Below are 115,343 nucleotides of genomic sequence, written 5' to 3' on the forward strand. Positions count from 1 at the left end.
CGCGGTCGATGGCTTCGACAATGGAGAAGGCGGGACCCACCTGCCGCCCAAGTCCTCCATCGCGTACATCAAGGTGAATCCGGATCTGTTCTCCGCCGAATACCGGAACCCACCCTTCGGCGGCGGGCGCATTGAGGTCTACACGAAGCCCGGCCAGTCAGCCTTCCATGGCGCGCTGTTCATGACGAACTCCAGCTCCTGGATGAATGCCCGTGACCCGTTCTCGACTGCGCCAGCCTCACTCGGCAAGCAGCGCTATGGCTTCGAGCTCACGGGACCCCTCCGTAAGAAGGGCTCTGACTTCTTCACTTCACTGGAGCACCGCGATATCTCCAACTCAGCCGTGGTGAACGCCGTCGACATCGATGCAGCGGGGACGCAGACGCCGATTCTCGAGACCGTCGCCGCACCACAGCATCTTTGGATCGGCAACCTGAAGACCGATTGGCAGGCGGGCGCTAAGAACACCTTCATTGCGAGCTTCGATCACTGGAGCAACGATCGCCCGAACTTCAGCGTGGGAGGCACGACGCTCCCAGAGGCCGGCTACGAGCGCAAGGAGTACGACGAGAACTTGCACCTGACGCTGGCGACTACGATCTCGTCGAAGATCATGCATGAGGGCCGCATTGGCATGGAGTGGGATGGCTACACCTACACCCCCAACTCCACAGCGCCGCAAATCGCCGTCGCCGGCGCGATCACCAAAGGCGGTTCAGCCTTGGGTGCCGCGCACGAGCACGAAATCTGGGCCTCGATCATCGACGACATCATCATCCAGACCAAAACCCATTTGCTCAAGATCGGAATCCAGCCCGAGTTCGTCCACCTGAACACCTATCTGCCGACCAACTTCAACGGCGTGTATACCTTCGGCGGCGGGACGACCTCTACGGGGCAGACAATTACCGGCATCCAGCAGTACTCGAACGCCCTGGCCGGAACATCGAACGGCTTACCTGAGGGTTCTCCCACCAGCTACAACAGCACTACGGGTAACCCCTACGTCGAAGTCCTGCAGTTCCGCAATGCGCTCTATGTGCAGGACGACTGGAGCATCCGACCGAACCTGCACTTTGCCTCGGGCCTGCGCTACTACGTACAGGAGAAGCCGCGGATCACGGCAGCGGTGCAGCCGCGTTTCGGCCTCTCCTACACGCCGGACAAGAAGGCGACGTGGAACCTGCATGCGCATGTGGGGCTGTTCTCCGGCCGCTACGGAGCGCATGGCTGGGAGACGATGGTCTTCTCCGACGGCACGGACCGCAGCATCAACACGGTCTATACGCCGACATGCACGGGCACCTTCGACCCTGGCAGCTGCCAGCCGTTGACCACCGGCACCGTGGTCCACACGGTTCGTAGGCTGCAGCCGAACTTCCCCGAGACGTATTGGGGGATGGAGAACCTGGGCTTCAGCAAGACACTGCCGAAGAAGTTCACGCTCTCGGGCGATTACTACATTACGCAGATGTGGCACTACGCGCGCTCGGAGAACATCAACTCACCAACCAATGGGCTGCCCACGGGGCCGCGGCCGTATGGACCGAACCTGAACATCCTGCAAATGCAAGGGACGGGCCGCGGCTATGGCAACGTGGTCTTCATGGGACTGACGAACCAGTCGCTGAAGCTGGTGCAGTTCTTTGCCGGTGCGGTGCGCGTGGATATCGTGGACGACACCGATGACAACCAGTACTTCAGCCCACAGACCACCGGTGTGAATGCCGGCGAGTATGCCCGGCGCGATAACCAGGGCCTGTGGCAGATCTTCGGCAACGCCACGCTGCATCTTCCGGAGAAGGTGATCTTTACCGCGAACTACAACGGCACCGGTCTGCAGGCGTACAACGTGACCACGGGCTTCGACAACAACGGGGATGGTAACTTCAACGATCGCCCACAGTATGCTGTGGCCGGGACGCCGCTGTGCGCAGTGAGTCCGAAGGCGACGCCGTGCGGCTACAACACTCCGTGGGGTGAGCTGGTGGCTTCCGGTGGAGTTGGATCGCTCCCGCGCGACAAAGGCGACATGCCCTGGACCTTCTACCTCGACACGAACCTGCAGAGGACCTTCAACCTGACGAAGAACGCGAAGGCCGATCATCCGCAGACGCTGGCGGTGAACCTGCGCAGCTCGAACGTGCTGAACCACCTGAACACAACGGCCGTGGGTTCCGTGCTGGGATCTCCGCTCTTCGGGAGACCCTATGCGAGCGATCCGGGGCGACGCGTCGAGGTTGGACTGCGGTACAGCTTCTAGATAAACCGTGCAGCGTTGTACGGTGGGCTATGAGGTCAATGCGCGAAGGTCCTCCACCAGTTGGTTAACACGCTCCGGGGAGGAATCCCAAGCGAACATGAATCGTGCTCCGCCTCCGATGAAGGTGTAGAAGAGCCACCCACGCTCACGCAGGCCTTCGGCGACAGCAGTCGGCAGCTTGAGGAAGACTGCGTTGGCCTGCGCCTTGAACATCAGCTCAATGCCCGGCAATGTGGCGACGTGGCGCGCGAAGTCCTGCGCGCAGGCGTTGGCATGCGCGGCGTGGCGGAGCCAGGCGCCGCTCTCGAGCATGGCGACCCAGGGCGCGGCGAGGAAGCGCATCTTCGAGGCGAGTTGCCCGGCCTGCTTGCAGCGATAGTCGAAGTCCTCGGCGAGCTTCGTATCGAAGAAGATGACGGCTTCGCCCACGGCCATGCCGTTCTTGGTGCCTCCGAAGCAGAGCACATCGACACCGGACTTCCACGTTCCCTCTGCGGGCGTGCAGCCCAGCGAAGCACAGGCGTTGGCGAAGCGCGAGCCATCCATATGCAGCTTCAACCCAAGTTCGCGGCACTCCACCGAAATCGCCTGGATCTCAGCGAGCGTGTACAGCTCGCCGGTCTCGGTGGGCTGCGTGATGGTGACCACGCGTGGCTTGGGAAAGTGAATATCGGTGCGCTTGAGCGCGATGGAGCGAATGGCATGAGGCGTGAGCTTGCCATCGGCCGATGAGGCGATGAGCAGCTTCGAGCCGTTGGAGAAGAACTCCGGTGCGCCGCACTCATCGGTCTCTACATGCGCGGACTCCGCACAGATGACGCTGTGGTAACTCTGACAGAGCGAAGCCAGCGCGAGCGAGTTTGCTGCAGTGCCGTTGAAGGCAAAGAACATCTCACAGTTGGTCTCGAAGAGTGTGCGGAAGGCCTCCGCGGCGCGAGCGGTCCACTGGTCGCCACCATACGCTGGCTCATGACCGCGATTGGCTTCGTCCATAGCGGCCCAGGCTTCGGGACAGATTCCGGCGTAGTTGTCGCTGGCAAATTGTTGGGGCTGCTGCTGCATGAGTTGGGATCAAGCCTTTCGTTCGTCATTCATCGAAGAGCGGTACTGACGCGCGGCGTGATCCCAAAGTTTGCCGGATCGGCCACATCTCCCGGAGCGGGACGCCACCTTGCGCGGGAGCAGGTTGGCGTTGAGCACTCAGCTCAACTCTTGATGTCTGCCTCAAGGATAACGGATGACCGCGCTTAGCGCACACGACGCTCGTTATTCGAACCATGAAAGCACCGCCTCGATGAGGACGTGTTATTTCGAGGAGGCCTCGAAGAGTGCTCGCAACGGCACCGCTCCCACAAAGTGAACCAGCGACTCAGGCCTCGGCTTGGTGAAGACATCGAGACGCGCGGCGGATTGTTGCTTCCATGCCGGGGCAAGCGCGCGGCCATCCGCGAGATGATGCACCGCAGTTTCCGCATCCGTCATCACCTGCTCCAGTTCGTCGGCGCTATGACTCATGGCGGCGAGCTGTGGGGAGGTGGCCGTCATCGAACGCACAGCGGGGAGGCATTGCTTCCACTGTGCGAACTTCGCGAGCAGAGCGTCGCGGTCCGCGGTGTTGTGGCGGGGGTCAGCAAGGAAGCGCTTCATCGTGCTCTCCAGCCAGTACCGTGAGGGAGGATCCGGCACGACGACATCCACGAAGTTGTCGAGTGGCGTAAGTTGGTCGGTGCGCTGCACATGGTATCGCTCGCCGAAGCTGACGGGCTGGAAGGCTTGTGCGAAGGTCCGCAGCGGGGCGATGGAGGTCGAATGCACCATGGCGCGTAGTGCCGCGTCTTCCGAGGTGAGATGCGTGAGGCCCGAGGCTTCCAATTGGACGGAGACGACAGCGAGCCTGCGATACATATCGTCGACGTCGCGGATACTTGCGGGAGACCAGAAGCGTTCGGCAATGGCTGCGGTGCGTGGCCAGATGCGTGAGTCGATGGTGTGTGCATTGACATGCTCGCCCCACATCGTCACCTCGCCGCCGAGCACGCGCACACCCTCCGCGGCCGTAAGCTCCGAGTCCGCGGGCAGAGGATCAGCGAGATAGTGCTTCGCTGCGGAGTCCATGTGGTCGAGATAGTACGGTGCGGAGAGGATGCCCTGGTAACCGAGCTTCGCGCTCTTCGCGAGTGACTCCGAGCCACGCCAGGACTGGACGACGACATCCTTCGGCAGGCCCGGCGTCAGCACCTCATCCCAGCCGATCATGTGCTTGTGCAGACCCTTCAGGATCTGCAGCACGCGGGTGTTGAAGTAGGCCTGCAGGGCGGCGTTGTCCTTGAGATTGTGCGCGCGCATGAAGGCGACGATGCGCGGATTGGTCTTCCAATCCGGCGCGGGCGATTCATCGCCGCCAATGTGCACATACTCGTCAGGAAAGATCGTGGTCATCTCGCCGAGGAAGCGAGCGATGAAACTGTAGGTCTCTTCACGCGTGGGATCGATGGCGTAGTTGCTCACGCCGAACTCGCGGCGAATGCCGTCGGGTTTTGTTCCACTCGCGAGTTCCGGATACGCCACGAGCCATGCTGTGCTGTGGCCGGGCATCTCGAACTCGGGCACGACCCGGATGCCGCGGGCACGCGCATACGCGACGAGGTCACGGGCCTGCTCCTGCGTATAGAACAATCCATCGGACCCCTTGGCCGTGAGCTCCGGATAGAGCTTGCTTTCAATGCGGAAGCCCTGATCTTCAGTGAGGTGCCAGTGGAAGACATTCATCTTCACTGCAGCGAGTCCGTCGATATTGCGTTTGAGGACGTCGATGGGCTCGAAGTGGCGGCCACAGTCGATGAGCAGGCCGCGCCATGGGAAGCGTGGAGCGTCCTGAATGCTGACGAAGGGAAGCTCGTAGTGATCGCCAGCCGGGTGCACGAGTTGAACCAGCGTCTCGAGCGCATGCATCGCGCCGAGCTCATTTGGCGCGGCGATGCGTACGCCATCGCTGGATACATCGAGCCTATAGCTCTCATCTTCATCGACGCTTTGCACAGCGTTTGCGAGATGGCCGATCTGGACATGCAGCGAAGTCGCAGGGGTCACTCCAGGTCCTACATGGCGGAGGTCGGTGACATTGTCGATGCGCGTCACGGAGCGGGCGATGGCGTCGCGCAGACGATCGTTGGCATTCGCGGAGGTGTCGACGACGAAGGTCGATCGCAGCGCGAGCGCGCCTTCGTGCCGTTCCAAGTGCGCGGGCATCGGCATCACGTTCAGCTGAGCCGGCATTGGGGCCGCCATTCCGTGTAGTGAGAGAGCCAACGTCATCGACACCGAAGCAACTGCGAACGCAATCTTCATGAGGGAACCGGCGACCTGTGACCAGAGCGAATCTCGGGAGTAGACGTGAGTCCCCGACAGCATCATCTTACGGAAGCTCCTATGTGCTGGGCGCGCCTGACAGAATTCATCTGTTCGCGAGCTGGTTGCGATGATGGCGTGATGCCTTCTCGGATATCATGCGTCCCATGTCCTCCCGTCGTGATTTCCTGAAGTTTGCAGCCGCCCTGGCCTGCGCTGGCGCCAGCGAGCTTCTCCCCGACTCCGTGCAACGCGCTTATGCCATTGAGCCGCGGCCTGGCTCGACGTTCCTCGATGCCGAGCATGTCGTCATCCTGATGCAGGAGAACCGGTCCTTCGACCACACCTTCGGCACACTGCGCGGCGTGCGTGGCTTCAACGATCCCCGCGCGTTACGGCTGGCGAACGACCAGTCCGTCTTTGCGCAGACCGACACCGCCGGTGAGACCTACGTCCCGTGGCGGCTGGACATCAAGGACACGCGCGTGACGTGGATGGGCTCGCTGCCGCACTCACGCCACAGCCAGGTGGACGCGTGGAACGGAGGCCTGCATGATGGCTGGCTGGAGGCGAAGCGGTCCGGGCACGAAGAGTACGCACACCTTCCGCTGACGATGGGCTACTACACGCGCCAGGACCTGCCGTTCTACTACGCCCTGGCTGATGCATTCACGGTGTGCGACCAGCATTACTGCTCGGTGATGACCAGCACCTCGCCGAACCGTTGTGTCTTCTGGACGGGTACGGTGCGCGAGTCGCAACATCCGACAGCGAAGGCGCACATGCGCAACGAACAGATCGATCCTGGAGGCCTGACGTGGAGCACGTTCCCGGAGCGCCTGCAGGAGGCGGGTGTCTCCTGGAAGAGTTACCAGAATGAGCTCACACGCTCAGAGCTGACCGGCGACGAAGCCGCGTGGCTTTCGAACTTCGGCGACAACGTGCTGGAGTGCTTCGAACAGTACAACGTGGAGGCCTATCCAGGCTTTGCGGCGGCAGCACAGAACTTTCTTGTGAGCCTGAAGGCAGAGGCCAGCGCGCTGGAGGCCAAGCTCGGGAAGGCAAGTGAAGGCTCTGACGCGATGAGCCAGCGGCAGGAGATCGAGAAGGTCCAAAGCCAGATCGCGGCAGCAGAACGCATGCTGGCTGACAGCGGCGAGACCCGTTACAGCAAGCTCGCCGCGCACCAGCGCGAGCTCTATCACAGGGCGTTTGCCACCAACCACGATGACCCGCACTACCACTCGCTTGAGGTCCTCCCATTCGAGGCCCAGGGCAAACCGCAGAGTATCTCTGTGCCGCGGGGCGATGTGCTCCATGAATTCCGCAAGGATGTGAGCGAGGGTAAGCTGCCGACGATCTCCTGGTTGACCGCGCCGGAACGCTTCTCGGATCATCCGAGCGCGCCATGGTTCGGGGCCTGGTACATCTCGGAGGTCATGGACATCCTGACCAAGAACCCCGAGGTGTGGCAGAAGACTATCTTCATCCTCACGTACGACGAGAACGATGGCTACTTTGACCATGCTCCCTCCTACGTGGCGGCGGATCCGAAGCATCCCGAGACGGGCGGCGCTTCGGCGGGAATCGACACCGGGTTGGAGTATGTCTACCGCGAGGATGAACTCGCGATGGGCGTGGCGGAAGCAGATGCTCGCTCGGGACCTGTAGGCATGGGCTTCCGTGTGCCGATGATTGTGGCCTCGCCGTGGACGCGCGGAGGCTGGGTGAACTCGCAGCTGTTCGACCATAGCTCGACGCTGCAGTTTCTCGAGACGTTCATCGAGCACAGGCATGGCCAGCCGGTGCGTGAGGAGAACATCAGCGCGTGGCGGCGGGCGATCTCCGGGGACTTGACGTCGGTCTTTCGCCCACATGATCCAGCCGACGCCCAGCTCGACTATGTGAAGCGCGACCCCTTCCTGGTGAGCATTGCGGAGGCTCAGTTCAAGCCTGTCCCCTCGGGCTATCGAAGGCTCGGGGCGATAGAGCTGACGCAGAGCCAGACTTCTCCTGGGGCCCCGGCCTCTGCACTCGCGGGGTGGATGCCGAAGCAGGAGCCAGGAACCCGGCCGGCATGTGCGCTGCCCTACGAGCTCTATGCCGGAGGACGCCTCAGCGACGATGGGAAGCACTTCGAGCTCGAGCTGCGTGGGGGCGATAAGCTGCACGGAGCGCGATCGGCAGGCGCTCCGTTCAACGTCTATCTGCGGAACCTCGCCGGCGCAGCGAAGATGCAGGTTGCTACCTATGCGGTACGCGCGGGGGACACGCAGGTCTGCTCCTATCCGTTGGCGCTGTTTGCACAGGGCGGATATGAGGTCGAGGTCCACGCGCCGAATGGCTTCTACCGATGCTTCCGTGGGGGCCCCACGCCGTTGCAGGTCACGCTGGAGATTGGTTACGAGGTACGGAACGATGTCGCGACCGGAAACCTCCAGCTGCTTTTGCGCAGCACAGCCCCAACGCCACTGACGGTGGAAATCATGGATCACTCCTACGGAACGCCTCCCCAGCACAAGACGCTGCCTCCGGGCAGGCCACAGGTGATCCTGCTGGCGAGCTCGCGCAACCACGGCTGGTACGACTACAGTGTTCGCGCGCCGGAACATGGGGAGATACGCTTCTCCGGGCGCGTAGAGACGGGAAAACCGGGCATTACCGATCCCGCTATGGGCGGCATCGCATAATGGCGAAAGGGACTTACCTGCATTACCTTTCCACTTGCCGCTACGCCAAAGACGGGAATCTTATCGAAACACAGGCAGGAAACCCGCAAGGAAATCTATGGATAGCCTGTCCAAAGCTTGATTCAGAGGAATATGCTGTCGGCATGGACTTTCAACATACTCTGCAGGAGATAGACGCAGAGATCGCTAAGCTTCAACTGATTCGAGATATCGTGCAACGCCTGGAACGCCCCTCCTCCTCCCCCCGTACGAAACGGAAGAAGACCTCCGATGTAGTCGCGACGGCACCCCCGTTGCAGGCCCCTCCCGTGATCCTTATTCCCGCACCCAAGGCGCCTGAGCCGCAGGTGATGGTGCTTCCTCCGAAGATTCGGCGCGAATACCACGCACGAACCAAGGCGGCTCCGGTGGACCAGCGGGCGCTGGCTCCGGCACGCAGCGATCGCCCGGTCTTCGTTTCGCGGGCGAACATGCTAGCGGCGAACCCGCCGGTGGTCCGGGTGGAGCAGCCCAGTCAGCAGACGTTGGAGGCTCTCGTCCGGTCCAACCTGCTGGGCACTGCGATCCACGTCGGGCGTTAGCAAGGGCTAAAGGCTTACGCAGGAGCAGGCTCGTTACCGCGTGAGACCGTGCGCGAGGCATGCAGCATCATGAGGCCGATGGTGAGATAGATCGCCGCGGTCGCGCTGAGGCACATGCCGAGGCTGACGCGTTCCGATGCCACGCCGACGATCAGTTGCGCTGCGGCGGCGCCCAGCCATCCCAGCGAGTTCATCACGCCCACCGAGGCGCCGCGTCGCTCGACCGGCACGACGTCATAGAGCGACGCCCACAAGCTCGCTTCGTAGACGCCCTTGCAGAGGCCGAACCCGATCATTGCGGCGAGGACAAAGCTGACGCTCGCAGCCCAACCGCTGAGGAAGAGAAACGGAACTCCGCAGAGCAGCCCGGCCGCCTGCACGCGCATGCGGCCGACGCCCCCTTGCACGCCGGACCGGCGCACCGTGGTATCCGCCAGCACGCCGCCACTAACCACTCCCACGATCGAGGCGATCTGCAGATAGGCTGTGCCGTTGAGTCCGGCGAGGCTGAGGTCCATGTGGAAGCGCGTAAAGAGGTAGGTGGGCATCCAAACGGTGAAGACCATGGCGACGAAGTTCGCTCCAACGAACACCCACATCTGCAGCCGGGCGTGGCGATTGCGCGCGAGTTCCACCAGGGACGCCCGCAGACCGTAATCTGCGCGGATGGGACCGGCATCCGCGTCAGAGAAGCCTCGCGCAGGCTCCCGCAAGAGAGCGACCAGCAAAAGGCCCAAGGCTATTCCTGCTGCGCCGAAAATTCGGAAGCCCGCACGCCAGCCCAGATACTGGCCGAGTATCCCGGCGAGCCAACCACCTGCGATGCTGCCGACATAGACACCGGACTGGTGGAAGGCCATGGCTCGCGAACGTGTGTCTGCGGCGTGGTGGTCGCTGATGAGCGACATCGCCGCGGGGAAGTAGAAGGCCTCGCCGAGGCCCGCCAGCGCGACGCCCGCGACCAGCTGCCAGTAGGTGTGGGCGAGCGAACTCAAGGCTGTAATCAGCGACCAGAAGACGAGCGCTCCCACGACCAGCCTGCGCCGCGAGGTGCGGTCGCACATCCAGCCGGCCAACGGCCCGGTGAGAGCGTACACCACCATGAAGGAGGCGCTGAGCGCGCCGAGCTGCGCATTGCTCAGGGAGAACTCGCGACGCAGCAGCGGGAACACAACGAAGATGACCTGGCGGTCCGCATAGTTGAGGAAGCAGACGAGCCATAGCATCGCGACGACGAACCAGCGGTTGTTGGACTTCATACCTGCATGGCCGCCCAGCGCAAAGGAGTCGCTCCATTGTAGGCGGTGCAAGACTGCGAACGAACGGCTGTGGCTGCGAGGAGCGATGCGGCCTGTGAAGCGCAGGTACACCTTCAGGCTGGCTTCAGGATTCGAGTGCTACCTTGCCCTCACGTCTGCAAAATGGACGGAAACTCTGGAGGTGTGGTGTGAAGATGCGCTCGCGCGCGTGTGGTGTGGTTCAGCTCTTGATGGCGACGGCGCTCGTCGCCCATGGGCAGGCGACGTGGCATGTGGAGAAGACCTTCAACGTCGGCGGCATGGGGAGCTTCGACTACCTGACGGTAGATGCGAAGGGCCACCGGTTGTTCGTGCCGCGCGGAACGCATGCTCAGGTGATCGATGCGGGGTCCGGCAAGCTGCTGGGCGACATTCCGGGCATCAAGGGAGCGCATGGCATCGCGATCGTGCCGGCTGTCAATCGCGGCTTTGCGACGCAGGGCGCGGGTGAGGGCGGACTGCTGGTGTTCGACCTGAAGACTTACGCTGTGCTGGGCAGCCTTCCCGCAGCGGCGGATGCCGACGGTGTGATCTACGACGAGGCTGCAGATCGCGTGCTGGTGTCTGCCGGCGACAGTGAGGCGCTGCTGGTCTACAAACCGTCGTTGGACCTGACGACGGGCAAGCCGGAGATCATCAAGCTCGGTGGCAAGCCGGAATTCCTGGCTGCTGATGGCGACATCGTCTTCGTGAACCTCGAGGACAAGGACTTGGTCGCGAAGGTCGATATCAAAGCGGGCAAGGTGCTCGCGAAGTATCCGGTGGCTCCAGGTGGCAAGCCCGTCGGCCTCAGCATCGACCGCGCCGCGCACAAGCTGTTCATCGGCTGCCGCGGACCGCAGAAGCTCGTGGTGATGAGCACGGTCGATGGCAAGATCGAGGGCTCGGTGGACATTGGAGCGGGGGTGGATGCGACGGCCTACGGCAAAGGCCAGGCGTTCGCGAGCTGCCGTGATGGCTCGCTGACCGTAGCTGACGACAAGGGTGGAAGCTTTGCAGTGGAGCAGACCGTCCAGACCGCCGTTGGCGCAAAGACGATGGGTCTCGACACGGAAGCCGGAAAGATCTATCTGCCGACTGCAGACTTTGTGACCACGAACGGCAAGGCCACAGCCAAGCCGGATAGCTTCAAGATCATCGTCGTCAGCAAGTAGCTCTTCGACATCAAGACAAAACGTTTTTGCAGCAGGGCACGATCTGACTCCGGATCGTGCCCCTTTTTTGCTCCCGTGTGCGCCGCTGCGCGGTGGGATCTACTCCGTTGCCATGGGGCGTGGCTTGTTGAGCACGTAGAAGACCAGCGGTGTCACCGCCAGGGAGAGCACCAGCGAGATCATCAGACCTCCAATGACGGCGATCGCCAGTGGCTGCAGCATCTGCGAGCCCGCGCCGAGGGCGAAGGCCAGCGGCAGCATGCCAGTGATGGCCGCAAGCGCCGTCATCAGGATAGGACGCAGGCGGCGGCGACCGGCGTGGACTACGGATTCGAGCAGGCTCTCGTGCGCGGCGACGTTGCGCTGCTCGGCATCCAGCAGGAGGATGCCGTTCTTCGCGACGATGCCGATGACCATGATGAGGCCCATGAACGAGGCCACATTGAAGGTTGTGCCCGTGACGAGCAGGGCGAAGACCACTCCTGACACTGAGAGCACCGACGACGTGAGGATCGCGATGGGGGCGGAGAAGTTGCCGAACTCCGCGAGGAGCACGCCGAAGACCAGCAGCAGGGCGACGAGCAGGACGCGTGTGAGCTCGGCGAAGGACTTCTGCTGTTCCGCCCACGTGCCGCCGTACTGCACAAAGATGTTCGCCGGAAGGTGCAGCGCGGCGACGTTCTTCTGAACCTTGGCTACGGCTGTGCCGGTGTCTGCGCCTTCGAGGCGGCCAGTGACGGTCACGAGGCGTTGCAGATTTTCGCGGCGGATCTCCATCTCTCCGGGGTTCTGGGTCAGGGTAGCGAGCGAGCCCAGAGTAGCGAGGTGGCCTCCGGTGCCGACGAGTACCGCATTCGCCACGGCGTCCTGCGAGACGCGGGCTTCGGCGGGATAGCGCACGCGGACGTCGTAGGGCCTGGCGTTCTGGATGAGCGGCGTGTTGAGCAGCAGGCCCTCGACCACTGCGTCTGCGTCATTCGTGACGTCCTGTGCGGTGAAGCCGAGGCGGGTTGCGATGTCGGTGTTGATCTGCCAGGTGCTCGACGGTCCGCTGACCGTGTTCTCAATGCCGTTTTCCACGTCCACGACGCCCGGCTGCGCCTTGATCGTGCTCGCGACGCGCTCGGCGACGTCGGAGAGGATCACTGGGTCGTTGTTGAAGAGCTTGATCTGGATGGGCTCCGGCGCATTCGAGAGATCGCCGATCATGTCCTGGAGCACCTGGGTGAACTCGACGTCGAGCTCGGGCTCGGTCTTCTTGATGTCGGCGCGAACGTCGGCCATGACCTCGTCGATGCCGCGACTGCGATTGTCCTTGAGCTTGACGGTGATGTCGCCGGTGTTGGCTTCGGTGACGGCGGCGAGGCCCATCTGGGCGCCGGTGCGGCGGGAGATGGAATCGACCTCGGGGGTCTTCTGGAGGATGGCCTCGACGTGGTTGAGCACACGGTCGGTCTCCTGCAGCGAAGTGCCCGCGGGCATGATGTAGTCCAGCACAAAGCCGCCCTCATCCATCTCGGGTAACAGGTCGCTGCCAAGGCTCTTGTAGCCGAAGAAGGTAATGAGCAGGAGTACGGCGCAACCCGCAAAGACGATGACGGGCTGGGCGAGACCAAAGCGCAGCCAGCGCTCATAAAAGTTGAGCACGCGGAGCATGAAGCCCGATTCCTCATGCTTGTGCGCTTCGCCTTCTGGCACATCCTTCAGCAGAAGGTAGCTGAGCGTGGGTGTCCAGGTGACCGCGAGCAGCAACGACGCGAGCAACGCCGAGGCCATGGTAATCGCCAGTGCGCGGAAGAAGCTGCCCGTCACTCCCGAGACCCAGATGAGCGGAAGGAAGACCACGATGGGCGTGACCGTCGAGCCGATCAGCGGTACAGCGATCTCGCGGAGGGCGAGGCGGATGGCCTCGGCTCTGCCTTCTCCCGCTGCACGATGGAGAACGATATTCTCGACGACGACGATGGCGTCGTCGATGACGAGGCCCACGGCTGCGGCGAGGCCGCCGAGGGTCATCAGGTTGAACGAGGCGCCGAAGACGTAAAGCAGGATGAAGGTGAGCGCGACGGTGACCGGGATGACGAGCCCGGCGACGAGGGACGAGCGCCAGTCCCGCAGGAAGACGACGATGATGCCCGTCGCGAGGATGAGGCCGATGAGAATCGCGTCGCGGACGCTGTTGATGCTCTCGCGCACCAGGTGCGACTGGTCATAGTACGGGCGGATGGTGATGCCTGGAGGCAGCGACGGCTTGAGTTGCTCGATCTCCGCGGCGACCTCATCCGCCACCTGCACGGTGTTGCTGGTGGGCTGGCGCGTGATGTTGAGCAGTACGGCCTCTTTGCCCTCGGCGCGGATCATCGTGTACGTGGGCGAGGTGGCGGCTTGCACCGTGGCGACGTCATTCACCGTGACCGGAATGCCCGCTGTCGTGGTCTTGATGACGATGCGACCGAGTTGCTCAGGATCATGCACCTGTCCGCCAACGAGGCCTAGCACGAGATGCTGATGATCGCGATAGAGGCCGGGCGAGTCCACCGAGTTGGTGTTCTGCACGGCGGTCTGGATGTCCGCAACCGTGACGCCAGCATTCTGCATGCGACCGACATCGACGACGATCTCGTAGTCGGGGATCTGGTCGCCCTGCACGCCGACGGCGCTGACGCCAGGCAGACGATTGATGGGCGGCTTGAGATCGTAGGTGGCGACCTCCCATAGCTTCGAGAGCGGCACTGTGTCGGAGGTGAGGCTATAGCCAAGGATCGGAAAGGTCGCGAAGGTAAGCCGGTTGGTGGTGATGTTGGCGGTGGGGGGAAGCTGCTGGCGCACGCGTGAGATGGCCGCATCGACGAGTTGGAGCGTGCGGAACATGTCCACGTTCCAGTCGAAGAAGAGGCTGACCTCAGCCTGGCCGCGGCTGGTGGTGGAGCGCACGGTCGCGAGGCCCGGCACTGTGTTCACCGCATCCTCAATCGGCTTCACCACCGTGACCTGCATCTGCTCGACAGGCATGACGCCGTTGTCGATGCCGATGACGACGCGCGGGAAATTCGTCTCCGGGAAGACGGAGATGGGGATCTGCGCGGCGAAGTAGACGCCGACCATGGCCGCGACCACGATGAGGAAGATCAGCGTGGATCGGCGACGCAGAATCCAGAGCAGCGCGGCGGAATCCGTCGGCGGACGCGAGTCGGGAGCGACCATCACTTGTCGTCCTTGTCTTTCGGGGATCCGGCGGCCGGTTTTGCGTCCCCCGCAGCCTTGTCGTCGTCGTCATCCGCGGCGCCAACCTTCACCTTGGTGCCGCTCTCCAGACTCTGCGAGCCCGTGGTGACGATCATCTCGCCGGGCTTCACGCCATCGAGCACTTGGGTGTCCTTGCCATCGGTGATGCCGAGCTTGACCACACGCTGATGCGCCGCGCCATCGTCACCGATGACCATCACTGCAGTCGCTCCAGCCTTCGTGGTGACGATGCCTTCGTTCGGCACCGTCGTCACGTTGTCCAGCGTACGGGTCTCGATGCTCACATGCACCGGTGTGCCGGGTTTGAGTTTTGCCTGCGCGTTCGGGATCTTCAGCCAGACCTCAACGGTCGTCGAGCCAGCGTCGAGCGCGGGACTGATCAAGCTGATGACGCCATCCGCGCTCTGGTCGGTGCCTTCGATACTGATGCTGCCCTTGTCGCCGACCTTGAGCACCGCAACCTGCGCTTGCGGCAGATGCACCTTCGCGAGGAGTACAGAGGTGTCCATCACCGTGAGCAGTGGCTGGCCAGCCTGCGCCATCTCGCCGGCGTAGAGCGGGCGATCCGTGATGACGCCGCTGATCGGTGAGCGCACCGTCGCGTAGCCGAGGGCAGATTGGGCCTCTTCATACTTGCCGCGCGCTGAGGTGAGGCCACCCTGTGCACCCTCAACGGTCGCCTGTTGGCTCACGTGTTCCAGTGAGCTGAGGTGCTGCACGGCGATGTCATAGGCGGCCTGCGCTTGCACCAGTGCAGACTTCGAGGTGTCGTAGTCGCGGCGCGGGATAGCGCCCTGCTGCAGAAGGTTCGCGCGAGCGTCGGTCTGCGCCTTCTGAACGGCGAGGGCAGCTTTGGTCTCATCGACGTTGAGCTTTGCCTGCTGCAGATCTTCGATCACCTGCGCCTTGGAGGTAGTCGTGAAGGTGGCCTGCGCCTGCTCCATGGAGCCTCGCGAATCCACGACCGCGGCCGCAAGGTCTGCGCTCTCGAGCTCGGCGAGTGGCTGGCCTGCACGAACCCGATCGCCGCGCTGGACGAGGAATTTGCGGATAGGCGACGAGATCTTGGGCACGATAGCGGCCTGGGCTACGGGTACGAGCACGGTATCCGCCTTCACGGTTTCGGTGAGGCTGCCGGTCTCGGCCTTCTCGGCCTGCACGCTGACCACCGGGGCGGCGTCGGCATCATCGGCAGCCTTCTTGCATCCCTGCACTAGCGTGCAGGTGAGCAGCGACAACATCAGGACGGCAGCGGCCGTAGCGCCGCGCGGACTCGCAATGGAGGTCATGGCAGATTTCCTGTCAACGTTTGCAGATTGGCAAGCGCGGTGTAGTAACGGACGACGCCGTCAGCCAGAGCAGTCTGCGCGCCGACGAGCGTGTTCTGCGCATCGACGACTTCGAGGATCGCGCCCTCGCCATTGCTATAGCGGAGCGTGGTGAGACGGAGGGCCTCTTTCGCATCATCGACGCTGTGCTGCAGCGATGTGATCTGGCGCGAGGCGACGTCGGCCTCGTTGTAGAACTCTTGAAACTGCGCGATGACACGGCGCTGCGCCACGGTGAGATCTGCCTTCGCCACATCGCGCTGCAACTCGCTCTGCTTCACCTTGGCGTGCGTGGCGAACCAGTCCCACACAGGGATATCGAGCGTGGCCTGTGCGGAGTAGCCGAGATTGCGGATGCCGTCCGCGTTGGTCGCGGTGAAGTGATCGCTGTCGATGCCATAGCTGTACGCCAGCGCGAGGTCGGGCAGATAAGCCGCGCGGCTGGAGGTGACCCCGAGGTCGGCAGCACGCAGCGACGCGAAGGCCGCGCGCACATCCGGGCTCGAACTCTTCGCGGTGGCCTCGAGATCCGCCTTGGCCGCAAGGGCTGGAGGGTGCTCGAGATCGGCAGAGAGGGTATAGGGCGTGGTGGGATCGGCGAAGAGGAGCACGGCGAGATCGAGGCGCGCGCGCTCCGCGTCGAGCTGCGTGTCCTGCTGCTCGCGTTCGCGCTGCTGCTGTTGCAGGCGAGCCTTGATGGTGTCGGCGTGAGCAACCTCGCCACCAGCTTCGAGCTGGCCGGTGAGCTTGGAGAAGCGATTCGCCTCATCCAGCGCGTCCTGCGCGACGCGAGCCTTCTGTTCGGTCGCGAGCAGGGTGTAGAAATCGCCGATGACGGTGGCGACGAGGCCGCGACGGGCGATCTCCAGCCGGGCCTTCGCGGCGGCGGCTTCCGCGCCAGCGCGGCGGAGTTCGCTCACGCGGCCCAGGCCAACGGTTTCGGTGACCACGCCCTGGCTCACGTACTCACGCACGGAATTGTTTGCAATGAAGACGGGGTTGACGCTGGAGCTTCCGGTCTTGGTGTCGACCGCGGCATAGGGCTTTTGGGGCGCAGTGTAGAGCGCCTGGTTGTGATAGTCGACGTTGGGCAGCAGATCAGAGCGCGCGATGGTCTTCTGCGCATCAGCCATGCCTTTCTCCGCGAGCGCGGAGACGTAGCCGTGGTCCACGGCCTGCGCCCGGCGAATTGCGTCTTCCAGCGTGATCGCGGGAGGGGCCGGCTGGCCAGCCGCATCCATGGTCTGTGCATCCGCACCCGGCATGACAGTCGCAAGCGCAAGTGCGGCAGGAAGCGCCCATTGAAATCGAGTCTTCATCACCATGGCTAACGTAGCCCGGATTTGCTTAAGGCAAGGTGAAGATGCCGAGTGACCGCGTGGGATACTGACTGAGCTTCGCACGGCCAGGGCCGTCGCGGGGAATTGCGATGCGTGTTCTGGTGATTGAGGACGAGACCCGGCTGGCGGAGAATATTGCCGAAGCTTTGCGCGAGAGCGCAGGCTTTGCCGTCGACTGTGCCGACAACGGCCAAGATGGCGCCATGCTGGCCGAGTTTCAGCACTATGACCTGATCCTGCTGGACCTGATGCTTCCAGGGCTCGATGGCATGGGCGTCGTGGAGCGGCTGCGACGCAAGGGCCTGCACACGCCGATCCTGATGCTGACCGCAGTGGGTAGCGTGGCGACCAAGATCGAGCTGATCAACGCCGGCGCGGATGACTACCTGACCAAGCCATTCGACCTGGGCGAGCTGCTGGCGCGGACCAAGGCGCTGATCCGGCGCAGCCGCGGCGCGCCGCAGCCGACGTTGGCCGCGCATGGGATCGCGCTCCACACGATCGAGCAGACCGTGCGCTGCGGTGATCGCTTCATCGACCTCTCTCCCACGGAGTACCGCATCCTCGAGTACCTGATGTTCCGACCGCGGGTGATCGTATCCAAGCAGGAGCTGCTGGAGCACCTGTACGACTTCACTTGGGAGCACCATTCGAATGTGATCGAAGCGCATGTTTCGAACCTGCGCCGCAAGCTGAAAGAGCAGACCGGCTCGTCCGTGGTGGAGACGATCCGCGGCCGCGGCTACAGGCTCGCGCAACCGGAGGCCGCGGCATGAAGCAGCGATCGCTGACCCGGCGGCTGGTCCTGACCGTGGTGCTCGCCGAGCTGGCTTGTGCGCTGGTGCTGAGTACGCTTGCGCTGCTGCATCAGCGGCACGAGAGCTACAAGGCCTTCGAAGTAATGGTCCGCGGCCACGCGGACTCCGTGATGGGAGCGCTGCAGGACGCGGAAGATCCAGGCGACAACCTGATGCTGACACCCAGCGAGTTGAGCCTGCCCCAGAACGACGCCTTCCTTGTCGTGACGCCGCAAGGCACACGAGTGGGAGAACAGAACTGGCAGCCCGGCTTTCCGATGGCCCCAGCGCCGGGCTGGAGCGAGTTCCGGTGGAAGCGCCATCGCTATCGGGAGCTGCGGATCGACAGCGTGCGCCTGGTCGATGCAGGGGTAGCCGGCAAGGGAGGCGGCATACAGCGGCCGGTGGCCGTGATGTATGTCGCACCGATGGATCACCTGTGGCACGAGATCTTCGAGGGCGTTCGCTCTTCATTAATCACGTCGCTGGTGGTACTCACGTTCACCGCACTGGCGCTGGGGTGGTTCGTGCGCCGCTCGCTGATGCCTCTGCGCGGGCTGGCGGAGGAGGCATCGCGTGTGACGGCTGACCGCTGGGAGTTCACGCCCTCTGTCGAGGTGATGGCAACGCGTGAGCTGGCGCCGCTGGCTACATCTATCGCGGCTCTGCTCGCCAACCTCGAGGCTGAGTTTGCGGCACGTCGTCGTTTCGTCAGCGATGCGGCGCATGAGCTGAAGACCGCCGTGGCCGTCACGAAGTCCTCACTGCAACTCCTTACTCTCCGCCAACGCACGGCGGAGGAGCTTATCGCCGCGCTGGAACGCCCGCTGAACGACACCGATCGCCTGGAGATGCTGGTGATGCGCATGCTCACGCTGGGCCGGGTGGATGAGCAACAGCCAGGCGCCGACAGCACGGCCGATCTCTGCGCCGTCGTGCGCGCTTCCGTCGAGGCATTGCTCCCACTTGCAGAGCAGCGTGGGGTGCGTGTGCAGTCTGAGTGCGTGGCGGGCCTCACGGCGAAGCTCAGCGAGGAGGACGCGGTGATCCTCTGCACCAACCTGCTTTCCAACGCGATCGAGCACAGTGCGGAGGGAGCCGAAATCGTCGTCGAGGCTGTGCGGGAGCGGGGAGTGCTCCTTCTGCGTATCGTCGATCACGGCGAGGGCATTCCCCGCGAAGCGCTGCCGCACCTCTTCAAGCGCTTCTTCCGGACCGACAAGTCGCGCTCGCGGCGCACCGGCGGCTCGGGGCTTGGGCTCGCCATCTGCAAGGCCATCGTGGACCGCGCCGGCGGAACGATTTCGGTCGAAAGCGAGCCGGACCGCGGAACCACTGTCACGGTACGATTTCGCGACTGAAGGCGCTGCGCCGCTGCTTTCGCGCAGTCCACCCTCTCAAATCGCCTCGCGACGGGCCAGGGGAACCTTTTCCCGTATTCATCGCATCGTCACGATCGCGCTTCACGATAGGGGATCAAAACCCCACCTGACGCCCTTTGGGCGGTAGCATAGAGAGCGGTATGAATGAACCCCGCTGGGTCCTGCTCATTGCAGGAGAGATTGGTCAGACGGACTCGGTTTCTGACCGGGCCATGGAGCGCCTTGTCGGTGCGATCCGCGAAGAAGGCTACAACGTAATCCGCACCTCCACGCCCGAGGATGGGCTGTCGCTGGTGACCAGCGACCCGTCGTATTCGGCAATCCTGCTGGATTGGGATCTCGAAGGCGACAACCAGCTCGGCGAGCATGCCGCGCTGCAGATCCTGCGCGCCGTGCGACATCGCAACAAGAAGGTCCCGGTCTTCCTGATCGCCGACCGCACGCTGGTCTCCGAGCTTCCGCTCGAAGTCGTCAAGCAGGTCCACGAGTACATCCATCTCTTCGGCGACACGCCGGCGTTCATCGCCAACCGTGTGGACTTCGCCGTCGAGCGCTATCACGAGTTCCTGCTGCCGCCATACTTCCGCGAGCTGAAGAAGTACACCGACCAGGGAGCGTACAGCTGGGACGCACCGGGCCACATGGGCGGTGTCGCGTTCCTGAAGCATCCCGTGGGCATGGAGTTCCACCGCTTCTTCGGCGAGAACCTGTTCCGCAGCGATCTCGGTATTTCTACAGCGCAGATGGGCTCGTGGCTCGATCACCTAGGACCTCCAGGCGATTCCGAGCGTAACGCTGCGCGCATCTTCGGTGCGGACTGGACGTTCTACGTTTTGAGCGGTTCTTCGACATCGAACCAGATTGTCGGCCACGGCATCATTGCGCAGGACGACATCGTGCTGGCCGATGGCAATTGCCATAAGTCGCTGTGCCATTCGCTCACGGTGACCGGCGCGCGACCGGTGTACTTCAAGCCAACGCGCAACGGGTACGGCATGATTGGGCTGGTGCCACTGAAGCGGTTCAGCAGGGAGAGTGTGCAGGAACTGATCGCACGCAGCCCATTCACGAAGGGCGCGTCGTCACTGGAGCCCCGCTGCGCTGTGGTCACGAACTCGACGTATGACGGCCTCTGCTACAACGTCGATCGCGTGGTGGAGGAGTTGGCTCCCAGCGTGGCGCGTATCCACTTCGACGAGGCGTGGTACGCGTACGCGAAGTTTCATCCGCTGTACAAGGGCCGCTACGCGATGGGTGTTCCGGACAATATGCCCAACCGTCCGGCGATCTTCAGCGTGCAGTCCACGCACAAGATGCTGACGGCATTCTCCATGGGCTCTATGGTGCACGTGAAGCTCAGCGACCGCGCTCCGCTGGACTTCCACCAGTTCAACGAGGCGTTCATGATGCATGGGACGACGTCGCCCTTCTATCCGCTCATCGCCTCCTTGGACGTGGCCGCGGCGATGATGGACGCTCCCGCCGGCCCGACGCTGATGACGGAGACGCTGCAGGACGCGATTGCCTTCCGCAAAGCGATGGCTTCCGTGGCGCATCGCCTGCGCGCCTCGGCAGTAAACGGCGAAGGCTGGTTCTTTCGGCTCTTCCAGCCGGAGAGCATCACCGATCCGGAGAGCGGCGAGACGAAGGTGTTCGAAGATGCCTCCGACCATCTGCTGGAGACCGAGCAGAGCTGCTGGACGTTGAAGCCGGGGCAGGACTGGCACGGTTACGAGGATGCGGATGTCGAAGGCGACTACTGCATGCTCGACCCGACGAAGGTGACCATCCTGACGCCGGGCGTGAATGCGCAGGGCAAGGTGGATCCAGAGTGGGGCATCCCGGCGGCAATCGTCACCGAGTTCCTGGATTCGCGCCGCGTGGAGATTGCGCGCGAGGGTGACTACACGATCCTCGTACTGTTCTCGGTCGGAACGTCGAAGGGTAAGTGGGGAGCGCTGCTCGAGAACCTGTTCGAGTTCAAGCGGCTATATGACTCGGAGGCTCCGCTCGAGGAAGCGCTGCCTGAGCTGGTGGCCAAGCATCCCGTGCGGTATCGCAACACCACGCTGCGCGAGATGTGCGATGAGATGCACCAGGCCATGCTGGAGCTGAACCTCGCTGACCTGGTGAACCAGAGCCAGGACGAGGACTTCGATCCCGTGATGACTCCGTGGCAGACGTACCAAAAGGTGATCCGTGGCGAGACCGAGCGCATCCCCTTCCGCGAGATGGCCGGTCGCATCGCTTCGGTAATGCTAGTGCCCTATCCTCCGGGCATTCCGATGAGCATGCCCGGCGAGCGCCTTGGCGCGCCGAACACGCCCGTGATGAAGCTCATCCTCGCGATGGAGGAGTTCGGCAAACGCTTCCCTGGCTTCGAGCGCGAGACGCACGGTATCGAAGTCGACGAGGACGGCGAGTACTGGATGCGCGCCGTGCTGGAAGAGCACCAGGACTAGCTGGCCCGTCTAATCGAAACCCAACACAATCGCCGCTCCGCATTTCGCGGGCGGCGATTGTTTCTTGCAGCGCAAACGGCGCGCACGAAGAGCGATCGAGCGCCACGCGTACCCGATGCAACGTTTTTGCATCCACCCTTATGAGGGGTGCCCGACTCTTCCTCACGTGTCACGCTGAATGCACATCGGCGCTTCTCTCACAACTGCGCTGCGGCGCGGAGGATCCATGGCAAACGTAGCTGAAGTTCTTGTCGACACCTTGATCACCTATGGAGTGGAGCGCATCTGGGGGCTTCCCGGAGATTCGCTGAACGGCGTGACCGACGCCATGCGAACGCGTCCTGAGATTGCGTGGATGCATGTGCGCAACGAAGAGGCTGCGGCGTTCGCGGCAGGCGCGGAAGCACACGTAAGCGGCAAGCTGGCGGTGTGCGCTGGAAGCTGCGGTCCCGGCAATCTTCACCTGATCAACGGCCTGTTTGATTGCCAGCGCAGCCGCGTGCCGGTGCTCGCGATCGCGGCACAGATTCCAAGCTCCGAGATGGGCACGAACTACTTTCAGGAGACGCGGCCCGAGGAGCTCTTCAAGGACTGCAGCGTCTACACAGCCGTAGTCTCCGAGCCAGGCCAGTTGGAGCGTGTGCTTCCGATCGCGATGCGCACGGCCATCGCCCAGCGCGGCGTTGCTGTGATCGTCATTCCGGGCAACATCGCGACGATGAAGTCGGCCTGGGAAGCGCGGAGCATTGGCCTGCTGGAGAATGATTCCGAGGTCGTGCCCTCGGGCTCTGCGCTGGAGCGCGCAGCAGAGATCCTCAATGGCACAGAGCGGGTCGCAATCCTTGCCGGCGCAGGCTGTGCGGGAGCGCATGCGGAGCTGCTCGCCTTCGCCGAAGCGCTGCGGGCCCCGATCACACACGCGCTACGCGGCAAGGAATACATCGAGTACGACAATCCGTACGATGTGGGCATGACCGGCCTGCTGGGCTTCAGCTCCGGCTACGCCGCGATGATGGGCGCGGAGGCGCTGATCATTCTCGGCAGCGACTTCCCGTATCCCGCATTCTTCCCCAAGCACGCGAAGGTGATCCAGGTGGACGTGCGCGGCGAGCAGATCGGCCGTCGCACGCATGTGGATGTCGGACTCATTGGCACGGTGAAGGGAACGATCGATGCGCTGCTGCCGCTGCTGAAGAAGGACCGCGACGCGGCATACCTCGACAAGGCGAAGAAACACTATGTGAATGCACGGAAGGGGCTCGACGACCTGGCCACTGCGGATACGGGAGACAAGCCTTTGCGCCCGGAGTATGTCACGCGTGTACTCGACGAGCTGGCGAGCGAGGATGCTGTCTTTACGTGCGATGTGGGCACGCCGACAGTGTGGGCCGCGCGGTACCTGACGATGAACGGCAAGCGGCGGCTCATCGGCTCCTTCAACCATGGGTCGATGGCATGCGCTTTGCCGCAGGCGCTGGGAGCGCAGGCGCTCGATACGAAACGGCAGATCATCTCCATGTCCGGCGATGGCGGCCTGGCGATGCTGATGGGCGAACTGCTGACGGCCAAGCAGAACAAGCTGCCGGTGAAGGTGGTGGTCTTCAACAACGGAGCGCTGGCTTTCGTGGAGTTGGAGATGAAGGCAGCGGGCTATGTGAACTTCGGCACCGATCTCGATGACCCGAACTTCTCGCAGCTTGCGACGTCGTGCGGATTCTTCGCGCAGAAGGTCACGCGAGCAGAGGACCTATCCACAGCGGTGAAGGAGATGCTCGCGCATGATGGCCCGGCACTGCTGGACGTGAGCGTGCAACGGCAGGAGCTCTCGATGCCACCGACGATTACGGTCGAACAGGCGAAGGGCTTTGGGCTCTACCTGCTGCGTGCGGTGATGACCGGCCGGGGCGACGAGGTGCTCGATCTCGCCGAGACGAATCTATTGACCCGGCTGCTGTGATGGCCCATAGGTTGGATGATTCTTCAATTTCCTCATGAATCCGCTGGCTCGCTCGAAAGTATCGGCTACGGCACATCGTACTGAGCCTGTCGCCACGCGCGGCAGAGGGGTTGAATAGGTACTGTTCCAGACCGGCCACCGAAGGCCGCGCGTGTTGGGCTGTGGCCCGATCATCAAGATGCGTGTCCCCAGCGGTCGCTACCACAATGCTGAGCCCGAGTGCATCGGCACTTGGCCGCGAGGCCCCACCCCACAAGGAGACGAAAGATGGGCAGCAGCACAATTACCGCCAAAGACGGAACGAAGATCTACTACAAGGACTGGGGCACCGGCCAGCCGGTGACGTTCTCGCATGGCTGGCCACTGAACGCGGATGCCTGGGACTCCCAGATGCAGTACCTGGGCGAGCGCGGGTTCCGCGTGATCGCGCATGACCGCCGCGGCCATGGACGCAGCGACCAGACGTGGGACGGCAATGAGATGGACACGTATGCTGACGACGTCGCCGCGCTCTTCGAAGCGCTGGACCTGAAGAATGCGGTGATGATTGGCCATTCCACGGGTGGCGGAGAGGTGGCGCACTACCTCGGACGCCATGGCACGAAGCGCGTCGCAAAGGCCGTGCTGATCGGCGCGGTGCCTCCGATCATGCTGAAGAGCGAGAAGAATCCGGGCGGTCTGCCGATCGAAGTGTTCGATGGCATCCGCGCAGGTGTAATGAACGATCGCTCACAGTTCTACAAGGACCTCTCGATGCCCTTCTTCGGCTACAACCGCGAAGGGGCGAAGATCTCCGAGGGTGTACGTGAGAACTTCTGGTACCAGGGTATGCAGGGCGGCATCAAGGCGCACTATGACTGCATCAAGGCCTTCTCGGAGACGGACTTCAACGAGGACCTGAAAAAGATCGACATCCCGATGCTGGTAATGCATGGCGACGACGACCAGATCGTCCCATTCCATGATGCCGGTGAGCTCACGGCGAAGATCGTGAAGGGTGCGCAGTTGAAGGTCTACAAGGGCTATCCGCACGGGATGGCGATCGTCCACGGCGACGTGATCAACCCCGACCTTCTGGCATTCATCCAGTCGTAGGTAGGGAGTGAGGGGAGAGGCCGAAAGGTCTCTCCCTTTATCCGCGGTGACTGTCCTATACTCCAGAGGCTGTGTCCCTTGCCTCCAGGAATCCCTTCTCCCGCGAGTTCGAGCTTTGCTGCGAGACGCTGCAGGCCTGCGAAGCAGCGGCGGCGGGCGGTGCGGATCGCATCGAGCTGTGCACCGCGCTGGATATGGGAGGAGTCACGCCTCCGCTCTCGCTGATGCGTGCTGCGCTGGAGGTTGCGACGCTACCAGTGCATGTGCTGGTGCGGCCGCGTGGTGGCAGGTTTGTGTACACGGAGCGTGAGTTTGCGTTGCTGCTCGCGCAGGCGGACGAGGCCCTGGCCGAGGGTGCTGCCGGCATTGTGACCGGAATGCTGACGCAGGATGACGCCGTGGATGTCTCCCGTATGCGCGAGGTGAGGCGCCTGGCTGCGGCTGCTCCAGTAACTTTCCATCGGGCAATCGACGTAAGCGCGGATCTCGCGACGGCGCTGGAGGCGATCATCGACCTGGGATGCGACCGCGTGCTCACCTCAGGCGGCGCAGCCGACGTAATCACTGGCCTAGAGGCGCTGCATAGACTCGTCAGGCAGGCGGAAGGGCGGATTCGCGTCGCTGCCGGAGGCGGCGTGCGCGTGAAGAACGCCGCTTCGCTGGTCCATGTTCCAGGGCTTGATCTGCATGCCTCCCTTCGCACCTTCCACACCCTTGAAGGACTTCATCCGCTACAGCGAGAGTTCGGCGTTGAATACGAGGTCAAGGTGACGGATGTGCGCGCGATCACCGAGCTTGTCCATACCGCGGACGCAGGATAATAGGTCCGATGCCTTTCTATCTCGCCGTCGACGCAGGCGGCACCAAGACCGACTTCGCTCTCGCCGATGACACCAGCATTCTTGCCCGCTCGCGCACTGGCAGTATCAAGCGCATGCGCGTGGACGCCACAACGGCGCAAGCTAACCTTGACGCTGCTCTGATTGAGCTCTCGACGGCGACCGGTATCTCTATGCAGCGCGTGACGCGCACCTGTATCGGCACAGCCGGCGAGACGGTGCCTCTTGTCGTCAATTGGATCCGCGCTGCCTTCGGCAGTCGGGTTGCCGGCGAGCTCGTGATCCGCGGGGATGTGGAGATCGCACTTGATGCAGGCTTCCGAGGCGGTGAGGGAATCCTGGTGCTGGCCGGTACCGGATCGAACGTGCTGGCGAGGGCGGCTGACGGAACCCTGCAGGGCGCTGGCGGCTATGGTCCTGTCCTTGCTGACCAGGGCTCGGGACATCGTATCGGGCAGCAGGTACTGCGGCGGATCTTCCTGGCGAAGGATGAGCGTGTCGTCACGACTCTCAGCGGTGAGGTGCTGCGCTTCTGGCGGCTCGGCTCACTGAATGAGCTGATCGCGTACGTGCATGCTGAGCCTCGGCCCGATTCCGCGAGGCTGGCGCCCATCGCGCTCCGGTGCGCTGAGGCGGGCGATGCCGCGGCGCTTGAAGTGCTGGCTCATGAGGGTGAGGAGCTCGGCTACTTGGTGCGGCTGCTGTTGCGCCGCGGCTGGCCCCAATCCGCCGCGATGCCATCATTGGCGTTTGCCGGGAGTGTGATGGAGCACTATCGCCCGGTGCGGCAGGCGTTGCTCAGAACGGTGCGCGCCGAGTTCCCGGATGTTGGCGAGCTACTCGGCGTGGTGGACCCTGTGGAAGGTGCGCTGTGGCGGGCGCGGCTCAACGAACCTAAGCGCTGAGCCTGTGCGCTGGGCAGCCGCTATGGCAGCGGCTCACCCTTAAGGAAACGGTCCGTGCGCTGCGCCACTGCTGACGCGTCGCAGGTCATGATGAGGTGCGCACAGGATCCCTGCGAGATGTAAAGTGCAGCATTCGCAGCGTGAGCCCAGCGGATCGCCTCGCTCGGCGTGACCATGTGGTCCTGCGCGGCGACGACGATGAAGAACTTCGGACGCACAGAGTGCGCGACCTCTTCGATCGTGTGGCCGTGAAGAGCATCGTGGCGCACGATGGCCTCCAGTTGCGAGACGCGGTCATTGGCATCCATGGCGATGGGGCTCTCTGACTTCGCAACAAAGTCTTCAAAGCTCTCACGAGGCGTGGTGTCGTTGCGGAACTCCGGAGTCGTCACAGCCTGGACGTTGATGAGGTTCGCAAGCCGCAGTGCGGGCTGCAGCGTGTAGTGACCTCCGTGGAAGTCTGGGTCGCTGCGAATGGCCTCCAGCATGATGCGTTTGGACTGGAGGTCATAGACGGTGAGCCGCGGCGTGGAGACGATGGGTATGGCGAGATCGAAGAACTCCGGATGCAGTACTGCCCACTGGAAGGTCTGCTCGCCACCCATGGAGAGGCCGACGATTGCGTGCACGTGCTTCAGGTGCAGCACTTCGGTGGCGACGCGGTACTCCGCTTCGACCATGTCTGCCGTGGAGAAGATGGGAAAGGCCGGGCCATGCTGTGTGGCGCTGTTCGAGGGCGAGGACGAGACACTATCGCCAAAAGCATCGAGCGTGATGCCGAAGAAGCGTGAGGTGTCGACGAGGCGTGTGGGCGATGGCTTCGTACCGAAGAGATTCGCGAGCTCGCCTGAGTTGCCATAGAGCCAGGTGGGCATCAGCACGGCGTTGGAGCCTTCCGCGTTGAGCATGCCGAAGGTGCGATAGCCGATGCGGCAATCCTCGATGACCTTGCCGCTCTCGAGCTTGCATTGGCCGAGATGCGCGAACTGCTGTACACCGTCCTGCGCATGCAACGACGGGCACAATGCCATGACGAGGAGCCTCCCTACATAGAGAGCCTTGATCTTAAGCCAGTCGCCTCGCATCCGTTCCTCCATGCTTTCACCTTAGCGTAGGAGGCGCAGCGAGCCGCCGAGCGGGCTAGACGAGCTCTCTCGGCGCCGCTTCGATGTGGAGGCTGACAGTCTGCGTGCCGAGACGCGGGTGCTTTGCATGCACAGTGACGGTACCCGGTTGCTGTGTGGCGCGGATCCACACTGCGCCCTGGCCGCCGACGAGCGCGAAGGGTGTGTCCCCGATGAGGATCGCAGGGCCTTCGATGGTAATTGCGATGGGATCATTCGCGTAGCGGCGGACGGTTCCGAACTCGTCGGTCACACGCATCACCAGGCGCGTCGTGTCAGCGCCATCGGCGATGAGAGAGGCGCTGTCGGAGTCCAGGTGGAAGGCGCGATCCACGCCCGCACCAGACATCGTCTTCGTGATGGCCACCTTGCCGCCGAGGTAGCCCTCGATGCGGAGATCGCCCCAAGGAAAGCCATACTTCTCCAGTTTGATGCTGTGCATATTGAGCTGGAAGGGGGCGTACTTGAGATGCGGAAATGCGGAGTGGTCGGGATCGAGGGTTGCGATCTCGTGCCATGAACCATCGCCGAACATGGGGCGAATGGAGAAGGTGAGCTTCTCGCAGTTCGAACAGACCAGCGCGGTCGTGAAGCCTACGGATTCATCGCCCCTGGCCCACTGGAAGGCGGGCTCGAGGACTACTTCTTCACTGGGGTCGCACTGGCTGCGATAGAAGCCTGCAGCGGCCTTGGGCAGGCGGAAGATGTCGGTGACTCCGTGATAGCAGATGCGGTCGCCGGAGCCGAAGTTGGCGTGGGTGTTGTAGTCGAAGGCGCACCAACCGATGCCACCAGCGAACTGCGGATTCGAGGCCAGCTGATTGTGGATGCGCGCGTGGCGAAGCGTGTGCTCGCGCTGACGTTCGTCATCGTCGGTGGTCTTGGTCGGGAAGGTATGGCCGACGAACTCCGTGTTGAGGTAGAGCGGATGGTTGGGCTCGCGTAATGGGAAGCCGAAGTCATTGATGGTGAAGACATCCTCGATGAGGTGCGACGCGGCGAAGTTGCGGATGCCTCCGGTCTGGCGAGTGGTGTCGAGCGTGTGCGCCGCGGTGTTGGTGCGGGTATAGAACGCATCGTTATCGCGGGACTCGTTGATGCGCACGCCCCAGAGGATGACGCTGGGGTGATTCCAGTCGCGCGTGATCATGCGGTGCACGTTGTCGACCGCTACGTCCTGCCAGGCCTCGTCGCCAATGTGCTGCCAGCCGGGGATCTCCTCGAGCACGAGAAGTCCGATCTCGTCGCAACGATCGAGGAAGTGGCGCGACTGCGGGTAGTGCGAGGTGCGGACGATGTTGCAGTGGAGCTCGTGGCGAAGGATGTCGGCATCCTTGCGTTGCACGCGGGCCGGCATGGCCTGGCCCGCGAAGGGGAAGGTTTGGTGGCGGTCGAGGCCGCGCAGCTTGATGACCTTGCCATTGAGCGAGAAACCCTGCGGGGTAAAGACGGCTTCGCGGAAGCCGATGCGGCGTATCTGCTGGTCTACGGGAGCGCCCTCGCGATGGAGTGTGACGCGGACTTCATACAGCTTCGGGGATTGCAGAGCCCAGAGCGCAATGCCTTCTAGAGCGTCGAGGCGTACGGTGTGCTTCGCGGGGTCGCTGGTCGTCTGCGAACCTTGATCGACGTTGCCGGCCGCCGGGGTGAAGGTCTCGGGGGTGCGAGAGGCTTCGACCTCCTGCGTGCGCGAAGAGAGGACGCGGCCTTCGTCGAGCAGCTCCACCAGCAGGGAGTGTTTGCCATCTGCAGGCTGCACAGGAGCTGAGAGGAAGCAATCGACCTCAAGCGCGGGTGAGGTGAGGACGTTGAGGGTACGTGCGTGCACGTTGTCGAGGAAGAGCTGCGGAACGACGCGCAGCGAGACCTCGCGATAGATGCCGCCGAAGGTGAGGTAGTCGATCTCGTAGCCGAAGGGCGGAATGTCCTTGCGCTCGGTGCTGTCGAGCTTGACGGCGAGAACGTTGGAACGGTCGAAGCGGACGTGCTTTGTGAGCTCGAAGGAGAATGGCGTGAAGCCGCCGCGATACTCGCCGAGCCTTTCTCCATTCAGAAAGACCGTGGAGGCGGTCATCGCGCCTTCGAAGTCGACAAAGATGCGTTTGCCCCTGGCCCAGGCGGGAAGATGGATGGTGCGGCGGTAGGTGGAGACGATCTCGTAGCTCTTGTCGTCGAAGTTGTGCCAGGGGAGCGAGACGTTGGTGTGGGGGATGACGACTTCGGTGAAGGCGGCATCGTTGAAGGAGGGTGACTCCGCTCCCGCGACGTCTTCGGGCTTGAAGCGCCAGCCACGATTCATCGGCAGCGTGCGTGGATGCTCGGGCGCTACGCCCGGAGGAAGCGCAAAGCTGAGCCCTTCGGTCATGCTGGCGGCCGCGGCCGCGCCTGTCGCCTTCAAGAACTGCCTGCGTTCCATGCTGTCTCCCGCGTGGTTTCGTGTCCGCAGCGAGGATAGCGGAGCGAACCGGTGCGGTCTACCGTTGAGGTGTTGTTACGCGATGCCGAATGCCAGACACGTTGTACTGTCCGATAGAGCACGTCGGCGCGCTCCTCTGAATTGAGGAACGGAAGGTGGTCGCGATAGAGCGCGAGGCGCTTCTCATAGCTTGCGAGCTCCGGTTTGATGGGCCAGTCGGTGCCACCCATGATCCGCTGCGAGCCGAAGGCATCGCGCACGCGGGCGACCATGGCATCGGTGTCGCGGAAGGGATAGGGCTGCTTCGAGAGCGACCACATGGGCGTGATCTTGACGAAGACGCGAGGATAGCGCGCGAGGGCGAGCAGTTTGGCCAGCGCTTTGTCGTCCCCGACGGGGCAATCGGCCATGTGGTCGATGACGACGGTGAGCTCCGGGTGTCGCTCAATGAGTGGCACAACATCTGGCAGCCGCGAGGCGGGCAGCAGCAGCGTCATGGGAACGCGAAGCTGCTCGCAGCGCTGCCACAACGGAGGCATCAGCGGGCCGCGGATCCAGTCGCCGCTGGGATCTGCGGCCGGACTGAGACGGACGCCGTGGCAGCCCTGTGCCGTCCAGTCGCTGAGGGCATCGGGAGCGTTGGGATCCTCTGGATTCACACGGCAGACGCCAGCGAAGCGGCCGGGAAAGCGATGCAGGCAATCGACGAGATAGCGGTTGTCCCACTTGTAGTGGATGACCTGGATGAGCACGGTGCGGGCGACGTCGTTCGCCTGCATGCGGCGCAACAATGTTTCCGCCGAGGCATCGATCTCTGGTGGGACCTTCGCTCCATCGGCAAAGGGGAAGCGAGGATTTGCGGCCCAGACGTGGACGTGGGAGTCGATGCAGGGATTGCGTCGTCGCGGGGCGGCATGGCAGACACGGGCGGCGGCGATTCCTGCGAAGCCAGCGAGAAGGGAGCGGCGGCTCGAATCCATGGTTTCCTCGGAGCGACTCGAACTTCGGCAATGCGGACGATAGCGGCAGGGCAGCTGGACAGGGTACCCCCCCCCGATTTTTGCTAAGTGTTCAATCGGAATACTTTAGGACCGGACCTCGGGTTTTAGCACCGGGGCTGACCACCTGCCCTAAGGGCAGGATGGAGTTCCCTCTCATTCAATGATAGCGAGCCGGGCGGGTAACTCTGCCAGGTTGGCACCGGATATCTTGGAGGCCGGATCCATGGGCGAGATCGAGAACCCACGTCTCAAAAGCGAGACGTGGGGCACCCGGTTCCTGCAGGGTTCGGCGATCGGTGCTCGTGCATGCAACGCGCGAAGGGCCATGGAGAAACTGGCTAGGGATGTCGGCGGATGGCTTGCAGGCGGCCTCGGATATCAAGCAGGACCAGATACCAAGAAGCATCGGCGATCAAGAATCACCGACGCACTCCGGCTACACTGCTTGCCTGCACCCTTCTCGGCGGACGCTGCTACGAGGCGAGTCCCTGGACGAATTTTCGTTTGGGGAACCGCTTCCTTTCCGTGTGCGTATCGTCTAAACGGCAACCAAGGTCCCCCACGTCGCAAGAATAGGAAACGCCATGATCGCGCGCTCCGCCGCAGTTCCGTCTGTTCGCCGGTTCACGTCCGTCTTCGGCCGGATGTCCGGCCTTTTTCTGCTCGCCATAGCTACTGTCTTCGGCTCCGTCGCCGCAGCGCAGGCTCCCGATGCGAAGGGCGTCGTCGACACGTGGCAGGGGACGCTGCATGCGCCCCAGCGCGATCTGAGGATCGTGCTGAAGGTCGCTGACGCAAATGGAGCGCTGAAGGGGACGTTCTACTCCATCGACCAGGGAGCTTCGATCGCCGGGTCCTCTACGACCTTCCAGGACGGTACGCTGACGTTTGCCGTCGCGATGGCGGAGCTGAAGTATGAGGGCAAGATGGCGGCCGATGGGAAGTCGATCAGCGGGACCTACAAGCAGGGCGATGGTCCCGGAATACCGATGGTGCTGGTGCGCGCGACGCCGGAGACGGCGTGGGTGATCCCTGAGGCTCCAAAGCCTATTCCTGCGATGGCTCCGGATGCGAAGCCGGTCTTTGACGTGGCAACCATCAAGCCCAGCAACCCCGACCAACAGGGCAAGGGCTTCACCTTCCGCAACGGCAACTTCGTGACCATCAACACGACGCTGCTGGATATCATCAAGTTTTCCTACAATCTTCAGGAGAAACAGGTCGTCGGCCTGCCCGAGTGGGCTACGACCGAGAAGTGGGACTTCAACGGCAAGGCCGACATCCCGGGAATGCCCACCGCGGACCAGACCCGCCACATGATGCAGCTGGTGCTGGCCGAGCGCTTCGGGCTGAAGTTTCATGAGGACAAGAGAGAGATGTCCGCCTACGTGCTGAGCGTGGCGAAGGGCGGTCCGAAGATGGAGCTGGCGCCTAAGGACGCAGGCCCACTGCCGGGGCTGGGCTTCAGCAAGCTGGGCACGCTGCATGTGACCAATGCCACGATGGATGACTTCTCTCAGCTGATGCAGTCGGCGGTGCTGGACCGGCCGGTGGTGAACCAGACCGGCCTCACGGCGAAGTACAACTTCCTGCTGAAGTGGACGCCGGACGATTCGCAGTTCGCCGGGATGGGAATGAAGGTTCCGCCACCTTCCGATGCGGCTGATGCTCCGCCTCCGCTGTACACCGCCATCAGCGAGCAGATTGGCCTGAAGCTGGAGGCCGGCAAGGCCCAGGTAAAGGTGTTCGTCGTCGACCATGCCGAGAAGCCTTCCGCCAACTGACGCACCCCCACCGGAGTGATGCCATGAATCGTACCTCTTTGTTTGCCGCGGGATGTCTCGGCGCGGCGCTGCTGGCGGGAGTCCCTGCGATGGGACAGGCCGCCGGCGCGCCAGCCGCGGTGGTCGCGGCGCCGGACTTCGATGTGTCCACGGTGAAGACCAACAACACGGGACTCAACTCGATCCACGTCAGCATCGATGACGATGTGTTGCGCGCGACCAACGTGATGATCGACATGCTGATGGAGCAGGCTTATGACATTCGCCGCGACCAGATCGTCGGGCTGCCGCACTGGGCCACGGTGAATCACTATGACATCACCGCGAAGGTGGTGGACATGTCTGCGGAGCAACGCAAGGGCCTCACTCGCGAGCAGCGGCAGGCGATGATGCAGAAGCTGCTCGTCGAACGCTTTGGCGTGAAGACACATGTGGAGACGCGCACGCTGCCGTTGATGGAGCTCGTGGTGGCGAAGGACGGCATCAAATTCAGCGAGTTCAAGAAGCCTGCCGAAGGAGAGAAGGATACCGGCGGCAGCATGAACACGCACAATGGCGACATGACAGCCACCGGCGTCGAGATCCAGGCGCTGGCGAACTTCCTGGCAGGACAGACGCATATGCCGGTGTTGGACAAGACTGGCCTGAAGGGGCTGTACAACTTTCACCTGAAGTGGCAGCGCGAGGAAGAGGGCGCGCAGAGCGGCCTGCACGATGAGACGCTGCCTACGATCTACTCCGCGCTGACGGAGCAGCTTGGACTCAAGCTCGCGTCCGCAAAGGGCCCTGTCGATGTGCTTGTGGTGGACCACATCGACGTGCCGGAGGAGAACTAAACAGATGGTGGTGACGCGATGAGACATCACCTCGGGCTTCGTGGGTCCCGGTGGCTTGCATGCACGATGGCTGTTGTCCTGCCTATGGCGGCGTTTGCCTCTGAGTATCACGGCCGCGTGCATTATGGTGCCGTGCCGGTTCCGGGTGCGACCGTGACATTGACGCAGGGCGACAAGCAGCTCTCCACCATCACCGATTCGCTGGGCATCTACGAGTTTGCAGACGTGCCGGACGGTACGTGGAAGATCTCCATCTCGCTGCAGGGATTCGGGCCAGTGGACAATACGGTGACGGTGGCGGCGAATGCTCCGCAGGGCGACTTCACGCTGGAGATGCTGGCGCTTCCGCAGCTGATGGCCATGGCGCAGCCCGTAGCAGCGCCCGCTCCGAAGCCACTGCAGCCGCGCGTCGCAGAGAAGAAGGAAGAAATCGCGAAAGACGCGACCAAGAAGGCCGCAACACCAAAGGGCGCGACGCCGAACGAACCACAGGCTCCACAGCCTCCTGCGCCGAGCGAAGATGCGGACCGCGCGGCTGATGGACTGCTGATCAATGGCAGTGAGAGCAATGCCGCGACCTCGCAATACTCCATGTCGCCGGCGATTGGCAACCGCAGGCCCGGGACGAAGGCGCTATACAACGGCAGCGTCGGGGCGTTCGCGCAGAACTCGATCTTCAACGCGAAGCCCTATTCGCTGGGAGGGCTGGAGCTTCCCAAGGACAGCTATAACCGCATCACGATCGTGGCGACTTTCGGTGGGCCGATTCGCATTCCCCCGATCTTCTATCACGGGCCTAACTTCTTCGTGGCTTACCAGTGGACGCGCAATGGCGATGCGAGCACAGGCACAGGTCTGGTGCCTACCCAGGCGGAGCGCAACGGCGACCTGAGCGGTGTGACGGATGCGCAAGGCCGGCCAGTGCCGATCTACAATCCCGCGACCGGCATCCAGTACACCGGCGCGTTGCCAGTGAGCCCACAGGCCGCGGCGTTGCTCGCGCTGTATCCGCTGCCGAACATCTCCGGCGACACGAGCTACAACTACGAGAGGGCGTTGCTCAGCGAGACGCACCAGGATTCGCTGCAATCGCGGCTGGACAAGAGCATCGGTCATCGCGACTCGGTGTATGGCGGGTTTGCGTTCCAGAGCTCGCGCGCGAACACGCAGAACCTGTTTGGCTTTGTGGACTCGACGAAGTCGCTGGGCATCGATGCCAACGTGAACTGGCAGCACCGGTTTGCGCGCCAGCTTTTTGTGACGACGACATACCACCTGACGCGACAGCGCACGCTGGTGACGCCGGAGTTTGCGAACCGCACGAATGTCTCCGGCAACGCAGGCATCGCCGGCAACGATCAGGATCCGCGGGAGTGGGGACCACCGTCGTTGAGCTTCTCCGGCGGCATCTCGAGCCTGAGTGATGCGAACAGCGAGTTCAATCGCAATCGCACCGACCAGGGGTCGGTGAAGGCGACGACGACACGCGGGCGGCATACATTGCAGGCGGGTGGGGACTTCCGGCGGCAGGAGTACAACCAGCTGCAGCAGTCGAACCCTCGCGGGAGCTTTGCCTTCACTGGCGCGGCGACCTCTGTGGACGGGACGGTCTCGGCCACCAGCGGATCGGGGCTGGCGGACTTCCTGCTTAGCGCGCCGGATACGAGCCAGCTGGCCTATGGCAACGCGGACAAGTACCTTCGCCAATCGGTGTATGACCTCTACGTGAACGATGACTGGCGCGTGCGGCCGGAGCTCACACTCAACGTGGGGTTGCGGTGGGAGTATGGCGCGCCCATCACGGAGCTAAAGAGCCGGCTGGTAAACCTGGATCTTGCACCCGATTTCTCGGCGGCGACTCCGGTGCTGGCGAGTGCGCCCAAGGGTGCGATCACGGGTAACAGTTATCCCACGTCGCTGGTGCAGCCGGACAAGCATGGCTTCGAGCCGCGCGTCGCGCTGGCGTGGAGGCCGATTCCAGCGTCGACGCTGGTGGTGCGCGCGGGCTACGGCATCTCTGACGACACGTCGGTGTACCTCGGCGCAGCGCAGAGTATGTCGCAGCAGGCTCCGCTCTCGACGAGCCTGAGTGTGCAGCGCAGTGCGACCTGCCCGCTGACGCTGGCCGATGGCTTCCTGAACTGCGCCGGAACGACCCCCGATACCTATGCCGTCGATCCCAACCTGCGCGTGGGGTACGTGCAGACCTGGCAGGTCTCCGCGCAGCGCGATCTGCCCTTCGCGTTGGTGATGACAGCGACCTACCTCGGTACGAAGGGAACGCACGGCACGCAGGAGTTTTTGCCGAATACGTATCCCATCGGCGCGACGAATCCATGCCCGTTGTGCCCCGTCGGCTTCGTGTACCGGACTTCGGGAGGCAACCTCGAGCGCAATGCGGGACAACTGCAGTTGCGGCGCAGATTGCGAGCGGGCCTCACAGCGACGCTGCAATATACCTACGCCAAGTCGGTGGATGACGATGCGCAGGTGGGTGGGCAGGGACATACGGTGGCGGCATCCGCGACGGCATCGACGGTGAGCTCGGCTTCCTCCGCATCCTCCTCGGCGATCCTCGCGCAGAACTGGCTGAACCTTCGTGCGGAACGTAGCCTCTCCAGCTTCGATCAGCGGCATTTGTTGACCACGACGCTGCAGTACACCACTGGCATGGGCAAGGGTGGCGGCTCGCTGCTGAGCGGCTGGCGTGGACGGTTCTTCAAGGAGTGGACGGTGCTCGACCAGATCGTGGCGGGGTCGGGACTGCCGGAGACTCCGGTGTACCTTGCGGCGGTGCCTGGCACGGGCGTGACGGGAAGCATTCGCCCCAACCGCACGAGCGCTCCGCTCTACGTGGCCGCGAATGGTGCGTTCCTGAACAGCGCGGCGTACACGATGCCCACGAACGGACAGTGGGGCACAGCGGGACGCAACTCGATCAAGGGGCCGGGAACATTCACCATGAATGCGGCACTGCAGCGCACAATACGCATGCCAAGCAACACGAGTATGGACATTCGGTTCGAGGCGGACAATGTGCTGAACCATGCGACCTTCACGTCGTGGAACAACATCACGAACAGCTCGACCTTCGGGCTGCCGGCCTCGGTGAATTCGATGCGTGTACTGCTGGCCAGCGCGAGGTGGAGGTTCTGATGACTCGTCCCTTCAAACTCCCGATGCTCGCTTCTCTTGCGCTGATGGGAATTGCTGCGCACGCGCAGCAGATTGGCAGCAACGTGCAACAGGGCGACAAAGGCTACACGATCAGCGTCAGTTCGCAGCTTGTGGTGGAGACCGTGGTCGCGAAGGACAAGCAGGGCAAGTTCATCCCCAACCTCGGCGTGAAGGACTTCACGCTAACCGAGGATGGGGTGGCGCAGAAGATCCGCTTCGTGGAGCATGAGACGCTGCCCACGGACACGGATGCTCTGCCACCGCTGCAGGATGAGGATGAGCACATCACGCTGTACAAGCGGCTGACGCGCACCTCGATCGCGACCGAGAGCGACCGCGAGTCGGGCAAGAGCAAGTACCAAGGGCGGCGGCTGATCGTCCTGTACTTCGATATGACGACCATGCGGCCTGAGGATCAGCAGCGTGCGATCACCTCGGCTGAGACCTTCATCCGCAAGCAGATGACTGCGGTGGACCTGATTTCGGTGATGCGCTACCAAGGCGGCAGCGTGGACGTGCTGCAGGACTTCTCAGCCGACAGGACGCGGCTCCTGAGCATCCTGCAGACGATGCTGGTGGGTGAGGGCCAAGGATCGCAGGAGTCGCTGGATGACTCGAGCAGTGCCGACACGGGCGCTGCCTTCGGGCAGGACGACAGCGAGTTCAATGTCTTCAACAACGATCGCCAGCTTTCCGCGCTGCAGACCGCGGCGCAGATGCTTGCGGGCATGAACGAGAAGAAGTCGCTGATCTACTTCGCGAGCGGGCTGCGGCTGCATGGCATCGACAACCAGGCGCAGCTGCATGCGACAGTGGATGCAGCGATTCGCGCGGGTGTGACGTTCTGGGCGGTCGATGCTCGCGGCCTTGTCGCGACCGCACCGTTGGGCGATGCGACGCAGGGCTCGCAGGGCGGATCGACGATGTATACGGGCGGCGCTGCGCAGGCGGTGACGGACAACTTCCAGCAGTCGCAGGACACGCTGTACTCGCTGTCAGCCGATACGGGCGGCAAGGCGCTGCTGGATAACAACGACCTCACGCGCGGCATTACGCAAGTACAGAACGCCGTGACGGACTACTACATCATCGGCTACTACACGACGAACAACGCGCAGAATGGGCACTTCCGGAAGATCAAGCTGGCACTGAACGGCGACGCCGACGCCAAGCTGGATTATCGGCAGGGATACTACGCGAAGCGCGACTTTACCCACTTCAACGAGGCGGACAAGGAGCGACAGCTGGAAGATGCGCTGATGGCCGGCGATCCGGTGACGGAGCTGACGGTGTCGATGGAGGTGAACTACTTCCAGCTGAACCGTGCGGAATACTACGTGCCACTGGTAGTGAAGATCCCAGGACGCGAGTTGTCACTGGCGAAGAAGATGGGTGCGGAACATACGTTGATCGACTTCGTCTGCGAGATCAAGGACGACATTGGCGGGTCAACGGTGAGCAACATCCGTGACAGCGTGAACATCAAGCTGAGCGATGCTACGGCGGCGCAGCTGGCGCACCAGCCCATCGAGTACGACGCGGGCGTGACGCTGTTGCCGGGCCACTACACGCTCAAGTTCCTGGCTCGCGATAACGAGACGGGTCGCATTGGAACCTTCCAAACGTCGTTCTTCATTCCGAATCTGAACAAGGAGACGACGAAGGTCCCGATCAGCAGCGTGGTGCTGGCGAGCCAGCGCATCGATGCCCGCGACGCGCTGTATAACGCAGCGCGCGGTAAGCAGGCTGCCAAGGACGATAGCGCGAACCCGCTGGTGCAGGATGGCCACAAGCTGATCCCCAGCGTCACGCGCGTCTTCCATGCGGACCGCGAGTTGTATGTCTTCCTGCAGGCGTATGCGGGCTCGACGATGCCTGCGACGGCAACGGCTCCGAACGGCGGTACTGCAGCCGCCGCAGGACCATCATCCGCAGCCTCGCCGCTCGTGGCCTATGTGAGCTTCTATCGCGAGGGCAAGCTGGCTTATAGCGCGGCGCCCATCTCGGTGACGCCGCTGCCCAACAACCGGCTTGGGGTGACGCCGATCAGCTTCCAGGTGGGCCTGGGTGCGCTCGCCCAGGGTAACTATGAGGCGCAGGTGACGGTACTCGATGGCACGCAGCATCGCGTGGCATTCTGGCGCGGGCCGCTGGAGATCATCCCGTAGATCTGCGGCAGAGTGCAAGCCTAGCGGCGTGTCTGCAGAACCCTTCTTCTGTAGAGGCGCCAGGTTTTCTGCTGTAGAGGTGCGAGGTTCCCAGGTTCTGAGGCCCGAGGGCGTTGGAGTTCTTCCAGCCGCATCCTCGGGCGTTTTCTGCAGCCCGCCTCTGGCCCATAGCTCGTTTCGCGTGCCAATCCTCGGACTCCTCGGAACGCAGTTTGCCAACCGTTCCACGACGCATAGATAATGCGCGGGCCTCCGGGATAGATGCGTCTGCCGCTGTCAAACAGAAGACTTGCCCGGTCGTACAGCCCTGAGAAGGATTTCTATGACTGGGTCACTTCGCTTCGCCGCTGCCACGATGGCTGCGGCCGCTGCCTTCGTCTCGCTTGCGTTGCCTTTGAACGCGCAGCAATCCCGGCCCGCCAAACAGGACCCTTCCTCGCGTGATGCGAGCCAGCCGGGGCTGCTGTTCTATCTCTCCGGAGAGCATGGCTTTCGCGCGGATGTCGCGGCCGGCGGCAAGCCCGATCCGAACTTCATGAAAGATGTGAAGGTGCTGCCGGGCGGAGCGGCTGGCAACTACCTGCAATGCGGCAACGATCAGCTGCTGAGCTACTGGGCGCCGGGGAACATCTACGCACAGCGAGGCACGCTGAGCTTCTACTGGCGGTCGCGCATGCCGGTGGATGAGACGGAGTTTCCGGTCTTCCGCGTGGGTTATGGCGACCACTCCAGCTGGGATATGGTGTGGCTGCGCATCGACTACAACGGGCATGGCTTCGATGCGTTTGTGACGGATGTGAATCTCGGCCGCACGCGCGTGAGCGTGCCGCTGAAGCCGTTCCCGGGGCCGAACGAGTGGATTCACCTGGCGCTGGCCTGGGATGAGACGACGGGCATCCGGTTCTACGTCAACGGCAAGCTGGCTGGGACCGCGAAGCCGACTGGGTTGTTCGACACGGCGCTGGATCAGTTCGGGCCACACTCGCGGATCATCTCGCCGCAGGGTGTGGAATCCAGCTACAACTACGATCGCGGCGGCGACCTGGACGAGCTGCGGATTTATGACCGGGCGCTTTCGGACGAGAACATTGCGGAGCTGGCGAAGAACGAGACGCCGAAGGATATTCCGGCCCTCCCGGTGACTGGCGAAGCGCCGGAGCGCGCGAAGCTGGATCAAGTCTGGCTGCATCGCTATGGCTGGGACCGTGAGCACGCCGAGCCGAAGGAGCTTCCGGCAACGGAAACTACCGTGCGCAAGGTGCAGATCAACGATGTCTACGACCTGAAGCGTTGGTGGTGGAAGGGCGCGGATGGCATCCGCGAGACGACCTGGCCGGGGGTGTACAACCGGTCGACGCTTCCGAACCGCTATGACTACTTCCAGCTGCCGGACTGGGACACGTATGCGATGAGCGGCAAGAGCGTGCAGTTTTATATGCCGAACGAGCCTTGGAATCACCTGGAGATTGAGGGTGGAGCGTGGGGCAAGCTGGACCTGCTAACACCGGGCAATGGCGATCCGAAGGCCATTGCCGATCCTGACCAGCATGACCCGACGCCACAGCTGGCGAAGCACCTCTTCGACCGGCCCGAAGGCACGGAGCACACTACGAACGACCTTGCGGAGCCGGTCACGGGCGAACGCGTGCGCTTTACGAACGCGAAGCAGGAGTGGCCCATCGGCGAGTTTGCGGCGTATTACGTGCATCCGGGGAAGGAGCCTGCGGATGCGGTGCTGACTCTGCGCTACAACATCACCACGCATGGCGACCTAACCAATCCGGCATTGAGCGAGCTGGAGACGTACATCAACGGTCGCTATCCGGCTGAAGAGCGCAACTATGCGCAGGCGTTGCCGGCGGCTCTGGCGGGCGATGCACGCAGCAGCATGAGACGTGGGGCTTCTGCGAAGCCTGGCGGCGCGGCAGCCGCAGAGGCAAAGACAACACTGCCTGTGGTGCAGATTCTTGTTCCGGCCGATCTGCGCGCGCTGCAGTTCGACGAGGGGCATGGAGCGACGTTCAGCTGGGAGAACGTTCATGCCGGGCTTGATGGCATCGCTCTGGATCTGCCGCCCATGCATTTGAAGGCGACGCATGGCGGTTTGATTCCGATGAATGTGCAGATCAAGGATCCGGTGTGGCCGATGCGCGACATGCTGAACTTCAGCTTCAGCGTGAAGCCGGACACGGCCTACACGCTATGGCTGGATACACGCGATCGCATTCTGCCGAGCGGGAAGAGCCTGTGGGTGTCGATTGCGTCAGCGAGCCCGGAGTTCAGCGCTGCGTCACTGGAGGGCGCGCACCTGCGGCTGGTCTTCAAGAAGTATGAGGATGCGCTGCCGGAGCACATTGCCGACCGGCTGACGATGGTGCGCGACAACTACGCGAACATGACGGAAGAGAGCGTGAACTCGCGCAAGCTGAACCTCTTCAACCGCTACGATGCGGACATCAGCGACCTGCTGCGCGTGGACCCGACCAACGACCTCGCGCGGAAGTACTGGAACGAGAACAACCATGAGCAGATCCGGCCGGCGTATACGCCGCCTGCGGCGCCTGCCGGCGTGCCCACGTGGGCGTGGCTGCAGGTGCAGGACCTGCATGAGCTGAAGTCGCTGATTGAGTGGTACATCGACAACCGGCAGATCAGCGATGGTGAGTTTGGCGGTGGCCTGAGCGACGACACGGACTTTCTGAACTGGTGGCCGGGGCTCGCAGCGATGGGCGTGGACCATGAGAAGCTGCGCGTGTCGCTGGAGCGGGCGCTGAACTCGACCTTCGCGAATGGCATGTGGGAGAACGGACTGGCACGAGCGCAGTATGACGAACTGCACAGCTACGAGGACGGCATCAACACGCTGGGGCAGGCGATGCAGATCGACTATGGCAGCCCGAAGCAGCTGGAACGAGCGATGGCCACGGCGAAGCGGCTGGAGTGGCTGACGGGCTACAACAGCGCGGGACAGCGGCAGATCCAGTCCAGCTACTACAGCGGAACGAAGATGGCCACGGGCGGCGTGTGGGGATGGGGCAAGGATCGGAGCTACATGGTGCTGCATCCCGCGCTGCTGCTGGCGAATTACAACGGCACGCCGGAGACGAAGAAGATGATCGCCGAGGTGGCCAATGGGTTCCTGGCACATCGGCATGCGGACGCCGATGGCAGAGTGCGCATGCACTTCACGGTGAACTTCCATACCAACGAGGATCTTCCCTCGGCTGGCATGACGCCGTGGTTCGTGCTGTGGGGGGCGTACAAGCTTACGGGCGATGAGAAGTACCTCGTGCCATTCAAGGATGATCCTGCGGCAACGCTGCGGACCGTGAACGCGGATGTGCTCGATGAGCTCAACGTGCGGGACACGTGGGGCAAGGCGCTGATGGGCAGCACGCCTTCCGACCGACGGAGCGATTCGGTGAATCTGAGCGAGACCAGCAACCAGCTCGCGTGGCAGATCACCGGAGACACGAAGTACCTGGAGCGTGTGTATACCGCGCAGCTGGAGACCGCGTGGGATCGGCAGTTCATCAACCGCGAGGGTAGCCTGTGGATCGACCGCATTTACTTCAACAATGGCGAGCTGCAGCGCGGACGGCTGGGCGGCGTGGAGCTGATGCGCAACTATGACTTCCCGGGCAATGCGGTGAGCTGGAGCTTCGCACATCCGGGGGATGAAGAGAAGCTCGCCGTGCTCGTCCCCGTTGGCGCTCCGGATCACATCAAGGTGATCGCGTATAACCTGAGCGATGCTCCGCTGACGACGAAGATGATCGGCGGCGAGATTGAGCCAGGCGAGTGGGAGATGACTACCGGTACGCAGGCAAGTGAAGGATCTCCGGTTGCGGGTGGCGACAGTAAGACGGTCAGTTTCGAGCGCAGCCGTGATGTCGAGTTGACGTTTGCGCCGCACACGACGACGGTGATCGAGATGAAGCTGAAGACGCCGGGTGTGCCCTACTGGTCGCGCTTCGATCTCGGCCTGGATCGCGAGGATGTTGTCGTATCGGGCAGCACGATGCGCGTGACGGTGCATAGCCTGGGCGGAGTGGATGCTCCAGCGGGCGAGGTGGTGGTGCGTGACGCGGGCGACAAGGTGCTGACGCGTGGGGTGACTCCTGCGCTAAAGGCGCCGACGGATCTTGTCCCCAAAACTGCGACCGTGGTGCTGAAGCTTCCGCCTCATGTGGATGTGATTGGAGCGACGGTGAGTATCGAGACGAAGGCCAAGACGCCGGAGACGACGATGCGCAATAACAGCGTGGTGTATACGGCTACCGATCCGACGCAGTTGAGCGTAACGCATATTCCGTAGAGGCAGTGAATAGTGAGTAGTGAATAGTGAAGGAAGTGCAAGGTGGTGGTTGTCCTGAGAGGCTCGCTGCTACAAGAGTGCGCTTTGGGGCGCGGTACCCTGATACCTGAGAACGAGGAGAATCGCTGTGTCCATTGATGTAATCGCTTCCGACGATCCGAACATGACACACCCTGAACCTGGCTTGCGCCGCCAGGTGATGAGCTTCAGCAAGGACATGATGCTGGTGCGGCATCGCATGGAGAAGGGCTGGGTGGGAACGAAACACAGCCATCCGCATGAACAGATGGTGTACATCGTCAGCGGGCACATCGTCTTCGAGTCGCCGGACGGCAAGTTCGATGCGAAGGCTGGTGACTGCTTCCTGGTGCCCGGCGGGGTGGAGCACCAGGCATCTGCGCCCGAGGACTCCGAGGTGCTGGACATCTTCACGCCGTATCGCGAGGACTACGCTCCGAAGGCGTAGGGGCTATCCCATTCGCTTGACCTCGGCGGTGAAGGACATCGCGTGCTTCTCGCCGGGGGCGAGTGTGATGCGATTGACGTCCACGTTGCCGGTTTCGAGCGCGACGTAGTCGTGCCAGTCCCACTCGCCGAGGTCGGGGAGCGGGCCGCCGTTGTTCCAGGTGATGGTGGAGCGCGAGCCTTGCTTGCTCATGTGAATCTCTCGCTTGCCCGCGCCATCGCGGATGACGTAGGGGCCGACGGTATCGAGATACACGCGATCCACCTTCGAGGAGTACGTGACCGGGGCATGCGCGGCAGGCTTGTGCGCGAAGTTATCCACCTTGTCGATGTAGCCGGTGTCCTCGAGACCCGTGATGGTGGTCTCGTGGACGTCGGAGACATGGAAGTAGGTGTGCATCGCCTCTTCGAACTCGAGCGGCGCGACGCCGGGGTTCTCGACGGTAAGTTCGCAGGTGAGCGTGCGCGCGAAGCGAAAGCGCATGGTGAGCTCAAAGCTGTCGAAGCCCATGTGGCGGCTCATGTCTGTGGGGCCGAGGGTGAGGACGAGCTCTGCCACGTCTCCATGCATGGTGGCTGAATCGAGGCTCCACTCCTGCACGCGCGCGAAGCCGTGCGAAGGGCCGGGATGCCCATCGACGCGGTCCTTCTTGCTGTCGGTGGCAAACCATGGAAAAACGACGGGGACGCCGCCGCGGAAGGCCTTGCCGGGCTCGTACTCGGACTTGCGGCTCATGAAGAGGACGGCCTGCTCGCCGGTGGGCTGGAACGCGGCGAGATGTGCGCCCTGCAGGAAGACAAGCGCGGTACAGGCGGGCGTAGTCACATGGATGCGGGTGAGGCCGTTGAGGCTGTCGAAGGTGAGGAATCGCTCGGAGGCGAAGCGCTGTTGGAGGGCTTCCGGCGTGGCGTTGGCAGCGGCCTGCATGTTGGGCTCCCGATGCGCGCTCGAGGCGCGACGAGATCAATGTAGCAATCGAGATGGGCGTTCGTCGCGGGGAGTTGTTTGCGCGGATTGCGGACTTGCTGTGGAATGAGGAGAAATGATCCGCATCGGCGTTGATACAGGCGGCACCTTCACGGACCTTGTGCTGCTGGGGGAGCACGGTCTTCGTGTGCACAAGGTGCGCTCGACGCCCGACGACCCGGCGCGCGCGATCCTGCAGGGCATTCGCGAGCTTGTGGGTGTGGGTGATGTGGATGAGGTCATTCATGGGTCTACCGTTGCGACCAACGCGGTGCTGGAGCGTAAAGGCGCGCGGGTGGCGATGATCACCACGCGGGGCTTCGAGGATGTGCTGCGCATCGGAAGGCAGACGAGGCCGAAGCTGTACGACTTCCAGGTGGAAGCGCCGCGCGCGATCGTGGATCCGGAGTTGATCTTCGGTGTGACCGAGCGGATGGACCACACGGGCCGGGTGCTGACGCCGCTCGATGAGCCTGAGGTCGAAGGGATTGCGCTGAAGTTGAAAGAGGCCGCGGTCGAGAGCGTAGCGGTTTGCCTGCTGCACTGCTATGCGAACGGCGCGCACGAGGATGCGATTGTCCGTGTGCTGGAGCGGCACGGTATGCGCGTGTGCGCGTCACACCGTGTGCTGCCGGAGTATCGCGAGTTTGAGCGCTGGAGCACGACCGCGCTGAATGCGTATGTTACACCGATCATGGCGCGCTACCTCACCGCGCTGGAGGAGGGGCTTGGGCAGACGCGGCTGCACGTGATGCAGTCAAACGGCGGCATCCTGAGTGCGCAACATGCGCGGACGCTTCCCGTGCGCACCGTGCTGAGCGGGCCTGCGGGCGGTGCGGTGGGAGCGCAGGCGGTGGCGCGCCTCTCTGGTTTCGAGCGCGTGATTCTCTTCGACATGGGCGGGACATCGACGGATGTGAGCCTCGTTGACGGGCGGTTGGGAATGACGAGCGAGAGTGTCGTGGGCGACTTCCCGGTGCGGCTGCCGATGATCGACATTCACACCGTCGGCGCGGGCGGAGGTTCGATTGCGTATGTCGATCGCGGAGGCTCGCTGCGCGTGGGGCCGCGCAGTGCTGGCGCGGATCCGGGGCCGGTGTGTTACGGCAAGGGTGAGGAGTTAACTGTAAGCGACGCGAACCTGTTGCTGGGGCGGCTTCCGGCGGAGCACTTTCTTGGCGGCCGCATGCAGCTTGATGTCGAACGCACGCAGCAGCGCGCGGAGGCTTTCGCTGCCCAACTCGGGCTAACGGTCGAGAGGCTTGCGGAGGGCATTCTTGCGATCGCCAACGCGAATATGGAGCGGGCGATTCGCGAGGTCAGCGTGGAGCGTGGGCGCGACCCGCGCGGCTTTGCGCTGGTGGCCTTCGGTGGGGCGGGCGGCATGCATGCGTGCGAGATTGCGGCATCGCTGGAGATGGAGACGGTGATCGTTCCGCGCTATGCGGGTGTGCTCTCCGCGATGGGCATGATGCTTGCGGATGTGCGCAAGGATTACTCGCGTACACTGCTGCGGCTGGCAGAAGAGTGCGAAGCAGACGTACTGGAGCAACACTTCGCTCCGATGGTGGAGCAGGCGATTGCGGACCTTGAGCAGGAGGGCTTTGCCGCGCACGAGGTGGAGATCGAGCGGGTGCTCGATGTGCGCTATCGCGGGCAGGCGTATGAGATCAGCGTGCCTCTGACGACAAACTTTATCAGCGCTTTCCATGAGCAACACCACACTCTCTACGGCTATGCGGATCGCACGCGGCCGACGGAGGTGGTGAACCTTCGTGTGCATGCTGCGGGCATTACGCGGAAGCATTCGCTGGCGGGCGGCGATGCCGACGCGCGCCAGCTTCCCGTTGCGCTGAGCACAGCGCAGACGCGATTCGCGGGCGAATGGCTGCCGACGCCGATCTATGCGCAGGAGGCGCTGCTGCCGGGATGCGCAGGGCAAGGACCCGCGATTGTCGCGGGTGGTGAAGCGACGATCGTGATTCCTCCGGGCTTCGCGTTTCGTATCGATGGCGCGGAGAACCTGATTGCGACGTCCTCCGCGACGAAGACGAAGGGAGGTGCGCGATGAACGCAAGTTCCGATCCTCTCCCGTTTCGCATGGAAGACCCCATCGAGTTCGAGATCTTCAAGAACATCTTCCAGTCGATTGCCGAGGAGATGGGGATTACGCTGTGCCGTACGGGCTTCTCGCCGAACATCAAGGAGCGGCTGGACTACTCGTGCGCGATCTATGACGCGCAGGGCCAGGCGATCGCGCAGGGCGATCATATGCCGGTGCACCTGGGTGCGATGCCGCTCTCGGTCGCCGCGGCTATCGAGCACACACGGTTGGAGCGCGGCGATATCGTTATGCTCAACGATCCGTTTCGCGGTGGGACGCATCTGCCGGACATCACGCTGGTATCGGGCATCTTTGTTGGCGACGACGAGCGGCCGGCGTTCTATGCGGCCAATCGTGCGCACCACTCGGATGTGGGGGGCATGAGCTCGGGATCGATGCCGCTGGCGCAGGAGATCTTTCAGGAGGGGTTGATCCTGCCGCCGGTGAAGATCGTGCGCGGCGGTGCGATGAACGAAGATGTGCTGGCGATTCTGCTTGCGAATGTCCGCACGCCGCAGGAGCGGCAGGGTGATTTGAGCGCGCAGATCGCGGCGAATCGCGTGGCGGAGCAGCGCTTGCTTGCGATGTGTGCGACGTATGGGCGCGAGCGCGTCGAGCGCTATGCGCGTGAGGTGCAGGACTATTCGGAGCGCATCCTGCGACGGACCATTGAGGAGATTCCCGACGGCGAGTACAGCTTTGAGGATGCGCTGGAGGATGATGGCTTTGGCCGCGAGCACATTGTGATTCGCGCGACGGTGCGGATCCAGGGTGACCAGGCTGAGGTGGACTTCTCAGGGACGGACTCGCAGACTCGTGGCGGGGTGAATGCGAACTTTGCGATGACGCTTTCGGCGAGTGTGTATTGCTTCCGCTGCCTGATTGCGGATGATGTGCTCTACAACGCAGGAATCTCGCGGTCGATCCGGGTCGTCGCTCCTGAGGGCAGCGTGGTGAATGCGCTGCATCCGGCGGCGGTGGCTGCGGGCAATGTGGAGACCTCGCAGCGCATCACGGACGTGGTGCTGGGGGCGTTGGCGAAGGCGCTGCCGCAAGTCATCCCTGCAGCGAGCCAGGGCACGATGAACAACGTGACGCTGGGTGGAAAGCGTCCGCAGGACGGATCGCCGTTTGCGTACTACGAGACGCTGGGTGGCGGTATGGGTGGACGCTATGGCAAGCGTGGGTTGAGCGGCGTGCATACGCACATGAGCAACACGCGCAATACGCCGATCGAGGCGCTGGAGCATTACATGCCGGTGCGCATCACCGAGTATGCACTGCGGAAAGACTCCAGCGGAGCGGGCGAGTTTGCGGGCGGCGAGGGCTTGGTCCGCGAGTACGAGATGCTGACGGATACGGAAGCGACCCTGCTGACCGAGAGGCGTGCGACGCAGCCCTACGGCGCGCAGGGTGGTGAGCCCGGCGGCAGTGGTCGCAACACGCTGATGCACGCGGACGGCTCGCGCGAGACGCTTCCGGCGAAGGTGCGCGTTGCACTGAAGGCCGGCGAGCGGCTGCGCATCGAGACGCCGGGCGGTGGTGGGTTTGGAGCATCAGGACGAGGCGCTGAAGAACGAAGTGATAGGGAGAAAGCGTGAGCGCTGCGGTACAGGCAGGACCGTTTGACTGGCTACTGACTGCTCCGCGTGCTTCCAAGCGTGCGTTGCTGGCGGCATCGCTGGGGTGGATGCTCGATTCGTTCGACGTGATGCTGTATTCGCTGGTGCTGACGCAGCTAATCCACGACTTTGGGCTGACAAAGCACCAGGCTGGGTGGTTGGGCTCGATGACCCTGCTGGCGGCGGCGGTAGGCGGGGTGATCTTCGGGTACATTGCAGACCGCTTCGGGCGCACGCGTGCGTTGATGGGAAGCATCCTGGTGTACGCGATCTTCACCGCGGCTTGCGGACTGACGCACTCGCTGCTGGAGCTCGCGATCTGTCGCGTGCTGCTGGGCTTCGGCATGGGAGGGGAGTGGGCCTCGGGTGCTTCGCTGGTTGCAGAGACATGGCCGGCGGAGCATCGCGGCAAGGCGCTGGGACTGGTGCAGAGCTCCTGGGCCATTGGTTATGCGCTGGCTGCCGCGGTGGTTGCGGTTGTGCTGCCGCGATTTGGATGGCGGGCGGTGTTCTTCGTCGGCGTGCTTCCTGCGCTACTTACGGTGTGGCTCCGCTATGGCGTCGAGGAACCCCAGGTGTGGCGCGACTCGCGGGAAGAGGTTGTGCCAGCCCAGAGCCGCGGGTTGAGCGCGGTGTTTGCTCCAGGACGGCGCGTGGTGACGGTGATGCTCGCCTTGATGAACGCCTGCACGCTCTTTGCATGGTGGGGCTACAACCTGTGGGTGCCAGGATATCTCTCGCTGCCGCGCGGTGCGGGCGGTATGGGGCTTTCCACGCACTCGATGGCGATGGTGGTGCTGACGGCGCAGGTGGGCATGTGGCTGGGGTACGTGAGCTTCGGCTATCTATGCGACCGCTTCGGGCGCAAGGGCTGCTACGTGGTGTACCTGGTGATGGCGTGCGCGTCACTGCTGGTGTACAGCCGCGTGCATAGCGTGGCGTTGCTGCTGGCCATCGGGCCGGTGCTGGCGTTCTTCGGCACGGGGTACTTTTCGGGCTTTGCCGCGGTGACGGCCGAGCTCTACGAGACGCGGATCCGCGCGACCGCGCAGGGATTCCTCTACAACAGCGGGCGCGTGGCCAGTGCGCTGGCTCCGCTGACGGTGAGCGACCTCGCACAGCGCCATGGGTTCGGGCTGGCGTTTACCGTGGTGGCGTCGGTGTTCGCACTCGCGGCGTTGTTGTGGGTGTGGATCCCGGAGACGCGCGGGCTTTCGCGCGTTGCGGCGTAGAGACAACGACAGGGCCCGAGGGGGCCTGTTGCATCGCCAAATCTTCGGCTGGCTAGCGGGTGGGCGGAGGTGTTGTGGGCGGTGCCGGCGCTGGCGTTGTGCCTGCCGGAAGCGGAACATCCGGACCGAAGTTGGTGGTGAGGTAGGTGAGGATCTTGGCGAAGTCGTCGTCACTGCCATCAGCGCCCTTGGCGATCATCTGGTTGATGACCGTGGTCCAGCCGGCCTGGTCGTGGCGCAGCTTGGTGAAGACGCTGGGTGAGTGGCAGGCGCTGCAGACGCGCTCAGCGGGTTCCTTGCCGGGGCCATCGGGAAGGACAAATTTCGCCTTCGGGGCGGGCGCCTGCGCTGCCTGACCGCCTGATTTGAGCATCGCGACAAGGTGTGCGGTTGCCGCAGAGGGCGCAGCCAGAGGGGCAGCCGTAGCTGGCAGAGACGAGACCGCTGCAATCAGCGCGGTGAGCGCTGCAAAGGAACCGAGAACTGGCTTCATGATGCATCCATCTTAGCGAATTTGGGTGAACGTGTTCGCGTCGCGCTCAGTGATTGGACGTGGTTGGGATGGCGGCGGGACTCATCGATCCTGGCTTCTGGCGCATCCTGCAGGTCTAGCGGGCTCGGGACCAGGCGAAACGGGATGCTGACCTCTCTGGACCGCACCGCCTGGGTGGCGTCGGGGTTGCTACCATCGTGCGTGCGAGCGTGCAGCTCGCGGAGGGACCGATGGCGGAGACGATTCTGCTGGAGAGACGCGGACGCGTGGCGTGGATCACGCTAAATCGCCCGCAGGCGCTGAATGCGCTGAACGAGCAGGTGATGCGCGAGGTGACGGCGACGCTGCTGGAGCTGGACCACGACGCGACGATCGGCTGTAGCGTGCTGACGGGCTCGACGAAGGCCTTTGCCGCAGGGGCGGATATCCGCGAGATGCAGGGACAAGGCTTCGCGGAGATGTTCGGGACCGACTGGATTGGCGGCTGGGAGGCGATGACGCGGGTGCGCAAGCCGGTGATCGCCGCGGTGGCGGGCTATGCGCTGGGCGGCGGCTGCGAGGTCGCGATGATGTGCGACATCCTCCTGGCGGCGGATACCGCGAAGTTCGGGCAGCCGGAGATCAAGCTCGGACTGATCCCCGGCATGGGAGCGACGCAGCGGCTGACGCGGATCGTGGGCAAGTCTCGCGCGATGGAGTTGTTCCTGACCGGGCGCATGATGGATGCGGTTGAGGCCGAGCGGGTGGGACTCGCCGCACGCGTTGTGCCTGCGGCTGAGCTCGAGGCAGAGGCATTGAAGATGGCTGAAGCGATTGCTGCGATGCCGCTGCAGGCCGTGCTGATGATGAAGGAAGCCGTGAACCGTAGCTTCGAGCTTCCGCTGCACGAGGGGCTGCTGTTCGAGCGCAGGCTCTTCCAGGCAACGTTCGCGACCGAGGATCGGAGCGAGGGAATGACGGCGTTCGTGGAAAAGCGAGCACCTGTATGGAAGCACCGGTAGTCTCCTGTTCGCCAACCGCACACGCAAGTTCGCGCGTCCAACGGTGGGCGCTGTACAGTTCCATCGAAGCTGAGGAGTGGCAGGATGCGGATTCTCGCGATCGTGGCGCAGGTGCCTGGAGCGGAGGAGCGGCTGAAGGTAGCCGAGGGCAGGGTGGACCTGGGCGCCAGCAAGCTCGTGCTGGACACCATGGATGAGTATGGCGTGGAGGAGGCGCTGCGCCTGCGCGAAGCCGGGGTTGGCGGTGACACGCCCGCGGAGATTGTCGTGCTGGGGATTGGCCCAGCTCGGGTGGAGGAGGCTCTGCGCAATGCGCTTGCGCTGGGAGCGGATCGGGCCGTACTGGTCGAGGCTGGACAATCCGATGCTCTGCTCGATGTGCTTGCGCTGAGCAAGGTCATTGCCGATGTGGCGAGGGCAGAGCAGGTGGATCTGGTGCTGTGCGGTGCGCAGCAGGCTGACTCCGACAGCCACGCCCTGGGAGCGGCTGTTGCCGAAAGGCTCGGCTGGGCTCAAGTGACATGGGTGACTACGCTGAAGCTCGAGGGCACGACGTTGATCGGGAAGCATGATGTCGACGACGGCGTGGAGAGCTTCGCGTTGGAGCTGCCTGCCGTGGTGACAGCGCAACAAGGGCTGAACGATCCGCGCTATCCCACGCTGCCGAACATCATGAAGTCGCGAAAGAAGGAACTGCGCAGGGAGTCGCTGGCGAGCTTCAGCGTTGCACCCAAGCTCAGGACTGTGAAGCAGGGGATGCAGACGCGCGAGCGGCTTCATCGGATGATTCCGGGTGCGGACCCGCAGGTGGCTGCGGCAGAACTGCTGCGCGCGCTGCGCGAAGACGCGAAGGTGATCGCATGATTCTCGTCGTGGTGGAGTATGCAGATGGCAAGGTCAGTAAGTCCACGCGCGAGTTGATCGCTGCGGCGCGGGCGAGCGGTGTCGATGGACCCGTCGCGGCGCTGGTGCTGGGCAGCGGGGTTGGAGCTGTCGCGAATGAGGCGGCCACGCTCGTGGAACAGGTGCTGGTGGCGGACCGTGTGGAGCTTGCGACGTACGATGCTGAGCTGTGGTCGGCGGCCGTCGCGCAGATTGCGAGCGAGGGAGAGGCCGCGCTGGTGCTCATCGCGGCGAGCCGCAGTGGGCGCGAATATTCGCCGCGCGTGGCTGTGAGGCTGGAGGCTCCGCTGATCGAGGACGCGGCAAGCCTGGAGCACACAGGGGGCGTGGTTCGAGCAACGCGTTACGGCTTCCTGAGCCGCGTGACCGAGACGGTGGAGACCGATGCGGCCGTGGTGATAGCGACGATCAAGCCTGGCGCGTTTGCTCCCGCCGAAGCTTTGCCTGAGATGGGGGAGCAGTTCGATGTGGAGCTTGAGCTTCCGGCGCGCCGGCTTCAGGTTACAGATCGGCAGTCGGCGCGAAGCGGGCGTGTGCCGTTGGGCGAGGCGGATATCGTGGTCTCGGGTGGACGCGGCGTGGGCAGTGCGGAGGGCTTCGTGCGGCTGGTGGAGGGGCTCGCCGACAAGCTGCATGCGGCAGTGGGAGCGACGAGGGCCGTGGTGGACGCGGGCTGGCGGCCTTATGCCGAGCAGGTGGGGCAGACGGGAGTCACGGTGCAGCCGAAACTGTACATCGCAGTCGGGATCTCCGGAGCCGTGCAGCACCTGAGCGGCATGAACAAGGCGCGCACAATCGTTGCGATCAACAAGGATGCGGATGCTCCGATTTTCACCGTTGCAGACTATGGCATTGTGGGCGATGCCGATGCGATCGTCGAGGCACTGAAGAGTGAGTTAGGGTGATCGCGTACACCATTGTGCTTGAGGTTCCATGCTTCCTTTCGGCCAACGCGTCGCGTTCCTGATCTTTGCGGTGCTGTGCCTTGCCGTGGCGTTGCCGCAGTTCGCGCGGCTGGTGCGCATGCTCCGGCGTGGGCAGCCGGATCGTGATACGCGCCTGAACCATCTTCCTTGGCGCATCGCTGGCGCGCTTTGGCTCACGATCACGCAGCAGAGGGCCTTCAAGCGACGTCCGTGGATTTCGTTCTTCCACTCGCTGATTTTCTATGGGTTCGTCGCGTACATCCTGGTGAACGCGGTCGACGCACTGGAGGGTTATACGGCGTGGCGCGTGAGCTCCACCACGATGCCTGGAGCGGTATACAACTTGCTCGCCGATGTTCTGAGTGCTCTGGTGCTCGTCGGCGTGATCGCGCTAGTGTTGCGGCGATTCCTGTTGCCCTCGCGGAGGGACTTTCGCTTCAATGTACGCACGTTGCTGCATGAGGATCTGCGCAAGGGTGCGGTGCGGCGCGACTCTCTAGTCGTCTCTGCGTTCATCCTGTTCCATGTTGGAAGCAGAGCCGTGGGAGCGGCGGCAAAACTTGCGATGCGTGGCCGAGATCCGGCGCAGCCATTCGCGTCGTTCTTAGCTCATGGCATTCCTGTCGCGCAGGCACATGGGGCGGCGATCTTCGGCTATTGGGGAGCGCTGGGCAGCGTGCTCGCATTCCTCGCATACTTCCCTCGCACCAAGCACCTGCACCTGCTGATGACGCCGATCAAGTATGCGGTCGCGCGTGAAGAACGCAGCGGTGTGTTGCCTGCGATGGAGCTTGACGTCGCCGCTGACGATGCGAATGCAGAACTTAGACTTGGAGCCGAACGGCTCGAAGACCTTGCCTGGCCTCGGCTGGTTGACGCGTACGCCTGTATCCAGTGCAACCGCTGCCAGGACGCTTGCCCTGCGACCACGACGGGGAAGGCGCTGAGTCCTTCGGCGCTGGAGATCAATAAGCGACTGGAGTTGAATGCGCTCGCTCACGCCAGTAACGAGTTCGAACATGGAGGACCTAGCCCGCGGCCGTTGTTGCAGTTTGCGCTTTCCGCTGAGGCTGCGTGGGCATGCACGACGTGCGGAGCGTGCCTCGACGTATGCCCCGTTGGGGATGAGCCGATGCTGGACATCATTGATGTGCGGCGACAGCAGGTGATGATGGAGGGAAAATTCCCGGCGCAGCTGCAGGGCGCGTTCCGCGGCATGGAGCGTGCGGGCAGTCCCTGGGGCATTGCGCGCGAACAGCGCATGGAGTGGGCGAAGGGGCTTGACGTGCCAACGATTGAGCAGAGGCCTGACGCCGAGTTCTTGTACTGGGTGGGATGTGCGGCGAGCTACGATCCGCAGGCGCAGAAGACGGCGCGAGCGTTTGTGCAGCTGCTGCTGACCGCCGGAGTGGACTTCGCTGTGCTGGGCAAGCGTGAGTGCTGCACCGGTGACAGCGCTCGACGCGCGGGCAATGAGTACCTGTGGCGGCAGCTCGCGGAGGAGAACATACGGATGCTGGACGCGGCACGGCCTACGCGCGGGAAACAGCGGATTGTGGTGACATGCCCGCATTGCCTCAACTCGCTGGGGCAGGAGTACAAGCAGCTGGGTGGCGTGTATGAGGTGGTGCATCACACGGAGCTGCTGGCATCCCTAGTGGCGGAGGGTAAGTTGCGGCCACGTGCGGCGGCAGCCCCACTGGCGTTCCATGATCCCTGCTATCTGGGCCGCCACAATGGTGTGTACGACGCTCCGCGCGAGGTGCTGCATGTGCTTTCGAACGATGTGCGCGAGATGCCGCGGTCACGGGAGAACTCCTTCTGCTGCGGGGCCGGTGGAGCGCAGTTCTGGAAGGAAGAGGAGCCGTGCGACGAATCGATCGCGACGAATCGGCTGCGCGAGGCGAAGAGTGTGCTGCAGGGCGGCGACGCGACGCTCGTGGTGGGATGCCCGTTCTGCAAGAGCATGCTGGCGAGCTCGGCGGGCGAGGCGATGCCGGTGCGGGATGTGGCGGAGCTGCTGTGGGATGCCGTTCGGCCTGAAGAAACGTCGACCGTCGATCGTGTTCCTACGGGCGACATGACGCCTGTGCTTGCTGATGCTCCTGCTGCCGAGGCGTTGCAGGACTCGGAAACGCATATGCTGGCCAGCAACGCGACGGCAGAGATGTCGCCCGCATCGCTGCCAGCCGCTCCTGCAGCTCGCAAAAAGTGGGCGCCAAAGAAGAGTGAGTAGCAGCTACTTCTTTGCAGCGATGTCGCGCTGCTGCAATGCCCAGGCGAGGTTGTTGTGGGCGATCTCGAGCCCTGGCTTGAGGGCGATGGCCTTCTCGGCCGCGGCGATTGCGGCGTTCCAGTGGTGCTGCGCCGATTCCGCGGCGGCGACGTTGTTCCAGGCCTCAGCAGAATTGGGATCGAGGGCGACTGCCTTCCGGGCTGCTGTAGCACTGTTGCGATAGTCAGCGGCGCGATAGAGCTCTAACGATTGCTGGATGAGCGCGGAGACACGGTGCGCCTGCGGCGAAGTATGCGCTGCGGCTTCCCACTGTGACGTATACGCACGGAGATTGTTCTGCGCGATGAGCAGCTGGGGATTTAGCGCGAGAGCGGTCTTCTCGTCTTCGATTGCCTGATCCCACTGGCCGAGTGCGGCCTGGGAGGCTCCGATGTTGTTCCAGGCTTCGGCTGAGTTTGCGTCTAGCGCGAGGGCGGAGCGGGCCTGCGCGATGCTCTGCTGATATTGACCCGCGCTATAGGACGCCAGCGAAGCGTTGATGAGGCCATCGCGCCGCATGCGATTGAGAGCGGGACCGCCGTTGAGAATGAGTTGCGCCTGGGCATCATCGGGGATGAGATGAAGGGTTTCGCGCGCCAGGTCGCGGGCGGCATCGAGCTGGCCCTGCTCGACCTCGGCCTGTAGCAGGAGGTCGCGTCCCAGCGCGCGTGTCGGGTTGAGCTGCACGGCCGTTGCGGCCTGCGCCGCGGCTTCGTCGACGCGGCTATGCACTAGGAGCCAACGTGCGTAGAAAGAGTGCACGCGGTCATCGGCTGGAGCGAGCAGCAACGCGCGCTGGAAGTGCTGCTCCGGAGATTGGGTAAGCGCAGCGTTACCTTCGTCGGCGACCACACCGCTGGCCACACCGAGGTTGAGCTCGAGGTCGGGATAGTTGGGCGTGAAGGCGAGTGCGCGCTGGAAGTAGACGAGCGCCGCGCCGGGCCGGCCGCTGTTGAGCAGCGTCGTGCCGTACATCATGAGGCCGCGGCCGTTGCGCGGGCACTTGACTACGTCGTCGGCCCATAGCGTCTCTTCGCTGCGCCAGACTTCGTTGCGGACGTGAGCGCCCCAGGCGTAGGCGCCTAGCGCGAGCAGTGTCGCTGCGGTTGTAACGCGAATCGCGGACTTGCGCGCTGAGGGTGAGACGCGTTGGAGGACGCGCTTGTAGGCGAGGTGCAGCGACCACACGACCGCGAGCATGAGTCCAGGGAAGGAAAAGAACATGCGATGGTCGTTCTCCACCTCGCTGAGGGCGTAGAGCGACGTGGGCAGTTGGGTGAGCAGGAACCATGCGAGGCCGAAGGCGATGGGGTAGAGGATCTTCTTCCTGGAGCAGAGCGCGATGAGGGCGAGCAGGAGACCGGCGAAGAGGAGACCTGCAGCGGCTGCGGGGGTGATCGAGGTGAAGCGGCGCAGGTCGGTGTCGGCGTTGAGGTGCAGGGGCAGGAAGAGCTGGCCCGCATAACGCAGCCAGACGTAGGGCTGCGTGAGGCGGTAGGTCCATGCGGGGAGATCGGTGGGCGTGTAGGTACGCGGGGTCATTGCCGCGTTGAGAGCGAGCAGCACGGCGGCGGTTGCGAATGCAGGCCATGTAGCGAAGGCCGATCTCTTCCAGCGGGTCGTCGAGGGTGCAGCGGGGTCGGTCTCGAAGTAGAAGACGTAAAGAACAAGAAGAAAGGGGAAAGCGATCGCGGGCGGCTTGGAGAGCATTGCTAATACGAATGGAAGGAGATAGATGCAAGTCCAACGCAGATGCCGCCAGCGTGCGAAGACGTACAGGGCGGAGATACAGCCGAGCGTGCAGTAGAGGTCGCCACGCTGGATGATGTAGTTCACCGTCTCGGCCATGGCAGGATGCAGGCCGAACCATGCGGTGATGCCGAGCGCAAGCCAGCGGTTCGCGTGGCTGGGTTCGATGCCATTGAGCAGTAACTCAAAGGAGCGGTCGAGGACGATCAGCAGCACACCAAACCACAGGAGCGTGCTGAGGTGGAACCACAGGGTGTTGTAGCCACGGGCTATCGCATAGTCCACTGCGAGCGAGACGCTGACGACGGGCCTCCAGGTGCGATTCGGGGGCAGCACGCTGAAGGCGGTTGCGTCGGTGAGGAGGCGCGGCAGGTTGCGCAACGAGCGGATGGCTGGGTTCTCGACGATGGTGTGGTAGTCGTCGAAATGGAAGCTGTTGTGCAACGAGTTGGCGTAGACCAGAGCTACGGCCAGCAGCAACAGGGCCAGGGGAAGGTGGCGCATACGGCTCATCGGGGAGTCACCTTGTGATTAGGGCAGCTTGACGAACATCGTAGCGCGGAGGACGTGCAACAACTAAGCGCGCGGGGTCTGGACGGCGATGACGCGGGTGCGCCACAGATAGAGGTAGCAGCAGCCACCCAGGGCCGTGATGCAGCCGCAGAGCCCGAAGGCCGCGTTGAAGCTGTGCGTGTAGTCGAGGATGGCGCCAGTGAGCAGCGGAGCGAGGCTGCCGAAGACCTGGCTGCCGAAGTTCTGGATCGACGAGACGGTCGCGACGATGGGCTGGGGGCTTACCGACTGCGCGTATCCCCAGGCCGAGTTGCCGGCGAACTGCAGGAAGAACATGGCCAGCATGATGAGGGCGATGGCGTCGACGTGGCTGTGAGCGTGCGAGACCAGAAGGGTCATGACAGCCGAGGCGAAGAGGCCGCCCATGGCGAACAGGACATGCACTCGCGGCGCGGGAGCACCGTTGCGCACCAGCCGGTCGGCCAGCCAACCATCGGTGTGCATGCCGATGGTGGCAGCGATGTAGGGCAGCGCGGCGATCCAGCCGGTGTGCGCCACGCTGATGCCGCGACCGTTCTCGAGATACGAGGGCAGCCATGCGATGTAGAACCATGCGGTGTAATTTACGCCCGAGAAGCCGGCCATCATGAGCCAGATGACGGGGTCCGCGAAGAAGCGCGACCACTGGCCAAGGGAGAGCGGTTCCGCGCGAGGGGCGACGTAACCGGCTTCCCCTACGGGCTTACGACCGCGCAAGAGCACAAACCAGATGAGGGAGAGCAGCAGGCCGGCGGCTCCGGTGAGTGCGAACATGGTCCGCCAGCCATAGTGGAGCATGATGACCGTGAGCAGAGGGGGCGCGATGGCCTGCCCGATCATCGCGGAGGAGTTGACCAGCGCCAGGGCGCGCGCGCGGAGCGAGGCGGCCAGCTCGGAGTGGATGAGCTGGATAGACGCTGGGTAATACGGCGCCTCGCCGATCCCCAGGACGATACGCAGGCCGAAGAAGCCGACGAGGGTCTGCACGCGGGCAACGAGCAGCTGGGCGAACGACCACAGCGTGAGTCCGATACCGAGCACCATGCGCGTGCCGAAGCGATCCGACAACGGGCCGATGGGGAGCTGCGCCATTCCGTAGGCAAAAGAGAAGATCGAGAGCAGAGCGCCCATGCGGGTCTCGCTGACGCCGAGTACGGCCTTCACGGGGCCGTGTGCAATCGAGAGCGAGACGCGATCGACGTAGTTAAGGCAGCCTGCGAAGACCAGCAACAGCAGGGCCAGGGCAGTCTGTGGTGCGACTCGGTTGCGTGGGCTCGTCACTGTGGCCATGCATGGAACAGTATGCATGGCCCTGGTGTGGTTTGCGCGGAGAAGCTAGGCCAGCCGCCTGGACACAGCATCGAGGCTGGTCAAGATGCGCTCGACGTAGAAGCTCAGTTCCTGCCGGGTGATGACAAATGCGGGCGAGAATTGCAGCGAATGACCGAGCAGGTTGCGGGTCATCACCTCGTTCTTGCGGGCCTCCCAGAGAACCTGGTCGACGACGTTGGGCACGCGCTTGCGGACGTCCTCGGCGATCTCAATCGCGGCGAGCAGGCCCGCGGTGCGGATCTCTTTGACCATAGCGTGGCGACGGAGCGGCTCGAAGATCTCCAGCATCGCCTTGGCAGCCTCGGCGCCGCGGCTGAGAACGTGCTCGGTCTCCATGATTTCCAGGTTCTTGAGGCCGACGGCGCAGGCGGTGGCATGGCCGGAGTACGTGTAGCCGTGGCGCAGCACGCCGGCTTTGCCACTGTAGAACGGCTCCTGCACGCGCTCATTGCAGAGCACCACGCCCAGCGGCTGATAGCCGGAGGTGACGGCCTTGGCTCCGGTGATGATGTCCGGCTGGACGCCGTAGTGGGCACTGCCGAACCACTCACCGAGGCGGCCAAAGCCGGTGATGACCTCATCGCAGACGAGCAGCACATTGTACTCGCGACAGAGGCGCTCGACTTCAGGCCAGTAGCCTTCGACGGGAGGATAGACTCCGCCGGCCCCTCGGATAGGCTCGCCGAAGAAGGCGGCGATCTCGTGCCCACGCTCGGCGAAAAGCTTCTCCAGGTCAGCGGTCGAGTCCGCGGCGACGACGTGGACGTCTTCGATCAGCGGGCCATAGCCCTCGCGGTTGGCGGGGATGCCGGCGATCGACGTGCCGAAGCCCGCGATGCCGTGGTAGGCCATGCCGCGGCTGACGATGACGCGCTTTTCCGGCTTGCCAAGGATGTTCCAGTAGCGACGTGCGATCTTCGCGGCTGTGTCGATGGATTCCGAGCCACCACTGGTGAGGAAGACCGCGGTGTTGGGCATGGGGCTCAGTGAGGCGACGCGCTCGGCGAGTTCCAGCGTGGTGTTGGTGGTCATGTCACCGAAGGTGGAGTAGGTCGCGAGCTTGCGCATCTGCGCGGCGGCAGCTTCGGCGAGCTCCTCACGGCCCCAGCCGAGGGCGCAGTACCAGAGGCCCGCGGTGGAATCGAGATAGCGGCGGCCCTCGGTATCCCAGATCCACACGCCCTGGCCACGTTCCAGCACGACGCGCGTCTGCGGGACCTTGCTCATGTCAGCGAAGGCATGCCAGAGGTGGCTGGGCTCGGAGGCGCTGGAGATGATGGGGGTGAGCTCGGGGAGAAGGGCGGTGCTCATGCTGAGGCCTCGGGGAATGTGGGGTTGAGGAGCGCCGCGGGCGGCCGCAGGCTGTCGACAGATGTAAGTCTATGGCGGCGGCGAGACCGTCACAAGGCGCAACGCGCCTGAGTATGCAGGCCGGAGCGGGTGAAGCAGATCCCCTGCGGGGATGACAGAAAAAACTGCAAAGACGGAGACGCTGGCGGGAACTGCGGCGGTTACTGAAGAGGAGCCTTTGACAGCGGCTGGCTGCGGGAACTAGGGTGAGTTGCAGTTACGCGTACAGGTAGCGCTACAGTTTTTGCGAGAGCGAGGACACAAGGGCGCACCGGGGAGTGGATGTGAAGGCGTTTCAACTGCAGGGACCGGGTGAGGCCGCAGTCGTGGAAGTTCCCGAACAGGAGCCGCAGCCAGGCGATGTGCTGCTGAAGATCGAGCTGGTGGGCATGTGCGGCACGGACCTTTCGAGCTTCCGTGGAGCGAATGCGATGCTGACTTTTCCGCGCGTTCCGGGACATGAGATTGCAGCGGTCGTCGTCGAGGGCGCGGAGGATCTGCCCGCGGGCACGAAGGTGACGCTTTCGCCCTACACCAGCTGCGGACTTTGCTCGAGCTGCCTGAAGGGCCGGCCTAACGCATGCAAGAGCAATCAGACACTGGGTGTGCAACGCGAGGGCGCGATGCGCGAGTACCTGCGCGTGCCGCGGGAGAAGATCTACACGGCGAATCTTGCTCCGCGGGAGCTTGCTCTGGTGGAGCCGCTGACCGTGGGCATGCACGCGGTGGCTCGTGGCCGCGTGACGGCAAAGGACAAGGTCGCGGTGTTCGGCTGCGGCGGTGTGGGGCTGGGGGCGATCGCGGGTGCGGCGTTTCGCGGCGCGGAGGTGATCGCGATCGACATGGACGACCGCAAGCTGGAAATTGCGCAGAAGGCGGGAGCGAAGCACCTGATCCACTCGAAGACCGAAGACCTGCATGGGCGGCTGAGCGAGATTACTGGAGGCTATGGACCGGATGTGATGATCGAGGCCATTGGCCTGCCGTTGACCTTTCGCGCCGCGGTCGAAGAAGTGGCCTTCGCGGGGCGCGTGGTGTACATCGGCTACGCGAAGGAGCCGGTGAGCTACGAGACGCGGTTGTTCGTACAGAAGGAGCTGGACATCCTGGGCAGCCGCAACGCGCTGCCGGAGGACTTTCGCGAGGTGATTCGGCTGCTTGAGGCAGGTCACTTCCCGGTGGACGATGCGATCAGCGCGGTGGTGCCGCTGGAACAAGCGGCGGAGTACCTTGCCGACTGGAGCGCGCACCCACACAAGTACACCAAGATCATGGTCGCGTTCGCGTGACACTCAGGGCGACGTTGTATAACGGCAGGGCCATGAGGATGCCTTTGCGATGAGCGTTCCAACCATTCCGACCACGTCCAGCAGGCCGTCGCACGGCCGCGGAGCTGGCGGTTCGCTGTTTCCCAGCACACACCTGGTCGCGTTCCTGCTGACCACGTCGATCTTCTTTGTGTGGGGGATGTCGAACAACCTCACGGACATCCTGGTGCAGCAGTTCCGCAAGTCGTTCGAGCTGACGAATGTGGAAGCGCAGCTGGTGCAGACGGCGATCTTTGCGGCGTACTTTGTGATGGCGACACCGGCGGCGCTGATGCTGCGGCGGTTCGGCTACAAGACGGGGCTGGTCGTGGGGCTGGTGACGTTTGCCGTCGGGACGCTCTCGTTTCTTCCCGCCGCGGCGATTGGGCGCTACACGCCGTTCCTGATCGCTCTGTTTGTCACCGGCTGCGGGCAGGCGTTTCTCGAGACGGCGGCGAACCCGCTCATCGCGCAGTTCGGCGACCCGGCAACCAGTGAGCGACGGCTGAACTTCTCGCAGGCGTTCAATCCTCCGGGAACCGTCACCGGTGTGCTCATCGGAACGTGGTTCATCTTCTCGGGCGTCGAGAAGACCCCGGCGGAAGTGGCGGGCATGAAGGCGCAAGGCACCTATGCGGCTTATCTGCACAGCGAGACGATGCGGGTGGTTCCGACCTATGTGGCGATGGGCTGCATCGTGCTGCTGCTGGCGGTGCTGATTGCGCGAGCGAAGTTTCCGGCCAGTGTGGATGAGAAGCTGCTCGACGAGAAGGCCAGTGCGGGGGCTTATGGCCGGCTGCTGCGCAACAAGGGACTGATGTTCGCGGTGGTCGCACAGTTTTTCTATGTGGGCTCGCAGATCAGCACGTGGAGCAACCTGATCTTCTACCTGCGGCGTTATACGACGCTGACCGACAAGGGCGCGGGGTACTTCCTTACCGGGACACTGATTGCGCTGATGGTGGGCCGCATCGTCTCGGTGCCGCTGATGCGGCTGGTCGCACCTTCGCGGCTGATTGGGATCTACGCGGTGATCAACTGCGGGCTGGTGGCGGTGGGGATGTTCCACCCAGGCATGGCGGGCAGCATCGCGCTGCTGGCGACGAGCTTTTTCATGTCGGTGATGTTCCCGACGATCTTCGCGCTGGGTGTGAAGGGCCTGGGCGAGGACACGAAGATCGCCGGCAGCTTCCTGGTGATGGCGATCCTGGGAGGCGCGATCTTTCCACCGCTGCTGAGCTGGATTGGTAAGGAGCTGGGCAGCCTGGCGTTGGGGTACGTGCTGCCGGGAATCGGCTACGTGGTGGTGGCGGTGTATGCGTGGATGGCGCCGCGACTGTCACCGCCGGTGGGCGCGGATACCGTGGATCGGACGCCGATTTATCCGTAGCTTGTGCTGTTTCGTACGGAGTTAGTTCTTCGCAGCCTTCTTCGCTGGCTTCTTGATCTCGCCGCGATCGGTAGAGGCCCGCTGAACGAGGCCGCCTTGCAGCACCACGCGTTTAATCCCTGTGGGCTTTGAGCCTTCGGGAGCCTCGATGAGTTCGAGGATGAGCTTGGCGGTGCGCCGGCCAATCTCATTGCTGCGCTGGTCGACGCTGGAGAGCGGGACGCGGATGAGGCGGTTGGAGTGCAGGTTGCCGCAGCCGATCACCGCGAGGTCCTTCGGCACATTGATGCCCTGGGCGACAGCCTCGAGGATGGCGCCCGAGGCGATGACGTCGTTGAAGCAGAAGATGCCGTCGGGCGGACGCTTGAGCGCGAGCAGCGTGCGCAGCGCCTGGATGCCGTGTTCGTCGCCTTCGACGTCACCGGTGCCGGCCTTGATGATGTACTCCGGCGGCACGGCGAGGTCATGCTTGCGCATGGTGTCGAGGAAGCCCTTGAGGCGGCGATTGCCGGGGCTGGTGTCCGGGCCCTGGATGTGGGCGATGCGCTTGCAGCCGATCTCGATGAGGTGCTCGGTGGCGGTCTTGCCGGCGTTGTAGTCGTCGGAGCCGACGAAGTGCGCGTCAAAGTTGTCGAAGTAACGATCGAGCAGGATGAGCGGCGTGCCGCTCTGCTGGATGGGTCCTAGCGCGTCCGGCGAATTCTGGGAGCTGGCCACGACGAGTGCGTCGAGCCGGTGGGCCATCATGTGCTCGATCTCTTTCCGCTCCAGGTCGGGGTCTTCTTCCGAGGAGGAGATGATGACGAAGTAGCCTCGCTCGCGCAACACAGCGGAGAGGCCCTTCGCGACATCCGCGAAGAAGGGATGCATGAGGTCCGGCACCACGAAGCCGACCAGCATGGAGCGTCCGGTGACGAGCGAACGGGCAGCCAGGTTGGGGCGATAGCCGAGCTCGCGCACGCGAGCGGCGACGCGCTCGCGGGTCTTGAGGCTGATGTCGGGGTGATTGCGGAGGGCCTTGGAGACGGTGACCAGCGAGATGCCGAGGTCGTCCGCAATGTCCTTCATCTTCACTGCCATATGCGGCCACTATACACAATCGTTTGATGAGTCCGCGCGCCGTTCCGGAGTGCGGTTTGCGCAGGAATCGGCGCTATCGCTGATATGTTTTTCGAGCAGCCGGGAAGCGCGCGCGTTACTGCAGAGATGGCTGCTCAGTGAGTTGTTGCTCTGGTTGGCCCTCAAGCTGAAAGATGAGTTCCATGGGACGCCACTTCACTCCAGGCTCGCTGTCCGGCAGCGCCTGCTGAAAGCGCCACATCAGATCTTCCCAGCGCCGCACGGCGGGGTTGGCCGCATCCATGGCAGCCTTGCGCTCGAAGCTGAAGGTCTCGTCCGTCTCCATGATCATGAAGAGCCGATTGCCGGTGAGATAGATCTGCATAGAGAGGACGCCCGCGGCGAGGATGCTTTGCTCGATTTCGGGCCAGACCTGTTCGTGATAGCGGCAGTACTCGGCGATGAGAGCGGGGTCGTCCTTGAGATCCAGCGCCTGGCAGTATCGAGTCATGCGTTCCAATTCCCGGGGATAGCTTCGCGCGCTTACCTGTGGCTAAACGAACGCTGCGGTACCGTTCGCCGCCGCCAAGGTGCGCGGGATGATGTCCAGAGTAACCGCTAAAGGTTCCGCTTAGCAACGCGCTCCCGCACTCTCCCGGAATCACCTGCTTCCCAGTCAAGCCCAGACCCGACACGAAGATGCGGGAACCGCATTGCGTGTTGCCGCGTACCTCAACGTGCGAGCTGAAGGTCCTGGAGCGGATTTCGCTGCGCACTCATGGGGAGTGCGCGGCAACGACCCAACTCGCCCCAAAACCCATGACCAACATTCTCTGTGCCTCTCGTTGGCTTGTACTGTTACCCGCCCTGTGCGGTGCGATGACAGCACAGGCTCAGTCCGCCCCGCAGTCTCGCTGCACCGTGTTGAGCGGCACGGTACGCGATACTACCGAGGCTTTGATTCCGGGCGCGGCGCTTACGCTGGATGGCCAGGAGGCCATCACGAGCAGCGCCGATGGCCTCTTCCGGTTTCCCTGCGTGAGTGTGGGGCATCACACCCTTGCCATCACGAGCGATGGTTTCGCCGCGAAGAAGATGGACGTGAGCGCACCGCATGTTGCTGCGCTCAATGTCGTGCTTTCGCTGGAGCAGGTGGAGATACAGCTCGATGTGGATGTGAGCGCGTCCGCGGCGACGAGCGCAAACACGAGCGGGCCCACACAGACGATCTCCGGAGACAGGCTGCAGACGCTTGCGGATGATCCTGATGATCTGCAGCGCGAACTGACGCAGCTTGCCGCGGCGGCGGGTGGTAATCCCTCGAACGCAACGATCGCGGTCGACGGTTTTCAGGATTCAAGCGCGCTGCCGCCGAAGAGCTCCATCGCATACATCGTGGTGAACCCCGATCAATTCTCCGCGCAGTATCGCGAGCCGCCGTTCGAGGGCGGACGCGTGGAGGTTTACACCAAACCTGGAGCAAAGACGTATCACGGTGCGCTGTTCGCCGTGAATGGAAGCCCATGGATGAATGCGCGCGACCCGTTCTCCGTGAGCAAAGCGTCGATCGGTAAGCAGCGTTATGGCTTCGAGCTCAGTGGACCGGTGACGCAGAAGGGAAGCGACTTCGCTATCACGCTGGAGCATCGTTCCATCGACAACTTTGCTGTCGTCAACGCAGCGACGCTCGACAGCAGCGGCAACCTGACATCGACGGTCGCGAACGTCGCGACGCCGCAGCGGTTGTGGCTCGCCACAGCGCGCTATGACCTGCAGCTCGGAGCGAAGAACACCTTCATCGCCACCTATAGCGCGAACGTGAACCACCTGGTGAACCAGGGAGTGGGTGGAAGCACGCTGCAGGAGGGCGCCTACGATGCGGAGAAGTACGAGCATATGTTTCGCGTGAGCGATGTAACGATGTTCAACGCGCACCTGATGCATGAGGCGCGGGCGAGTTTTCGCTGGTACGGCACTCTCGACACGGCGGTTTCAAACGATCCGCAGGTGCAGGTGGCGGGTGCGTTCACTGGAGGGGGTTCAACGCTTGGCCCGCAGCAGATTCGCGAGTTTCAACTCGAGTATGACGACGATGCGATCCTGACGACGAAGGCGCATACCTTCAAGTTCGGCACACAGCTGTTCGAGTACGTGGAGCGCCGCCAGCTGACGCAGAGCTTCAACGGGAGCTACATCTTCGGCGGCGGTACCGCTCCAGTGCTCGATGCCAGCAACCAGCCAATCGCTGGGCAGACGGAGACCATCACGGGCATTGAGCAGTATCGACGGGCGCTGCTGGGGTACGCCGGTGGCCAACCGACTGCGTATAGCGCGGTGACGGGGACGCCGACGGTGAACTTCAACCAGATGCAGGATGCGCTGTTCTTCCAGGATGACTGGAACGTCGGGCATGGCCTGCACGCGGCGTACGGCATTCGGTATTACATCCAGAACGATCCAACGTTTGTTGGCTCGCTGGTGCCGCGGCTCGGTTTGCTGTGGTCGCCGACGAAGAAGGGTACGTGGACGCTGCATGCGCACTGGGGCATGTTCTCCGGGCGAGAGGGTGTGAGCTCGGAGGCTGAGATGCTGCGAGAGGACGGGGTGCATCGTGTGACCAGCACGGTCTACAACCCAACGTGCACGGGTGTGTTTGTAGCGAACTCCTGCCAGCCGCTGGCGACGGGAACCGTGATCACGAGCCGGCGGGAGTGGGGACCGCATCTGGGCGCGCAGACGTGGGCGGCCGCAAACTTCGGCGGAACACGCACGCTGCCGTTGGGGTTCAATCTCTCGCTGGACTATTACCAGGCGCGCATGTGGGACATGATGCGGAGCAAGAACATCAACGCTCCGCTGAATGGCCTGCCGACAGGACCGCGACCGGGTGCAGCCAATACCAATGTTTATCGGGCTGAGAACAGCGCACAGGGCGGTGGTGACGCAGTGTTCGGCGGGCTGGAGAATCACAAGTTCAAGCGCGTGCAGTTCTTTGTCGGCGGTGTGCGCGTTAACCTGATCGACGACAATAACGACGACACCTTCTTCACGCCCCAGAATGCCAACAGCGATGCAGGTGAGTTCGGCCGACGGCTCAACCAGGGCGAGTGGAACGTCTTTGGGAATGGCACGATCACGCTGCCAGAGAAGGTGCAGGTGAGCCTGAACTACTCCGGGCAGGGCGGAGGAGTATTCAACGTAACGACGGGCTTCGACAACAATGGCGATGGCGTCTTCAACGATCGCCCGCAGTATGCGGTGGCCGGAACGCCGTTGTGCTCGGCGAATGCGAATGCTTCCCCTTGCAGCTACGCCTCGCCATGGGGCGAGCTAGTCGCCTCGGGTGGCACAGGGGTGTTTCCTCGCGACAAGGGCGTGATGCCGTGGACGAACTATCTCGACGCCAACGTGCAACGGACGTTCAAGCTTTCGCGGAATGCGAAGGCGGATCATCCGCAGAGTGTGACGCTGAATGTGCGGTCGTCCAATGTCCTGAACCATCAGAATGTGACCAGCGTGGGAGGGGTGCTGGGTTCGCCGCAGTTCGGCGTGGCGTATGCGGCGGATCCTGGGCGGCGCGTTGAAGCAGGGGTGCGCTATAGCTTCTAGTGCAGCCCCAACGAATGCGACCGCCCCTGAACGGATCGGCGAGAATCGCCGAAGCGTGATCAGGGGCGTTGCTGTGTGCCGCGAAGCCTACTTCTTTTCGGCTTCCTTCTTGATCTGGGCGTTGTGCTCGCGGGCTTCGCGAGACTGCTCTTCCGCGAACTTCTGTTCTTCGTGGCTGGTGAAACCCTGGTGCTTGTCGCGGGAGGCGGCAGCGACGTCGTGGGCGTGCTCAGGCTGGAAGTGGCGTTCGGCGGCGTCCGAGTGCTTGGTGGTCGGCATGGGATGACTCCTTCACCTGATTGAGATGCGGGAGAAGGCGCCTGGGTGTTCTTAAGTGGAGCGCATCGAGCCGGAGCCGGCAGACTGCAACTCGAAAAGGGAAGAGCCCTGCGGTTGCAGGGCTCTTCCGGTCGCTATCGCGGCGTGGCTAGTAGTTGTAGTTGATCTCTTCCTCTTCGTGCACGCCGTAGCGGCGGAGGAGGTTGGGGAGGTTCTGCGAGAAGGCCGAGCGCGGCATGACGACGTCGCAGCCGGCCTCGACAGCCTTCGCCTTGAGGTCGCCCTGCAGATGCGAGAGGAACCCAATGATGGAGACCGAGCGCTTGAGCTTGGACTTCAGCTTCGGGATCAACGTCATGGGCTTGGCGTTCGCGTTGTTCAGGTCGAAGACGATGAGCGCGGGCTTGTTGGCGTCTTCGCCGCTGGTCAGCTCGGCAAGCGAATCCTTGTTGTCACCCTTCATGAAGGCGACCTTCACTCCGAGCTTGCGGGCTGCTTCCTGGATCTTCGCCACGAAGAAGAGCTCTTCGATGAAGAAGTAGATGTGGGTCTGTGCTCCTTCGGGGATTGGCACAGCGCGTGGCATGGAGTGGTCGATCGGCTGGCTGTCGCCGTGATGACGATGGCCATTGCGGCGACCGTTGAGCTGGATCGTCGAGGCCGGCGCCTGGGCGAAATCAGCATTGGCTTCGCGGTAGCTGTGGTCCATCGGGCCAACGAAGCCGCTGCGCTCGCGAGACTGTCCGCCGCCGCTCTTGCCCTTGCGCTTGAAACCACCAGCGAGGTTGCCGAAGTTGTCGGGACGGCCATCGCGGCTGCTGTAGCTGGGGGTGGAAGGCTCGGGGCGGGCCTCGTTGCCGGGATTTTCATTGCGCGGACGACGTTCGCGGTCGCGGAACTTCTTCTTCCAGCGCTTTCCCTGACCCTGCGGATCGGCATTACGCTGTCCGCCGCCACCCTGCTGGGGCTGTTGCTGGCGGCGCTGCGTCTGGGGCTGGGCCTGCTGCGGCGCTGCTGCCGGGGCAGCGGAGGCCGCAAGCGCAAGCCGCTCGCCTTCCATCACGATGGGCATCTCTATGGCAGGAGCGGCACTGTTGCTGCCAGCAGCCGGTTCCGTGCCGGTCGCCTTGTTCTTCCGCTTGCGGCGGCGGCGGCGGCTGCTCTTGCTCTGGCCCATGCCTGGCGCCGGCTGGCCGTTGGCGCCGGGAGTGGCCTCAAAATCGGAATCGCCGTACGACTCGTTGCCGAAGTCGGCGGAGTCAAAATCCCCCGCCGCATCGTGCGACGGAGCATCCATCAGGTTCTGCTCGGACATGGTGCTGTCGTTACCCTCTTGCCTTTCACTACCTGGACGGTTCACCGAATGGCACGGCAAGCCATGGCCCTGCGCATCCGCGGAGGGTTGGGCTGATCGCGCTACTGCTGTCACTCGGAGAGAGAATCAAGCGTTGACTCAAAGTTTGTCGTCTTCGTCAGCGGGCCGCTCTGCGAACAGGTCCCGCGCCCCTTGATACCCCTGGCGCTGTGGACTCGGTTTCGGTGTCTCCGGTAGGAGACCCTGCCGCGGCCTGCTTTTATGCCCTGCAACTTCCGTCGGTCTTCGACGTCGGAATTCCTTAGGTCACTGAACTCGCTGTTTCATGCGAACGAGCTGATCCAAAAACCGTACTCTTCGTTCGTGATGACACCACAACTGTGGTCGAAATGAGACGTATTAGATCAGGACGTTTCCGCCGCGAGGGCGCTGGCTTGCGATCGAGTCTGCGCCGGCGAAACGCTGCGGCGCATACAACGGCCTCATGGTGCCTTGGGTTCCAGCTTCCCTGGCCGGAACACGTGGATGCAGGAAATGTGTCTCCTCCACCGAACCTCCACGATATTACGCCTACCGACGTAGTCGCGCAAGCGACCTATTGGTAACCAGGGTTGAGCAGAAGTGGTAGATGGGTCCGGAAACGGCCGGACCGGCCAGAAAGCCGTCGGGCCATCTCCCCTCCCCGGAAGATGGCCCTCGACCTTGCATGGCCAGTCACTGGCCTCCAAAAGGTGGTTCCCTACGCAGAGCGACTCCACACGGAACCGGCCGGAACGGGTGCGCTTCTCATGTCGGAAGCTAATCGTTACCCTTTTACCAGCTGTTCGGCGGGGGATCCGCGTGGCGGCCGCCCAATCTCGAACACCTTTACCTAGAGCAATCGAGGTACCAAAATGGAATCCTTGCATTTACTTAGACTTACTTCCGTGTGACGACCTCTCTTTCCCAGGAATTGAAATATCAGAGCAGAGCTCCTCCGTTTTTTTGAATATTTACGAAGGTCGAGAGGGTCAATGTCGTGTTTCGATAAAAACTGATTGCGTGGCGAATGGGGCCAGGCCTGCGCCCGGTTGAAGTCCGGGAGGCAGCAGCTCGAACAACAATTGTGAAATCCCCTTGATTGACCGGCCCTCGGGGCTCTCCTATAATCCAAGCCAAGCGATCGAAGCTACCGCAACACTATAGAGCGTTCCATTCGTCGAACCTGGAACGTCTATTGCGCCGCAAGCTCGAAGGGGTGTGCGGGCGGGAAGATTGAGGATCGCGGATCCCTCCGGCGGCGCTTCCGCCAGGAAGCGAAGCCGAAGCGAACGAGTCGACCGCGAGAACCAACCTGCACTGCCACTAGTCCTCTGTGCTGCACACTTCATTCAAGACCGAAATGGTAAGGAGTCTCCAGATCCACATGAACCGCACCTTTGTCCTTGTCACGGCGCTGACCGCTGGCATCGCTTCCCTCCCCATGGCCGCGCAGACCGCGGCTCCCGCGGCTCCGGCTGCTTCCCAGTCGGTTGAGCCGCAGGCTATTCCGGCAAAGATCGCGATCATCGCCTTTGAACAGGTGGTGTTCGCCACGAACGAAGGCCAGAAGACGGTCGCGGACGTGCAGAAGAAGTACGACCCGAAGAAGGCGGCACTTGATCAGCTTGCTTCGCAGATCGATGCCCTGCGCAAGCAGGAGCAGGCTCTGCCGGCGACCACTTCCGACGCCGATCGCGCCAAGCTTCTGCGCGACATCGATGCCAAGGAGAAGCAGGCTCAGCTCGACGCGAACTCGGCGCAGGAATCCTACTCCAGCGACCTGAATGAAGCCATGGGCAAGGTAGCCCAGAAGGTGGGGGCTGCGGCGGTGAAGTATGCGCAGGACCACGGCTTCACGATGGTGGTGAACAGCGGCGTGCAGAACGGTCAGAGCCAGTTCCTGTGGTGGCAGCCGGCGACCGATATCTCCCAGGCGGTTGTGAACTCCTACAACACCAGCTCGGGTGTTGCTGCTCCGGCGCCTTCAGGTCCGGCTCCGCAGCGGCCCGCTGCCCGTCCGGCTGCTCCTTCGGCCCCCAAGAAGTAAGCACAGCAAGCAAACGAGCAATGGAACGGAGGCCTTCGGGCCTCCGTTCTGTTTTGCTCTTATGCCTTGAGGGCGGTGATGACCGCGGTTCCGATGGGGCTGCCGAGACCGGTACACGCATCCCAGCCCTTCGTTGCAGCGAAGGCCCCGTTGTTCCCTGCAGTGATGTCTCGAAAGGCTGATGCCTCGGCGTTGTACAGCGCGGTGTTGGCGAGGCCTGCGTTGCTGCCGTTGGCGGCGTTCGCCAGGGCGATAAGGCCGGCCCACAAGGGAGCAACCGCGCTGGTGCCACCGATGACGGACGTCTGGCCATCAACGCGGACGACGTAGCCAGTCGAGGGATCGGCGTCGCCGGCGACGTCTGGAACTCCGCGGCCGCCAGTTCCGTTCGGGGGTGCGGGAACACTTGCTTTCGACTGGTACGCGGGCTTTGCGAAGACCGTGCTTACTCCGCCTCCGGTCGCACCTTCGTTGAGCGCTTCCTCGTTCCACACCACCTCGCTGCTGATGGTGCCTCCAGAAGCAACGAGCTTGGTGCCACCGCAGGCGAGGACGTGCGGGCTGGAGGCGGGAAAGTCGACGTGGTTGGCTCCATCGGTTTCGCCATCACTGGAACCGTTATCGCCCGCCGCAACGGTAACGGTGATGCCGAGAGATGCTGCTGCCTGGAAGGCGTCGTCCATTGCGGTCATTGCCTGCTGGGTCCACGTGGACTCCGGTCCTCCCCAGCTGATGGACACGACGCTCGGAGCGTTGGTTGCGTCGTGAATGGCGGTGGTAATGGCATCCAGAAAGCCGGCGTCGGTGTTGGGCGCGAAGTAGACGGCAAGGTCCGCGCCTCGAGCGATGGCGCCCACGACTTCGATGTCGAGCATCACCTCGCCATCCGCGCCGTTGGGATCGCCTGGAGCGTTCGTGGCGCTATCGACGGAGACAGCTGTGACCTTAGGGGCGGGCACGCTGATTGACTCGAAGTATGCCGTGACGTCGCTCTGCTGAAAGCCACCGCCGAGCTCGATGAGCGCGATGGTCTGGGCTGAGGCGGAGACGCTGGCTGGGAACTGATACAGATTTCCGACCTGCACTGGAGTGAAGGAGGTATTTCCGGCACGAGGTGTGGCGATGCGGAAGTGCGGCCGGGCCTGTGGGCGATTATCCAGTCCAAGAACCGCCTCGACCTTGGCGGCGAGCGTCTTGGGGAGATACACCGAGCCCTCGCGGGTGCGAATGCGGCGGCCGTCCACGGTGTGATGATGCAACGTGACGCCGAAGGCCTGCTGCACCTGCTGCAGCGTGCCGGTGAGCTTTATGGAGCGATGCCCCGCTGCCGGGAGGCTGGTGACACGCAGGCCGCGTTCCTTCGCGAAGGCTTGCACGTCGGCGATGGTTTCCGGTGTGGGCGCGTGGCGCTGGGCAAACTGCTCGCGCGTAAGGTGACGACCGGGCTGGAACGTGGCAGGATCAATGGGCTCGCGGCGTGCCAGAACCAGGACGACAGTGATGGGTTCGTCCGCAGTCGCTGGAGCCACGTGCGAGGCGAACTTCGTCGCAGGGGACTGCTGGGAGAACGGCTTGCGCTCGCTCCCGGGGACCGGTGTGCTTGCGGGGAGTTGTGCTTGAGGATCCGGCGTCGACATGTTGCGGAACACTCCTGACCCTGATGGGTCCTATGAGAGGTTGGATGCTGCGATGCTGGACGAAGAACTGCGGGGAGAGACGCTGTTTGCCGGCCTATGATGTGTTGTGCGCAATCAACAGACGCGGGAGGCCAGGCGGCTCGGTTACTTTGGCGGAACATTTGATCCGCCGCATCGCGGACATCTTGCAGTGGCCCAGGCCGCACGGGATGCCTTCGGGCTGGACGAGGTTCTGCTCGCCCCCACGGGGCGACAACCGCTGAAGCGTGGCGCTGGTTCCGCTCCGTTTGGCGATCGGCTGGCAATGGTTGAGTTGCTCTGCGCCGGAGTGCCCGGGCTCACAGCCACTGCCATCGATGGCCCCCGCGCCGATGGTGCGGCGAACTACACGATTGATACGCTACGCAGGCTGCAGGAGCAGGAACACGAACAGACGACGCTGTTCGTAATCGTGGGTGCGGACTCGTTCCTGGACCTGCCTCGCTGGCGCGATCCTGTGAGCCTGTTACGGGTTGCGGAGTGGATTGTGGTCAGCCGGCCTGGGTTCGCTACAGCGCAGCTGCACAGCATTCCCTTGCTGGAGCACGATGCTGGACGGATCCATCTGCTGGAGGATGTTGCCGTGCCATTGTCCGCGACCGGGCTGCGCGAGCGACTACGGGCAGGGGAGCAATGCGCGGACGCCCTGACGCCTGCGGTGCTTGATTACATTGACCGGCATCACTTGTATGAGAGATAGTGGTCAGCCCGAAGACCGGTTAGCAACGCTGAGGCTCCGCAGCTGCGCTACCATGAAGAACCGAAGAGGATTTGCATGGCAAAGATAGAAGTGACGCAGATGCTGGCCGCGGCCGCCGCGGCCTGTGATGACAAGAAGGCTGAGGATATTCGTATCCTCGCACTGGACCCCGCCGAGAGCGGACTTACGGATTACTTCCTGATCTGCAGCGGCTCGAACGAGCGGCAGAATCAGGCGATCGTCGACGAAATTGACCTGCGGCTGAAGCGTGAGTTTGGCGTGCTGCCGTACTCGACAGAGGGCCAGCGGCAAGGCGACTGGATTCTGATGGATTATGTGGACTTCATCGTCCATGTCTTTTCGCCGGAGAAGCGGGCGTTTTACGGACTCGAGCGGCTGCGCAAGTCCGCGACCTCGTTGAGTGTGGCTGACCTGAATGCGGAGCTGAAGGCCGGAATCTCGGCCGGCCGCACGGCGGCGAAGAAGGCTGCGGCAAAGAAGGCCGCAAAGAAAGCTCCTGCGAAGGCTCCTGCGAAGAAGTTAGCGACAAACTCTGCGGCGAAGAAGGTCGCAGCGAAAAAGGCAGTCCCTGCAAAGGCCGTGAAGAAGTCGCCGGCGAAAACGGCCATTAAGAAGGCGGCGAAGAAGGGTACCCGGCGCTGAAGATCACGCTGGCCTCGATCGGCGGCAAGATGAAGTCTGCGCCGTGTGCTGCGCTGGTGGAGGAATATTGCCAGCGCGCGCAGCGACTGGCTCCTGTTGAGACACAACGGTTCGCGGACGAGGCACGTCTAGTGGCGTGGCTGGCGCAGGTGCGTGGTAAGGCCCGCGTGCTGGTGTTTCTGTTCGACTCCAGGGGAAAGAGTGTGAGCTCGGAAGAGCTGGCGCAGGCGGTTGGACAGGCCGGCGTGGACGGCAGGCAGCAACTCGTCTTCGCCATTGGACCACCGGATGGCTGGAGCGAGGCCTCGAGACGTGCCGCTGACCAGCTTATCGGATTCGGTCGCATCACGCTGCCGCATGAATTGGCGTTGGTTGTGGCGGCGGAGCAGATGTACCGGGCGCTAGCGATCCTTGAGGGTCACCCGTATCACGGTGGTCATTGAGACTGACTCGCGCTGGACGCAGGGCGGGTAGAAATCCGTTGAACGTCGGCAACACGGAGCCACAAACGATGAAGCGGAGGGACTGAGTCCCTTCGCTTCATCGTTTGGTGTTGGGTTAGAAGTTCAGCTTGAGCTGGAATTCCGTGCTACGCGGTGCACCCTGATCGAACGTACCAGAACCGCGCTGTACACGGAGGCCATCTTCCGTGGCGTAGTTGTTGGTGCCATTCAGGCGCGTGGCGGAACCGCCGCCTGCCGGCTGGAGAGTTCCTGTGAGGCGATTGAAGTTTGCGAAGTTGAAGAGGTTATAGAACGAGATGCCGGGTACGAGGCTCACACCTTCGCGCAGCCGAGAGAGGTGAATTGGCCAGCTCACGGACGTATCGAAGGCGCGGAACGCGGCGTTCGGCATCGCCCCGTTTGCGGGCGCGGCCTGCAGGGCTGGCTTGACCGCACCTAGCGCGACGAGCTGAGGCGAAGTAAACAGACCCGCGGTGACGAGAGCTTGCCCCGCCGGGGTGATGGTGTTCGCGGTCGTCGTATTGTAATTGTTGATGAACTTTCCAAGCGAACCAGGCCTGATCTGATGCATGTATCCGCCCGCAACACTGCCCGGGACAAGATCGCCCACAGTGCCATCGCCGGTGACATCGGTGCGGAAGATCTCGCCCGGTTGGCCGGATTGCGGCAGGGTGAGTGAGGTCGCGCCAGCCGAGAAGAAGTGACCGATGATACCAATCTGGGCGCCATACTTGATACCCAGGAAACCACCAAAGCTCAGCTCGTTCGTATGGTCGTTATTGTTGCGGCCAGTGTAGGACTTGGGGTCGTACTCATCCCATGCCGTCGAGTTGAAGAACTGGTCAGCCGCACCGGCGCCGGTCAAGCCCGCGCCTCCGATGTCAGACACCACTCGCGAGAGCGAGTAGGAGATCTGGACATTGGCATTGGTCAGGCCGGGAAGCGGGCTCCCCTTAATGTACTTGAGCACGCCCTGGAAGGCATCGTAGCCGGACTGGCCAGTGGGGTTGATGAACTCGCCCTGTCCGACCGCGGCATTCACACCTGCAAAAGCCGCACCTGTATTCGGCGTCAGCCCGAAGAACTGAGCAGGCAAACCGCTGAGGAATGTTCCAGAGGAGTCGAGGCCGTTGCCAGCGAAGTCGACGATGGTCGCGCTGCTGCCGTTGAGCCCACTCGGGCAGCCACCTGGTGCGATCGCGGCGTTGATGCTGGTTGCACCGCAGGCTGCAAGAGTCTTGGCGATGGCGTTCTTCGCCGCTGCAGTGTTGAGGGTGTTGGCCGCGCCAAGATGGTTTTCGTCGATGATCAGCGGGATGTGGATCGTGCCGTTGTGCAGGTAGTCCGCGCTGACGATCATCCCCTTCAACAGCTCGAACTGAACGCCACCATTGAACTGGATCGAGTACGGGGTGCGGTAGTTGCTGGCATACGGTGCGCCCACGATCGTCGACATGTAGTTGGCGATGTAGGAGCCGTTCGGACCGGTGGAACCCTTCTCGATGGTCTGGTACTGCGAGTTTAGGTTTTCGATGTATGGGTAGGACTGGCTGATGGGCAGGGCGCAGATCTGACTGATCGAGAGCGTCGTTCCGCCGACCGTCGCGCCGGAAATCGTTCCACCCGGAACTGCGATGGAGTTGGTGCCACCGCAGATGGCTGCGTCTCCGAAATATGCGCCGTTCGCATTGAGCACGGGAGGACGAGCGTTGGAGGTGTTGTTGAAGATGTCGTTCTCAAAGAACATGCCGCCACCGACACGGATCGACAGCTTGTGCGCGCCAGGGCTGAAGACGAGTCCGGCCTGCGGTGCCACGTTGCCATAAGGCTGGTGGACGCGCGTCCCAAGATTTGTTCCGAACTGCGACAAGAGGGGCTGGGAGCCGGTGCAGTTCAGCACAAAGCCGTTGGCCAATGCGTCCGAGCACGGAGGAGAGGGAAGATCCTGGTTCGCTCGGTCGGTATCGATGCTGTAGCGGACACCCGCGACGATCGTCAGCGACTGAGAAGCCTTCCAGGTGTCGGCGACGTAGTAGGCGGAGCGCCAGTCATGCAGGCCACCGCCGGGGAGACCAAAACCGGGTTGCTCGGTGAAGGCACCGTTGCCATTGCCGAGGGTGATGCCGTCCTCGGCGCTGTAGCCATTGAGCGGGTCACCAGGGCAGGGCCCCAAGGCAGGGTTGTTGTTGCAATTTGGCAGCAGGTACTGACTATTGAAACCCACCTGCGGGGCAAGGCCGAAGAAGGCAGCGCCACCACCACCCAGCAAACGATTGAGACTCATGCCGAACTTCAGGGTGTGGGTTCCGTGCGTCCAAGTACCGTCATAGCGGAACTGCTTGTCTGACTGATAGGTCGCCTGGGGAGCCAGGTAATTCGGACCGGCGTAGAAGCCATCCGCACTATCCGCCAGCTCAATGCCCGGAACCGGGTTGTAGATGGACTTGTTGCCGACAGTCGTATCAGAGATCAGGTTGTGGAACTTCTCGTAGCCACCGCGGAAGGAGTGTGTCCAGCGACCGAAGGCGAAATCGGCGCCGCCGACGAGGCCCGGGACGTTGTCGCGATTGCTGTAGGTGGAGAAGAGAGCGCCATAGTTACCGAAGGCCGCATTGTCTTCGTAGAAGGCACGGACGAAGTAGTGACCCTTGAATGGTCCGGTGTAGTCCAGGCGGCCCATGCTGAAGGTATCGCGGAACGGCTCCGACAGTGTGGGGTATTGCACCAGGATGGGGGTCGACAGGTAGGGGTCACCAACAATGTTGGTGGGATCGCGGAATACGCTTCCCGTCGCTGAGGCGCTCTGGTCCTGTTTGATGCGCTCGGCGCCACCGAAGAAGAACAGCTTATCCTTCACGATCGCGCCGCCGATGTAGCCACCGAACTGGTTGCGCTGAAACGGTGTGTCGTTGCCGTCCGCCGTATCGGCGAAGAGGGCGCGGTTGTCCTGGAAGTTGTAGAAGGCCTGGCCGTGGATCCGGTTGGTGCCGGAGGGTGAGGCAACGAGAACCTGTCCTGTTGAGGTGACTTCACCCGAGACATCCTGCGTGGACCGATTCAGCTGGAACTCGTCCACAGCACCGGTGGGCACGTTGATGATGGTGGTGCCGACTGTCTCGTCGGTGATGTCCTGGCCGTCATAGAGGATGCGGGTGGTGCGGCCCGAGACGCCGTCCACGGAGATAGCGGAGTAACCAGCCTTGGTCGGATCGAATGTCTCACCCGACTGGAGGATCACACCGGGTTGAATCTGGGCGAGGTCGAGGAAGTTGCGGCCGTTGATTGGGAGACTCTCGACCTGCTCACGCGTCAAAACGTCCTGCACGCCAGCCTGGTCCGTATTGACCTGGAGCGCACCCGCGTTCACCTCGATGGTTTCGTTCGAATTGCCCAGGGTGAGCTTGATGTTGCCGGGAGTTACCGTTCCGGTGCGGATAACGGTATTCAGCACTTCCTGCGCGAAGTTGGGCGCGCTGACAGTAACCTTATAGGTTCCGGGGTTCAGCGGGCCAACACTGTAGTAGCCGGCCGAGTCAGAAGTCAACGTGTGAGTGTACCCAGTAGCTGGGTCGGTAATCACGATCACGGCCTTGGGAATGGCAGCGCCGGTAGGGTCGGAGATAGTGCCCTGGATCGATCCGCCGTTGGACGAAATGGCCTGGCCGACGACGTGCGACGGAATGACAGCGCCACCAAGGGCCATCGCGACGATCAGAGAGCGCAGCAAGTTCTTCATCGTATGGTTTGCTCCTTAAGGTCTCAGCTTCAGCATCGCGACGTTGATCAGTCGTATCCTGGAGAGCCGTGTGTCTCACTTCCAAGCACGCAGAATGCCATTTTGAAACTTTGACTAAATTTCCCGCATTTTCTGGCTAATCTTCGAGTTGGCGGAGCCGGGATGTCTCTCTCAAGACGACCAACCTACTGTTTTTTGTAGAGCTCCTACACTCCGAGGAAGGCGCTCCACGCTTTCATAGGCGCGAATCCTGTCTACAGGTGCGGCGAGAGGGAGACTGCAGTAGCGTGGAGATTATGGCTAGTGAAGCTTCCGAACAGCAGGACATTCGGCGCGGATTGATCCTGATCAACACGGGATCCGGTAAGGGAAAGACGACTGCGGCGCTGGGTACGGCGTTCCGGGCTGCTGGGAACGGGATGCGGGTGCTTGTGCTGCAGTTCCTCAAGGGGTCGTGGCACTACGGCGAGCTGGACTCGGCCGAAGCGCTGAGTTCGGCCGAGGGCTTCCGGTACGTGATGCGGCAGCTGGGCCGGGGCTTCGTGAAGGTTGGCGGAGCCGAGACCGATCCTGAGGACCTGGCGATGGTGGAGGCCGCGTGGGCAGAAGCAGTACAGGCCATGGAGTCTGGCGAGTGGGACCTGATCGTGCTCGACGAGATCCAGCTACGCTATCGGGTACGAGATGCTGGTCCAGAGAAGGTGGTCGACGTGCTGCGGCCCAAGCCGGAGATGCTGCATGTGGTCCTGACGGGACGCAATGCCCACCCCACGCTGGTGGAGCTGGCCGATACCGTGACCGAGATGCGCGAGGTGAAGCATGCTTACCAGAAGGGCATTCTGGCGCAGCGGGGCATTGAGTTCTGACCGTAGCGAGATACCTGGCCGGCGCATCGTCTTGGCCATGGCTCCGCAGATAATAGACGCGTGGCAGACTTCCCCACCATGAACGCAACCGACACGATTGGCGCGACGATTGTCGCCATTTCCACGCCACCGGGACGTGGCGGCATTGGGATCGTGCGGCTTTCGGGGCCGACGGCGATCGCGATCGCTGGCCAGCTAGTGGTGCTGCGTGGGGAGATGGAGCACTCCCAGGCGCGATTCGCGCGCGTGATGGATCCTGGCGACCGAAGCCAAACGATCGATGAAGCGCTCGTGACTGCGTTCCACTCGCCACACTCCTATACGGGTGAGGATCTTGTGGAGATTGCCGCGCATGGCTCGCCGGTGGTGTTGGCAACGCTAGTGGATACTGCACTGGCCGTAGGAAGGCAGCTGGACCTCGACGTTCGGCTTGCGGAGCCGGGCGAGTTTACGCAGAGGGCGTTCCTGAACGGAAAGTTGGATCTAACCCAGGCCGAGGCGGTGCATGACCTGATCGCGGCACGGACGCTGGAGCAGGTGCGCACGGCCGCGCAGCAGCTTGGTGGAGCGATGTCGCGCCGGATCGCGCCGGCTAAGGAGCAGCTGATCCGTCTCGTCGCGCTACTTGAGGCTGGCATGGATTTTGCCTCGGGTGAGCTGGACGATGTGGATGTGGTCTCTCCGCAGGTGATTGCCGAAAGCATCTCTGCCGTGATCGAACCGCTGCAGGCGCTGTCTGCGAGCTTTCGTCGTGGTCGGCTGGAACGGGAAGGCGCGACGGCCGCGCTGATCGGCAGACCGAACGCGGGGAAGAGCTCGCTGTTCAATCGCCTGCTGGATCGCAATCGCTCCATTGTGACTGCGGCTCCAGGAACGACGCGGGACACAGTGGAGGAGGCGATGTCGCTGGAAGGGATTCCAGTGCGCCTGATCGACACCGCAGGGCTGCGCGAGGAAGGCACAGACGATGCACTGCATGAGGCTGAGGTGCAGGGGATCGCGCGTTCGCGCGAGGCGCTGGCGGATGCGGATCTTGTCCTGTTTGTGCACGATGCGACCGAGGCGACGTCTGACGAAGAGCTTGAGCTCCTCGCGTCGCTAGAGCGCAGACCGCACCTGGTCGTCGAGAACAAGGTGGATCTTACTGATTCTGTGGCAGTTGCGTTTCATAAGGAAACAGATAGGGTCGTGCGGATATCGGCCACTACGGGCGAGGGGATTTCGGCGCTACGTACAGCTATGCTGCAGATACTAGCCGCCGGAGCCGGAGTTGAAGCTGGGGCTTTGAACAACCGGCGTCAGCAGGAGGCCGTCGCCAGAGCGATTGAGGCTTTAGCGGCAGCTTCTTTCGCCAATGAGAGCGGGCTTCCCCACGAACTGTTGTTGATGGATCTGCACCGCGCGTTGGATGCGTTGGATGCGCTGACTGGGCAGACGACGACCGAAGACATCCTCGGACGAATCTTCTCTACCTTCTGCATCGGCAAGTAGCGGACCCATCCTTGTCGTGCTTCGGGGCCAGGGCAAAAGCCTTCTCACTTGCCGAGCGCCGCCAGAATGGCGTCGAAATCGTCGACTCCCGCGTATTCGATGATGACCTTCCCTTTGCCTTTTTTGTCCTCAATGGTGACTTTGAGTCCCAGCGAGCGGCGGAGCTGATCCTGGGCGTCTTTCACATTCGGATCGACCTGAACTGCGGCTTTCAGCTCAGCCTTCTTGTTTTCGGGGTTGAGCAGGTTCTGGACGAGGTTCTCAGTGGAACGCACCGAGAGGTGCAGCGCGGTAACTTTCCTCGCAGCCTGCTCCATCGCCTCAGCGTCGGGCAGGGCCAGCAGGGCGCGGGCATGGCCGAAGCTTAGTTCGCCGGCGGAAACGAGAGTCTGCACGCTCCCGGGGAGTTTGAGCAGGCGCAGGAAGTTTGAGACCGACGCCCGGTCTTTGCCTGTGCGTTCAGCCATCTGTTCCTGGGTCATGTGGAACTCGCGAGCGAGGCGGGAGTAGGCGTGGGCCTGTTCGATGGGGTTGAGATCGGCGCGCTGCAGGTTTTCAACGATGGTCATCTCCATCGCCTGCACGTTGGAGACCTCGCGCACGATGGCCGGGATAGTGGCCTTGCCTGCCTTGCGTGATGCCATGAGGCGGCGCTCACCGGTGATCAACGTGTAGCGACCGTCCTTGGCGAACTCCTCACCTTCTCGGACGACGATGGGCTGCACCACGCCGGAGGCCTTGATGGATTCGGCCAACTCAGAGAGCTTGGTCTCGTCGAATGTGGTTCGGGTCTGGAAGGGATTGCGGTCGATCCGGTCGAGGGGGATCTCGAATGGTTTGCCGGAGGGCTCAGCTGCGACTGGAGCAGGAGCTTCCACGGCCTTGCGGGCGGGCAGCAGGGACTCGAGGCCCTTTCCGAGGGCGCGGCGCTTGGGGTCGATGAGGGAATTGGCCATGGTAAGGGTCCTGGGAGTCGAAATTGCGGGCGGCCAGAAAATCTCTGGGATTCGGCCGGCGATTGGTGGCTAAACGGGTTCAGCTTTGGATTTCTTGCGGCGAAAGGGCCAAATACCGGAGCCCTTGGCTTCTTCCTCATCGGCGAGCTGCTGAATGCTGCGGGGGACAGGAATCTCGTCGACGACCAGCTTCTTGCGCATGGGAGGAGCGAGCGGCCGGATCTCGGGATTGCGCTCGAGAACCTCGATCGCCAGATCGAGGTAGGCTTCGGCGCCGCGGGAGCGCGGATCGTAGAGCGCGACGGGCTTGCCATGGCTCGGGGCTTCGGCCAGCCGGATGTTGCGTGGGATCGTCGTTTTGAAGACCTTATCCCCGAAGAACTCGGCCAGGTTGGCTCGCACCTGCTGGGAGAGGTTGGTGCGGTCGTCGAACATGGTGAGCAGGACGCCTTCAAGCGCGAGGCGGGGATTGTAGGCGGCAGCCACCCGATCGAGGGTAGAGAGCAGCTCCGAGACTCCCTCCAGGGCGAAGTACTCGGCCTGCATGGGAACCAGGAGCGTGTCGGCGGCCACCAGGGCGTTTAGGGTCAACAGGTCAAGCGCCGGGGGACAGTCGAGGATGATGAACGACCACGTCCCATTGCGATCAGCGGCCAGGGCATCGCGGAGGCGGGATTCGCGCCGGTCGGCACCCACGAGCTCGATGTTGGCGCCAATCATGTTGCGGGTGCCGGGGACGATCGAGAGATTTTCGACGGCGGTGGGAAGGACAGCCTCGCGCGCCGTGGCCGCGCCGAGCATCAGGTCGTAGACGCTGAGCTTGGCTTCTTCGCGCTGAATGCCGAGACCGCTGGTGGAGTTCGCCTGCGGATCGCAGTCGATGAGGAGGGTGGGAACGCCTTCGAGGGCGAGCGAGGCCGCCAGGTTGATGGCGGTAGTGGTCTTGCCGACGCCACCCTTTTGGTTGACGACGGCGATGACCTTGGTCTTCTTCTTGGGGGGATCGATGGTCATGAGCGTGCGTTCCCAAGCCTAGCAGAGGAAGCCCGACGCCACAGGGAAGAGAGCCTGTGTACTGGTTGTGTTCTACGTGGAAGGTGTGGAGAAGTGCCAGCGCGGGAAACGCCGGGTCCGTGATGTTCCACGTGGAACATGATTCACAGATGGCTGGCGGGAGAAGACTTAGGGCTCGGCGATGTTCCACGTGGAACAATCGTTAGAGCGCTTCACGAGTTGCAGCTCGAATGTCGAAAATCTTGGGCGCGGAGGAGGGCCACAAGAAGAGCAACACAATCGCCACACCGCCAAGTGAGAGATGACGTTCCACGTGGAACATCGGCCACTTTGGATTAGCCGAAGAGTTCGAGGAAGGAGTTTTGGCGGCCGGGTATCGGAAGCCGCAGTGAGGGCTCTATGCCCTCCCGGGATTCGCCGAGAATGGCGAGTGTGCCGCCGGGCGCAACTCTCGCTGTCGCGAGCTGGATTGCTATCTCCATATTGTCGACAGCGCGCAGGGTGACGACGTCGAAGGTTCGACTGGGAGCCATGGCTTCCACGCGTCCGCCAAAGATTTCCGTCTTCTGGTTGAGGTTGCGGGCCGCTTCGCGAAGGAAAGCCGCCTTCTTTCCCTGTGACTCGGCCAGCGTCACCCGGAGATCAGGGCGAAGGAGCTGGATGGGGAGACCGGGGAAGCCTCCACCCGAGCCGACGTCCAGCAAGGTCGCGCCTTCAGCTAACGCCGGGGAGAGCACGCGCCCAGCGAAGAGACTCTCCCCGAAGTGGCGGCGGACGATCTCCTCCGGGTCACGGATCGCGGTGAGGTTGGTGCGGGCGTTCCAGCGGAGCAGCAGATCGAGATACGAGGCGAGCTTGGCGAGGAGATCCGAGGAAGGCTGGATCTCCGGTAGGGAACCACCCCGGAGGAAGGGAACGAGTAGTTCGCCGATTCGCTCACTTGAGAGAACTTCAGACACGAGCGGCTGCCTCGGCGGGCTGGCGATTGACGGTAGACCAGCGGCGGGCGTCGGTGAGAAGCGCGGCAAAGATGTTGCGTGAGGCGGCGCTGATGTCGATGGAGCGTTCGGGGTGCCACTGCACGCCGAGCAGCCACCAGTCGCCGGACTCAGACCAGGAGCGCTCTACGGCTTCGACAACCCCGTCTTCTGGGCAACGGGCAACAATAAGGAGGTCATCGCCGGGGATGGCCACGGACTGATGGTGGCTGGAGTTTACGGGCAGTCGAAGGAAGTCTCCGTCGACTTTGCAGTCGTCGGCGTGGCTGACCAGCGATCCGAGCAGGGAGTCGGGTGCGATGAGGACGCTGTGCGCGATGGCGACCTTGCCGCCCGCTGAGTGATTGACGGGGAGCGGCGAGAGATCCTGAACAAGCGTGCCGCCCGCCCAGGAGTTCAGGGATTGGATGCCATAGCAGATACCGAGAACGGGTTTGCGGTGCGCTTCCGCATCCTCGAGCAGCAGCCAGTCGGTCTGTTCGCGGGCGGCGTCGGGTGGGCCGCAACCGGGATCGCGATCCGCACCGTAGCGGCCAGGCTCTACGTCGGCCGGACTGCCGGGGAGCACGACGCCATCGCACGTTGCGATGAGCGAGCGAAGCATCGGTGGGGTCGAGAGGGGATCGATCTGGACCGGCTCGCCCCCAGCGGCGGAGACCGCATCGGCATAGTTCTTCCAGGACCGCTGGTTGTAGTCGGGGTCGATGGAGGTGGGAACGGGAATGGCGATGCGGGGACGATCGGACATGATGTGTGTATCTCGTGAGCTATTAGCCAGCCTGATTCCTCCCGGCTGAATCATCTCTCTCCGTTCGATGGTACAACCGGCGGAAAGGGCTCGATCGCGGCGAGGGCTTACTTTTAGTCGCGTGTCGACCGTAAAGCGCTGAAAACACTCACTCGATCCGAGTGCACCTCTTTTGGTGCGAATAAACAGTGGAATCTGCGATGTTGTTGCGGAGGATTCCTGGCTCCATTAGGGCGGCCGTGGGACGGGAGCGGCGCGTTCAGTTCTACAACCAAAGGCCGCGCGCTTGACGCGTCGGTTGAGCGGCGGGCGTAACTGCCAGCCCGTAGACTGAGGGCGGATGAGGGCCATGGCTGAGGAGTTTCGCAGGATGAGCAGTCGCGTGCGGCGAGTGGCGCAATGTGCGGTGTTGGCTGCGGTGTGCGCCGTCGCGTTGGTGGTCACGGGATGTGGCAGCGGGATCACGAACCCTATCTCCGGACAGGGGACGCCGGTCAGCATCCAGACGCTGGCATTGCCGAATGCGACGGTGGGTGTGGCGTACAGCGCCGCTGTCCTCGCGCAGGATGGGACATCGCCTTATACCTTCTCGCTGGTCTCGGGTTCACTGCCCGCGGGCCTCACGCTGGCGACGACGGGAGTCATCTCCGGCACGCCAACAGCCGTGAGTAGCAACAGTTTTGTTGTGCAGGTGAAGGACGCTTCCGCAAGCGTGGCGAGCGCTACGCTGAACGTTACCGTCAATATTGCCGGCACGTTGACCCTTACGACGTCGACGCTGGCCTCCGGCACGGTGGGCGCGGCGTACACAGCGACCATCGCAGCCTCAGGTGGAACGACGCCTTATAGCTACAGCGTGGCCAGTGGAACGCTTCCGAACGGTCTTGCGGTCTCGACGAGTGGCACGATCACCGGAACACCGACGACGGCAGGAACCTCGAGCTTCACCGTGAAGGTGACCGACAAGGGAGGGCTGACCGCGACGGCGAGCTACACCGTGACGATCGCCTCAGCGAATGGTGTCTCGATCCTTACCGCTTCGCTTCCGAATGGCGTGGTGGGCGCGGCCTATAACGCCACCATCTCGGCCACCGGCGGCATGACTCCTTACGTGTTTACTGTGGGCACGGGTTCGCTTCCCGCAGGACTTTCCCTGAGCACCGCTGGCGCGATCACCGGCACACCAACGACTCCGGGAAGCTCGACCTTCGCGATCAAGGTCACCGATGCAAGCTCCGCGACGGCGAGCACCAGTTACATGGTCACGATCGCGGCAGCCACCACCGGGCTTGCGATTTCGACGACGGCTCTCCCGGCAGCGCAAGCGAACACGCCGTACCAGGCGACGATCCAGGCAACAGGTGGCACAGCGCCCTACGTCTTCTCCCTCGCGAGTGGCCCGCTGCCTGCGGGCGTCACCCTGAGTGCGAGCGGCCTGCTGGCGGGGACTGCGACGGCGACGGGGACCTTCCCACTCACCGTGAAGGTGACCGATGCGCAGAATAACCAGACCACGGCTTCGCTATCGCTGACGGTAAGTGCAGCGACGTCGCTGGCGATCACAACGACCACGCTGCCGAACGGTACCTACTCGGTGGCGTATAGCTCGGCGATTACAGCGACTGGCGGGACGGCGCCTTATAGCTTTGGAATTACCGGCGGGCAGATCCCCGCAGGATTCAGGTTGAGTTCGACCGGTGTCCTAGCAGGAGTTCCGATTGTGGGCACGGCAACCTCGACGTTCACCGTCACAGCGACAGACGCCGCAGGGAGTCATGCGAGCGCGACGTACTCGGTGTACATCGCCTACACGGGACCTGCGGCGCTTGCGATCACCAACACTGCCCTTCCGACGGCGCTGGTGAACACGGCGTATACGACATCGATTGGCGCAAGCGGTGGAGCGACACCGTACAGCTACAGCATCACCACCGGCTCGCTGCCCACCGGCATGTCGATAAGCACCGCGGGCGTTATCTCCGGCACTGCAACGGCTACGGGGTCGTACCCGATCACGGTGAAGGCGACCGATGCGAGCAACCCGCAGGAGAACGCGGTCGCGAACCTCACGCTTACGGTCAGTACCGTCACGGCGACGGTGACCATCGACGCGACGAAGACGCTGCTGACCGTGCCGACGAACTTCTATGGCCTACACACGTCGGTGTATGACACGAGCCTGAACGACATCGCCAATCTTCCGACACTGCTTGGAAAGACCGGGGTCTCGGTGCTGCGGTATCCGGGCGGAGGATATTCGGACAGCTATCACTGGGCGCAGTACGCGATCACGCCGTTCTACTCCTCGACGGCGCCGGCGTGCGGTGTGCAGCAGAACGGTTCGCTCTCGACCGTGGGCGACTTCGGGAACTTCGTCCGGTTGATCAAAGCTGCCGGCACACAGGCGATGATCACGGTCAACTACGGCACCAGCGTCTCGAATGCGTTCGGGAACAAGACCGTGGGCAGCGATGGGCAGGATACCTGCTCCGAGCCGAACTCACAGGGGCAGCCCGAAGAATCTGCGGCGTGGGTCGCGTACGCCAATGGCAGCACCACCAGCACGCAGGTCATCGGCGTGGATGTGACGGGCTTCGACTGGAAGACGGTGGGCTACTGGGCGAGCCTGCGCGCGGCGTCTCCGCTCTCTACCGACGATGGTTATAACTTTCTGCGGCTGGGCCTGAGTGCTCCCGTGGGCATCAAGTATTGGGAGATCGGCAACGAGCTTTACTACAACGGCTGGGCGACGAACCACAACGCCGAGAGCGACAACCATGCGCCGTATGTGTATCCCAATGGCTATACGCCGGGCGGGTTCAACTCGCGCAATGCGGTGGATGCGCTATCGCCGACCTCTTACGGAACGAACGCGGTGCAGTGGATCGATGCGATGAAGGCTGTCGACCCGACCATCCAGATCGGTGTCGATTTCTCCTCGCCGATTGCGACGGACCCGATCCCGGCGAACTGGAACCCGGACCTCGCGCGCGCCGTTTGCGCGGGAACCAATATCGACTTTGCGATCATGCACTACTATCCAGGCACGTACCTGAACGTGCAGGCGAGTGAGCTGCTCAGCCTCCCGCAGGTCGATCTTCCGAATGTCTACGGCAACATCACGTCTGCGATCCAGACGTACTGTCCGGCGAACGCATCGTCGGTGAAGGTCTTTCTGACGGAGACTTCCCCGAATGGCCCTCTGGCGTCGAACTTCCCTCAGCCCGCGCTGGGACTCTTCACCCTGAACGATTTCATGAGCGCGCTCTCGACGGGCATCGGCATGATGGAGTGGCTGGAGATGCACGATGGCACGTACCTCACCGAGAGTGAGGCGCCGGGACCTTCGTACTACGGCTACCAGCTGGCGCATTTGGCCGCGGCTCCGGGCGATGGCCTGCTCTCGACCACGAGCAGCAGTCCGTACGTGCTGGCCTGGTCCACGACGAAGACCGCCGGCGGCGAAGGCGTGCTGCTGGTGAACGCCGACCCCTCGAACACTGCCCAGATCTCGGTGCAGCTGAGCGGAACGACCGTAGGCTCGACGGCGACGGAGTATAGCTATGGGGTCAGCACGTCACAGTCCGGAGGCACGCTGAGCACAACGACGGTGAGCGTACCGGGCAGCACCTTCCCGGTGAGCGTTCCTCCCTACACGGCGATCCTGCTGCTGCTGCACTAGAGACGATGGCGCGGCAGCGAGACTTAAGTCACGTGCCGCAAGCGGTTTGACCTATTTGGGGCATGTTGCCGGCATTCGGGTTTTCCTACGATCAATAGGTCGCACCTCGGGTTTCCTCCGGATCCCCTCCAGGGCAGCACAGGCCATCCGACGGCGCGCCAAGGAACTCCCAGCCTTAGCCACGCGGCGTGCAGGTACGGCGTAGTCTAACGGGCAGGTGGGAGAAGGACACAACGAGCGATGACAATGCGCAACGGAGAACGCGGCCAGGCGACGATCATGATGGCCCTCTTCATGGGCCTGGTCATGATGGGCTTCCTGGGGTTTGCGCTGGATGTGGGGTACTTCTTCCAGCAGAAGCGGCAGGCGCAGGTGGCAGCGGACGCGGCCGCGGTCGCGGCGGCCGAGGAGTACAGCAACCCCTCCACTGCAGCGAACGCCCAAAACGCAGCCAACGCCATTGCAGCCCTGAACGGCTTCGATCCAAACGCGACCACGAATCCGGCGACGGTGACCCTCTCCCTGCCGGGCTCCGGCAATTACGCGACCACCTCCCCCGGCGCCGCCAGCGGCTGGGTGCAGGCTACTGTGACGAAACCGGTGCCGGCGTTTTTTCTCAGGGCATTTAACGGCACCCGCACGATGAATATCATGGCGAGCGCCATCGCGGGCGAAGGCGAGACGAGCCCCACCTGTGTATGCCTGGAGGGCTCAACCGGCCAGGACCTCAACATCAACAACGGCTCGCTCGCGACCGGTTCGGCTTGCGGCATCGTGGCAAATTCGAACAGCTCCAACGCAGTGGCCGTCAGCGGCGGCTCGACGTTAAGCACACTCTCGCTGGGAACGGTCTCCAGCACGTGGAACAACTCCACCAACTATGCCAGCAACGTCAATAATGGCGGCAGCATCAGCTCCAACACAGACGTCGTGACCGGCCTCCCCTCGCCTGCCTGCTCGCCCCCGATGCCTACTGTGCCTCCGTACTCGAGTTGCTCCGGTGACCCATCGGGAAGCTATCAGGGAGGAGCAAGCTTCAACGTAGGTCCCGGCTCAGGCGCTGGCACCACCACCAACGGCAATACGGTCTGCTACAACTCCATGACGGTGGGCTCGAACGGCCAGACCGTGACGATCAATCCGGGAATTTACGTCATCAATGGCGGCCAATTGCACTTCGAGAGTGGAACGCAACTCGGAGGCAGTGGTGTGTTCTTTTATCTTGCGAATGGCGCGAGCCTGGTGATCGACAACGGCGCGCATCCGAGTCTTACGGCGGCTACGAGCGGGACGTACCAGAACATCTTGCTGTATCAGCCGTCCACCGATACCAACGCCCTCAACTTCCAGGGAGGTTCGGGAACGAATCTCAACGGCGGCGTCTACGCTCCAGGCGCGCCGGTAACGATCGGGAACGGCTCCGGGTCGACGTTCAGCATGTTCCTCGTCGCCTCGACGCTTACCATTACCGGCGGCGCAACGCTGAATGCACCAAGCAATTCGAGTCTGGGCGCGATGGATATCTCGTCGGCGTCCCTGCGGCAGTGATGACGATGCGACGCGAGGACACAACACGAGCGGCATCGGAGGAGAACGACTCCGAGCGCGGCAGCGCGGTCATCGAGCTCGCGCTCGCGATGTGCTTCTTCTGCCCGATCCTCCTGTTTGGGACCGCTGATCTGGCTTCGATTTCCTATGACTCGATCGAGGTGGCCAGTGCCGCACATGCGGGTGCGCTGTACGGCATGCGCAGTATTACGTACGCCAACAACACCTCCGCGATCCAAGCGGCGGCGCAAGCCGACGCGGCAGACTTCGGAAGCAGCCTAGCCGTCACGCCGACGCTCTTCTTCGCCTGCGCCAGCGCCATCAATGGGACACAATACAGTTCGCAGTCCGCCGCCCTTCCTAATTGCACGGCTACGGCAGATCATGTGCTGGAGTTCCTGCAGGTGAACACCTCAGTCACCGTCACGGCTCCGTTCACTCTCCCCAAGCTTGCCACCAGCTACACGATGCACGGCTCAGCCATCGTGGAGGTCGCAGAGTGAGGCTGCGGAACGTAAGGGTATACCTTGGGCGAGGGCTGCAGCGATGGGTCGCCGACGAGAGAGGCGAGTCCCTGCTCGAGATAGCGCTGTCGCTCTCGGTCCTGCTGGCATTTACCTTTGGCATCATCCAGGTGGGGCTTGGGTATTACAACAAGGAACGGACGAGCGAGTGCGCCCGCGAAGCTGCGCGCTACGCTTCACTGCACGGCACGACATGCATCAACTCGAATGGCTCGTGCACCGCGTCCGCGGCGCAGGTTGCCACCTACGCGCAAGGTTTGGGATACCCCAACCTCGGCGGAGGGTCGATGACCTGCTATGCCGGTTTCTATACCTCCAGCGGCTCCGCAGCAACCAACTCTCCAGGGAATCTGGTGCAGGTGCAGTGCATCTACGGTTTCCCATACAAGATTCCGTTCATCAACACGTCACAGCTGGCATTGTCCAGCACGTCGAAGATGATCATCCTGATGTAGCAAGCGGGGGGGCGCACGCCGCGGGGGCGCACGCGATTCGATACCATCGCCTTGTATGCAAGCCACACGCTTTGAGTATCGTTTCCGCTTCGCGCTGCACGCGCTGATTTACCTCCTCGGCTTTCTCTCTCCCTGGCTGTTTTTCGGCAACGTGCTGAACCTGGAGTCGCGTTCAACGTGGCTTGTGATGTCGTCCTGGCTGGCGCGCATGGGCTGGCTGACGTTTCCGGGCGCCGTGGTTGCGCTGATGGGCATCGCCCTCGTGCTAACGGGATCCGCAGCGTGGCTGCGCGTCTGGGGCGCGGCATACGTCGGGTCGAGCGTGGTTCGCTCCGCAGGGATGCATGGTGAAGCGATGCTGGCCGACGGACCTTACCGGCACACGCGCAACCCGCTGTACCTCGGCACGATCTTGCACACCATCGGCATTGCGCTGCTGATGCCTCCGAGCGGCGCCATCCTTGCGATCATGCTGCTGTGGGCGCTCAACGTCCGGCTTGCTCTGGCGGAGGAGCCGTTTCTGCGCGAGCGATTCGGGCAGGCTTATGTGGACTATTGCGCGAAGGTGCCGCGGTTTCTTCCCACGCCTTCACCGCAAGTGGCGGCCTCCGGCCAGAAGCCGCACTGGGGCGAAGCGCTGCTGGGAGAGCTGTACTTTTTGGGAGCCTTCCTCACGCTGGCGATCTTTGGCTGGGACTTTAACGCAAGCCCGCTGCGCCGCGACCTTCTGATCTGCCTGGGAGTGTGGCTGGTGGTGCGGGCGTTTCTGCCTGCGGCCAAGCCGGACGAGAGTCCCGCGCACTAAGGAGCATGGCTCTGGATCGTCAATGGTTCAGTCTATTGCGCTCCAAAAAAAATGGGCCGAAGCTCACGGACATGGTGTCCGCAGGCTTCGGCCTCGCGCATTCTGAGCGTTCACTCAGACGCTGGGTCTCTCTGCGCCGCGCATGGCGGCGAAAGAGGAATAACTACTTCTGGATTCCTTACTTCTTGGGGGGAGCGATCGCGTCCTTGGCAACCTTCGCGACGCGGAACTTCACGACGGTCTTGGCCTTGATCTTGATGGCTTCGCCGGTCTGGGGGTTGCGGCCCATGCGCGCCTTGCGCTCGGCCTTGACCAGCTTGCCGATGCCGGGGATGGTGAACTCGCCGTTCTTCTTGGTTTCCTTGACCGCGGTCTCGGAGAGAAGCTCGAGGAAGCCTGCGGTCTGCTTGTTGGTGAGCTCCAGCTTTTCAGCCAGCGTGCGAACGAGCTGCGTCTTGGTCATACCCTTTGCCATTTTCGTATCACTCCTTGTTACTTCAATGTTCGGTTGCTTCGATGTTCGTTGCGTCGATGTTCGTTGCGTCGATTTCCCTGCGTCGATTGAGCGTAGGCCCGAGAGCCTATCTCCCGCACCGGGCAATGCGGCCTTCTCGTGAGTTCGTTGGCTGCTGAACCTCCGCGCTCAACAGCACGAAAACACGCGTGGGGCCTGTGTTTCATGCGGGTGCGGCGAACCGCGCCGATGTTCACGATCAACCTTCCTGTCTTGTTTGTCAACGGCTTTTCTCCCGTTTCCACAGGTTTTTCTCGGGTCTGAGCCAAAATGTGGCCGTTTTTCTCCGAAATTCGAGGATGGGGATGCGAAAACCCGCGCGGAGAGCGGAGATTCATCACGCGGCGCGGTGCCCGACAGCATACATCGGCGGCCGGTGCAAAGCGCGTGGAAGAACGCGAGTCGAGGTTACGAATCGGGCTCGGAGCCGAGCCAGTAAGCTCAGAGCCACTCGTTGGCGGAGGGCTTCGCGGGCTTTGTCGCTGCCAGCATCGCCTCATTCAGAGCGTCGATGAGCGGTGCTGCGGCCTTGAAGCCACGCGCGACGTTCTTCACCAAGGAGGGCTCGAGCGCGGCACTGCCAGGGAGCAGTAGATGCACACCCCAGTTGCGCGCACGCAGAAGCTCATCGGCAGGATGGTCCGCGGCGAAGCCTTTCGGCATGCGGGTGAGCGCCTGGGGATCGATGAGCGAGACACCAATGCCGGCGACCTTGGTGCGCAGTGCGGCCTTCAGCATCTTGCGATACTCCACATGGTTGTCGGCGAGCCACTCGCGGATGGCGAGCAGTTGCGCTCGCTCCGGCATGTACACACCGCCGGCGATCATTACCTGATCCGGATGCACGTGCATGTAGTAACCGCCGCCGGAGGTCTTCTCCATGCCATAGCGAGCCCACCACGCGGCGATCTGGCGCTTATAGGGCCGCTTATCCTTTGCGAATCGCGTGTCGCGATAGATGCGCATCATGACCTTCTTCGGGTCGCGGACGTGGTCCGGAGCGAAGGAGAGCATCTCGTGATTCAGGGCGTCGATGAAGGCGAGCATCGGCGTCTTGAGCTCGGCCTCGTAGACGTCGCGACGGGCTTCGAACCAGTCACGGTCGTTGTGGCGGGCGAGGCCCTTGAGGAACTTGATTGCGTTGGGAGAGAAGTGCGCTGCCATGCAGGTTGGATGATAGCGCGGGGGGTTGAGGAGCAGGATGTGCGATAGGGATGTCGTCGCGGGAACTGGGCTGTAGGCTGGAGCGTACCTGCTCTGTCACCGCACCCCCAGGAGAATTACGCCTTGATCCATCCTCGTCCTTCCATTGCTGCCCTGGTCTTCGCCATCACGATGCTGGGCTTCGCGCCCCGTGCATTGAAAGCTGAGGAGGCTCCTGCACCGTCGGGAACATTTGTGCTGCACAAGTTCGCGAAGGCAATTGGCAAAGAGACGTATGAGATCCGCAGCGGAAAAGATGACGTGACACTGAACTCGCACTTTCTCTTCACGGATCGCGGATCGCCAGTGCCCCTCGACACGACGTTTGCGATCGGCCCCTCGTCCTCCATCCTCCACCTGACGGCAAAGGGACAGGTCTCCCGCCAGAGCAAGATCGATCTTGATCTCATGAGCAACGAGGACAATCAGCTCGGCATTGCACTCGATGGAAAGACGACGACGGTTACCGTGAAGGAGCCATGGTTCCCGATGGCTGGCTATGCTCCGGTCGCGATGCAGGAGCAGATGATGCGGTGGTGGCTCAGCAAGGAACCTGCCAGCTTCACCGTCTACCCCTCTGGTGCGACGGTACGCATCGTTCCTGCGGGTGACATCACCGTCGAAGGCCACAAGCTGCATGGCTACACGGTGAGTGGACTCATCTGGGGGCAGGAGTGTCTCTGGATGGACGATGCGAAGAACCTCGCGGCGTTGGTGAGCACGGATGCGGAGTTCGATCACTTCGAGGCCACGCGGGATACGTATGCGAAGGACTTGAACATGTTCATCGCGGAGGGCGTGAAGAACTCTCTCGCGGCGTTGGCGAAGATCAGCGCGAGTACGCGTCTTCCTGCGCCGAAGCTGCTGGCGATCGTGGGCGCGACGGTGATCGATGCGGCCGGGAAGTATGCGATCCCCGGGCTGTGGGACATGCATGCGCACTATGAACAGGTGGAGTGGGGGCCGATCTATCTTGCGTCGGGCGTAACGAGCGTGCGCGATGTGGGCAATGAGTTCGACTTCATCCGCACGCTGCATAGCGAGCTCGACAAGAAGAAGGATGCTGCGATTGGCCCGCACCTGGAGTTCGCAGGCATCATCGATGGCGATGCAAATGGCGGGAAGATTTCGCTGGGCGCGGTGGTTGCGAGCACTCCCGAGGAAGCGCGTGCGTGGGTGACGAAGTACAAAGCTGCGGGAGCGAAGCAGATCAAGATTTACAGCTCGGTGACTCCCGAGATTGTGAAGGTGATCTGCGAGGCAGCGCATGCGCAGGGGATGACCGTCACCGGGCATATTCCTGAAGGAATGACGGCAGAGGAGGGAATCGCCGATGGGATGGACCAGATCAATCACATCAGCTACGACCTGGCGTACTTCTCGCACCCCGTAATGGGCGCAGATGGAAAGCCGGATCGCACGAAGGCTCCGGTGTGGGATGGGGATTCGGAACGCGCAAAGCAGTACCTCGCAACACTGAAGGAGCATCACACGGTGCTCGACCCGACGATGGCACTCTACGAGACGTTCCTGAATCCGATGCCGCTTGCCGAGTTCGAGCCGGGGATCACTCACGTGGCTCCGCAGCTACGCGCTGCGCTGGAGCAGGCCCCTCCCACTGGAGAGCGCGCCGCGCGAATGGCAGCGCAGTGGGCGATCACGCTCAAGACGCTGCGCGACCTTCACAAGGCAGGTGTACCGATTGTGGCGGGGACTGATCAAGCGATCCCGGGATACTCGCTGCATCGCGAGTTGGAGGTTTATGTGCAGGCCGGGTTCACACCGCTGGAAGCGCTGCAGTCGGCGACGATCGTGGCAGCGCGGGCGGCGGGAGTGGAGAAAGAGTCGGGATCGCTGGAGGTGGGCAAGCGCGGGGATGTGCTGCTGCTCGATGCCGACCCCCTGGCGGACATCCACAACACGCGCAAGGTCTGGCGGACGGTAGCGGCGGGCGCGGTGTACACGCCGGGGCCGCTGTGGGAGAGCGTGGGCTTCCTGCCATAGGAAACCAGGGCGGGGCACAAAGATTTCTGCTGGCGCGCGTGACCTTCGCGGAGGAGAATCGTCGCACGGAAAGGAGGCTCCGATGCGACTTCCCTTTGTTCTGGCAATCAGTTTCGGTTTGGCGGCGGTGTTGGTACAAGCCGCCTCAGCACAGGCTCTGATGAGCAGTCCTGTGCCTGCCGCGGAGTGCGGTGTCGGGCTGTATGCCCAGCAGCGCGCCTCCGGTGTGACGGTGTGGACCACAGCGCTCGAAGATCAGGCCCAGACTCCCAGTGACAAGAGCGGTGTGCATGTCGTCGTGATGCCGAAGCAGGCGGTGCGCGAGGTGACACTGCGAGTGACGTTCCTGCCGTATGGCTTGCGGGCGGTTCCTACAGACAGCTTCGCGAAGAAAGATATGCACGAAGAGTCGCGGACGTTTCATCTGAGCGCGAAGGACGCGGCAGAGAAGAAGCTGACGGGGGATCTGCTGCTGGGGCGTGTGTCGGGCGTGAAGAGCGTGGCGGTGGAGAGCATCGAGTTCGCGGATGGGAGCTCGTGGAAGGCGCCACGCGAAAATCCATGCAGCGTAGCGCCGAGCGGGTATGTGCCGGTGAACGCTGAGGCGCATTAGCCTCACGCTGACGCGGCAAAGCAAAGCGGCGAGAGGAAGATCCTCTCGCCGCTTCGTTGTTGCTGGCTTTCTGCTTACCGGTTCATGCCGGGCTTGCCGCTATCGGGCGGAGGCACGGCGTTGGGGTAGAGGCCAGGGATGGGAGCGCGGAGCTTGTTCTCATCCTCGGGGTGCGGGAAGGGCTTGCGCGGCATCATGGCGTCGCGCTGGCTGGTGTTGTAGAGGAAGATGGCCTCGACGATCGCGGCCTGCTCGAGGTCGGCCTGGTGCAGGCGATCGTAGGTGTCCATGTCGGAGTGGTGGGTGCGGGTCTCGTAGTCCATGGGGTCCTGGATGTACTGGAAGCCAGGCAGGCCCACGGCGTCGAAGCTGAGGTGATCGGTGCCACCGGTGTTGCGGTTGGTGATGGTGGTGACGCCGAGATCCTTCAGCGGAGCGATCCACTGCGCGAAGATGGGGCCGATGGCGAAGTTGCCCTGCGTATACACGCCGCGGACCTTGCCTGTGCCGTTGTCGAGGTTGTAGTAGGCGTCGAGCGTCTCCCACTCCTTGGTGGTCGTCAGCGGGCCGCGCGCACCACCCATGAAGGAGGGAACGCCGTCATCACCACCCTTTGCGGGAGCGAACTTGCCGAAGTGCTCATCGACGTAGCCTTTGGAGCCGAAGAGGCCCTGCTCTTCACCGGACCACAGCGCAATGCGGATGGTGCGGCGCGGCTTGATCTCCAGCGCCTTGAGGATGCGCATGGCTTCCATCGCGACGATGGAGCCTGCGCCGTTGTCGGTGGCGCCGGTGCCGGAAATCCAGCTATCGAGATGGCCGCCGACCATGACGACCTGATCCTTCAGCTTGGGGTCGGTGCCGGGGATTTCTCCGACGGAGTTGAAGCCGTGTTCGTGGTCGCTGGTGAACTTAGTGTCGATGTTCACTTCCATCGTGACGGGCACGTGGGCCTGCACCATGCGGGCGATGCGGTTATAGTGCTCGATCATCATGACGGCGTTGGGCACGGGAACCTTGTTCTCGGGCTTCTGCGCGGCCTGCGCGAGGTTCGCTCCGTTGTCGTCAAAGATGATGCCGGTGCCACCGCCCTCGCCGCCATCGCGGGTGGGAGTGATGATGGCGAGCACACCTTCTTCAGCCATCATCTTGACGGCTTCGGTGCGTGCCTTGGCGCGGGCCATGCGCTCCTGCGGAGAGACGCGAGCGAACGCGTTGCCTCCGCGCCGTGGCTGCTCGGGGCCGGCCATGTCGTCCAGCTCCTGTTGCGTATAGCGATGGAACAGCGGCTGGTCGATGTCCGGGGTCTCTCGCGTGTCGCCGGCCAGGACGATCTTGCCCTTGAGCTTGCCTTCGTACTTGGCGACGGCTTCCTTAGTTACTTGCGGAAGGAAGATCACCTCGCCGGAGACGGCTCCCGGGGTCGCGACGGACCAGGGGGCAGCCTGCATCCAAAGCGGTTCGGGATCGGGCGAGACCATGCGCGCCCAGGTGTTGACCTGGAACCAGCCCATGCCGAAGTCGCCCCAGTCCTCGAGGTGGGCGTTGCTGAGGCCGATGCGCGTGAAGGTGTCGCGCGTCCACTCATTGGCCTTCTTCATGTTGGGCGAGCCGGTAAGGCGCGGGCCAATACCATCGGCGAGCGCGCCGGCGAAGTCCATCACCTTGCCGTGCGTCATGCCTTCATTGCGGATGCGCTGGTACATGGTCATGTCCAGCGACTCGGTGGCCGGTTGCGGACCGTAGTACGAGGGCTCGGGCTTGTCGGCGGCAAAGGCGGAGGGGGGACAGAGCAACAGAGCCACAAGGGCAGGGCTCAAGGCTTGCGCAAGACGTCTCATCTGCGGAAATTCTCCTACTGGGGGATGACTGGAAGCTGGGGATGTCTGAAAGCATAGATCAACGCGCGCACCGGGCGCCCTGCTGGTCTACTTTCCTGGGTCACAGGAAGAGACGAGCGCAGAGGCGAGGAAAGACGCGTGGCCCGGCGAAACGGGGACCCGGAGGAATGACGAAACAATCGGTGAAGGAAAGAGAACCTAGCTGCCGGTATGCGGACGGCGCGTCTTGCGGCGGACCCAGAGGAAGCCAAGATAGGTGTAGCTGATGATCAGGACGACCAGTCCAATGGGAAACCCTATATCGCGATACGTGAGTGCGAAATCTACGGGACGATGCGTGGCGCTCAGGTAGACCAGGCAGCCCATGATGGCGAGGAAGGTCGACGTGAAGAAGGAGGCCATTCCCATGGCGGTTCCCATGAGCAGGGACTGGAACCAGCCGAGGTCCCCAAGCGGGATTCCCAATACGACGCCGTCGCGGCGGGCCTGATCGATATGATTCGCGCTTGCCATCTGGAGTTAGAATACGGCAATGGCTGACTCTCTGCCGGGCGGGCTGGTTCTAGCGACGCAGGTCGCACGCGAGACGGAGGTCCGGCGCTCCGCCAACGGTGTGCGCTTTGCGACGTTCGGCGAAACCGGCGTTGCGGATCTTGATCTGGACCGCATGCTGGAGGCCGTCCCCACGGCGATCGTCAGCTCTCTCAAGGCCAACACATACTACTTTGTGCCCCTGGCACTGCGTGAGCCTCCGCAGGATCTGGAAGCGGTCTCGCAGCGCAAGGCCGATCAGCCGATGGTGGCGCGGAGCTACACGGACGAGTTCTCCGATGCGGCGATCTGCCATCGCAACGTGGAGCTGGGCCACGGCAACCGCGGTGTTTTCATCTCCACGCGGCTGATGGGGGACCGCTTCGCGCTGTGCTTCGAGTTCTTTATCAACGTGGCGCATGCGTTTGTGGACCAGGCCGGCGTTCCGCAGAGCTTTACGGATCTCGCGTGGCAGCAGGCGATGGCGAATGTGCGCGGCGAGACCTCGCTGGATGCATGGGAATCGCGCAACCTGGCCCTGGGCCGGCCAGCCAGCGGCGAGCCTGAGCCACAACCTTCGCGCCGCACCCGCATGCTCAGCGAGGCTTCGCAAAACTTTGCCGCAACCATGAAAGCAGCCGGTCAACCCGTAGGCGCGCATGCAGTGGTCGACGAACGCGAGAAGACACTGTTCCTCGAGGCCGGGTTTTCGGATGCGGTGGCGATTTATCTGCTCTCGCTGGCGATGGACTTCGACTATGGCGAACTGCGCGAGCGGGAATATCCGCTGCTGGCTCCGGCGGCACTCGCCGCGAGGCTGAAGCTCGTCGCCGAGCTCTTCCCGCCGAACGCGGGCTATGAGTTTGCGGTGAAGTACCGGCGCAGGGCCTAACGACTAGCGCACCGCGCTCATTGCGGCGCGGAAGAGCTTCTCGAAGTCGCTGGCAACAGCTGCGTCCTTTGCAGCAGTCTCGACGGCCTTTTGGGCGATGGGCCTTGGGTAGCCGAGGTTGACCAGCGCGCTGAGCACGTCTTCGGCGACGGCGCCCAGCGAGGGCGTAGCGGACTGTGTGGATAGCGCCGCGGCCATGTCGTCGAGCTTGTCCTTCAGCTCCAACACCACGCGCTCGGCGGTCTTCTTGCCGATGCCCGGAATCTTCGTCAGGGTCGCGTGATCGCCGCCGCGAATGGCGGTGATGAGACGATCCGCGCTGATGCCGCTGAGCACGGTAATCGCGAGCTTGGGACCGATGCCGGAGATGGTGAGGAGCTTTTCGAAGAGGCGCTTTTCGTCGAGCGTCGCGAAGCCAAAGAGCAGCAGCGCGTCCTCGCGCACATGGGTGTGCACATGGAGACGGCCGTCGGTCCCGGGCTCACCGAGTTCGGTGTAGGTCGCTACGGAGATCGCCAGCTCATAACCGACGCCGTGGCAGTCAATGACGACGGCGTTGGGAGACTTCGCAAGGATCTGTCCACGGAGGTGCGCAATCACAGGACGAGTCTATCGGAGTGCGCTGTGTGGCTGTAGTAGAAGAGAAGAGTTCTGAGTTGCGAGTGTCGAGCCGCGAGTCAATCGCGTTTCGTACTGCGCAGAATCAGCACGGCGTTGAGGACCTGCAGTGCGAGGAAGATCCCGAGTACGACTTCGAAGAGCATGTGTCCGCGGAGCTTCAGCATCAGCGCAATGACAGCGATAGCGCCGAGGCTGAGGAGCATGAGCCCGGTCTTCGATCCTGAGTCGAGGGAGCCGGAAGCCATGGGTTGTCTCAGGCCTCCGTCGTCTCGGCGATGTAGGTCTCGTGGATGACCTGGCGAAGGCGCTTCGTGAGCGCATCGGCATCGCGGGTGGTTAAACCTGCGGTCTCGATGGGTTCCCCAATGATGAGCTTCAGCGGGCGCGGGCGCAGCACGTAGGTGTGCATGGGCAGCAACTCATAGGTGCCTACCAGCGTGATGGGGACAATCGGCACCTGGGCCTTGATCGCCATCCATGCGGCTCCGGAGACCATCTCGCGCACTTCGCCGTAGCTGCGGCCGCCTTCAGGGAAGAGGACCAGCGGGAGACCACCCTGAAGCGTCTTCACGCCGCGGCCGAGGCTCGCGATGAGGGAACGGCCAGACCCGGTGTCGATAGGAACCTGCCCGGAACGATTCAGGTACCAGCCGATGAACGGGATCTTCCAGAGCGAGGCCTTGGCGAGGATGCGGAACTGGAAGGGTAGGTTCGCGAAGAGCACTGGCGTGTCGTAGTAGCTGAGGTGATTGGACGTGTAGACCGCGACGGGACGGTGGGTGTCGGCACGACGAAGGGGCTGAACGTGCTCCGTACCTTCCACTGTGACCGGGGCCATGGCCATACGCAGCAGCGTGCGCGCCCATTGCCGCGCGATCCAGTGCTGCTGGCGGCCGGTGGAGTCCCACAAACCGGCAATAAGGGAGAAGGTTCCGAAGACCGCGGTGGAGAGGCCAACGAGAGGCATCAGCAACAGATAGGTAAGCCACTGCAGAGGCAGAGGGATCTGGGGGCGAGGCGGTTCGGCTGCCTGCTGCTCGTTATGGAGCTCTCGAAGGGTGATGCGTTCGGACACTGGATTGATGTTAGCTTGCAGTGACCATCTGTGGCTTGCGTTCCGCCAGGGCGATGGCCCGGACCTCTGCCACGAGGAAGATGGAGCCCGTGACGACGATGATGCCCTCGGGCGACGTGATGGCCTCCGCCTGCGCGAGCGCGGCAAGGACATGTGGCGCGGCGTGGAATGGAACATCGAGCTGCCGGGCAGTGGCCTCGAGTTGTTCCAATGATGCAGCCCGTGGGTTCTGGATGGGCGCGAGCACGACGTGATCCTGGACGCGGTCCGGGTCGCCGGAGGCGGAGTCGAAGAGCGGCAACAGCACCTGCATCATCTCCTCGATGGGCTTGTCCGCAAGGCAGGAGAAGACGAGGGTGCGCGGCGTGGTGTCGGGCAGTGTCGCCAGCGCGGCACGCAGTGTCCACGCGCCCGCGGGGTTATGCGCGACGTCGAGCAACAGCGGAGCATGCAGGCTTCCGCTAGGTGCGAGGCGTGGCGGAAACCATTCGAGGCGTCCGGGCCAAACGGTGTTGCGCACGCCGCGCTCGATGGCGTCGTTGCTGATGGGGAAGCCGTGGTTGCTGCGGAGTTCGACGGCCGTTGCGATGGCAAGCGCGAGGTTGCGTTGCTGATGAGCGCCGGCCAGAGGCGAGTCGATGTGCAGCGTCTCATCATCAAGCGAGAGGTCATAGCGATTGCGAGCGAGCGGGGACTCGGCGCGGGTTGTCGTAATGCGGGCAGCATCATGCGGCGCGGTTAGGCGGGCTCCGGGAAGGAACCGTGCAGCATCAACGCCACGAACGTTCTTCGCGACGGCGATCTCGCCGATGGCGTAGTTAGCTTCCTGGTGCTGCGAGAGCGTGACCAGCACACCATCCTGACGGAGAATGCCAGCCTTCTCGGCGGCGATCTTCGCGATCGTGTTGCCCAGGTAGTCCATATGATCGAAGCCGATATCGGTGATGACGGAAAGAAGGGGCTCGACGACGTTGGTCGCATCGAGCCGGCCCCCCAGTCCAACCTCGAGAATCGCGAGTTCGATGCCTTGCTCGGCGAAGTAACAGAAGGCCACTGCAGTGAGAATTTCGAAGAAGCTGGGGTAATGCGGAAGAGACCCTTGTTCGATGAGCGTGCGGGCAGTCGAATCGACGCGGCTGAAGATGGTGGCGAAGTCGTCATCCGATATCTCCTCTAACCGGCGTATGCCGTCGGCGTCTGTACTCTTTTGGGACACGCGAATTCGTTCGTTGACGCGTAACAGATGCGGCGAGGTGTATAGCCCACAACGAATGTCGGCTGCCGCCGCAATCGACGCAAGTGTTGAAGCTGTTGAACCTTTCCCATTCGTTCCGGCGATAAGGATGGAGCGAAAGCGCGACTGTGGCTCGCCGAGGGCATAAGCCAATGCGCGGATGTGGTCAAGAGAAAACTTCCGCACGCCCGTAATGGGCGCGTGGCTCTTCGGTAACTCCGGACCAAGTGACGATAATGTGCCTAGCGCGTCGGTGTATTTCAAGGTATTGTCAATCCTGCTGATCGGGCCGAACTAGGAGATAGAGTACCGCGCGGGGCGGGCTGGCATTCTATTGCCGGCGTACGATTGAGTCCCCACCGCAACTCCTTGCGACGAGCCAGTGCGCTCACCCTTGATGATCCAAGTCAGGACCCCCATGCAAGATGTTGCGATCTTCTTCTCCTTTGTCACATTCGTGATGTTTCCCTGCTATCTAGCTTATCGTTCCGGCAACAGCGGCCGCAGCGACCGCTAACGCCGCTCCGAACAGGGCAGCGGTGATGCGCCCCTGATGCGGATGCCTCTTCACGAGACGTGCCAGGCTCGATCAGAATCTTCGCGCGTGGCATAGTCGACCCGCCCTTCCACGCAGAGCAAGGCCATCCATCCTCTCCGCAAGATAGCGATTGTGCAGCGACGGCCCATCGAGATCCTCGACGACCCGCAACCCGGCGCGGTCCAGCTCCAACGCCAACTCCTCCGGCCTGAAGAACAACTGAAACGGCTCACCGGCCTGCGCTACGCGCGCAGACATCGAATCCAGCATGAGCTGCTCGTTGGGTGAGAGCGCCTCGCGCGGCTGCGAGTAGTCGAAGACCACTTCGCTGCCTGATGCCAGCGATCCCAGCAGAGCGATTGTTCCGCGAAATGCTTCTATCGTGAGATACGGAACGACGCCAAGCCATGCAGTGACGGTGGGCGCGTTGAAGTCGAAGCCCGCGGCAGCAAGTTCCTCACGCAGGCTCTGTCGCTCGAAGTTCACAGCAACGAAGCGCATGGTGACCGGCGGTTGAATATGCGCCGCGACGAGCCGCTCGTGCTTCCACGCCTGAGTGGCCGGATGATCGACCTCAAATACGCGAACGTGCGTATGCGGATTGCGGTAGGCGAAGGTATCCAGTCCCGCGCCGAGCACAAGGTACTGGCGCACGTCACGATCGCGAACGGCTTCGGCCAGAATGTCTTCGGCAAGCCGTGCCCGCACCACCATGAAGGCTCGCAGTCCCGCCGAGAACGGCCGGCGAATGCTGTCGGGCGTGCGCTCCACCTCAGCCGCATCGGGCCCGAGGATGGGCACCGCGAGGGGATCATCGAGGACTCGCGGTTCGGCATCATGCACCTGATGCGCAGCGCGGCGCAAGGCGACGCGGAGCGCGGTGCGGGAGGGCTGGGCTTCGATCACGTCATTAGCGTACCCGGTTACACTGTGCAGCAGCCAAGCGGAGGAGTTACGGCGTGATCTTCGATTGGGACGCGGACAACCTACGTCACATCGCGCGGCATCGTGTCACGCCGGAAGAGGTCGAGCAGGCCCTCTGGAATGACCCCGTGGATGCGGGGATCCAATATGATGAAGGGGACGGCATCCGTCTTTTTCAAGTGGGCGGAACGGCCACCGGCAGAATTCTCGGCATCATCACCACCTTAAGGGACGAACGAATTCGCCCCATCACCGCCTGGGACGCGGACAAACGGGACAAGCTGGTTTATTTGCAATCCAGGATGAAACGGCCATGACGACAAAACTCGTGGTACCTAAGTTTCAGACCGAAGCCGAAGAAGCCGAGTGGTGGCATGCCCATCGCAGCACGCTGAGCGAAGAGCTTGAGCGCGCGGCCACCGGCGGTACGCTGCGGACCGGCACTTCCAGAAACCTAGCCGAGGTCGCAGAAGCCCGAAAGCACTCCTCTTTATTGAATCTCACAGACGACGACCTGCTCAAGGTGTATGAGGCTGCGAGACGTCGTGGGATCACTGTTCAGCAGTATGTGACCGGCGTTGTGCATCGGGCCCTCGAACGCGAGTCCGCAGCCTAGCTAACCTTCTGGTCGCCCATCCAGCTGAGCGCGTTGATGAGGTAGTCCTTCAGCTCGCAGCGGGGAACGATGGCGTCGAGGAAGCCGTGCTCGAGCAAGAACTCGGCGCGCTGGAAGCCTTCGGGGAGCTTCTGGCGGATCGTCTGCTCGATGACGCGGGGGCCGGCGAAGCCGATCAGCGCTCCGGGTTCGGCGATGTTGAGGTCGCCCAGCATGGCGAAGCTGGCGGTGACGCCGCCGGTGGTCGGGTCGGTCATCAGGCTGATGTAGGGGATCTTCGCATCGTCCATCTTCGCCAGGCCGGCGGAGATCTTGGCAAGCTGCATGAGGCTGGCAATGCCTTCCATCATGCGCGCACCGCCGGAGGCCGAGACGATGATGAGCGGGTGGCGCGTGGCCAGCGAGCGATCGACGGCGCGAGCGATGACTTCGCCCACGACGGAGCCCATGGAGCCGCCGATGAAGCTGTACTCCATCACGGAGAGCACGACCTCGTGCGGGCCCATCTTGCCGACGGCGTTGATGATGGCGTCCGAGAGGCCAGTTTTCTTCTGGGCCTGCTTCAGGCGCTCCTTGTAGGGCTTGAGGTCGGTGAATTCAAGCGGGTCGGTGGACATGAGGCCGCCGTCGACGAGCTCATAGCCCTCTTCGAGAAGGTTCGCGATGCGGAACCGCGCGTCGAACTTGAAGTGGTAGCCGCAGCTGGGGCAAACCTGCAGATTCGCCTCGAGATCGGCCTTCCAGATGACCTTACGGCAGTGGGGACATTTGATCCAGAGGCCCTCGGTGCGGACCTCGTGCCCCTCGGGCGGTACGATCTCGTTGTCTTCGCGCTTGAACCAGCTCATCGCTTGGGTGGATCTCCGGCTCCCAACATCGGGCCTCAGCCATTGTATCGAACGCGATCGGGGTGGGCTTAATGCTGCCGCAAGCATCTGGGTGCAGAATGGAGCCATCCTGTTCTCCTGGCTTCAGATGACCACTCCCGCCACAGCGTCACGCCACTCCCCGATGACGGTCTTTCTTGCCTTCCTGCGGCTTGGCTGCACGTCGTTCGGTGGGCCGGTGGCGCACCTTGGGTACTTTCAGCGGGAGTTCGTGGAGCGGCGCGGGTGGCTCTCGGCGGAGGCCTACGCCGAGCTGATGGCCCTGGCGCAGTCTCTCCCCGGCCCGGCGAGCAGCCAGGTGGGGTTTGGCATCGGAATGCTGACGGCGGGCCTGCCGGGAGCACTCGCGGCCTGGGTTGGCTTCACCGCACCTTCCGCTGCGCTGATGCTGGCCTTTGCGCTGGGCCACGGCGCGATGCGCGGTCCGCAGGCGCAGGCGGCGCTGCATGGGCTGCAGCTGGTGGCGGTGGCCGTGGTGGCGCAGGCGGTGCTGGCGATGCAGAAAAAGCTCGCGCCCGATGCGCTGCGGCTGGGGATTGCGGCCGTCGCGGCGGCGCTGGTGCTCTGGCTGCCGGTTTGGGTCGGGACGATCGCGGTGCTGCTGTTCGGCGCGGGCTTGGGAAGGCTGCTATTGCGGGGCAGGATCGCAGAACCTGCGGCCGCGGTCGCAGGGCTGCCGGTGTCGCGGCGCATAGGTTGGGTGGCGCTGGGGAGCTTCGCGGGGCTGCTCACGGCTGCATTCCTCCTGCAGGGAAGCATGCTCTCGCCCTGGACGCTGGCCGCGGCGTTTTATCGCACCGGAGCGCTGGTCTTTGGCGGGGGCCACGTGGTGCTGCCACTGCTGGAGAGCGCGGTGGTCACGAAGGGATGGATTCCCCAGGATGCGTATCTGGCCGGCTATGGCGTGGCGCAGGCGCTTCCCGGACCGCTGTTCAGCTTCGCGGCGTACGTGGGCGCAGTGGTCCGGCCCGCAGCACATCCGCTGCTGGACGGGCTGCTGGCGCTGGTTGGGATTTTCCTGCCGGGGCTGCTTCTGATGACCGCCGCACTGCCGTTCTGGGCCGCAATCCGGGCACAGCCGGGGTGGCGCTCGGCGCTGGCGGGCATCAATGCAGCGATGGTGGGAGTGCTGTTTGCGGCGCTGATCCATCCGGTGGGGACGGAGAGTGTGCACGGCTTGCTGGATCTTGGGGTCGCGGCGGGTGCGTTTGCGGCACTGATGCTCACCCGGACGCCGGCATGGGCGATTGTGCTCTGCGTAGGTGGGCTGAGCGTGGCTGGAAGCCTGCTACGGTAGGGCTCAGGCCGAGGCCCATGCGGGAGAGTTCTCGAAGAAGGGCAACGAGGCCTCAGGCTGTGACTCCGGCGCGTGAACGTGGAAGCAGCAGCGGGGGTGGGCTGCGGGATGATCGGTGCTTGCGGCGTGGTGACGCCGTAGCTCGCGCATCAGTTCCACGCGGAGGAGGGACTGCTCTTCTTGAATTTGAGGAGATTCGGGGGATTCCGCGGACCAGTGAAGCAGAAATCCCTGGCCGCACACTCTGCAGCGAATGTCGCTGCCTGCATTCGACGCCTCACACTGTAACCGCATGATGGGCCCCCTTCCCGAACCCCGTGCCGGTTGCGCACGGTCTGTCGGTAGAAACCCCATCGGCTGCGTAGGGTTGCGGCGTGAGGATGCGTCTGCGGGTGGGACAGGGCAGTGTTTCAGGGTGGGACAGTATGGTTGACGGAGCGCCCTGAGCAAGAACTGGAGAACGCTCTCCGCAGCTTCGAGCAAACGGATATCCTTAAGGCCGTGAGTGACATGATCAAAGTTCAGCTTCCCGACGGCTCCGTACGCGAAGTCGCGCGCGGCACATCGCCGCTTGATATCGCCAACAGCATCTCCCCTCGCCTGGCTGCAGCCGTCGTGGTCGCGCGCATTGCCTCGTTGACCGAAACTCCCGCGACGACGGGTGAGGCGGCGCTGGAGGCCAGCGAGGAAGCGATGTACGCCTCTCAGAGCACCGGACCTCGTGTGGTGGGGCTGACACAGCCGCTGACTGAGGACGTCACGCTGGAGCTGCTGAAGGAGGCCGACCCGGCATCGCTGCAGGTGGTGCGGCACTCGGCTGCGCATGTGATGGCGACGGCGATCCTGGAGCTCTTCCCGGAGACGAAGCTGGGCCACGGTCCTGCAACGGACAATGGCTTCTTCTACGACGTGTATCGCGAGGTGCCGTTCACGGAGAGCGATCTTGCGGCGATTGAAAAGCGCATGCAGGAAGTCGTCGAGCGTGACGAGCCGTTCGTTCGCGTCGAGGAGACGCGGGAGCAGGGTCTCGCTGAGTATGAGTCCAAGGCTGAGTTCATGAAGGTCCACTTCATCGAACGCTTCACGAAGCCGGGCGATACGATCTCGCTGTACAAGAACGGCAACTTCACGGACTTCTGTCGCGGGCCGCACGTGCCTTCGACGGGCCGCGTGAAGGCATTCAAGCTGACGTCGATTGCCGGAGCCTACTGGCTGGGCGACGAGAACAACCAGCAACTGCAGCGCATCTACGGCACGGCGTTCTTCAACGCCAAGGACCTGGACGCGCACTTCAAACGGCTGGAAGAGATCAAGGCACGCGACCATCGCGTGCTGGGCAAGCAGCTCGACCTGTTCTCCATCCAGGAGGTTGCGGGCGCCGGGCTGATCTTCTGGCACCCGAAGGGCGGGCTGATCCGCAAGACGATGGAGGACTGGATGCGCGAGGAGTGCATCCGGCGCGGGTACCACATGGTCTTCACGCCGCACATCATGCGGCGCGAGCTGTGGAAGATCAGTGGGCATGAAGCGAATTACGCTGAAAATATGTACCCGCCGATGGAGCTGGACGATGCAGAGTACCGGCTGAAGCCTATGAATTGCCCGGGCCACATTCTGATCTACAAGAGTTCTCCGCGCAGTTATCGCGACCTTCCGCAGCGTTACGCCGAGCTCGGCAACGTGTACCGGTACGAGCGCAGCGGCACCATGCACGGTCTGCTGCGCGTGCGCGGCTTCACGCAGGATGATGCTCACATCTTTTGCACTCCCCAGCAGATCGAAGCTGAGATGGAAGACTGCGTCGACTTCGCCGAGTCGGTACTGAAGACGTTCGGCTTTTCCGAGTTCCAGGTTGAGCTTTCCACCTGGGACCCAAAGGACCCCAAGTTTATCGGTGGCGCTGAGCAGTGGGACCGCGCCAATGGCTCACTGACCCGGGTGCTCGAGCGCAAGAACATTCCCTACAAAACAATCCCGGGCGAAGCAGCATTCTACGGCCCCAAGATCGACATCAAGGTGGTCGACGTCCTCGGACGACTGTGGCAACTCTCCACCGTCCAGTTTGACTGGAACCTTCCCGCCCGCTTCAACCTCGAGTACATCGGTGAAGATGGCGAGCGCCACCAGCCTGTGATGGTTCACAGGGCTCTTTTTGGATCTATCGAGCGCTTCTTCGGCGTGCTCATCGAGCACTACGCGGGTTCGTTCCCTGTGTGGCTGGCGCCGGTGCAAGTCGGCCTGGTGCCCATCAGCGAGAAGCACCTCGAATACGCCGACACGGTGAAGAAGAGACTGGAGGCCGCAGGCCTGCGCGTGGAGCTCGACCTGAGCAACCAGAAGATGAATGCGAAGATTCGCGACTTCGGTCTGCAGAAGGTGCCGTTCATTCTCATCATGGGCGACAAGGAAGCGGCGACCGATGCGGTCTCCGTGCGCACACGAGGCAAGGGCGACCAGGGCTCGGTGACGGTGGACGAGTTCCTTGGGCGAGTGAAGACCCTGGTCGATGGGCACTCGATGGAGCTGTAGTTGATTGACTACGAACAATTCACACGGGACGGCTTCGCAATGAGGCCGTCCCTTTTGTCATCGGCAGAGGTGGTCGCGCTGATTGCGCTTGTCGAACCGCATGTGCAATTCGCGCCGACGATGCAAAGCCCAAGGCGTGGCGGCTTGCGGGACGCGATGGAGCGCGTGCCTGCATTGCGTGCCGTCGCAGAGCATCCCGCTGTACGCGGGATTGTCTCATGCGTGCTGGGCGATGAAGCCATCGTTGTGCGCTCGACTCTCTTCGACAAGACGCCAGATGCTAACTGGAAGGTGCCGTGGCATCAAGATGTCACGATCGCGGTGCGCGAACGAATTGATGCGGAAGGCTATGGCCCTTGGTCGGTGAAAGAAGGCGTAGTCCACGTCCAGCCCCCAACTGCGATCCTCGAGCGCATGGTCACGATTCGTGTGCATCTCGATCCATGTCCTGCGACAAACGGGGCTCTCCGAGTGATGCCGGGATCACATCGGCTTGGCCGGATCGATCAGAATGAGGCACCTCGACACGTCGATGAGGGGCATGCCGTGACATGCGAGGCGGCCGCAGGCGCAGCGCTCGTGATGCGACCGCTGCTACTGCACGCATCCTCGGCTTCGACTCATCCGGGGCATCGCCGTGTACTGCACTTTGATTTTGCAAATGCAGTTCTAGCGAACAGACTCACGTGGCAGCTTCGATGAATCTTGCTTTCTGATGACCATGGTCATAGGCTATGGTCATGAGCGCGCACTCCAAGCCGCAGCCGAAGGACGACAGCAAGGTCCGCACGATTCCCGCCGGGGAATTCAAGGCGAAGTGTCTGCAACTGATGGATGAGGTCAACGAGAAGAAGTTGACGCTGATCATCACGAAGCGGGGCAAGCCGGTGAGCCAGGTTGTGCCTCCGGCCCACGACCAGCCGAAGTTCGAATCCATCGTCGGAAGGCATCCCGGCATCAAGATTCTTGGCGACATCGTGTCCCCTCTTCCGCAGGAATGGACGTTGCCCGAGTGGGCATGGGAAAAGCCGAAGGCCAAGCGTTCGCAAAAGAAAGAAGAGAAGTGAGCGCCTACCTTCTCGACACGCACGTTTGGCTCTGGTCTGTCACGTCAGACACAAATCGTGTGTCGGCCGGGTTCTTCAAGGAGATCGAAGCGTGGCAGAGAGCAGGGACTGCCTACCTTTCACCCTTCAGTTGCTGGGAGATTGGTCTGCTTATCTCGAAAGGGCAGCTTCACCTTGACCTTTCCGTCGACGACCTGTGGCGTAGCGATACAGCGGCTGGCCGCCTGGTGGAGGCGCAACTCACCACTTCTATTCTTATCGAGTCCACGCGCATTCCGGGTGAGTTCCATGGAGATCCCGCAGACCGGATCCTCGTCGCCACCGCACGCGAGTACGGCATGACGCTCGTCACTAGCGACAAGCTACTGCTGGCCTACGCGAAGCGCGGGCTGGTGAAGGCGCGGCGCCCCTAGCTTCCCAGCGTCCGAGGACTACTTCGACACAGGTACCACCGTCACGGTGCGGCCGGTCTGGGAGCTGCGTCTGGCGGCGGCGAGGATCTGCATCGTGGCGAGGTTGACGTCGACCGACGTGAGGTCATCGTCTCCCTTGATCTCTCCGCGTTCGATGGCGGCGAGGTACTCGAGCGAGTTGGTATAGGCGAGCGGTAGCTTGGGCGCGGCGTCCGTTGCTGCGGGCTGGTGTGCGTCGAAGCGGGTGCTCATGTGGTCGGGGTCGAGGGCGACTTCGATGCCTTTGTCGCCGTAGACCTCCATGTCCTTGCGGGCAAAGCTCCAGTCCCAGCTGGGCATCAGCACGGCCTGTGCGTCCTTATAGCGGAGGATGATGGTCGCATCGTCATCGACGTGCGGGTAGGTACCAGGCTTGTTGGTCTGCGCGACGGCGGTGACGCTGACGGGCAGCTCACCGTGGCGCATCACGGTCATCAGGTCGGCGCCGTAGCAGCCGAAGTCGAACATCGCGCCAGCGCCGCCGCGTGTGGGATCGCCGAGGAAGGCGAGGAACTCGGGGCCGACGCCAATCTCTTTCGGGCCCTGGTGACCATCGTGCACGACGACCTTGTAGATATGCCCAAGCTTGCCATCGGCTACGTCCTTGAGGACCTGAGTGTTGCTGGCGTACCAGCTGGTCTCGTAGTTGACCAGCACGCGCGTGTGGTACTTGCGGCCGGCGTCGCGCATCGCGATGGCATCGGCGAGCGTGGTGGCGAAGGGCTTCTCCATCATGGCGTCGAGGCCATGCTTTGCTGCCCACTCGACGACGACGCGATGCTTCTCGGGCGAGGTGTAGACGAGGACAGCCTTCGGTCTGCGCGCTGCCAGCATGGCATCGGAGGTGTCGTAGAAGAGGCCGGTGTCGAGGCTGAAGCGCTTCTCATACTGCGTGCGCAGCGTGGCGTCCTTCTCCACGATGCCGACGACCTCGACGTTGTGCGTGTGGCGCAGCGTGTTGAAGAGCCCCAACGCGTGGCCGTGCTCCAGGCCGATGACGGCGATGGGCAAGGGCTGCTGCGCGTGCGCGAGGCAGGCAGTTGCAGCGAGAGTGAAGGCGGCGAGCAAGTGCTTGATGACACGCATGAGTCTCTCCCGAATGAAGCGTGACCAGCATACAGTGGAAGCGATGACGTTCACGATCACAGAATCGATTGCGGTCAAGGCTCCGCTGGAGCGGTGTTTTGCGCTGTCCACGCGCGTGGAGCTGGTGCGCGAGACGCTGGGGATGCGGCCGATCGACGGCGTGACCATGGGCCACGTGAGCGCAGGCAGCCGCGTGGTTTGGCGGGGATGGAAGTTCGGTCTGCCTACCGAGCATCACACGCTGATCACGCACTTTGAACGACCACACGACGACGAACTGCCTTCCCGTATACCCGGTGCTTCATCAGTGAGGCTCAAGAGCGCTTACTTTATCGACGAGCAGGAGCGTGGACGCTTCGCGAGTTTCTCGCATGTGCATGGGTTTCGTCAGAAAGCCGGCGAGGACACCTTACTGTTCGACCGCGTGCAGTTTTCGCTTCCGTTTGGGTGGGCTGGGAGATTGGTGGGGAGGTGGATCGTGGCTCCGCACGCTCAAAGGCTCGTGCGTGAAAGATTTGCCCTCATCAAGAAGCTGGCAGAGAGCGATGGCTGGCGGGAGTACGTTGCGGCCGGATGAAACGCCGCCGCAAGCCTCGAAGGAGTCGCATCTCGCATCTCGTCCCTGGCATCTGACTCAACACGAGGTGACGGCGATGAAGGCAGTAGTGCTGCATGAGTACGGTCCAGCAAAGAACCTGAAGTGGGAAGACGTTCCCGATCCGCAGCCCGGCGAGGGCGAGGTATTGGTCCGGGTGCACGCGGCTAGCCTGAATCCCATCGACTGGAAGATCCGCTCCGGGGCGATGAAGGCGATGATGCCGCTGGAGCTGCCGACGATCCTGGGCTATGACTTTGCGGGCACCGTGCAGGCGCTGGGCGAGAAGGTGACCGGTTTCAAGGTGGGCGATCGCGTCTTTGGGCTGAGCTCGCGGACCTATGCGGAGCTTGCCGTGGCCAAGGCTGCTGCGATCGCACTGGTGCCTGGTGAGGCGGACGGCAAGTCCGCGCTGGAGATGACGACCGCGGGCGCTATCCCTCTGGCGTCGACCACTGGCAGCCAGATCATGCTGGAGGGTGCGGAGGCTAAGGCCGGCGAGACGGTCGTGCTGACGGGAGCGACGGGCAGCGTGGGACGCGTGGCGCTGTATGCCGCCAAGGAAGTTGGCGCGAAGGTCATCGCAGTCGTGCGTGCGAAGAATATCGATGAGGCGCTGAGGCTGGGCGCCGATGCGGCGATCAACAGCGAAGACGATGCGGAACTCGCCAAGCTCGGGACGGTCGACGCGGTAGCCGATCTTGTTGGAGGGCCGCTGGCCGTGAAGCTGCTGAGCAAGGTGAGACCCGGTGGCATCTTCGCGAGCGCTGTCGGAGCTCCCGCGGAGGCAAAGCTGCATCCGACGATCACGGCGAAGAGCTTCCAACAGCATCCGGACCCCAAGGCCTTCACGCATTATGGCGAGGCGGTACGCGATGGCAAGCTGGAGCTTCCGATCGACCGCGTGATGGCGATGAGCGAAGCTGCGGAGGCACAGGCGGCGGCGGAGAAGGGTGGACTGGGCAAGGTGGTGCTCACGGCGTAACGAATGACGGCCAATGCGGGGGCCTTCGTCGCTTCGCTCCTCAGGATGACCGATGAAGAGCACCGACAAACAAAGGCCGCTCGGGATGAGCGGCCTTTGTCGTTGCTGTGATCTACTGCACGCGCGAGTGGCGTTAGCCCAGGATCTCCTGCAGCTTGCTCAGGGTGCGGGCGAGGTCCTTGTCGTGGCGCTTCTGCTCGTCGATCTTGGCGATCGAGTGCATGACGGTGGTGTGGTGCTTGCCGCCGAACTGACGTCCGATCTCAGGCAGCGAGGCTTCAGTCATCTGCTTGGCGAGGTACATCGCGATCTGGCGTGGCACCACGATCTGGCGAGAGTTGTTCTTCTGCTTCAGCTCCGCCACGCGCATGCCGAACTGTTCCGCGACAGCCCGCTGGATCGCTTCGATGGTGATCTTGCGGACCTGGGTGTCGATGAACTGCTTGAGGCACATCTGCGCGGTGGGCAACGTGATCTCAACGCCGTGCATGGAGCACCAGGCGATGAGCCGGGTGAGCGCGCCTTCGAGCTCGCGGACGTTGGTGCGCACGTTGCCGGCGATGAACAGCGCGACGTCGGTGGGCAGCACGGTCTGCTCGGCCTCGGCCTTGCGCTGCAGGATGGCGACCTTGGTCTCGAGATCGGGCGGCTGTACGTCGACGACGAGGCCCCACTCGAAGCGCGAGCGAAGACGCTCTTCGAAGTCGTTCAGCTCCTTGGGAGGGCGATCCGACGCGATGACAATCTGCTTGTTGCTCTCATGCAGCGCGTTGAAGGTATGGAAGAACTCCTCCTGGGTGCGTTCCTTGCCGGCGAGGAACTGGATGTCGTCGATGAGGAGGATGTCCACGGTGCGGAACTTGTCGCGGAAGGTGGACATCTTCTCGTACCGCACCATGTTGATCATCTCGTTGGTGAACTTCTCGCCGGAGATGTAGCTGATGGAGTACTGGGGGTAGCGCAGCTTCGCCTGGTGGCCGATGGCGTGCATCAGGTGGGTCTTGCCGAGGCCAACGCCACCGTAGACGAAGAGCGGGTTGTAGGCCTTGGCAGGGCGCTCTGCGACAGCCTGCGCTGCGGCGTAAGCGAACTGATTGCCGGGGCCGGTGACGAAGTTATCGAACTGGTAGCGCGGGTTGAGTAGTGCGGCGGAGTTCCAGTCGAAGCGGGCCTGCTCGGGACCGATGCCTGCGCCGTTATTCATGCGGCTGGAGCGCGGGGCATTGAGCGAGTGGCTGGGCTGAGGCGCGAAGCCGCCATCCTCACGCACGCGATTGGCGTTGGGGTCGGGTGGGGGCACTTCGAACTGGACGCGGTCGATCTCGAGGCCAAGGTTGTCGATGGCCTCCATGATGAGATCGGCGTAGCGATCGCCGACGTGCTGGAACTCGGCCGAGGGGACGCGGATGTACAGGACGCGTTCGGCGACGTGCGAGAAGCGAGTGGGCTTCAGCCAGGTCTCAAAACTCTGGCGATTGATCTTCTTCTCTAGCGCGGCCAGGATGCGAACCCACTGATTGAGGACGGCGGCCGGAATGGGGACGAATGACATTCGTTCGATCTTCCTTCTTATGTCTCTACTGAGCTGTGCTGACAGGCAGCGTTCGATCGACACGGGCGAAATGAGAAAAGAACTTCCCCGGCGCAGGGGTCAACACCGCTGCGCTGCAACATTCGTCGCTGGGGTTGGTTCTGGAGTCCCCCGTGGCGCGATGGCGTCGAGGGAGAGTGGAACAAGCCTGATAAGCCCTGTGCAACTCGAGCGTGATCGCCACAGCGATCACGGAACGGACTCGATAGTAGCACGCTGAGGGGGAGGCCATGGCAATACAAAAGTCACGTTGCTCGAAGAAATATGGGCGGTTGCACCAAACATAGTGAAGAACTCCCCACCCGTACTGGGGGGAATCCTAGGGTCTTTGTTTCATGGGCCTGGAACATTCGATGTGACTGCGAACACCCCCTCTTGCGTTGCCTGTTTTCCTCAACTCGGCTATACTTGGAAA

The 115,343-nt window shown here is 62.9% G+C and carries 86 protein-coding genes and 1 riboswitch (1 of these 87 cut by a window edge); of the genes, 50 read left to right on the forward strand and 36 right to left on the reverse strand.

Annotated elements, in window-relative coordinates; translation table 11 throughout:
- Nucleotides 1–2,263, forward strand: the 3' portion of a protein-coding gene (locus AC5E6W_RS14845) for a TonB-dependent receptor (protein ID WP_491753093.1). Its footprint begins 515 nt before the window's first position; the window shows 2,263 of its 2,778 coding nt (coding positions 516–2,778); its start codon lies beyond the left edge, outside the window; it ends in the stop codon at nt 2,261–2,263.
- Between the two features lie 27 nt (nt 2,264–2,290).
- Here AC5E6W_RS14845 and AC5E6W_RS14850 read toward each other — a convergent pair whose 3' ends face one another.
- Nucleotides 2,291–3,325: a threonine aldolase family protein gene (locus AC5E6W_RS14850; protein ID WP_491753094.1), complete on the reverse strand. Its 1,035-nt coding sequence runs from the start codon at nt 3,323–3,325 to the stop codon at nt 2,291–2,293.
- Between the two features lie 56 nt (nt 3,326–3,381).
- A riboswitch (SAM-I-IV-variant riboswitch) is annotated at nt 3,382–3,487 on the reverse strand.
- Between the two features lie 81 nt (nt 3,488–3,568).
- Nucleotides 3,569–5,677 carry a beta-N-acetylhexosaminidase gene (locus AC5E6W_RS14855; protein ID WP_491753095.1) on the reverse strand — a complete coding sequence of 703 codons (2,109 nt, stop codon included), beginning with the start codon at nt 5,675–5,677 and terminating at the stop codon, nt 3,569–3,571.
- Between the two features lie 101 nt (nt 5,678–5,778).
- Between AC5E6W_RS14855 and AC5E6W_RS14860 the strand changes: the two genes are divergently transcribed.
- Together AC5E6W_RS14860 and AC5E6W_RS14865 are read left to right on the forward strand one after the other, a co-directional pair.
- Complete coding sequence (locus AC5E6W_RS14860) at nt 5,779–8,301, forward strand: phosphocholine-specific phospholipase C (RefSeq protein WP_491753096.1); 2,523 nt, start codon at nt 5,779–5,781, stop codon at nt 8,299–8,301.
- Between the two features lie 308 nt (nt 8,302–8,609).
- Nucleotides 8,610–8,882, forward strand: coding sequence for a hypothetical protein (locus tag AC5E6W_RS14865; RefSeq protein WP_491753097.1), 273 nt, complete (start codon nt 8,610–8,612; stop codon nt 8,880–8,882).
- Between the two features lie 14 nt (nt 8,883–8,896).
- On the opposite strand, the gene AC5E6W_RS14870 is transcribed toward AC5E6W_RS14865, so the two are convergent.
- On the reverse strand, nt 8,897–10,141 hold the full coding sequence (locus AC5E6W_RS14870; protein WP_491753098.1) for an MFS transporter: 1,245 nt from the start codon (nt 10,139–10,141) through the stop codon (nt 8,897–8,899).
- Between the two features lie 188 nt (nt 10,142–10,329).
- Between AC5E6W_RS14870 and AC5E6W_RS14875 the strand changes: the two genes are divergently transcribed.
- Nucleotides 10,330–11,334 carry a YncE family protein gene (locus AC5E6W_RS14875; protein ID WP_491753099.1) on the forward strand — a complete coding sequence of 335 codons (1,005 nt, stop codon included), beginning with the start codon at nt 10,330–10,332 and terminating at the stop codon, nt 11,332–11,334.
- 99 nt (nt 11,335–11,433) lie between these two features.
- On the opposite strand, the gene AC5E6W_RS14880 is transcribed toward AC5E6W_RS14875, so the two are convergent.
- From AC5E6W_RS14880 to AC5E6W_RS14890, 3 genes are read right to left on the reverse strand one after another with little or no spacing between them, the layout of a single operon-like run.
- Nucleotides 11,434–14,538 (reverse strand): efflux RND transporter permease subunit, encoded by a 3,105-nt coding sequence (locus AC5E6W_RS14880; protein ID WP_491753100.1) that lies wholly within the window; start codon nt 14,536–14,538, stop codon nt 11,434–11,436.
- The gene (locus tag AC5E6W_RS14885) at nt 14,538–15,869 is read right to left on the reverse strand and encodes an efflux RND transporter periplasmic adaptor subunit (protein WP_491753101.1); all 1,332 of its coding nucleotides are present in this window, start codon (nt 15,867–15,869) and stop codon (nt 14,538–14,540) included. The genes AC5E6W_RS14880 and AC5E6W_RS14885 overlap by 1 nt, the downstream gene beginning before the upstream one ends.
- Nucleotides 15,866–17,227 (reverse strand): TolC family protein, encoded by a 1,362-nt coding sequence (locus AC5E6W_RS14890; RefSeq protein WP_491753102.1) that lies wholly within the window; start codon nt 17,225–17,227, stop codon nt 15,866–15,868. Before AC5E6W_RS14890 ends, AC5E6W_RS14885 begins: the two co-directional genes overlap by 4 nt.
- 110 nt (nt 17,228–17,337) lie before the next feature.
- On the opposite strand from AC5E6W_RS14890, the gene AC5E6W_RS14895 reads away from it, so the two are divergent.
- The 7 genes from AC5E6W_RS14895 to AC5E6W_RS14925 all read left to right on the forward strand — a co-directional run bounded on the left by AC5E6W_RS14895 (nt 17,338) and on the right by AC5E6W_RS14925 (nt 26,685).
- Nucleotides 17,338–18,024, forward strand: coding sequence for a response regulator transcription factor (locus tag AC5E6W_RS14895; RefSeq protein WP_491753103.1), 687 nt, complete (start codon nt 17,338–17,340; stop codon nt 18,022–18,024).
- Nucleotides 18,021–19,406, forward strand: a complete 1,386-nt coding sequence (locus AC5E6W_RS14900) for a sensor histidine kinase (protein WP_491753104.1) — start codon at nt 18,021–18,023, stop codon at nt 19,404–19,406. Before AC5E6W_RS14895 ends, AC5E6W_RS14900 begins: the two co-directional genes overlap by 4 nt.
- Nucleotides 19,407–19,567: 161 nt before the next feature.
- Nucleotides 19,568–21,889: an Orn/Lys/Arg family decarboxylase gene (locus AC5E6W_RS14905; protein ID WP_491753105.1), complete on the forward strand. Its 2,322-nt coding sequence runs from the start codon at nt 19,568–19,570 to the stop codon at nt 21,887–21,889.
- 226 nt (nt 21,890–22,115) lie between these two features.
- A complete protein-coding gene (poxB, locus tag AC5E6W_RS14910) occupies nt 22,116–23,846 on the forward strand; it encodes a ubiquinone-dependent pyruvate dehydrogenase (protein WP_491753106.1) in 1,731 nt (576 codons plus the stop codon).
- 267 nt (nt 23,847–24,113) lie between these two features.
- Nucleotides 24,114–24,941: an alpha/beta fold hydrolase gene (locus AC5E6W_RS14915; protein ID WP_491753107.1), complete on the forward strand. Its 828-nt coding sequence runs from the start codon at nt 24,114–24,116 to the stop codon at nt 24,939–24,941.
- Between the two features lie 71 nt (nt 24,942–25,012).
- Nucleotides 25,013–25,762 carry a copper homeostasis protein CutC gene (locus AC5E6W_RS14920; RefSeq protein ID WP_491753108.1) on the forward strand — a complete coding sequence of 250 codons (750 nt, stop codon included), beginning with the start codon at nt 25,013–25,015 and terminating at the stop codon, nt 25,760–25,762.
- Between the two features lie 8 nt (nt 25,763–25,770).
- Nucleotides 25,771–26,685, forward strand: coding sequence for an N-acetylglucosamine kinase (locus AC5E6W_RS14925; protein WP_491753109.1), 915 nt, complete (start codon nt 25,771–25,773; stop codon nt 26,683–26,685).
- Nucleotides 26,686–26,705: 20 nt separating this feature from the next.
- On the opposite strand, the gene AC5E6W_RS14930 is transcribed toward AC5E6W_RS14925, so the two are convergent.
- The 3 genes from AC5E6W_RS14930 to AC5E6W_RS14940 all read right to left on the reverse strand — a co-directional run bounded on the left by AC5E6W_RS14930 (nt 26,706) and on the right by AC5E6W_RS14940 (nt 31,205).
- The gene (locus tag AC5E6W_RS14930; protein WP_491753110.1) at nt 26,706–27,716 is read right to left on the reverse strand and encodes an alpha/beta fold hydrolase; all 1,011 of its coding nucleotides are present in this window, start codon (nt 27,714–27,716) and stop codon (nt 26,706–26,708) included.
- Nucleotides 27,717–27,825: 109 nt separating this feature from the next.
- On the reverse strand, nt 27,826–30,225 hold the full coding sequence (locus tag AC5E6W_RS14935) for a glycoside hydrolase family 2 protein (RefSeq protein ID WP_491753111.1): 2,400 nt from the start codon (nt 30,223–30,225) through the stop codon (nt 27,826–27,828).
- Complete coding sequence (locus tag AC5E6W_RS14940) at nt 30,204–31,205, reverse strand: amidohydrolase family protein (RefSeq protein ID WP_491753112.1); 1,002 nt, start codon at nt 31,203–31,205, stop codon at nt 30,204–30,206. The genes AC5E6W_RS14935 and AC5E6W_RS14940 overlap by 22 nt, the downstream gene beginning before the upstream one ends.
- A 605-nt stretch (nt 31,206–31,810) precedes the next feature.
- Between AC5E6W_RS14940 and AC5E6W_RS14945 the strand changes: the two genes are divergently transcribed.
- From AC5E6W_RS14945 to AC5E6W_RS14970, 6 genes are all read left to right on the forward strand, one after another.
- A complete protein-coding gene (locus AC5E6W_RS14945) occupies nt 31,811–33,010 on the forward strand; it encodes a TIGR03435 family protein (protein WP_491753113.1) in 1,200 nt (399 codons plus the stop codon).
- A 23-nt stretch (nt 33,011–33,033) separates the two neighbouring features.
- Nucleotides 33,034–33,846, forward strand: coding sequence for a TIGR03435 family protein (locus AC5E6W_RS14950; RefSeq protein WP_491753114.1), 813 nt, complete (start codon nt 33,034–33,036; stop codon nt 33,844–33,846).
- 66 nt (nt 33,847–33,912) lie between these two features.
- Nucleotides 33,913–37,002, forward strand: coding sequence for a carboxypeptidase-like regulatory domain-containing protein (locus AC5E6W_RS14955; protein WP_491753115.1), 3,090 nt, complete (start codon nt 33,913–33,915; stop codon nt 37,000–37,002).
- Nucleotides 37,002–39,191, forward strand: coding sequence for a VWA domain-containing protein (locus AC5E6W_RS14960; RefSeq protein ID WP_491753116.1), 2,190 nt, complete (start codon nt 37,002–37,004; stop codon nt 39,189–39,191). The genes AC5E6W_RS14955 and AC5E6W_RS14960 overlap by 1 nt, the downstream gene beginning before the upstream one ends.
- A 322-nt stretch (nt 39,192–39,513) precedes the next feature.
- Entirely contained in the window at nt 39,514–43,509 is a 3,996-nt protein-coding gene (locus tag AC5E6W_RS14965; RefSeq protein WP_491753117.1) for a LamG domain-containing protein, read from the forward strand.
- Between the two features lie 127 nt (nt 43,510–43,636).
- Nucleotides 43,637–43,975 (forward strand): cupin domain-containing protein, encoded by a 339-nt coding sequence (locus tag AC5E6W_RS14970; RefSeq protein WP_491753118.1) that lies wholly within the window; start codon nt 43,637–43,639, stop codon nt 43,973–43,975.
- Nucleotides 43,976–43,978: 3 nt separating this feature from the next.
- Here AC5E6W_RS14970 and AC5E6W_RS14975 read toward each other — a convergent pair whose 3' ends face one another.
- Complete coding sequence (locus AC5E6W_RS14975; RefSeq protein ID WP_491753119.1) at nt 43,979–44,902, reverse strand: D-hexose-6-phosphate mutarotase; 924 nt, start codon at nt 44,900–44,902, stop codon at nt 43,979–43,981.
- A gap of 115 nt (nt 44,903–45,017) precedes the next feature.
- Here AC5E6W_RS14975 and AC5E6W_RS14980 point away from each other — a divergent pair, with 115 nt between their 5' ends.
- From AC5E6W_RS14980 to AC5E6W_RS14990, 3 genes are read left to right on the forward strand one after another with little or no spacing between them, the layout of a single operon-like run.
- Nucleotides 45,018–47,012 (forward strand): hydantoinase/oxoprolinase family protein, encoded by a 1,995-nt coding sequence (locus AC5E6W_RS14980; protein ID WP_491753120.1) that lies wholly within the window; start codon nt 45,018–45,020, stop codon nt 47,010–47,012.
- Entirely contained in the window at nt 47,009–48,646 is a 1,638-nt protein-coding gene (locus AC5E6W_RS14985; RefSeq protein WP_491753121.1) for a hydantoinase B/oxoprolinase family protein, read from the forward strand. The genes AC5E6W_RS14980 and AC5E6W_RS14985 overlap by 4 nt, the downstream gene beginning before the upstream one ends.
- Nucleotides 48,643–49,899 (forward strand): MFS transporter, encoded by a 1,257-nt coding sequence (locus AC5E6W_RS14990; protein ID WP_491753122.1) that lies wholly within the window; start codon nt 48,643–48,645, stop codon nt 49,897–49,899. The genes AC5E6W_RS14985 and AC5E6W_RS14990 overlap by 4 nt, the downstream gene beginning before the upstream one ends.
- 52 nt (nt 49,900–49,951) lie before the next feature.
- Here AC5E6W_RS14990 and AC5E6W_RS14995 read toward each other — a convergent pair whose 3' ends face one another.
- The gene (locus AC5E6W_RS14995) at nt 49,952–50,392 is read right to left on the reverse strand and encodes a hypothetical protein (RefSeq protein ID WP_491753123.1); all 441 of its coding nucleotides are present in this window, start codon (nt 50,390–50,392) and stop codon (nt 49,952–49,954) included.
- A gap of 230 nt (nt 50,393–50,622) precedes the next feature.
- On the opposite strand from AC5E6W_RS14995, the gene AC5E6W_RS15000 reads away from it, so the two are divergent.
- From AC5E6W_RS15000 to AC5E6W_RS15015, 4 genes are all read left to right on the forward strand, one after another.
- Nucleotides 50,623–51,393: an enoyl-CoA hydratase gene (locus AC5E6W_RS15000; protein WP_491753124.1), complete on the forward strand. Its 771-nt coding sequence runs from the start codon at nt 50,623–50,625 to the stop codon at nt 51,391–51,393.
- An 84-nt stretch (nt 51,394–51,477) separates the two neighbouring features.
- Nucleotides 51,478–52,257 carry an electron transfer flavoprotein subunit beta/FixA family protein gene (locus AC5E6W_RS15005; protein ID WP_491753125.1) on the forward strand — a complete coding sequence of 260 codons (780 nt, stop codon included), beginning with the start codon at nt 51,478–51,480 and terminating at the stop codon, nt 52,255–52,257.
- Nucleotides 52,254–53,201, forward strand: coding sequence for an electron transfer flavoprotein subunit alpha/FixB family protein (locus AC5E6W_RS15010; protein WP_491753126.1), 948 nt, complete (start codon nt 52,254–52,256; stop codon nt 53,199–53,201). Before AC5E6W_RS15005 ends, AC5E6W_RS15010 begins: the two co-directional genes overlap by 4 nt.
- Before the next feature lie 28 nt (nt 53,202–53,229).
- Entirely contained in the window at nt 53,230–55,458 is a 2,229-nt protein-coding gene (locus AC5E6W_RS15015; RefSeq protein WP_491753127.1) for a (Fe-S)-binding protein, read from the forward strand.
- Between the two features lie 3 nt (nt 55,459–55,461).
- Here AC5E6W_RS15015 and AC5E6W_RS15020 read toward each other — a convergent pair whose 3' ends face one another.
- From AC5E6W_RS15020 to AC5E6W_RS15030, 3 genes are all read right to left on the reverse strand, one after another.
- A complete protein-coding gene (locus tag AC5E6W_RS15020; protein WP_491753128.1) occupies nt 55,462–57,750 on the reverse strand; it encodes a tetratricopeptide repeat protein in 2,289 nt (762 codons plus the stop codon).
- 72 nt (nt 57,751–57,822) lie between these two features.
- A complete protein-coding gene (locus tag AC5E6W_RS15025; RefSeq protein ID WP_491753129.1) occupies nt 57,823–59,088 on the reverse strand; it encodes an MFS transporter in 1,266 nt (421 codons plus the stop codon).
- Nucleotides 59,089–59,133: 45 nt separating this feature from the next.
- Entirely contained in the window at nt 59,134–60,441 is a 1,308-nt protein-coding gene (locus AC5E6W_RS15030; RefSeq protein ID WP_491753130.1) for an aminotransferase family protein, read from the reverse strand.
- 323 nt (nt 60,442–60,764) lie between these two features.
- Here AC5E6W_RS15030 and AC5E6W_RS15035 point away from each other — a divergent pair, with 323 nt between their 5' ends.
- Together AC5E6W_RS15035 and fucP are read left to right on the forward strand one after the other, a co-directional pair.
- Nucleotides 60,765–61,769: a zinc-binding alcohol dehydrogenase family protein gene (locus AC5E6W_RS15035; RefSeq protein ID WP_491753131.1), complete on the forward strand. Its 1,005-nt coding sequence runs from the start codon at nt 60,765–60,767 to the stop codon at nt 61,767–61,769.
- 49 nt (nt 61,770–61,818) lie between these two features.
- Nucleotides 61,819–63,177: an L-fucose:H+ symporter permease gene (gene fucP, locus AC5E6W_RS15040; RefSeq protein ID WP_491753132.1), complete on the forward strand. Its 1,359-nt coding sequence runs from the start codon at nt 61,819–61,821 to the stop codon at nt 63,175–63,177.
- 21 nt (nt 63,178–63,198) lie between these two features.
- On the opposite strand, the gene AC5E6W_RS15045 is transcribed toward fucP, so the two are convergent.
- Complete coding sequence (locus AC5E6W_RS15045) at nt 63,199–64,257, reverse strand: LacI family DNA-binding transcriptional regulator (protein WP_491753133.1); 1,059 nt, start codon at nt 64,255–64,257, stop codon at nt 63,199–63,201.
- Nucleotides 64,258–64,372: 115 nt separating this feature from the next.
- Nucleotides 64,373–64,747: an L-rhamnose mutarotase gene (locus tag AC5E6W_RS15050; RefSeq protein WP_491753134.1), complete on the reverse strand. Its 375-nt coding sequence runs from the start codon at nt 64,745–64,747 to the stop codon at nt 64,373–64,375.
- 368 nt (nt 64,748–65,115) lie between these two features.
- On the opposite strand from AC5E6W_RS15050, the gene AC5E6W_RS15055 reads away from it, so the two are divergent.
- Nucleotides 65,116–67,845, forward strand: a complete 2,730-nt coding sequence (locus AC5E6W_RS15055; RefSeq protein ID WP_491753135.1) for a TonB-dependent receptor — start codon at nt 65,116–65,118, stop codon at nt 67,843–67,845.
- Between the two features lie 87 nt (nt 67,846–67,932).
- On the opposite strand, the gene AC5E6W_RS15060 is transcribed toward AC5E6W_RS15055, so the two are convergent.
- Both AC5E6W_RS15060 and AC5E6W_RS15065 read right to left on the reverse strand, forming a co-directional pair.
- Nucleotides 67,933–68,124 (reverse strand): hypothetical protein, encoded by a 192-nt coding sequence (locus AC5E6W_RS15060; protein WP_491753136.1) that lies wholly within the window; start codon nt 68,122–68,124, stop codon nt 67,933–67,935.
- A 148-nt stretch (nt 68,125–68,272) separates the two neighbouring features.
- A complete protein-coding gene (locus AC5E6W_RS15065) occupies nt 68,273–69,439 on the reverse strand; it encodes a response regulator (RefSeq protein ID WP_491753137.1) in 1,167 nt (388 codons plus the stop codon).
- Nucleotides 69,440–70,844: 1,405 nt separating this feature from the next.
- On the opposite strand from AC5E6W_RS15065, the gene AC5E6W_RS15070 reads away from it, so the two are divergent.
- Complete coding sequence (locus AC5E6W_RS15070) at nt 70,845–71,507, forward strand: OmpH/Skp family outer membrane protein (protein WP_491753138.1); 663 nt, start codon at nt 70,845–70,847, stop codon at nt 71,505–71,507.
- Between the two features lie 59 nt (nt 71,508–71,566).
- Here AC5E6W_RS15070 and AC5E6W_RS15075 read toward each other — a convergent pair whose 3' ends face one another.
- Nucleotides 71,567–73,144: a S53 family peptidase gene (locus AC5E6W_RS15075; protein WP_491753139.1), complete on the reverse strand. Its 1,578-nt coding sequence runs from the start codon at nt 73,142–73,144 to the stop codon at nt 71,567–71,569.
- Between the two features lie 106 nt (nt 73,145–73,250).
- Between AC5E6W_RS15075 and nadD the strand changes: the two genes are divergently transcribed.
- From nadD to AC5E6W_RS15090, 3 genes are all read left to right on the forward strand, one after another.
- The gene (gene nadD, locus AC5E6W_RS15080) at nt 73,251–73,883 is read left to right on the forward strand and encodes a nicotinate (nicotinamide) nucleotide adenylyltransferase (RefSeq protein WP_491753140.1); all 633 of its coding nucleotides are present in this window, start codon (nt 73,251–73,253) and stop codon (nt 73,881–73,883) included.
- 75 nt (nt 73,884–73,958) lie between these two features.
- The gene (rsfS, locus tag AC5E6W_RS15085; RefSeq protein WP_491753141.1) at nt 73,959–74,546 is read left to right on the forward strand and encodes a ribosome silencing factor; all 588 of its coding nucleotides are present in this window, start codon (nt 73,959–73,961) and stop codon (nt 74,544–74,546) included.
- Between the two features lie 8 nt (nt 74,547–74,554).
- Nucleotides 74,555–74,989, forward strand: a complete 435-nt coding sequence (locus AC5E6W_RS15090; protein ID WP_491753270.1) for a 23S rRNA (pseudouridine(1915)-N(3))-methyltransferase RlmH — start codon at nt 74,555–74,557, stop codon at nt 74,987–74,989.
- Between the two features lie 115 nt (nt 74,990–75,104).
- On the opposite strand, the gene AC5E6W_RS15095 is transcribed toward AC5E6W_RS15090, so the two are convergent.
- Complete coding sequence (locus tag AC5E6W_RS15095) at nt 75,105–78,746, reverse strand: TonB-dependent receptor (protein ID WP_491753142.1); 3,642 nt, start codon at nt 78,744–78,746, stop codon at nt 75,105–75,107.
- A 296-nt stretch (nt 78,747–79,042) separates the two neighbouring features.
- Between AC5E6W_RS15095 and cobO the strand changes: the two genes are divergently transcribed.
- The gene (gene cobO / locus AC5E6W_RS15100) at nt 79,043–79,612 is read left to right on the forward strand and encodes a cob(I)yrinic acid a,c-diamide adenosyltransferase (RefSeq protein ID WP_491753143.1); all 570 of its coding nucleotides are present in this window, start codon (nt 79,043–79,045) and stop codon (nt 79,610–79,612) included.
- Nucleotides 79,613–79,672: 60 nt separating this feature from the next.
- On the forward strand, nt 79,673–81,103 hold the full coding sequence (gene mnmE / locus AC5E6W_RS15105; protein WP_491753144.1) for a tRNA uridine-5-carboxymethylaminomethyl(34) synthesis GTPase MnmE: 1,431 nt from the start codon (nt 79,673–79,675) through the stop codon (nt 81,101–81,103).
- Nucleotides 81,104–81,147: 44 nt separating this feature from the next.
- On the opposite strand, the gene AC5E6W_RS15110 is transcribed toward mnmE, so the two are convergent.
- From AC5E6W_RS15110 to AC5E6W_RS15125, 4 genes are all read right to left on the reverse strand, one after another.
- Entirely contained in the window at nt 81,148–82,059 is a 912-nt protein-coding gene (locus AC5E6W_RS15110; protein ID WP_491753145.1) for a ParB/RepB/Spo0J family partition protein, read from the reverse strand.
- Nucleotides 82,060–82,128: 69 nt separating this feature from the next.
- Nucleotides 82,129–83,073, reverse strand: coding sequence for a ParA family protein (locus AC5E6W_RS15115; protein WP_491753146.1), 945 nt, complete (start codon nt 83,071–83,073; stop codon nt 82,129–82,131).
- Nucleotides 83,074–83,408: 335 nt separating this feature from the next.
- Nucleotides 83,409–84,032 carry a 16S rRNA (guanine(527)-N(7))-methyltransferase RsmG gene (rsmG, locus tag AC5E6W_RS15120; protein ID WP_491753147.1) on the reverse strand — a complete coding sequence of 208 codons (624 nt, stop codon included), beginning with the start codon at nt 84,030–84,032 and terminating at the stop codon, nt 83,409–83,411.
- The gene (locus AC5E6W_RS15125) at nt 84,025–84,819 is read right to left on the reverse strand and encodes a gamma-glutamyl-gamma-aminobutyrate hydrolase family protein (protein WP_491753148.1); all 795 of its coding nucleotides are present in this window, start codon (nt 84,817–84,819) and stop codon (nt 84,025–84,027) included. The genes rsmG and AC5E6W_RS15125 overlap by 8 nt, the downstream gene beginning before the upstream one ends.
- 370 nt (nt 84,820–85,189) lie before the next feature.
- Here AC5E6W_RS15125 and AC5E6W_RS15130 point away from each other — a divergent pair, with 370 nt between their 5' ends.
- The 5 genes from AC5E6W_RS15130 (at nt 85,190) to AC5E6W_RS15150 (ending at nt 91,833) form a co-directional block, all read left to right on the forward strand.
- The gene (locus AC5E6W_RS15130; protein ID WP_491753149.1) at nt 85,190–88,501 is read left to right on the forward strand and encodes a beta strand repeat-containing protein; all 3,312 of its coding nucleotides are present in this window, start codon (nt 85,190–85,192) and stop codon (nt 88,499–88,501) included.
- 240 nt (nt 88,502–88,741) lie between these two features.
- Entirely contained in the window at nt 88,742–90,049 is a 1,308-nt protein-coding gene (locus AC5E6W_RS15135; protein WP_491753150.1) for a pilus assembly protein TadG-related protein, read from the forward strand.
- Nucleotides 90,049–90,552, forward strand: coding sequence for a TadE/TadG family type IV pilus assembly protein (locus AC5E6W_RS15140; protein ID WP_491753151.1), 504 nt, complete (start codon nt 90,049–90,051; stop codon nt 90,550–90,552). The genes AC5E6W_RS15135 and AC5E6W_RS15140 overlap by 1 nt, the downstream gene beginning before the upstream one ends.
- The gene (locus AC5E6W_RS15145; protein WP_491753152.1) at nt 90,549–91,028 is read left to right on the forward strand and encodes a TadE/TadG family type IV pilus assembly protein; all 480 of its coding nucleotides are present in this window, start codon (nt 90,549–90,551) and stop codon (nt 91,026–91,028) included. Before AC5E6W_RS15140 ends, AC5E6W_RS15145 begins: the two co-directional genes overlap by 4 nt.
- A gap of 55 nt (nt 91,029–91,083) precedes the next feature.
- Nucleotides 91,084–91,833, forward strand: coding sequence for a methyltransferase family protein (locus tag AC5E6W_RS15150; RefSeq protein ID WP_491753153.1), 750 nt, complete (start codon nt 91,084–91,086; stop codon nt 91,831–91,833).
- Nucleotides 91,834–92,011: 178 nt separating this feature from the next.
- Here AC5E6W_RS15150 and AC5E6W_RS15155 read toward each other — a convergent pair whose 3' ends face one another.
- Together AC5E6W_RS15155 and AC5E6W_RS15160 are read right to left on the reverse strand one after the other, a co-directional pair.
- Nucleotides 92,012–92,308, reverse strand: a complete 297-nt coding sequence (locus AC5E6W_RS15155) for an HU family DNA-binding protein (RefSeq protein WP_103932974.1) — start codon at nt 92,306–92,308, stop codon at nt 92,012–92,014.
- Between the two features lie 480 nt (nt 92,309–92,788).
- Nucleotides 92,789–93,511 (reverse strand): DUF2461 domain-containing protein, encoded by a 723-nt coding sequence (locus tag AC5E6W_RS15160; RefSeq protein WP_491753154.1) that lies wholly within the window; start codon nt 93,509–93,511, stop codon nt 92,789–92,791.
- A gap of 123 nt (nt 93,512–93,634) precedes the next feature.
- On the opposite strand from AC5E6W_RS15160, the gene AC5E6W_RS15165 reads away from it, so the two are divergent.
- Both AC5E6W_RS15165 and AC5E6W_RS15170 read left to right on the forward strand, forming a co-directional pair.
- Nucleotides 93,635–95,554 (forward strand): amidohydrolase family protein, encoded by a 1,920-nt coding sequence (locus AC5E6W_RS15165; protein WP_491753155.1) that lies wholly within the window; start codon nt 93,635–93,637, stop codon nt 95,552–95,554.
- An 82-nt stretch (nt 95,555–95,636) separates the two neighbouring features.
- Nucleotides 95,637–96,167 carry a hypothetical protein gene (locus tag AC5E6W_RS15170; protein ID WP_491753156.1) on the forward strand — a complete coding sequence of 177 codons (531 nt, stop codon included), beginning with the start codon at nt 95,637–95,639 and terminating at the stop codon, nt 96,165–96,167.
- Between the two features lie 74 nt (nt 96,168–96,241).
- Here AC5E6W_RS15170 and AC5E6W_RS15175 read toward each other — a convergent pair whose 3' ends face one another.
- Together AC5E6W_RS15175 and AC5E6W_RS15180 are read right to left on the reverse strand one after the other, a co-directional pair.
- The gene (locus AC5E6W_RS15175; RefSeq protein ID WP_491753157.1) at nt 96,242–98,008 is read right to left on the reverse strand and encodes a M20/M25/M40 family metallo-hydrolase; all 1,767 of its coding nucleotides are present in this window, start codon (nt 98,006–98,008) and stop codon (nt 96,242–96,244) included.
- Nucleotides 98,009–98,206: 198 nt separating this feature from the next.
- The gene (locus AC5E6W_RS15180; RefSeq protein ID WP_491753158.1) at nt 98,207–98,521 is read right to left on the reverse strand and encodes a hypothetical protein; all 315 of its coding nucleotides are present in this window, start codon (nt 98,519–98,521) and stop codon (nt 98,207–98,209) included.
- Nucleotides 98,522–98,540: 19 nt separating this feature from the next.
- On the opposite strand from AC5E6W_RS15180, the gene AC5E6W_RS15185 reads away from it, so the two are divergent.
- Nucleotides 98,541–99,431, forward strand: a complete 891-nt coding sequence (locus tag AC5E6W_RS15185; protein WP_491753159.1) for a hypothetical protein — start codon at nt 98,541–98,543, stop codon at nt 99,429–99,431.
- Nucleotides 99,432–99,434: 3 nt separating this feature from the next.
- Here AC5E6W_RS15185 and ruvA read toward each other — a convergent pair whose 3' ends face one another.
- The 5 genes from ruvA to AC5E6W_RS15210 all read right to left on the reverse strand — a co-directional run bounded on the left by ruvA (nt 99,435) and on the right by AC5E6W_RS15210 (nt 103,805).
- A complete protein-coding gene (ruvA, locus tag AC5E6W_RS15190; RefSeq protein WP_491753160.1) occupies nt 99,435–100,031 on the reverse strand; it encodes a Holliday junction branch migration protein RuvA in 597 nt (198 codons plus the stop codon).
- Between the two features lie 77 nt (nt 100,032–100,108).
- Complete coding sequence (locus tag AC5E6W_RS15195; RefSeq protein WP_491753161.1) at nt 100,109–100,297, reverse strand: hypothetical protein; 189 nt, start codon at nt 100,295–100,297, stop codon at nt 100,109–100,111.
- A gap of 8 nt (nt 100,298–100,305) precedes the next feature.
- On the reverse strand, nt 100,306–101,127 hold the full coding sequence (locus tag AC5E6W_RS15200; protein ID WP_491753162.1) for a lysophospholipid acyltransferase family protein: 822 nt from the start codon (nt 101,125–101,127) through the stop codon (nt 100,306–100,308).
- 10 nt (nt 101,128–101,137) lie between these two features.
- Nucleotides 101,138–102,625, reverse strand: coding sequence for a bifunctional folylpolyglutamate synthase/dihydrofolate synthase (locus AC5E6W_RS15205; RefSeq protein ID WP_491753163.1), 1,488 nt, complete (start codon nt 102,623–102,625; stop codon nt 101,138–101,140).
- Nucleotides 102,626–102,950: 325 nt separating this feature from the next.
- Entirely contained in the window at nt 102,951–103,805 is an 855-nt protein-coding gene (locus AC5E6W_RS15210) for a class I SAM-dependent methyltransferase (RefSeq protein ID WP_491753164.1), read from the reverse strand.
- Between the two features lie 53 nt (nt 103,806–103,858).
- On the opposite strand from AC5E6W_RS15210, the gene AC5E6W_RS15215 reads away from it, so the two are divergent.
- Nucleotides 103,859–104,140 (forward strand): BrnT family toxin, encoded by a 282-nt coding sequence (locus AC5E6W_RS15215; RefSeq protein ID WP_491753165.1) that lies wholly within the window; start codon nt 103,859–103,861, stop codon nt 104,138–104,140.
- On the forward strand, nt 104,137–104,439 hold the full coding sequence (locus AC5E6W_RS15220; RefSeq protein ID WP_491753166.1) for a hypothetical protein: 303 nt from the start codon (nt 104,137–104,139) through the stop codon (nt 104,437–104,439). Before AC5E6W_RS15215 ends, AC5E6W_RS15220 begins: the two co-directional genes overlap by 4 nt.
- Here the strand turns inward: AC5E6W_RS15220 and accD are convergent.
- A complete protein-coding gene (gene accD, locus AC5E6W_RS15225) occupies nt 104,436–105,287 on the reverse strand; it encodes an acetyl-CoA carboxylase, carboxyltransferase subunit beta (RefSeq protein WP_491753167.1) in 852 nt (283 codons plus the stop codon). The two genes, AC5E6W_RS15220 and accD, sit on opposite strands and share 4 nt — an antisense overlap.
- Before the next feature lie 127 nt (nt 105,288–105,414).
- Here accD and chrA point away from each other — a divergent pair, with 127 nt between their 5' ends.
- The 5 genes from chrA (at nt 105,415) to AC5E6W_RS15250 (ending at nt 110,632) form a co-directional block, all read left to right on the forward strand.
- Nucleotides 105,415–106,623, forward strand: a complete 1,209-nt coding sequence (gene chrA, locus AC5E6W_RS15230; RefSeq protein ID WP_491753168.1) for a chromate efflux transporter — start codon at nt 105,415–105,417, stop codon at nt 106,621–106,623.
- A 510-nt stretch (nt 106,624–107,133) separates the two neighbouring features.
- Nucleotides 107,134–109,152 (forward strand): threonine--tRNA ligase, encoded by a 2,019-nt coding sequence (gene thrS, locus AC5E6W_RS15235; RefSeq protein ID WP_491753271.1) that lies wholly within the window; start codon nt 107,134–107,136, stop codon nt 109,150–109,152.
- Nucleotides 109,153–109,854 (forward strand): phytanoyl-CoA dioxygenase family protein, encoded by a 702-nt coding sequence (locus tag AC5E6W_RS15240; RefSeq protein ID WP_491753169.1) that lies wholly within the window; start codon nt 109,153–109,155, stop codon nt 109,852–109,854.
- 38 nt (nt 109,855–109,892) lie between these two features.
- Nucleotides 109,893–110,219: a type II toxin-antitoxin system Phd/YefM family antitoxin gene (locus AC5E6W_RS15245; RefSeq protein ID WP_491753170.1), complete on the forward strand. Its 327-nt coding sequence runs from the start codon at nt 109,893–109,895 to the stop codon at nt 110,217–110,219.
- Nucleotides 110,216–110,632 carry a type II toxin-antitoxin system VapC family toxin gene (locus AC5E6W_RS15250; RefSeq protein WP_491753171.1) on the forward strand — a complete coding sequence of 139 codons (417 nt, stop codon included), beginning with the start codon at nt 110,216–110,218 and terminating at the stop codon, nt 110,630–110,632. Before AC5E6W_RS15245 ends, AC5E6W_RS15250 begins: the two co-directional genes overlap by 4 nt.
- Nucleotides 110,633–110,650: 18 nt before the next feature.
- Here AC5E6W_RS15250 and AC5E6W_RS15255 read toward each other — a convergent pair whose 3' ends face one another.
- A complete protein-coding gene (locus AC5E6W_RS15255) occupies nt 110,651–111,757 on the reverse strand; it encodes a Gfo/Idh/MocA family protein (protein ID WP_491753172.1) in 1,107 nt (368 codons plus the stop codon).
- On the opposite strand from AC5E6W_RS15255, the gene AC5E6W_RS15260 reads away from it, so the two are divergent.
- Both AC5E6W_RS15260 and AC5E6W_RS15265 read left to right on the forward strand, forming a co-directional pair.
- Nucleotides 111,756–112,334 (forward strand): SRPBCC family protein, encoded by a 579-nt coding sequence (locus AC5E6W_RS15260; RefSeq protein ID WP_491753173.1) that lies wholly within the window; start codon nt 111,756–111,758, stop codon nt 112,332–112,334. The genes AC5E6W_RS15255 and AC5E6W_RS15260 overlap by 2 nt on opposite strands.
- Nucleotides 112,335–112,410: 76 nt before the next feature.
- Nucleotides 112,411–113,337 carry an NADP-dependent oxidoreductase gene (locus AC5E6W_RS15265; RefSeq protein ID WP_491753174.1) on the forward strand — a complete coding sequence of 309 codons (927 nt, stop codon included), beginning with the start codon at nt 112,411–112,413 and terminating at the stop codon, nt 113,335–113,337.
- 133 nt (nt 113,338–113,470) lie between these two features.
- On the opposite strand, the gene dnaA is transcribed toward AC5E6W_RS15265, so the two are convergent.
- A complete protein-coding gene (gene dnaA / locus AC5E6W_RS15270) occupies nt 113,471–114,889 on the reverse strand; it encodes a chromosomal replication initiator protein DnaA (RefSeq protein WP_491753175.1) in 1,419 nt (472 codons plus the stop codon).
- Nucleotides 114,890–115,343: the final 454 nt, after the last annotated feature.

This window comes from Bryocella sp. (genome assembly GCF_058498515.1).

Coding starts and splice junctions, on each gene's coding strand:
- AC5E6W_RS14930 (WP_491753110.1), bottom strand. CDS start 27,716: ATGGCATTGTGCCCGTCGTTGCATGCGCAGGACGGTGTACAGCAGTTC.
- AC5E6W_RS15045 (WP_491753133.1), bottom strand. CDS start 64,257: ATGGCAGTGAAGATGAAGGACATTGCGGACGACCTCGGCATCTCGCTG.
- AC5E6W_RS15140 (WP_491753151.1), top strand. CDS start 90,049: ATGACGATGCGACGCGAGGACACAACACGAGCGGCATCGGAGGAGAAC.
- AC5E6W_RS14955 (WP_491753115.1), top strand. CDS start 33,913: ATGGCTGTTGTCCTGCCTATGGCGGCGTTTGCCTCTGAGTATCACGGC.
- AC5E6W_RS15075 (WP_491753139.1), bottom strand. CDS start 73,144: ATGTCGACGCCGGATCCTCAAGCACAACTCCCCGCAAGCACACCGGTC.
- thrS (WP_491753271.1), top strand. CDS start 107,134: ATGATCAAAGTTCAGCTTCCCGACGGCTCCGTACGCGAAGTCGCGCGC.
- AC5E6W_RS15030 (WP_491753130.1), bottom strand. CDS start 60,441: ATGAGCACCGCCCTTCTCCCCGAGCTCACCCCCATCATCTCCAGCGCC.
- AC5E6W_RS15150 (WP_491753153.1), top strand. CDS start 91,084: ATGCAAGCCACACGCTTTGAGTATCGTTTCCGCTTCGCGCTGCACGCG.
- AC5E6W_RS15005 (WP_491753125.1), top strand. CDS start 51,478: ATGCGGATTCTCGCGATCGTGGCGCAGGTGCCTGGAGCGGAGGAGCGG.
- poxB (WP_491753106.1), top strand. CDS start 22,116: ATGGCAAACGTAGCTGAAGTTCTTGTCGACACCTTGATCACCTATGGA.
- AC5E6W_RS15125 (WP_491753148.1), bottom strand. CDS start 84,819: ATGTCCGATCGTCCCCGCATCGCCATTCCCGTTCCCACCTCCATCGAC.
- cobO (WP_491753143.1), top strand. CDS start 79,043: ATGGCTAGTGAAGCTTCCGAACAGCAGGACATTCGGCGCGGATTGATC.
- AC5E6W_RS14995 (WP_491753123.1), bottom strand. CDS start 50,392: ATGAAGCCAGTTCTCGGTTCCTTTGCAGCGCTCACCGCGCTGATTGCA.
- AC5E6W_RS15020 (WP_491753128.1), bottom strand. CDS start 57,750: ATGCGCCACCTTCCCCTGGCCCTGTTGCTGCTGGCCGTAGCTCTGGTC.
- AC5E6W_RS14960 (WP_491753116.1), top strand. CDS start 37,002: ATGACTCGTCCCTTCAAACTCCCGATGCTCGCTTCTCTTGCGCTGATG.
- AC5E6W_RS15115 (WP_491753146.1), bottom strand. CDS start 83,073: ATGACCATCGATCCCCCCAAGAAGAAGACCAAGGTCATCGCCGTCGTC.
- AC5E6W_RS15175 (WP_491753157.1), bottom strand. CDS start 98,008: ATGAGACGTCTTGCGCAAGCCTTGAGCCCTGCCCTTGTGGCTCTGTTG.
- AC5E6W_RS15260 (WP_491753173.1), top strand. CDS start 111,756: ATGAGTCTCTCCCGAATGAAGCGTGACCAGCATACAGTGGAAGCGATG.
- AC5E6W_RS15060 (WP_491753136.1), bottom strand. CDS start 68,124: ATGCCGACCACCAAGCACTCGGACGCCGCCGAACGCCACTTCCAGCCT.
- AC5E6W_RS15070 (WP_491753138.1), top strand. CDS start 70,845: ATGAACCGCACCTTTGTCCTTGTCACGGCGCTGACCGCTGGCATCGCT.
- AC5E6W_RS14915 (WP_491753107.1), top strand. CDS start 24,114: ATGGGCAGCAGCACAATTACCGCCAAAGACGGAACGAAGATCTACTAC.
- AC5E6W_RS15130 (WP_491753149.1), top strand. CDS start 85,190: ATGAGCAGTCGCGTGCGGCGAGTGGCGCAATGTGCGGTGTTGGCTGCG.
- AC5E6W_RS15055 (WP_491753135.1), top strand. CDS start 65,116: ATGACAGCACAGGCTCAGTCCGCCCCGCAGTCTCGCTGCACCGTGTTG.
- AC5E6W_RS14935 (WP_491753111.1), bottom strand. CDS start 30,225: ATGGAACGCAGGCAGTTCTTGAAGGCGACAGGCGCGGCCGCGGCCGCC.
- AC5E6W_RS14850 (WP_491753094.1), bottom strand. CDS start 3,325: ATGCAGCAGCAGCCCCAACAATTTGCCAGCGACAACTACGCCGGAATC.
- AC5E6W_RS15220 (WP_491753166.1), top strand. CDS start 104,137: ATGACGACAAAACTCGTGGTACCTAAGTTTCAGACCGAAGCCGAAGAA.
- AC5E6W_RS15015 (WP_491753127.1), top strand. CDS start 53,230: ATGCTTCCTTTCGGCCAACGCGTCGCGTTCCTGATCTTTGCGGTGCTG.
- AC5E6W_RS14895 (WP_491753103.1), top strand. CDS start 17,338: ATGCGTGTTCTGGTGATTGAGGACGAGACCCGGCTGGCGGAGAATATT.
- AC5E6W_RS15180 (WP_491753158.1), bottom strand. CDS start 98,521: ATGGCAAGCGCGAATCATATCGATCAGGCCCGCCGCGACGGCGTCGTA.
- AC5E6W_RS14925 (WP_491753109.1), top strand. CDS start 25,771: ATGCCTTTCTATCTCGCCGTCGACGCAGGCGGCACCAAGACCGACTTC.
- accD (WP_491753167.1), bottom strand. CDS start 105,287: ATGAGCTGGTTCAAGCGCGAAGACAACGAGATCGTACCGCCCGAGGGG.
- dnaA (WP_491753175.1), bottom strand. CDS start 114,889: ATGTCATTCGTCCCCATTCCGGCCGCCGTCCTCAATCAGTGGGTTCGC.
- AC5E6W_RS15245 (WP_491753170.1), top strand. CDS start 109,893: ATGAGCGCGCACTCCAAGCCGCAGCCGAAGGACGACAGCAAGGTCCGC.
- AC5E6W_RS14880 (WP_491753100.1), bottom strand. CDS start 14,538: ATGGTCGCTCCCGACTCGCGTCCGCCGACGGATTCCGCCGCGCTGCTC.
- AC5E6W_RS14985 (WP_491753121.1), top strand. CDS start 47,009: ATGAACGCAAGTTCCGATCCTCTCCCGTTTCGCATGGAAGACCCCATC.
- AC5E6W_RS15065 (WP_491753137.1), bottom strand. CDS start 69,439: ATGTCCGAGCAGAACCTGATGGATGCTCCGTCGCACGATGCGGCGGGG.
- AC5E6W_RS15050 (WP_491753134.1), bottom strand. CDS start 64,747: ATGACTCGATACTGCCAGGCGCTGGATCTCAAGGACGACCCCGCTCTC.
- AC5E6W_RS15025 (WP_491753129.1), bottom strand. CDS start 59,088: ATGGCCACAGTGACGAGCCCACGCAACCGAGTCGCACCACAGACTGCC.
- AC5E6W_RS15185 (WP_491753159.1), top strand. CDS start 98,541: ATGGCTGACTCTCTGCCGGGCGGGCTGGTTCTAGCGACGCAGGTCGCA.
- AC5E6W_RS15265 (WP_491753174.1), top strand. CDS start 112,411: ATGAAGGCAGTAGTGCTGCATGAGTACGGTCCAGCAAAGAACCTGAAG.
- AC5E6W_RS15195 (WP_491753161.1), bottom strand. CDS start 100,297: ATGGCTTCCGGCTCCCTCGACTCAGGATCGAAGACCGGGCTCATGCTC.
- chrA (WP_491753168.1), top strand. CDS start 105,415: ATGACCACTCCCGCCACAGCGTCACGCCACTCCCCGATGACGGTCTTT.
- AC5E6W_RS14980 (WP_491753120.1), top strand. CDS start 45,018: ATGATCCGCATCGGCGTTGATACAGGCGGCACCTTCACGGACCTTGTG.
- AC5E6W_RS14885 (WP_491753101.1), bottom strand. CDS start 15,869: ATGACCTCCATTGCGAGTCCGCGCGGCGCTACGGCCGCTGCCGTCCTG.
- AC5E6W_RS15155 (WP_103932974.1), bottom strand. CDS start 92,308: ATGGCAAAGGGTATGACCAAGACGCAGCTCGTTCGCACGCTGGCTGAA.
- AC5E6W_RS14870 (WP_491753098.1), bottom strand. CDS start 10,141: ATGAAGTCCAACAACCGCTGGTTCGTCGTCGCGATGCTATGGCTCGTC.
- AC5E6W_RS15000 (WP_491753124.1), top strand. CDS start 50,623: ATGGCGGAGACGATTCTGCTGGAGAGACGCGGACGCGTGGCGTGGATC.
- AC5E6W_RS15160 (WP_491753154.1), bottom strand. CDS start 93,511: ATGGCAGCGCACTTCTCTCCCAACGCAATCAAGTTCCTCAAGGGCCTC.
- AC5E6W_RS14855 (WP_491753095.1), bottom strand. CDS start 5,677: ATGATGCTGTCGGGGACTCACGTCTACTCCCGAGATTCGCTCTGGTCA.
- AC5E6W_RS15170 (WP_491753156.1), top strand. CDS start 95,637: ATGCGACTTCCCTTTGTTCTGGCAATCAGTTTCGGTTTGGCGGCGGTG.
- AC5E6W_RS15095 (WP_491753142.1), bottom strand. CDS start 78,746: ATGAAGAACTTGCTGCGCTCTCTGATCGTCGCGATGGCCCTTGGTGGC.
- rsfS (WP_491753141.1), top strand. CDS start 73,959: ATGGCAAAGATAGAAGTGACGCAGATGCTGGCCGCGGCCGCCGCGGCC.
- AC5E6W_RS15110 (WP_491753145.1), bottom strand. CDS start 82,059: ATGGCCAATTCCCTCATCGACCCCAAGCGCCGCGCCCTCGGAAAGGGC.
- AC5E6W_RS14905 (WP_491753105.1), top strand. CDS start 19,568: ATGAATGAACCCCGCTGGGTCCTGCTCATTGCAGGAGAGATTGGTCAG.
- AC5E6W_RS14975 (WP_491753119.1), bottom strand. CDS start 44,902: ATGCAGGCCGCTGCCAACGCCACGCCGGAAGCCCTCCAACAGCGCTTC.
- AC5E6W_RS14900 (WP_491753104.1), top strand. CDS start 18,021: ATGAAGCAGCGATCGCTGACCCGGCGGCTGGTCCTGACCGTGGTGCTC.
- AC5E6W_RS14965 (WP_491753117.1), top strand. CDS start 39,514: ATGACTGGGTCACTTCGCTTCGCCGCTGCCACGATGGCTGCGGCCGCT.
- AC5E6W_RS14940 (WP_491753112.1), bottom strand. CDS start 31,205: ATGGATTCGAGCCGCCGCTCCCTTCTCGCTGGCTTCGCAGGAATCGCC.
- AC5E6W_RS15135 (WP_491753150.1), top strand. CDS start 88,742: ATGACAATGCGCAACGGAGAACGCGGCCAGGCGACGATCATGATGGCC.
- AC5E6W_RS14860 (WP_491753096.1), top strand. CDS start 5,779: ATGTCCTCCCGTCGTGATTTCCTGAAGTTTGCAGCCGCCCTGGCCTGC.
- AC5E6W_RS14890 (WP_491753102.1), bottom strand. CDS start 17,227: ATGAAGACTCGATTTCAATGGGCGCTTCCTGCCGCACTTGCGCTTGCG.
- AC5E6W_RS14945 (WP_491753113.1), top strand. CDS start 31,811: ATGATCGCGCGCTCCGCCGCAGTTCCGTCTGTTCGCCGGTTCACGTCC.
- AC5E6W_RS15255 (WP_491753172.1), bottom strand. CDS start 111,757: ATGCGTGTCATCAAGCACTTGCTCGCCGCCTTCACTCTCGCTGCAACT.
- AC5E6W_RS15010 (WP_491753126.1), top strand. CDS start 52,254: ATGATTCTCGTCGTGGTGGAGTATGCAGATGGCAAGGTCAGTAAGTCC.
- AC5E6W_RS14950 (WP_491753114.1), top strand. CDS start 33,034: ATGAATCGTACCTCTTTGTTTGCCGCGGGATGTCTCGGCGCGGCGCTG.
- fucP (WP_491753132.1), top strand. CDS start 61,819: ATGAGCGTTCCAACCATTCCGACCACGTCCAGCAGGCCGTCGCACGGC.